Source organism: Sulfitobacter pontiacus (assembly GCF_040790665.1).
Lineage (GTDB): Bacteria > Pseudomonadota > Alphaproteobacteria > Rhodobacterales > Rhodobacteraceae > Sulfitobacter > Sulfitobacter pontiacus.
Window position 1 is genome coordinate 2,397,892 of sequence record NZ_CP160849.1, and the last position, 111,083, is coordinate 2,508,974.

At 61.2% G+C, this 111,083-nt stretch carries 118 protein-coding genes and 3 tRNA genes (2 of these 121 only partly in view); 67 read left to right on the forward strand and 54 right to left on the reverse strand.

All coding sequences use genetic code 11. The features are described from left to right. Both AB1495_RS11790 and AB1495_RS11795 read left to right on the forward strand, forming a co-directional pair. A protein-coding gene (locus AB1495_RS11790; RefSeq protein ID WP_074635153.1) for an NAD(P)H-hydrate dehydratase crosses the window boundary here: on the forward strand, positions 1–837 show its 3' portion. It extends 6 nt beyond the left edge of the window; 837 of the gene's 843 nt are visible here — the last part of the coding sequence; the start codon falls outside the window, past its left edge; the stop codon is at positions 835–837. Positions 838–940: 103 nt separating this feature from the next. Continuing rightward, positions 941–1,024, forward strand: a tRNA-Leu gene (locus AB1495_RS11795). Positions 1,025–1,146: 122 nt separating this feature from the next. Here the strand turns inward: AB1495_RS11795 and AB1495_RS11800 are convergent. The 11 genes from AB1495_RS11800 to AB1495_RS11850 all read right to left on the reverse strand — a co-directional run bounded on the left by AB1495_RS11800 (position 1,147) and on the right by AB1495_RS11850 (position 12,338). Continuing rightward, positions 1,147–1,659 carry a hypothetical protein gene (locus AB1495_RS11800; protein ID WP_074635152.1) on the reverse strand — a complete coding sequence of 171 codons (513 nt, stop codon included), beginning with the start codon at positions 1,657–1,659 and terminating at the stop codon, positions 1,147–1,149. A gap of 139 nt (positions 1,660–1,798) precedes the next feature. Next, entirely contained in the window at positions 1,799–3,601 is a 1,803-nt protein-coding gene (locus tag AB1495_RS11805; protein WP_037962839.1) for a sodium:proton antiporter, read from the reverse strand. 185 nt (positions 3,602–3,786) lie between these two features. Continuing rightward, on the reverse strand, positions 3,787–5,070 hold the full coding sequence (locus AB1495_RS11810; RefSeq protein ID WP_074635151.1) for a serine hydrolase: 1,284 nt from the start codon (positions 5,068–5,070) through the stop codon (positions 3,787–3,789). A 174-nt stretch (positions 5,071–5,244) separates the two neighbouring features. Next, positions 5,245–5,868: a glutathione S-transferase gene (locus AB1495_RS11815; protein WP_074635150.1), complete on the reverse strand. Its 624-nt coding sequence runs from the start codon at positions 5,866–5,868 to the stop codon at positions 5,245–5,247. Beyond that, the gene (locus AB1495_RS11820; RefSeq protein WP_074635149.1) at positions 5,865–6,794 is read right to left on the reverse strand and encodes an AEC family transporter; all 930 of its coding nucleotides are present in this window, start codon (positions 6,792–6,794) and stop codon (positions 5,865–5,867) included. Before AB1495_RS11820 ends, AB1495_RS11815 begins: the two co-directional genes overlap by 4 nt. 110 nt (positions 6,795–6,904) lie before the next feature. Next, positions 6,905–7,702, reverse strand: a complete 798-nt coding sequence (locus AB1495_RS11825; RefSeq protein WP_074635148.1) for an MBL fold metallo-hydrolase — start codon at positions 7,700–7,702, stop codon at positions 6,905–6,907. Continuing rightward, entirely contained in the window at positions 7,702–8,520 is an 819-nt protein-coding gene (locus AB1495_RS11830; protein WP_005852685.1) for a TatD family hydrolase, read from the reverse strand. Before AB1495_RS11830 ends, AB1495_RS11825 begins: the two co-directional genes overlap by 1 nt. Before the next feature lie 32 nt (positions 8,521–8,552). Next, positions 8,553–9,668, reverse strand: a complete 1,116-nt coding sequence (locus AB1495_RS11835; protein ID WP_074635147.1) for a DNA polymerase III subunit delta' — start codon at positions 9,666–9,668, stop codon at positions 8,553–8,555. A gap of 39 nt (positions 9,669–9,707) precedes the next feature. Beyond that, the gene (gene tmk, locus AB1495_RS11840) at positions 9,708–10,346 is read right to left on the reverse strand and encodes a dTMP kinase (protein ID WP_005852690.1); all 639 of its coding nucleotides are present in this window, start codon (positions 10,344–10,346) and stop codon (positions 9,708–9,710) included. Further along, positions 10,343–11,512: a D-alanyl-D-alanine carboxypeptidase family protein gene (locus AB1495_RS11845; RefSeq protein WP_074635146.1), complete on the reverse strand. Its 1,170-nt coding sequence runs from the start codon at positions 11,510–11,512 to the stop codon at positions 10,343–10,345. Before AB1495_RS11845 ends, tmk begins: the two co-directional genes overlap by 4 nt. A 22-nt stretch (positions 11,513–11,534) precedes the next feature. Beyond that, positions 11,535–12,338 (reverse strand): SPOR domain-containing protein, encoded by an 804-nt coding sequence (locus tag AB1495_RS11850; protein WP_009826690.1) that lies wholly within the window; start codon positions 12,336–12,338, stop codon positions 11,535–11,537. A gap of 344 nt (positions 12,339–12,682) precedes the next feature. Here AB1495_RS11850 and AB1495_RS11855 point away from each other — a divergent pair. The 3 genes from AB1495_RS11855 to AB1495_RS11865 all read left to right on the forward strand — a co-directional run bounded on the left by AB1495_RS11855 (position 12,683) and on the right by AB1495_RS11865 (position 14,084). Continuing rightward, positions 12,683–12,772 (forward strand) — tRNA-Ser (locus tag AB1495_RS11855). 167 nt (positions 12,773–12,939) lie between these two features. Then, positions 12,940–13,113 carry a DUF6471 domain-containing protein gene (locus AB1495_RS11860; protein ID WP_244268857.1) on the forward strand — a complete coding sequence of 58 codons (174 nt, stop codon included), beginning with the start codon at positions 12,940–12,942 and terminating at the stop codon, positions 13,111–13,113. After that, positions 13,053–14,084, forward strand: coding sequence for a hypothetical protein (locus AB1495_RS11865; protein ID WP_139283782.1), 1,032 nt, complete (start codon positions 13,053–13,055; stop codon positions 14,082–14,084). The genes AB1495_RS11860 and AB1495_RS11865 overlap by 61 nt, the downstream gene beginning before the upstream one ends. Before the next feature lie 177 nt (positions 14,085–14,261). Here the strand turns inward: AB1495_RS11865 and AB1495_RS11870 are convergent, their stop codons facing one another. From AB1495_RS11870 to AB1495_RS11895, 6 genes are all read right to left on the reverse strand, one after another. Continuing rightward, positions 14,262–14,900: a hypothetical protein gene (locus AB1495_RS11870; protein WP_074635143.1), complete on the reverse strand. Its 639-nt coding sequence runs from the start codon at positions 14,898–14,900 to the stop codon at positions 14,262–14,264. 261 nt (positions 14,901–15,161) lie between these two features. Next, the gene (locus AB1495_RS11875; protein ID WP_074635142.1) at positions 15,162–15,587 is read right to left on the reverse strand and encodes a hypothetical protein; all 426 of its coding nucleotides are present in this window, start codon (positions 15,585–15,587) and stop codon (positions 15,162–15,164) included. A gap of 124 nt (positions 15,588–15,711) precedes the next feature. Beyond that, the gene (locus AB1495_RS11880; protein WP_074635141.1) at positions 15,712–16,002 is read right to left on the reverse strand and encodes a hypothetical protein; all 291 of its coding nucleotides are present in this window, start codon (positions 16,000–16,002) and stop codon (positions 15,712–15,714) included. Positions 16,003–16,100: 98 nt separating this feature from the next. Next, positions 16,101–16,292: an AlpA family transcriptional regulator gene (locus AB1495_RS11885; RefSeq protein ID WP_074635140.1), complete on the reverse strand. Its 192-nt coding sequence runs from the start codon at positions 16,290–16,292 to the stop codon at positions 16,101–16,103. A gap of 109 nt (positions 16,293–16,401) precedes the next feature. Next, a complete protein-coding gene (locus tag AB1495_RS11890) occupies positions 16,402–17,127 on the reverse strand; it encodes a hypothetical protein (RefSeq protein ID WP_139283780.1) in 726 nt (241 codons plus the stop codon). Further along, positions 17,124–18,347, reverse strand: a complete 1,224-nt coding sequence (locus AB1495_RS11895) for a site-specific integrase (protein ID WP_074635139.1) — start codon at positions 18,345–18,347, stop codon at positions 17,124–17,126. Before AB1495_RS11895 ends, AB1495_RS11890 begins: the two co-directional genes overlap by 4 nt. A gap of 255 nt (positions 18,348–18,602) precedes the next feature. Between AB1495_RS11895 and AB1495_RS11900 the strand changes: the two genes are divergently transcribed. Together AB1495_RS11900 and AB1495_RS11905 are read left to right on the forward strand one after the other, a co-directional pair. Then, a complete protein-coding gene (locus AB1495_RS11900; protein WP_074635138.1) occupies positions 18,603–19,946 on the forward strand; it encodes an esterase-like activity of phytase family protein in 1,344 nt (447 codons plus the stop codon). 238 nt (positions 19,947–20,184) lie between these two features. Continuing rightward, positions 20,185–21,300, forward strand: coding sequence for a glycine cleavage system protein T (locus tag AB1495_RS11905; protein WP_074635137.1), 1,116 nt, complete (start codon positions 20,185–20,187; stop codon positions 21,298–21,300). A 21-nt stretch (positions 21,301–21,321) separates the two neighbouring features. On the opposite strand, the gene AB1495_RS11910 is transcribed toward AB1495_RS11905, so the two are convergent. Next, positions 21,322–22,197, reverse strand: coding sequence for a hypothetical protein (locus tag AB1495_RS11910; RefSeq protein WP_005852722.1), 876 nt, complete (start codon positions 22,195–22,197; stop codon positions 21,322–21,324). Positions 22,198–22,324: 127 nt separating this feature from the next. On the opposite strand from AB1495_RS11910, the gene AB1495_RS11915 reads away from it, so the two are divergent. Further along, positions 22,325–22,400: transfer RNA gene (locus tag AB1495_RS11915), tRNA-Thr, on the forward strand. 78 nt (positions 22,401–22,478) lie between these two features. Here the strand turns inward: AB1495_RS11915 and AB1495_RS11920 are convergent. The 3 genes from AB1495_RS11920 to AB1495_RS11930 all read right to left on the reverse strand — a co-directional run bounded on the left by AB1495_RS11920 (position 22,479) and on the right by AB1495_RS11930 (position 26,197). Next, the gene (locus AB1495_RS11920) at positions 22,479–23,045 is read right to left on the reverse strand and encodes a hypothetical protein (protein WP_074635136.1); all 567 of its coding nucleotides are present in this window, start codon (positions 23,043–23,045) and stop codon (positions 22,479–22,481) included. A gap of 129 nt (positions 23,046–23,174) precedes the next feature. Further along, the gene (locus AB1495_RS11925) at positions 23,175–25,268 is read right to left on the reverse strand and encodes an ATP-binding protein (protein WP_244268856.1); all 2,094 of its coding nucleotides are present in this window, start codon (positions 25,266–25,268) and stop codon (positions 23,175–23,177) included. Positions 25,269–25,402: 134 nt separating this feature from the next. Further along, on the reverse strand, positions 25,403–26,197 hold the full coding sequence (locus tag AB1495_RS11930) for a DeoR/GlpR family DNA-binding transcription regulator (protein WP_074635134.1): 795 nt from the start codon (positions 26,195–26,197) through the stop codon (positions 25,403–25,405). A gap of 166 nt (positions 26,198–26,363) precedes the next feature. Between AB1495_RS11930 and phnD the strand changes: the two genes are divergently transcribed. The 11 genes from phnD (at position 26,364) to AB1495_RS11985 (ending at position 34,206) form a co-directional block, all read left to right on the forward strand. Continuing rightward, entirely contained in the window at positions 26,364–27,344 is a 981-nt protein-coding gene (gene phnD, locus AB1495_RS11935; RefSeq protein WP_005852758.1) for a phosphate/phosphite/phosphonate ABC transporter substrate-binding protein, read from the forward strand. Between the two features lie 54 nt (positions 27,345–27,398). After that, complete coding sequence (gene phnC, locus AB1495_RS11940) at positions 27,399–28,184, forward strand: phosphonate ABC transporter ATP-binding protein (RefSeq protein WP_009826698.1); 786 nt, start codon at positions 27,399–27,401, stop codon at positions 28,182–28,184. After that, the gene (gene phnE, locus AB1495_RS11945; protein WP_074635133.1) at positions 28,181–28,975 is read left to right on the forward strand and encodes a phosphonate ABC transporter, permease protein PhnE; all 795 of its coding nucleotides are present in this window, start codon (positions 28,181–28,183) and stop codon (positions 28,973–28,975) included. Before phnC ends, phnE (AB1495_RS11945) begins: the two co-directional genes overlap by 4 nt. Next, entirely contained in the window at positions 28,972–29,781 is an 810-nt protein-coding gene (phnE, locus tag AB1495_RS11950; RefSeq protein WP_074635132.1) for a phosphonate ABC transporter, permease protein PhnE, read from the forward strand. Before phnE (AB1495_RS11945) ends, phnE (AB1495_RS11950) begins: the two co-directional genes overlap by 4 nt. Further along, positions 29,778–30,689, forward strand: a complete 912-nt coding sequence (locus AB1495_RS11955; protein WP_074635131.1) for an HAD-IIA family hydrolase — start codon at positions 29,778–29,780, stop codon at positions 30,687–30,689. Before phnE (AB1495_RS11950) ends, AB1495_RS11955 begins: the two co-directional genes overlap by 4 nt. 115 nt (positions 30,690–30,804) lie before the next feature. Further along, the gene (locus AB1495_RS11960) at positions 30,805–31,110 is read left to right on the forward strand and encodes a peptide-binding protein (protein WP_009826702.1); all 306 of its coding nucleotides are present in this window, start codon (positions 30,805–30,807) and stop codon (positions 31,108–31,110) included. A gap of 223 nt (positions 31,111–31,333) precedes the next feature. Continuing rightward, positions 31,334–31,765, forward strand: coding sequence for a hypothetical protein (locus AB1495_RS11965; protein ID WP_074635130.1), 432 nt, complete (start codon positions 31,334–31,336; stop codon positions 31,763–31,765). After that, the gene (locus AB1495_RS11970) at positions 31,765–32,457 is read left to right on the forward strand and encodes a MotA/TolQ/ExbB proton channel family protein (RefSeq protein WP_074635129.1); all 693 of its coding nucleotides are present in this window, start codon (positions 31,765–31,767) and stop codon (positions 32,455–32,457) included. Before AB1495_RS11965 ends, AB1495_RS11970 begins: the two co-directional genes overlap by 1 nt. After that, entirely contained in the window at positions 32,450–32,830 is a 381-nt protein-coding gene (locus tag AB1495_RS11975; RefSeq protein ID WP_340246423.1) for a biopolymer transporter ExbD, read from the forward strand. The genes AB1495_RS11970 and AB1495_RS11975 overlap by 8 nt, the downstream gene beginning before the upstream one ends. 3 nt (positions 32,831–32,833) lie before the next feature. After that, positions 32,834–33,223: a biopolymer transporter ExbD gene (locus AB1495_RS11980; RefSeq protein WP_037943971.1), complete on the forward strand. Its 390-nt coding sequence runs from the start codon at positions 32,834–32,836 to the stop codon at positions 33,221–33,223. Then, entirely contained in the window at positions 33,220–34,206 is a 987-nt protein-coding gene (locus AB1495_RS11985) for an energy transducer TonB (protein WP_074635127.1), read from the forward strand. Before AB1495_RS11980 ends, AB1495_RS11985 begins: the two co-directional genes overlap by 4 nt. A 60-nt stretch (positions 34,207–34,266) precedes the next feature. Here the strand turns inward: AB1495_RS11985 and AB1495_RS11990 are convergent, their stop codons facing one another. Further along, on the reverse strand, positions 34,267–34,467 hold the full coding sequence (locus tag AB1495_RS11990) for a hypothetical protein (RefSeq protein WP_139283778.1): 201 nt from the start codon (positions 34,465–34,467) through the stop codon (positions 34,267–34,269). Between AB1495_RS11990 and AB1495_RS11995 the strand changes: the two genes are divergently transcribed. After that, on the forward strand, positions 34,438–35,985 hold the full coding sequence (locus tag AB1495_RS11995; RefSeq protein WP_074635125.1) for an MHYT domain-containing protein: 1,548 nt from the start codon (positions 34,438–34,440) through the stop codon (positions 35,983–35,985). The two genes, AB1495_RS11990 and AB1495_RS11995, sit on opposite strands and share 30 nt — an antisense overlap. 76 nt (positions 35,986–36,061) lie before the next feature. Here the strand turns inward: AB1495_RS11995 and AB1495_RS12000 are convergent, their stop codons facing one another. The 3 genes from AB1495_RS12000 to AB1495_RS12010 are packed head-to-tail and all read right to left on the reverse strand — an operon-like array spanning position 36,062 to position 38,143. Further along, positions 36,062–36,853 carry an iron chelate uptake ABC transporter family permease subunit gene (locus AB1495_RS12000; RefSeq protein WP_208856536.1) on the reverse strand — a complete coding sequence of 264 codons (792 nt, stop codon included), beginning with the start codon at positions 36,851–36,853 and terminating at the stop codon, positions 36,062–36,064. Further along, positions 36,846–37,664, reverse strand: coding sequence for a metal ABC transporter ATP-binding protein (locus AB1495_RS12005; protein ID WP_074635123.1), 819 nt, complete (start codon positions 37,662–37,664; stop codon positions 36,846–36,848). Before AB1495_RS12005 ends, AB1495_RS12000 begins: the two co-directional genes overlap by 8 nt. Further along, positions 37,661–38,143, reverse strand: a complete 483-nt coding sequence (locus tag AB1495_RS12010; RefSeq protein ID WP_074635122.1) for a Fur family transcriptional regulator — start codon at positions 38,141–38,143, stop codon at positions 37,661–37,663. Before AB1495_RS12010 ends, AB1495_RS12005 begins: the two co-directional genes overlap by 4 nt. An 88-nt stretch (positions 38,144–38,231) precedes the next feature. Here AB1495_RS12010 and AB1495_RS12015 point away from each other — a divergent pair, with 88 nt between their 5' ends. After that, positions 38,232–39,275 (forward strand): zinc ABC transporter substrate-binding protein, encoded by a 1,044-nt coding sequence (locus AB1495_RS12015; RefSeq protein WP_074635121.1) that lies wholly within the window; start codon positions 38,232–38,234, stop codon positions 39,273–39,275. A gap of 15 nt (positions 39,276–39,290) precedes the next feature. Here AB1495_RS12015 and AB1495_RS12020 read toward each other — a convergent pair whose 3' ends face one another. The 3 genes from AB1495_RS12020 to AB1495_RS12030 form a co-directional block, all read right to left on the reverse strand. Next, entirely contained in the window at positions 39,291–40,343 is a 1,053-nt protein-coding gene (locus AB1495_RS12020) for a permease (RefSeq protein WP_074635120.1), read from the reverse strand. Then, positions 40,340–40,654 (reverse strand): helix-turn-helix transcriptional regulator, encoded by a 315-nt coding sequence (locus tag AB1495_RS12025; RefSeq protein ID WP_074635119.1) that lies wholly within the window; start codon positions 40,652–40,654, stop codon positions 40,340–40,342. The genes AB1495_RS12020 and AB1495_RS12025 overlap by 4 nt, the downstream gene beginning before the upstream one ends. Before the next feature lie 138 nt (positions 40,655–40,792). Then, on the reverse strand, positions 40,793–42,823 hold the full coding sequence (locus tag AB1495_RS12030; protein WP_074635118.1) for a PhoX family phosphatase: 2,031 nt from the start codon (positions 42,821–42,823) through the stop codon (positions 40,793–40,795). A gap of 367 nt (positions 42,824–43,190) precedes the next feature. On the opposite strand from AB1495_RS12030, the gene AB1495_RS12035 reads away from it, so the two are divergent. From AB1495_RS12035 to AB1495_RS12055, 5 genes are all read left to right on the forward strand, one after another. Beyond that, positions 43,191–43,850, forward strand: a complete 660-nt coding sequence (locus AB1495_RS12035; RefSeq protein WP_009826714.1) for an ATP-dependent Clp protease proteolytic subunit — start codon at positions 43,191–43,193, stop codon at positions 43,848–43,850. A gap of 134 nt (positions 43,851–43,984) precedes the next feature. Beyond that, positions 43,985–45,250, forward strand: a complete 1,266-nt coding sequence (gene clpX / locus AB1495_RS12040; protein WP_005852783.1) for an ATP-dependent Clp protease ATP-binding subunit ClpX — start codon at positions 43,985–43,987, stop codon at positions 45,248–45,250. Between the two features lie 144 nt (positions 45,251–45,394). Next, positions 45,395–45,754, forward strand: a complete 360-nt coding sequence (locus tag AB1495_RS12045; protein ID WP_005852785.1) for a RidA family protein — start codon at positions 45,395–45,397, stop codon at positions 45,752–45,754. Positions 45,755–45,837: 83 nt separating this feature from the next. Continuing rightward, the gene (locus AB1495_RS12050; protein ID WP_005852787.1) at positions 45,838–46,221 is read left to right on the forward strand and encodes an NADH:ubiquinone oxidoreductase subunit NDUFA12; all 384 of its coding nucleotides are present in this window, start codon (positions 45,838–45,840) and stop codon (positions 46,219–46,221) included. 91 nt (positions 46,222–46,312) lie between these two features. Then, the gene (locus AB1495_RS12055; protein ID WP_005852788.1) at positions 46,313–46,666 is read left to right on the forward strand and encodes a DUF2155 domain-containing protein; all 354 of its coding nucleotides are present in this window, start codon (positions 46,313–46,315) and stop codon (positions 46,664–46,666) included. Here the strand turns inward: AB1495_RS12055 and aat are convergent. From aat to AB1495_RS12095, 8 genes are all read right to left on the reverse strand, one after another. Beyond that, entirely contained in the window at positions 46,630–47,265 is a 636-nt protein-coding gene (gene aat / locus AB1495_RS12060) for a leucyl/phenylalanyl-tRNA--protein transferase (protein WP_074635117.1), read from the reverse strand. The two genes, AB1495_RS12055 and aat, sit on opposite strands and share 37 nt — an antisense overlap. Beyond that, positions 47,258–48,610, reverse strand: coding sequence for an acetyl-CoA carboxylase biotin carboxylase subunit (accC, locus tag AB1495_RS12065; protein ID WP_037943983.1), 1,353 nt, complete (start codon positions 48,608–48,610; stop codon positions 47,258–47,260). The genes aat and accC overlap by 8 nt, the downstream gene beginning before the upstream one ends. 10 nt (positions 48,611–48,620) lie before the next feature. Beyond that, the gene (accB, locus tag AB1495_RS12070) at positions 48,621–49,127 is read right to left on the reverse strand and encodes an acetyl-CoA carboxylase biotin carboxyl carrier protein (RefSeq protein ID WP_074635116.1); all 507 of its coding nucleotides are present in this window, start codon (positions 49,125–49,127) and stop codon (positions 48,621–48,623) included. A 249-nt stretch (positions 49,128–49,376) separates the two neighbouring features. Further along, complete coding sequence (locus tag AB1495_RS12075) at positions 49,377–50,132, reverse strand: ABC transporter ATP-binding protein (RefSeq protein ID WP_005852792.1); 756 nt, start codon at positions 50,130–50,132, stop codon at positions 49,377–49,379. A gap of 60 nt (positions 50,133–50,192) precedes the next feature. Continuing rightward, entirely contained in the window at positions 50,193–50,957 is a 765-nt protein-coding gene (locus AB1495_RS12080) for an ABC transporter ATP-binding protein (RefSeq protein WP_074635115.1), read from the reverse strand. A 15-nt stretch (positions 50,958–50,972) separates the two neighbouring features. Beyond that, positions 50,973–52,181: a branched-chain amino acid ABC transporter permease gene (locus AB1495_RS12085; RefSeq protein ID WP_009826720.1), complete on the reverse strand. Its 1,209-nt coding sequence runs from the start codon at positions 52,179–52,181 to the stop codon at positions 50,973–50,975. A gap of 3 nt (positions 52,182–52,184) precedes the next feature. Further along, positions 52,185–53,216 (reverse strand): branched-chain amino acid ABC transporter permease, encoded by a 1,032-nt coding sequence (locus AB1495_RS12090; RefSeq protein WP_009826721.1) that lies wholly within the window; start codon positions 53,214–53,216, stop codon positions 52,185–52,187. Between the two features lie 88 nt (positions 53,217–53,304). Then, a complete protein-coding gene (locus tag AB1495_RS12095; protein WP_037943985.1) occupies positions 53,305–54,669 on the reverse strand; it encodes a substrate-binding protein in 1,365 nt (454 codons plus the stop codon). Between the two features lie 231 nt (positions 54,670–54,900). Here AB1495_RS12095 and AB1495_RS12100 point away from each other — a divergent pair, with 231 nt between their 5' ends. The 4 genes from AB1495_RS12100 to AB1495_RS12115 all read left to right on the forward strand — a co-directional run bounded on the left by AB1495_RS12100 (position 54,901) and on the right by AB1495_RS12115 (position 59,649). Next, positions 54,901–56,196, forward strand: a complete 1,296-nt coding sequence (locus AB1495_RS12100; protein WP_074635114.1) for a helix-turn-helix transcriptional regulator — start codon at positions 54,901–54,903, stop codon at positions 56,194–56,196. Between the two features lie 107 nt (positions 56,197–56,303). Further along, entirely contained in the window at positions 56,304–56,687 is a 384-nt protein-coding gene (locus tag AB1495_RS12105) for a response regulator transcription factor (RefSeq protein WP_074635113.1), read from the forward strand. Beyond that, the gene (locus tag AB1495_RS12110) at positions 56,684–56,956 is read left to right on the forward strand and encodes a hypothetical protein (protein ID WP_009826724.1); all 273 of its coding nucleotides are present in this window, start codon (positions 56,684–56,686) and stop codon (positions 56,954–56,956) included. The genes AB1495_RS12105 and AB1495_RS12110 overlap by 4 nt, the downstream gene beginning before the upstream one ends. Further along, positions 56,956–59,649 carry a sensor histidine kinase gene (locus AB1495_RS12115; protein WP_197145654.1) on the forward strand — a complete coding sequence of 898 codons (2,694 nt, stop codon included), beginning with the start codon at positions 56,956–56,958 and terminating at the stop codon, positions 59,647–59,649. Before AB1495_RS12110 ends, AB1495_RS12115 begins: the two co-directional genes overlap by 1 nt. Positions 59,650–59,893: 244 nt before the next feature. Here AB1495_RS12115 and AB1495_RS12120 read toward each other — a convergent pair whose 3' ends face one another. The 4 genes from AB1495_RS12120 to AB1495_RS12135 all read right to left on the reverse strand — a co-directional run bounded on the left by AB1495_RS12120 (position 59,894) and on the right by AB1495_RS12135 (position 61,612). Next, entirely contained in the window at positions 59,894–60,316 is a 423-nt protein-coding gene (locus tag AB1495_RS12120) for a TIGR01244 family sulfur transferase (RefSeq protein WP_074635112.1), read from the reverse strand. 8 nt (positions 60,317–60,324) lie between these two features. Beyond that, complete coding sequence (locus tag AB1495_RS12125) at positions 60,325–60,756, reverse strand: DUF6691 family protein (RefSeq protein WP_074635111.1); 432 nt, start codon at positions 60,754–60,756, stop codon at positions 60,325–60,327. 1 nt (position 60,757) lies between these two features. After that, positions 60,758–61,189 carry a YeeE/YedE family protein gene (locus tag AB1495_RS12130; RefSeq protein ID WP_074635110.1) on the reverse strand — a complete coding sequence of 144 codons (432 nt, stop codon included), beginning with the start codon at positions 61,187–61,189 and terminating at the stop codon, positions 60,758–60,760. Between the two features lie 183 nt (positions 61,190–61,372). Next, the gene (locus AB1495_RS12135) at positions 61,373–61,612 is read right to left on the reverse strand and encodes a hypothetical protein (protein WP_005852805.1); all 240 of its coding nucleotides are present in this window, start codon (positions 61,610–61,612) and stop codon (positions 61,373–61,375) included. Between the two features lie 107 nt (positions 61,613–61,719). Here AB1495_RS12135 and AB1495_RS12140 point away from each other — a divergent pair, with 107 nt between their 5' ends. The 3 genes from AB1495_RS12140 (at position 61,720) to AB1495_RS12150 (ending at position 64,400) form a co-directional block, all read left to right on the forward strand. Beyond that, entirely contained in the window at positions 61,720–62,007 is a 288-nt protein-coding gene (locus tag AB1495_RS12140; RefSeq protein WP_009826729.1) for a DUF2312 domain-containing protein, read from the forward strand. Between the two features lie 213 nt (positions 62,008–62,220). Then, on the forward strand, positions 62,221–63,552 hold the full coding sequence (tig, locus tag AB1495_RS12145) for a trigger factor (protein WP_074635109.1): 1,332 nt from the start codon (positions 62,221–62,223) through the stop codon (positions 63,550–63,552). Positions 63,553–63,689: 137 nt separating this feature from the next. Then, positions 63,690–64,400: an FkbM family methyltransferase gene (locus AB1495_RS12150; protein WP_074635108.1), complete on the forward strand. Its 711-nt coding sequence runs from the start codon at positions 63,690–63,692 to the stop codon at positions 64,398–64,400. 48 nt (positions 64,401–64,448) lie between these two features. Here the strand turns inward: AB1495_RS12150 and AB1495_RS12155 are convergent, their stop codons facing one another. The 4 genes from AB1495_RS12155 to rpsF form a co-directional block, all read right to left on the reverse strand. Next, a complete protein-coding gene (locus AB1495_RS12155) occupies positions 64,449–64,931 on the reverse strand; it encodes a lytic transglycosylase domain-containing protein (RefSeq protein ID WP_235183774.1) in 483 nt (160 codons plus the stop codon). 185 nt (positions 64,932–65,116) lie between these two features. Beyond that, positions 65,117–65,737 carry a 50S ribosomal protein L9 gene (gene rplI, locus AB1495_RS12160; RefSeq protein WP_037943995.1) on the reverse strand — a complete coding sequence of 207 codons (621 nt, stop codon included), beginning with the start codon at positions 65,735–65,737 and terminating at the stop codon, positions 65,117–65,119. Between the two features lie 11 nt (positions 65,738–65,748). Next, a complete protein-coding gene (gene rpsR, locus AB1495_RS12165; RefSeq protein ID WP_005852865.1) occupies positions 65,749–65,976 on the reverse strand; it encodes a 30S ribosomal protein S18 in 228 nt (75 codons plus the stop codon). Between the two features lie 29 nt (positions 65,977–66,005). After that, a complete protein-coding gene (gene rpsF, locus AB1495_RS12170) occupies positions 66,006–66,368 on the reverse strand; it encodes a 30S ribosomal protein S6 (protein ID WP_005852867.1) in 363 nt (120 codons plus the stop codon). 348 nt (positions 66,369–66,716) lie between these two features. Here rpsF and AB1495_RS12175 point away from each other — a divergent pair, with 348 nt between their 5' ends. Continuing rightward, the gene (locus AB1495_RS12175; protein ID WP_074635107.1) at positions 66,717–67,154 is read left to right on the forward strand and encodes a hypothetical protein; all 438 of its coding nucleotides are present in this window, start codon (positions 66,717–66,719) and stop codon (positions 67,152–67,154) included. A gap of 153 nt (positions 67,155–67,307) precedes the next feature. Next, a complete protein-coding gene (locus AB1495_RS12180; RefSeq protein ID WP_174226624.1) occupies positions 67,308–67,877 on the forward strand; it encodes a YceI family protein in 570 nt (189 codons plus the stop codon). Between the two features lie 103 nt (positions 67,878–67,980). Here the strand turns inward: AB1495_RS12180 and AB1495_RS12185 are convergent, their stop codons facing one another. Then, positions 67,981–69,192: a cytochrome b/b6 domain-containing protein gene (locus AB1495_RS12185; RefSeq protein WP_074635106.1), complete on the reverse strand. Its 1,212-nt coding sequence runs from the start codon at positions 69,190–69,192 to the stop codon at positions 67,981–67,983. Between the two features lie 146 nt (positions 69,193–69,338). Here AB1495_RS12185 and fabD point away from each other — a divergent pair, with 146 nt between their 5' ends. The 24 genes from fabD (at position 69,339) to cysE (ending at position 89,907) form a co-directional block, all read left to right on the forward strand. Next, entirely contained in the window at positions 69,339–70,271 is a 933-nt protein-coding gene (gene fabD / locus AB1495_RS12190; protein ID WP_037962738.1) for an ACP S-malonyltransferase, read from the forward strand. 24 nt (positions 70,272–70,295) lie between these two features. Continuing rightward, positions 70,296–71,033, forward strand: a complete 738-nt coding sequence (gene fabG / locus AB1495_RS12195; protein WP_009826737.1) for a 3-oxoacyl-[acyl-carrier-protein] reductase — start codon at positions 70,296–70,298, stop codon at positions 71,031–71,033. Between the two features lie 201 nt (positions 71,034–71,234). Beyond that, positions 71,235–71,468 carry an acyl carrier protein gene (locus tag AB1495_RS12200; RefSeq protein ID WP_005852881.1) on the forward strand — a complete coding sequence of 78 codons (234 nt, stop codon included), beginning with the start codon at positions 71,235–71,237 and terminating at the stop codon, positions 71,466–71,468. A 179-nt stretch (positions 71,469–71,647) separates the two neighbouring features. Further along, positions 71,648–72,181 carry a GNAT family N-acetyltransferase gene (locus tag AB1495_RS12205; RefSeq protein ID WP_074635105.1) on the forward strand — a complete coding sequence of 178 codons (534 nt, stop codon included), beginning with the start codon at positions 71,648–71,650 and terminating at the stop codon, positions 72,179–72,181. 87 nt (positions 72,182–72,268) lie between these two features. After that, complete coding sequence (gene fabF, locus AB1495_RS12210) at positions 72,269–73,528, forward strand: beta-ketoacyl-ACP synthase II (RefSeq protein WP_074635104.1); 1,260 nt, start codon at positions 72,269–72,271, stop codon at positions 73,526–73,528. After that, a complete protein-coding gene (mltG, locus tag AB1495_RS12215) occupies positions 73,528–74,712 on the forward strand; it encodes an endolytic transglycosylase MltG (RefSeq protein WP_009826738.1) in 1,185 nt (394 codons plus the stop codon). The genes fabF and mltG overlap by 1 nt, the downstream gene beginning before the upstream one ends. A gap of 221 nt (positions 74,713–74,933) precedes the next feature. Then, on the forward strand, positions 74,934–75,278 hold the full coding sequence (locus AB1495_RS12220; protein WP_240790778.1) for a hypothetical protein: 345 nt from the start codon (positions 74,934–74,936) through the stop codon (positions 75,276–75,278). 52 nt (positions 75,279–75,330) lie between these two features. Next, a complete protein-coding gene (locus tag AB1495_RS12225; protein ID WP_074635206.1) occupies positions 75,331–76,557 on the forward strand; it encodes a DNA-packaging protein in 1,227 nt (408 codons plus the stop codon). A 148-nt stretch (positions 76,558–76,705) separates the two neighbouring features. Further along, the gene (locus AB1495_RS12230; protein WP_074635102.1) at positions 76,706–77,881 is read left to right on the forward strand and encodes a phage portal protein; all 1,176 of its coding nucleotides are present in this window, start codon (positions 76,706–76,708) and stop codon (positions 77,879–77,881) included. Further along, a complete protein-coding gene (locus tag AB1495_RS12235; RefSeq protein ID WP_005852894.1) occupies positions 77,874–78,098 on the forward strand; it encodes a hypothetical protein in 225 nt (74 codons plus the stop codon). The genes AB1495_RS12230 and AB1495_RS12235 overlap by 8 nt, the downstream gene beginning before the upstream one ends. Positions 78,099–78,123: 25 nt before the next feature. Further along, complete coding sequence (locus tag AB1495_RS12240) at positions 78,124–78,738, forward strand: HK97 family phage prohead protease (RefSeq protein WP_082896090.1); 615 nt, start codon at positions 78,124–78,126, stop codon at positions 78,736–78,738. A 4-nt stretch (positions 78,739–78,742) separates the two neighbouring features. Then, positions 78,743–79,918 (forward strand): phage major capsid protein, encoded by a 1,176-nt coding sequence (locus tag AB1495_RS12245; protein ID WP_074635101.1) that lies wholly within the window; start codon positions 78,743–78,745, stop codon positions 79,916–79,918. Between the two features lie 156 nt (positions 79,919–80,074). Next, positions 80,075–80,671: a head-tail connector protein gene (locus AB1495_RS12250; RefSeq protein ID WP_074635100.1), complete on the forward strand. Its 597-nt coding sequence runs from the start codon at positions 80,075–80,077 to the stop codon at positions 80,669–80,671. Next, positions 80,668–81,006 (forward strand): head-tail adaptor protein, encoded by a 339-nt coding sequence (locus tag AB1495_RS12255; protein ID WP_074635099.1) that lies wholly within the window; start codon positions 80,668–80,670, stop codon positions 81,004–81,006. The genes AB1495_RS12250 and AB1495_RS12255 overlap by 4 nt, the downstream gene beginning before the upstream one ends. After that, positions 81,003–81,413 carry a DUF3168 domain-containing protein gene (locus AB1495_RS12260; protein ID WP_037944007.1) on the forward strand — a complete coding sequence of 137 codons (411 nt, stop codon included), beginning with the start codon at positions 81,003–81,005 and terminating at the stop codon, positions 81,411–81,413. Before AB1495_RS12255 ends, AB1495_RS12260 begins: the two co-directional genes overlap by 4 nt. A gap of 34 nt (positions 81,414–81,447) precedes the next feature. Next, a complete protein-coding gene (locus tag AB1495_RS12265; protein ID WP_074635098.1) occupies positions 81,448–81,888 on the forward strand; it encodes a phage major tail protein, TP901-1 family in 441 nt (146 codons plus the stop codon). A gap of 2 nt (positions 81,889–81,890) precedes the next feature. Further along, positions 81,891–82,205 carry a GTA-gp10 family protein gene (locus tag AB1495_RS12270; RefSeq protein ID WP_074635097.1) on the forward strand — a complete coding sequence of 105 codons (315 nt, stop codon included), beginning with the start codon at positions 81,891–81,893 and terminating at the stop codon, positions 82,203–82,205. A gap of 41 nt (positions 82,206–82,246) precedes the next feature. Next, positions 82,247–82,435, forward strand: coding sequence for a rcc01693 family protein (locus tag AB1495_RS12275; protein ID WP_367581975.1), 189 nt, complete (start codon positions 82,247–82,249; stop codon positions 82,433–82,435). Then, positions 82,435–83,094, forward strand: a complete 660-nt coding sequence (locus tag AB1495_RS12280; protein WP_074635095.1) for a phage tail tape measure protein — start codon at positions 82,435–82,437, stop codon at positions 83,092–83,094. Before AB1495_RS12275 ends, AB1495_RS12280 begins: the two co-directional genes overlap by 1 nt. A gap of 12 nt (positions 83,095–83,106) precedes the next feature. Continuing rightward, the gene (locus AB1495_RS12285) at positions 83,107–83,739 is read left to right on the forward strand and encodes a DUF2460 domain-containing protein (RefSeq protein WP_074635094.1); all 633 of its coding nucleotides are present in this window, start codon (positions 83,107–83,109) and stop codon (positions 83,737–83,739) included. Then, a complete protein-coding gene (locus AB1495_RS12290) occupies positions 83,736–84,626 on the forward strand; it encodes a DUF2163 domain-containing protein (RefSeq protein ID WP_074635093.1) in 891 nt (296 codons plus the stop codon). Before AB1495_RS12285 ends, AB1495_RS12290 begins: the two co-directional genes overlap by 4 nt. Next, entirely contained in the window at positions 84,623–85,069 is a 447-nt protein-coding gene (locus tag AB1495_RS12295) for a peptidase (RefSeq protein ID WP_074635092.1), read from the forward strand. The genes AB1495_RS12290 and AB1495_RS12295 overlap by 4 nt, the downstream gene beginning before the upstream one ends. After that, positions 85,069–89,001 carry a glycoside hydrolase/phage tail family protein gene (locus AB1495_RS12300; protein ID WP_074635091.1) on the forward strand — a complete coding sequence of 1,311 codons (3,933 nt, stop codon included), beginning with the start codon at positions 85,069–85,071 and terminating at the stop codon, positions 88,999–89,001. Before AB1495_RS12295 ends, AB1495_RS12300 begins: the two co-directional genes overlap by 1 nt. Positions 89,002–89,085: 84 nt before the next feature. Beyond that, entirely contained in the window at positions 89,086–89,907 is an 822-nt protein-coding gene (gene cysE, locus AB1495_RS12305) for a serine O-acetyltransferase (protein ID WP_074635090.1), read from the forward strand. Between the two features lie 137 nt (positions 89,908–90,044). On the opposite strand, the gene AB1495_RS12310 is transcribed toward cysE, so the two are convergent. The 5 genes from AB1495_RS12310 to pgk form a co-directional block, all read right to left on the reverse strand. Beyond that, entirely contained in the window at positions 90,045–91,388 is a 1,344-nt protein-coding gene (locus AB1495_RS12310; protein WP_074635089.1) for a pyruvate dehydrogenase complex dihydrolipoamide acetyltransferase, read from the reverse strand. A gap of 12 nt (positions 91,389–91,400) precedes the next feature. Continuing rightward, positions 91,401–92,798, reverse strand: coding sequence for a pyruvate dehydrogenase complex E1 component subunit beta (locus AB1495_RS12315; RefSeq protein WP_074635088.1), 1,398 nt, complete (start codon positions 92,796–92,798; stop codon positions 91,401–91,403). 3 nt (positions 92,799–92,801) lie between these two features. Next, a complete protein-coding gene (gene pdhA, locus AB1495_RS12320) occupies positions 92,802–93,812 on the reverse strand; it encodes a pyruvate dehydrogenase (acetyl-transferring) E1 component subunit alpha (RefSeq protein WP_005852939.1) in 1,011 nt (336 codons plus the stop codon). A 177-nt stretch (positions 93,813–93,989) separates the two neighbouring features. Then, complete coding sequence (locus AB1495_RS12325; protein ID WP_005852941.1) at positions 93,990–94,289, reverse strand: septum formation initiator family protein; 300 nt, start codon at positions 94,287–94,289, stop codon at positions 93,990–93,992. A gap of 180 nt (positions 94,290–94,469) precedes the next feature. Beyond that, positions 94,470–95,663: a phosphoglycerate kinase gene (gene pgk, locus AB1495_RS12330; protein WP_074635087.1), complete on the reverse strand. Its 1,194-nt coding sequence runs from the start codon at positions 95,661–95,663 to the stop codon at positions 94,470–94,472. Between the two features lie 131 nt (positions 95,664–95,794). Here pgk and AB1495_RS12335 point away from each other — a divergent pair, with 131 nt between their 5' ends. Then, a complete protein-coding gene (locus AB1495_RS12335) occupies positions 95,795–96,301 on the forward strand; it encodes a peptidylprolyl isomerase (protein WP_009826761.1) in 507 nt (168 codons plus the stop codon). Next, positions 96,294–96,848, forward strand: a complete 555-nt coding sequence (locus AB1495_RS12340) for a peptidylprolyl isomerase (protein ID WP_064216830.1) — start codon at positions 96,294–96,296, stop codon at positions 96,846–96,848. The genes AB1495_RS12335 and AB1495_RS12340 overlap by 8 nt, the downstream gene beginning before the upstream one ends. Before the next feature lie 139 nt (positions 96,849–96,987). On the opposite strand, the gene AB1495_RS12345 is transcribed toward AB1495_RS12340, so the two are convergent. The 4 genes from AB1495_RS12345 to AB1495_RS12360 all read right to left on the reverse strand — a co-directional run bounded on the left by AB1495_RS12345 (position 96,988) and on the right by AB1495_RS12360 (position 100,263). After that, positions 96,988–97,488: a polymer-forming cytoskeletal protein gene (locus AB1495_RS12345; protein WP_074635086.1), complete on the reverse strand. Its 501-nt coding sequence runs from the start codon at positions 97,486–97,488 to the stop codon at positions 96,988–96,990. Next, complete coding sequence (locus AB1495_RS12350; protein ID WP_074635085.1) at positions 97,478–98,806, reverse strand: M23 family metallopeptidase; 1,329 nt, start codon at positions 98,804–98,806, stop codon at positions 97,478–97,480. Before AB1495_RS12350 ends, AB1495_RS12345 begins: the two co-directional genes overlap by 11 nt. Before the next feature lie 189 nt (positions 98,807–98,995). Continuing rightward, on the reverse strand, positions 98,996–99,805 hold the full coding sequence (locus AB1495_RS12355; protein ID WP_037962678.1) for a ferritin-like domain-containing protein: 810 nt from the start codon (positions 99,803–99,805) through the stop codon (positions 98,996–98,998). Beyond that, entirely contained in the window at positions 99,802–100,263 is a 462-nt protein-coding gene (locus tag AB1495_RS12360) for a peroxiredoxin (protein WP_005852954.1), read from the reverse strand. Before AB1495_RS12360 ends, AB1495_RS12355 begins: the two co-directional genes overlap by 4 nt. A 99-nt stretch (positions 100,264–100,362) precedes the next feature. Between AB1495_RS12360 and AB1495_RS12365 the strand changes: the two genes are divergently transcribed. The 6 genes from AB1495_RS12365 to uvrA form a co-directional block, all read left to right on the forward strand. Next, the gene (locus AB1495_RS12365) at positions 100,363–103,707 is read left to right on the forward strand and encodes a DUF3971 domain-containing protein (RefSeq protein WP_074635084.1); all 3,345 of its coding nucleotides are present in this window, start codon (positions 100,363–100,365) and stop codon (positions 103,705–103,707) included. A 9-nt stretch (positions 103,708–103,716) separates the two neighbouring features. Continuing rightward, entirely contained in the window at positions 103,717–104,781 is a 1,065-nt protein-coding gene (gene queA, locus AB1495_RS12370; RefSeq protein ID WP_074635083.1) for a tRNA preQ1(34) S-adenosylmethionine ribosyltransferase-isomerase QueA, read from the forward strand. Positions 104,782–104,855: 74 nt separating this feature from the next. Continuing rightward, the gene (locus AB1495_RS12375) at positions 104,856–106,118 is read left to right on the forward strand and encodes an MFS transporter (RefSeq protein ID WP_005852959.1); all 1,263 of its coding nucleotides are present in this window, start codon (positions 104,856–104,858) and stop codon (positions 106,116–106,118) included. An 81-nt stretch (positions 106,119–106,199) separates the two neighbouring features. Then, positions 106,200–106,766, forward strand: a complete 567-nt coding sequence (locus AB1495_RS12380) for a DUF924 family protein (protein ID WP_074635082.1) — start codon at positions 106,200–106,202, stop codon at positions 106,764–106,766. Between the two features lie 107 nt (positions 106,767–106,873). Beyond that, the gene (gene lpdA / locus AB1495_RS12385; protein WP_074635081.1) at positions 106,874–108,268 is read left to right on the forward strand and encodes a dihydrolipoyl dehydrogenase; all 1,395 of its coding nucleotides are present in this window, start codon (positions 106,874–106,876) and stop codon (positions 108,266–108,268) included. Positions 108,269–108,457: 189 nt separating this feature from the next. Then, positions 108,458–111,083 carry the 5' portion of an excinuclease ABC subunit UvrA gene (gene uvrA / locus AB1495_RS12390; RefSeq protein WP_074635080.1) on the forward strand. 257 nt of this gene lie beyond the right edge of the window, so the window shows 2,626 of its 2,883 coding nt (coding positions 1–2,626); the start codon lies at positions 108,458–108,460; the stop codon falls past the right edge of the window.

Genomic DNA, 111,083 nt, shown 5'->3' on the forward strand with positions numbered 1-111,083 from the left:
CCGACTGCCATCACCGCAGACACGCTGGACTTTGATCAACTGGCCAAGGGGCAGGGGCATAAGTTCGACCACGGGCACGCGATTGTCGTGACCGGTGGGGCCGGGCGCACAGGTGCGGCGCGGCTGTCCGGGCGTGCGGCGTTGCGGATGGGGGCGGGGCTGGTCACGCTGGCCGTACCACCCGCCGCGCAGATGGAGGTGGCGATGCAGATCACCGCCTTGATGCTGTCGCGCGTCACAGGCCCCGAGGATTTGGCAGAGCTGGCCGGTGACAAACGCGTGCGGGCAATGTGCATCGGGCCGGGCTTGGGGCTGAAACCGGCCCATGTGGCGCTGGTGCAGGCAGTGCTTGAATGCGGTAAGCCCTGCGTGCTGGACGCCGATGCGCTGACCCTGATCGCGCAGGAGCCCACCCTGTGGGAGCACCTTGGCCCGCACTGCGTGCTGACCCCTCATGGCGGAGAGTTCGCGCGCCTTTTCAAGCAGATATCCGAGGGTGACGCCGATAAGGCGCAGGCCTGTCTGATGGCAGCGCAAAAGGCGGGGGCGGTTGTTCTGTATAAGGGGGCGACCACGCTGATCGCGCATCCCGACGGCCGCGTCGTGGCGCATCACGGCACGGGCGATCGCGCGGCCCCGTGGCTTGCCACCGCAGGCGCGGGGGATGTGCTGTCGGGTATGATCACCGGTCTGCTGGCCCGCGGCATCGCGCCTTTCGAGGCGGCGCAATACGCGACCTGGCTGCATGTAGAGGCCGCGCGTCAGTTCGGACCGGGGCTGATCGCCGAAGATCTGGTCGAAGAAATCCCCCGCGTCTTCAAGGCGCTGGACCTCTAGCGGCGGTCGGGTGCAGGCCCGCGTGGCAGGGGAGAAAAACTATACGTCATGCGCGTTTTTCCCCCTCGCCACTGGGAAATTTCTTTGATAGTGAACGCGCAATGCGGGTGTGGCGGAATTGGTAGACGCACCAGATTTAGGTTCTGGCGCCTATGGCGTGGGGGTTCGAGTCCCTTCACCCGCACCACTTCAACTTATTGATAATCATACATAATTCGCGCGCTTCAGTGCTTGCGTTTTGATGTCTGTCTTGGCAGTGAACTATGCGCCGCGCCCGAAGGGTGTTCGGGCGCGGCGGGGCTGCGTGGGTTACGCGGCGGCTTTCAGCGCTTTGTCGGCCTTGTCGGCGACGGGCTCAGCGGCGGATTTGGCCGTTGATGCGGCCTCTGTTGGCGCGTTCGATTTCAGCAGGGCCGACAGGTAGGATTTGCTGGCCTGCTGGGGCGAGCTGCTGACCGGCGCGATCGAGTCGATCAGGCTGCGGGCCTGTGCGGCTTCGATCCGGGCTTCGGCTGCGGCGCGGGCTTGCGCCTCGCTCATGCCGCTGTCTTCGGCGTCCGAGGTGGCAACCGGGGTTGGGGCGACGGGGGCCGGAGCCTCCGCAGCAGGGGCTTGCGCTTTCTGCGCAGGGGCGGCGGCCTGAGACGACTGCGCAGGGGCAGTTTCAGCGGTGGGCTGCGTCTCTTGCGCGGCCGGCTGTTCGTCTTTGGCTTTGGCGTTGTTCTTTTCGGTGTTACCGGTCTCGGACTTATCTTTCTGTTTCTCGGCCCCTTTGGGCTGAGACTGCTGGCTGCCGCCAGAGAAAAGTGAACTTACTAACATAGATGTGCCTTTTCAGTTGGTTACCTACATGACTGAAGCACCTGCCTGACCGGTGTGGCGAAAAAATGGTCCAATTAAGGTTAATGCAAAGCTGAAATACCCGCGCAGATAGTATGCTGCGCGGGTGGGTGTGGTCTGATCACTCCTCCGGCGGGCGAAGAGCGATAACATGGATGCCATCGCCGCCCTTGAACTCTTCGTTCTTGCGCATGAACTTGATCTCGCCGCTGGTGGTGATCTGGGCGAGCAGCCGCGCCTCGGGGCTTTCGGCGCGCCAGTCTTCCAGCGTGAACTCCTCGGACAGACGCGTGCTGCGGAAGCGCCAGCCTTGGGCGATCAGATCACGCAGTTCCGCATGGGTCGCCTCTAGCCCCAAGGGCCGACCGCCAAGGGTGCGGGGCAGTTGGTGGCGGCTGCTTTCGGATTTCTCGCGCATCACCTGAAACACATTCTCGCGGCCGAATTCCGGTGCCAGGTCGGTGGTGACCAGCGTGTTGTAAGCGTCGTTATCCGTGGCAGCGATCAGCGTGGCATAGCTGACGAGTTCGACGCGCTGCTCTGCCGCCTCTGACAGAATATCGCCCGAAAATGTATCGATCCCCGCCGCACGCGCCTTGCGCAGGCGGATGAAGTTGGGGTCGGTCATCAGCACCGGAATCTTCGCTTTCTTGAGCACTTCGGCCAGCTGCGTGGTCCAGTCCGAGCCGCCGATGATCACCACGCCGGGCGTGTCCGCACCGGTCAGCCCCAAAAGCCGTGCAAAGGGGGCGAGGGTGAAGCCGTTGACCACCACGGTCACCGCCACAAGCGCAAAGGCAAGCGGCGCGATCAGGGCGGCGTCCTCGAACCCGAGGCTGAGCAGGCGTTCGCCAAACAGACCTGCGACCGCGACCAGCACGACGCCGCGCGGTCCGGTCAGGGCCACCAGTAGTTTTTCTCGGAACGGGATGCCCGACCCGACGAGCGAGATAAACACCGTCACAGGCCGTGCGACAAGCACCACCACAGCAACAAAGGCTGCCGCGCGCCAGTCAAGATTGCCAAGCGCCTCTACATCCAGCCCTGCGGCCAGGAGGATGAACACGCCCGACACCAGCAGCACGGTGGCATGTTCCTTAAAGCGGCGCATTTCCTCGTAGCTGGGCAGTTTGGAGTTCGCGATCACGATCCCCATGATGGTCACCGCCAGCAGCCCGCTTTCATGCAGCACGGCATCGGACGCGGCAAAGACCCCCAGCAGCAGGGCAAAGAGCACGGGCACCTTCATATACTCGGGCACCCAGCCGCGTTTGAAGGCGCGCGACAGGCCGATCCCCGCAGCGACACCAGCGGCCGTGGCAACGGCGGCACCGATAAACAGCTCCAGCATCGCCTCGGACGCGGTGGTGGCGGTGTTCAGCGCGATGACGACCTCGAAGGCCAGTACGGCGGCCAGCGCGCCAATGGGGTCGTTCAGGATCGCCTCCCATTGCAGCAGGGTGGCAGGGCGGCGCGACAGCCGCGCGGTGCGCAACAGCGGCGCGATCACCGTGGGGCCGGTCACGATCATGATCCCGCCAAAGACGGCAGAGCTGGACCAGCTGAGCCCCGCCACATAATGCAGCGACAGCGCCGACATCAGCCAGCCAAGGGGCGCGCCGATATAGACCAGCCGGCGTACACCGCCGACCGCGTCCTGCAGCGTGTGAAAGTTCAGCGACAGACCGCCCTCGAACAGGATAATCGCCACGGCGATAGAGATCATCGGCCCCATCAACGGCCCGATATCCCGTGCGGGGTCGAAGATGCCCAGAACCGGCCCGATCAGGATGCCGGCCACCAGCATCAGCACGATGGCGGGCATCCGCAGCCGCCATGCGATCCATTGAGACCCCACCCCGATCGCGCCGACCAATGCGATCGCAGTTACAGGATTTAGCGCGCCGAGTGTTTCTGTTGCCACAATGTGAACCCTTTATAATCAAAGCGATGACGTAACGCGGACCATCCCGCTGACAATGGCCGGTGTGAAATTTTAGGGGGTTTCCGTGTCGCAAGCCAGCGATCTGTCGTGTTCAACGACAAAAGGCCCCGACGTCAGGGGCCTTTTGCGCGAGGGTATGGGGCAGGGCGCGTGGCCCCGCGAGGTCAGTCGTCGACGCGGCTGTCGGCCAGCGTGCTAAAGGCGAGGTTCTTGAAGATCAGCCGCAGCGGCCCACGATTGGCGGGCGACTGGATCATCAGCAGCGCGATCATATCTTCGGCAGGGTCCGCGTGATAGCCGGTGCCCGCTGCACCGCCCCAGTTGTATTCACCGGCGGAGCCCATTGACGGGGCGTTGCCGGTTTCAAGTCGCACAGCGTACCCCAGACCAAAGCCGTAGCCGGGGCCAGGCAGGTAGTATTTGCCGGGTTTGATGCCCTCAAGGTGGTTCGAGGTCATCAGCTGCACCGACTTAGGCGACAGCAGCCGTGTGCCGTTCAGCTCTCCGCCATTCAGCATCATCTGCGCGAATTTGGCATAGTCATGCACGGTGGACATCAGCCCGCCGCCGCCCGACTGGTTCGGCTTGCGCACGCGCGGGTCAAAAACATCGCGGCTGCCCAGTTTGGCCTGATCGGCGAAGGGTTCGGCGATCCGCGGGAAATCCGCAGCGTCATCGATGTAGAAGGCCGTATCCTCCATCCCCAGCGGGTCGAAGATACGCGCCTTCATGAATTCTTCAAGCGTCTGGCCCGAGGCGACCTCTACCACCGCGCCCAGAACATCCGTCGCGCGGGAGTATTCCCATGTGGTGCCGGGGTCATGCTCCAGCGGCAGAGACGCCAGCAGATTGGCCTGTTCGATCGCCGTGTTCTCGGGCGAGGCGACCTCGGCCGCGTTATAGGCCTCGCGCGCGGGACCGGCCCCGAAGAAGCCATAGGTCAGCCCCGAGGTATGGCGCATCAGGTCGCGGACGGTCATCACGCCTTTGGCGGGGCGGGTCACGGGCTTGCCCTCGGCGTCTTTCTCGCCGGTGACCACACTCAGGGTCTTATAGGCGGGCAGATAGGTCGAGACAGGCGCGTTGAGCAGCAGTTTGCCTTCTTCGACCAGCATCATCGCGGCGACGGATGTGATGGGTTTGGTCATGGAGTAGATGCGGAACAGTGTGTCTTCGGTCATCGGCTCCCCGTCGGGGGTGCGTTTGCCCATGGTGGACAGATGCGCGATCTGACCGTCGCGGATCAGCATCAGCACGGCCCCCGGCGTCATCCCCTTGTCCACCAGCGCGCCAAAGGTGGCATCCATCCGCGCCAGTCGGTCAGGGTCGAACCCCAAAGCGGTCGCATCGCCGCGCGGCAGCTCTTGGGCCCATGCGGGGGTTAGGGTGGCAAAGGCGGTGCCAAGGGCCAGCGCCCCGGCGACCAGACCTGATCTGAAATGTTTCATTATATCTCCTCCCGGTTGTTGTGATCCGGTGGGATCACGACCCAAGGTTAGGAGTGTGCACGCCGCTGTGGCAACCTGCCTGACGGCTGTCAGGGTGGCGGCGCGGCTTTGTGACGTAGGGTAACTTGTGCCGCGATGCAGCGTACGCGGGGGCGGGGCGAAGGGTTTGCCGGCCTAGGCAGGAAAGACCGTGGGCGCGTCGCCCTCTGCCCATTGCGGGTATTTATCCATCACGGCGGCAAAGGCCTGCGAGGTCAGGAACCGCTCCAACCACGCCTGCAACTGCGGCCAGGGCTGCGCGTCGAACCATGGTTTGTCGATGAAGGCGAACTGCCGCACGAAGGGGGCAATGGCCATGTCGGCAAGGCTGGGGGTGTCGAAAATATAGGTGCCAATTTGCGCGTCCAGCGCCGCCAGATGGGCGGCGGCTTTGGCCCGCTCTGCCTCCGGATCGGCGTCGGGGTAGCGGGTGGCGTATTTCGTGCGGTCCAGTGCCTGTTTGAACGGCCCGTCGCAGCGGCTGATCCAGTCCCATCCGGCGTCAGGCATCTTCAGCAGCCCTTCGGGATCGTGTCGGCGCAGGGCCCAGATCATGATGTCGAGGCTTTCGTCAATGACCTCGCCCGTATCCAGCGCCAGACAGGGCACTGTCCCACTGGGCGAGGTCGCCAGAAAGGCGGCGGGCTTGTCGCGCAGCACGACCTCGCGCAGCTGCACCTGCTGGCGGGCCGACCGCAGCGCCAGCCGCGCGCGCATGGCATAGGGGCAGCGCCGGAAAGAATAGAGCACGGGCCTCATGGCAGCACGCTGAGCCAGAGCCACGCGGTCAGCACCGACCCCACCGTCGCCACCAGCACCGAGCTTGCCGCGACCCGCCGCGCGCGGCCATACATATTGGCGAAGATATAGGCGTTGAACCCCGGTGCCATCGCTGCCGTCAGCACGCCCGAGCGGAACAGATCCTGCGGCAGGCCAAAGCCGCTGCCCATGAACCAGACAATCGCGGGATGCACGATCAGTGCCAAAAGGCAGACCATGGCGATGGTCTTGCTGTCACCCTCGGGGCGGTACTGGATCAACACGCCCCCCAAGGCGAACAAGGCCGCGGGCAACGCGGCGCGTACGATCAGCGACAGCGCGTCGTCGATCACACCGGGGATCGCCAGCCCGCTAAAGTTCACGGCAAAGCCCGCGAGGATGCCCAGAACCAGCGGATTGTGGAACATCGCCCGCGCCACATTGCGCGCAAAGGCCGGACCGGATTGGCCCCGGTTGCGTACGAACTCCATCACCGTGATCCCCAGCCCGTAGCAAAAGGGCGAGTGGATGGCGATGATCGCAAAGTTCCCGATCAGCGCGTCCGGCCCATAGGCGCGTTCCGTGATGGGCAGCCCCAACAGGACCGAGTTGGAAAAGAGGCTGCAGAACCCGATGGCCACACAGTCTTCCCAGTCGCGTTTGAACAGGATGCGCGCGCCGAACAGCCCCAGCGTGAAGCAGACCGCCGCGCCGGTGTAGAAGCTGAACAGCAGTCGCGGGTCGAAAGAGGCGGAGAGATCCAGATGCGCGATTGATTGGAACAGCAGGCAGGGGATCGCGAAGCTTTGCGCGAACCGCATGACCCCGTCGATGCCCGAGACCGGAAAATACCCTCGCCAGACAGAGACATAGCCAAAGCCGATGACAAGGAAGACGGGCAGGATGACTTCGAGAAGCGTTTGCACGAGAGATATGGCCTTGGGTGCGGGTGGCGCTGTCGGAGTGGGGGTTTCACACCCCCACGCCCCCGTGGAGTTTATAGGGCAAAATGAAGTCCGGACCCCGCGGGCGGGGGCTAGACCGGAAAGCTCAGGGTCATGCCATCAAAGGCGGGTTCGATATGGTCGGGGGTTTCCGCGGCCAGCGTGTCATAGTCGAGGTCGTTGTGCATATTGGTCAGCACAGCGGTTTGCGGTGCCATCTGGTCGATCCAGCCCAGGGTCTGGGCTAGGTGGCTGTGGGTCGGATGCGGGTCACGGCGCAGCGCGTCGACGATCCAGCAGCGCAGGCCCTTGAGGTGGGGCCAGATGTCATCGGGGATCTGCGCCACATCGGGCAGATAGGCCACATCATTGACGCGGAAGCCAAGCGCATCCATCCCGCCGTGGTTCACCAGAAAGGGCGTGAAGCAGAGCGTGCCACCGGGCCCGTCGATCGCCACGTCGCCGTCAATATGGTTCATCTCGAGGATCGGCGGGTAGGACGATCCGGGGGGCTGGATGAACACATAGCCGAAACGGTCCAGCAGCGCCTCGCGCGTGGGCGTGTCGGCCCAGACCGGCAGACGTTGGCGCATGTTGATCACGATCATCCGCAGGTCATCCAGCCCGTGCACATGATCGGCGTGGGAGTGGGTATAAAGCACCGCGTCCAGCCGTCCGACGCCCGCATCCAGCAGTTGGCTGCGCATATCGGGGGAGGTGTCGATCAGCACCGATGTCGTGCCCGCATCCGTGATCCGCTCGACCAGGATGGAGCATCTGCGTCTGGCGTTCTTGGGGTTGGCCGGATCGCAGGCCCCCCAGTGACCGCCAAGGCGCGGCACCCCGCCAGACGAGCCGCAGCCCAGGATGGTGATCTTCATCTCGGCCATCAGGCGGCGTCCTGATATTGGGCGGCCTTGGTAAACAGCCGGTCGAAATTCGCCTGCGTCTGCGCGGCAAAGCTGGCATAATCGATGCCGAAGGTTTCGGCCCCACGCCGCGCCGTATGGGCTGTAAAGGCGGGTTCGTTGCGTTTGCCGCGATGGGGCGGCGGGGCCAGATAGGGGCTGTCGGTTTCGACCAATATCCGGTCCAGGGGCGCGTCGGCAAAGATGTCGCGCAGGTCCTGGGATTTGGGGAAGGCGGTGATGCCCGACATCGACAGGTAGAACCCCAGATCCAGCGCCGCACGGCCAAGCGCCTGCGTCGAGGAGAAGCAGTGCATCACGCAAGGGTAGGCCCCGTTGGCATGTTCCTCTCTGAGGATGCGGGCCATATCGTCATCGGCGTCACGGGCGTGGATGATCAGGGGCAGGCCGCTGTCACGGGAGGCGGCGATATGGGTGCGCAGGCTGGCTTGCTGCGCCTCGGCGCTGTCAGCGGTGTAGTGGTAATCCAACCCCGTTTCGCCGATGCCCACCATCTTGGGGTGTTTGGTCAGCGCCATCAGGTCGTCAAAGCTGGCCATCGGCTCTGTCGCGACGCTCATCGGGTGGGTGCCGGCGGCATAGAAAACCGGGGCATGCGCCTCGGCAATGGCGCGCACGGCGGGTTCGTTCTTGAGCTTGGTGCAGATGGTGACCATGCGTGTCACCCCTGCGGCTTGGGCGCGGGCGATCACATCGGGCAGTTCACCGTCGAAATCGGGAAAGTCCAGGTGGCAGTGACTGTCGGTGATCGGGTGAATGTCGCGGGTGCTGTCTGTCATGCCTGGGGTCCTGCCTGTTCGTCTTGCGTGGGCTAGCGCGGTGCGGCGTCGCCCATCTTGAACAGGGTATCTAGGACCAGTGCGGCAGGGTCAAGGTTGACCGCCATCCCGTGGCGCGCGCGGGTGCCGATGTCTTGCGCGGTCTCGGCCCAGACCCGTCCTTGGGCGGGGGTGGGCGACAGGCGGGTCAGCACCGCGGCTTCGTTCGGGGCGGCGGCGGTTTCGGGTGGGCGGCCAAGGGCACCGGTGCGGGCCAATCGCAGCATCAGCAGATCCACCAGCGTGAACAGCAGCGACAGTTTTTCTTCGGCCCCGCGGGCGGCGGCGGCCTCTGCCAGTTTGAGCGCGCGGGCGCGGTCCAGCCGCGGCATCGTATCCAGCAGGGCGACCAGTTCGCCATACATCGCGAGCCCGCCCATCAGCGACAGGGACAGCGCGCCGCCGACAGACCCGCCGGAAAGCGCCGCGAGCGCTGCGGGATCGCCCTGAATATCCACCTCGGACTGGCCGAGCGCCTGCGCCATATCGTCCGGCGTCAGGGTGCCAAGCCGCAGGGTCCGGCAGCGCGAGCGGATGGTGGGCAGCAGGCCGGAGGGGCGGTGGCTGATCAGCAGCATGATCGCGCGGGCGGGCGGCTCTTCCAGCATCTTGAGCAGCGCGTTCGCGGCATTGGGGTTCATCAGGTCGGCGTCATCGACGATCACGACACGGCGCCCGCCATCGGCAGCGGACATCTGGAAGAACCCGTTCAGCTTGCGGATGTCATCCACGACGATCTGCTTGCGCAGCCGTTTGGTTTTCTCATCAACAGAGCGCGTGATCGCCTTCAGCGCGCCTTCGCCCCCGGCCGCAATACGGCGGGCGACGGGGTGGTCGGGATCGATATCAAGGCTGGTGGGGGCGGGGGTGTCGAACATGCCACCGTCATCCGCATCGGGGGTGGCCAGCAAGAACCGCGCAATACGCCACGCCAGCGTTGCCTTGCCCACGCCCCGCGGGCCGGTCAGCAGCCAGCCGTGGTGCAGCTTGCCCGAGTTGAAAGCATCGAGGAACGCGGCCTCTGCCGCCGACTGGCCGAAAAGCTGCGGCGTGTCGCGCGGGTGGCGCGCGCCGTCGATACGGTCGGGCTGGGGGGCGTCATCACTCATGTCACGTGGTCTAGCAGATTGCGGCGGCAGGAAAAGGGGTCAGCGCGCATCAAGACGCGGGCGCACCTGCGCGAAGACATCCGCCGCCACCGCATCGATGGATTGTGCGCCGTTGATGGTGACGAAACGGTCGGGGAATTCAGCGGCAAGCGACAGGAAGCCGGCGCGCATGGCGACCTGCAGGCTTTCGCCGAAATCCTCGAACCGTTCCTCGACCGTGTTGCGCGACAGGGCGCGGCTGAGCCCTTCGCCGGGGTCCATATCGATCAGGACGGTGACATCGGGCTCGACGCCGATCATCAGGCTGTGCAGCTGGTCCACGGCACCGCGCAGGTCACCCCGGCTGAGCCCCTGATACATCCGGGTGGAATCGGCAAAGCGGTCGCAGATCACGATCTTGCCCGCCTCAAGCGCAGGCAGGATCGTGCGTTCAAGGTGATCCCGACGGGCGGCGGTGAACAGCAAGATCTCGGTTCGGGCGGACCAGCGGTCGGGGTCGCCCTGCAAGACCAATGCGCGAATTTCCTCGGCCCCGGCGGAGCCGCCGGGTTCGCGGGTCAGCACGACCTGATGCCCGTCGGCCTCAAGCCGGTCTTTCAGTAATTTGGTCTGGGTCGATTTGCCCGAGCCGTCGATGCCTTCGAAGCTGATGAACAGGCCCTTGGCTGCGGTGCTCACGAAGCGGCCTCTGGCCCTTCGTTCAACCGGGTCAGCAGATGGCGGGCGGCGGCTTCAAGTTTGACCATGAACCCCCCTGCGGCAACGCTGTCGCGGGCAACCAGCGGGGCACGTACCTCTGGCAGGTCACCGCGGGTCAGCACCAGTTCGCCGATGTTCTGGCCCTTGGTGATGGGCGCGCGCAGCGGGCCGGTATAAACCACCTCGGCCGAGACATCGCTGCCGCCGGACACAGGCACCAGCACCGACAGATCGCTTTCCAGTTCAAGGCCAACGGCACCCTGCGCCCCAAGCGCCACGGGGGCTTGCGCAATCATGGTGCCGGCTTTGCCCATGGACCGTTGCGAGAATTGGCGAAAGGCCCAGTTCACAATCGATTCCGATTCCTGCGCGCGGGCCGCGGCACTTTCGAGACCGGACAAAACAAACACAACGCGGCGGTCGCCCTGTTTGGCAGAGCCGACAAGCCCGTAGCCCGCTTCTTCGGTGTGGCCGGTTTTCAGCCCGTCCGCGCCAATGCCAAGCCCCAGCAGCGGGTTGCGGTTGGTCTTGTTTTGCGGTGCGCGCCCGTCAAACAGGAATTCGCGCTGCGAGAACATCGGGTAGTACTGTGGGTAATCCTCGATCAGGCGGGTGGCCAGCAGCCCCAGATCGCGCAGCGACATGCGGTGACCGGCCGCAGGCCAGCCGTTGGAGTTCGCGAAGGTCGAGTTGGTCATGCCCATCTGCTGCGCCCGCTGGGTCATCAGGCGGGCAAAACCGGCCTCTGACCCATCGGGGCTCAGCGCTTCGGCGATCACGGCGCAGGCGTCATTGCCAGACAGCACGATGATGCCGCGCAGCAGGTCTTCGACCTTTACGCGGTCGGTGGTGTCGAGAAACATGGTCGACCCGCCGTAGGACATGGCGTGCTGCGACACGGGCAGTTCCTCTGTCAGGTCGAGCCCGCCATTGCTTTTGCCCCGCTCGATCGCTTCGAACGCCATATACAGCGTCATCAGTTTCGACATGGAGGCCGGCGGCAGGGGTTCATCCGCGTTCTTGGTCAGCAGCACGGTGCCGGTGGTCTGGTCGACCACATAGGCCGCGCGGGCCTGTGTCTCGAACGCCTGCGCGGGCAGGGCCAACAGAAGGGTCGCAATCGTGGCTGCAAAAATACGGATCATGGCAGTTTCCTTTGGCGGTGGGTCAGTTCGACACGGCGTAGGCGTCAGAGAACCCTTCGGTCTTGATGGATTTCAGCAAATTGGTCAGTTCGGATTTCGTCGCCGCAGGGCCGACGACCACGCGCCAGAACGGCTTGTCGTTGATCTCGCTCCGTTTGACGGTGGGCAACATGCCCGCGCTGCGCATCTGGTTGGCCGCGCGTTCGGCATTTGCCTCTACGCTGAAAATGCCGATCTGGACAAAGGGTTTGGCCAGCGAAGACGCAGGTTTGGGGGCCGCGGGTTTCGGGGCCGTAGGGGCAGCGGGTTTGGCCGCAGCGGGGGCAGCATCAATCGCGGCACCAGCCGTGACAGCGACCGGATCAAGCGTGGTTTCTGTCACTTCCGACGGGGTTTCGATCGTGCCTTCGGGGGCTGCATCGGGGGCAGGGGTGTCATCGACTTCCTGACGGCGTAGGGCAGTGACGTTCAATGGCGCAGGGGCACCGGCCAGAATACCAAGGGCCGCCGCCGCATCAGAGGACATTTGCAGCTTGGGCCCGGGCAGATCGCGTTCACGGCGGAACAACGCGCCGATGACGAATTTGCCATTGGCCTCGTTGCGGATGATCACCCGTTCGGGATCTGTGACATCGGGATGCGCGACCCAGACACCGCCAAGGCTGGGGCGTCCGTCCCAAAGCCCCTGATCACTGACCGAGAAGACCTCGGGCGCTTCGACGTCACGCTCCACCAGCTTGGTGGAGCTGGACGGTGCCGCAGCAGAGCCTTTCTGACCGCCGGTCAGATTGCCGACCGCATCGCAGCCCGCCAAAGTCGTCATCATCAGCAAAACCCCTACCGTGCACCGCAGCGGCCGGTTGCCAGAAAAAGGGTGTAGCCTGAGGCTGTTCATGTCCGTCGTCCTTGCCTGCTGGCGCGGCGTTGTCCGCCGCCGCCTGATCGCGCCGTCAATACGGCATGTTTGATGCCCCATTGCCGGGGTCTTTGCGCTACACTAACGCGGGTACAGGGGTTTTGGAAAGGCTGACAGGACGGCATCGGCAAATTTCCCCACCCGGCCGGAACCCGCCCAACACGGGCTGCCGGTGCATTGCGTAACGGCGCCACGGTGCGCGTCATTTCCAGGTTTGCAGAATCGCTGACACCCCTCTATGCGGTGCTTGCTGCGGAGGAGTGGCAGAGTGGTCGAATGCACTGGTCTTGAAAACCAGCGTGCGTGAGAGCGTACCGTGGGTTCGAATCCCACCTCCTCCGCCATCAAATCCTGAATTATTGATATAAATTAATGAGTTAGTGGGCGTATCGACTGTGGTGTCCCCCAATTTATCCGCCATATCTGGTTCGCGTGTCACTTCCTGTACTCAAAACTATCGGAGCGAAAGTCCGATGCAGGAAGCAATTTCGAAAGGTGGGTGAGGAAAGACGTGACTCAAGCGCAACTTGTTGAAAGGTTTGCCGGTATTGGAATCAATCGGAAAAAGGTGGGTGCCGTCGAAAAGCTATCCCTCGGTAGCTTTGCGGCAACGTTTATTTTGAAATGTCTAAGCGCTTTGAAAATGGCTATGTCGCACTCTTTGTCACTTGCATATTCTTACTGACGTGCATTGGCTTTACTTCGGTATTCTTTGCTTTTTCAAAGGGCTACCAAAGCGCCGACCAAGAGCATTCCACTTACTACGCCGAGCGCGACGATGCAGAGATACGATACAGCAAATGTTTGAATGCCGCGACCGACCTCAACGGTGCGCGAGATTGCATAAACGATTCCAGCACAACTAGCCGCCAAGCCCAACGCGCCGAGCAGAATTTGAACACCCAACGGGAGATGGCGCAGTGGGCCGAGAGTATGGGTTGGGCCGCGTGGCTTATAGGTGCGTCTACCCTCATCGCTACTATTGTAGGTGTTAGATATGTATTTTTGACACTGATAGCGACCCAAGTCATGGCAGATGACACGAGAGAAATTGGTGAGAAACAAGTTGCCGCCGCTTTCGCGGCTATAGACGTTGCTCAAGAAGCTAATAAAGCTGCCGCTCTTCAATTTCGTGCGGCATTCAAGCCTTGGATTAGTGTCGAATTGAAAGGCCCGTTCCTCTCCGAGACTGCTCAAATCAAAATGTTTGAAGTTGGGGAAGCGCAACGCATGGTTTCTCTCCATGCAAAAACCTTTATACACTGCATTGGCGAAATCCCTGTGACGATTGAAGATTTTGATTTGCGTTTGGGCGAAGGTGCTGATTGGCCCTATGTCCAAAACCCTCCGCCCGGGTTCGGTGCTGGTACCACCGACTTTTTTGCAATTTTGCCCAGCAAGAGCACAATCCAACTTGACCCAAGGCTGGGCATCACAGAGCATTCTATTTCCTTCAATTTCATCATGCTGACCCCAGAAAATAGGTCTACCTTCATGTTGCAACCGCCACCCGTGTTGGGCAAGATTGTCTACTCCGACCCCATGGGGGTTAGGTATGAACACAGGTTCGCGTTTATTGCCTCCCCCGTTTGGGGCGATAGCTTCAAGCGCTACGGTGGGAGGCAACATAACTATGAGCGCGAGATGGATGATTAACTGAATCATTATTCAACCTCTCCTTTTTTAGTTATATACGTATTTTTGAATGTGTTGTCCCAAAAATAGCTCAGCTTTATGATTGAGTTCAGATGTGGATTACGACGAAGCTAGCGGTTCACATGTTCAACCAAGAGCACTTGTTACGCTTTGATTGCGTGAAACCCGAAATTGCGCTCACCCAAAATACATATCGCGTTCCTCTGGGCTGAGAAGGTGCGCAAATTTGCTGAGAAACAGTTGGTCTGCTTTGCCTTCGCACCACTCAATCTCAAACCGCTTTCTTTGATACGTCCGTTGCCACATGCCCTTTGGCTTAGGCGCTATCCAGTGGGCAGTTCCGGGTTCGCCGCCCAGCGCGGTACGCAGTTTGTTCGCTCGCCGCAACATGCGGTCATAGCGCGGCTCTGACTGGCTGGAATAGGCGATGTTGTAGCAATGGCGGCAAAGGAAGTATCGGCCTCCAGCGAACACCTTGCCGACGCGACGAGTGCAGTGACGACCGCGCACAATACCGTTGCAGCGGAAATAGGGGCGGGTGCCGCCATAGTTGCAGTCTGCATAGGTCAGGGGGATTGATTGCGTGATGGTTTCCCAATCGCCGCCATAGACGCGCACCTTGTAGTCCAAGACGAAATGGCGCTCGGTCGCGTGATAGCTGATGCGTCCGGTTTCCGTGCCATCCCTTGACCAGACCCAATGCCCGCGCCTGCCGGGGCTTAGACAGCCTTCACGGTGCAGACGGTTCACGTCCAGCGACTTGAGATGCTCTGCCTTCTGTTTGTAGCCGCTGCGTCCAGATCCATAACCGCCCATGCGATGCCTCCAATATTTTTACGAAATCATAAGCCAAGTTCATGCTCTATCGGTGCGCTGAAACAGGATTGCCCAAACTGTGGATGTGCATTTTGTGCAGCTTGACCCGGTCCTGAAAGCATATAGTGCGGACAGTTTCTTACCCCCCGCCTTTCTGTTCTGCCTATGGCTAAATGTATATATGTCCTGTTCTTTGTGACGCTTTCCAAAGCCGCCATAAGGCAATCCGTCACAGATTTTGTGCATGGGTTTCGCGGGGTGTTACCCATGCACTGTTTCCGTGAGTGCGATGCACTGATTTTGTGCGGGGCTTTTCCATTTCCTGAATGCCATAGTCGCTCTAGATCCATCCTTGGTTGGATATTCGGTCAAAGCCCATGTTGCGGCAATGCCGACGCCAGACGGGCCAAGATGCGGCCCCTTGGTCATCACGATGAAACCGCGTTCTTCGAGAACCTGAAACCACCCGCCCACGGTATTGCGGTGAACACTGCACGCTTTCGCTGCATCGCGGTGGCTTAGGAATATCGTTCCGTTGTTGTGTCCGTTGTATCGTTTCTTGAGTTCGAGATAGAGCGTGCGAGGGCCAGGAGGCATGGTTTCCCATGCCTCCGTTGCCATCAACCAGTGGAAAAGTTGTACGAAGGGTGGCACGCCTTTCTTGTGATGCTTGTAGGTTTTCGCCATCAGCGATGCCCCCCGCGCAACTCGGTGTAGGTGCGCACCCAATGGTCTGGCAAATTGTGCCTGTGGATCAGGTGACGCTCAAAGGGCGTGGCGGGTGCTAGGCGGGGCGCTGGGCGCTCGGTTCTCATGTCAACGCCTCTGTCCCTAGTGGCTGAACCTCTGCATCACAGGACAGCACATACCGGGCGTGTAGGCCGGGATAGTTGCCTTCGTGCGGTTCCATGATGGTTTCGATAGGGATGCCAAGTTCTCTCAGGTCGAACACGTAGCCAGACCATCTTGGCGCGGGGCGTGAGATTGGGGTGACGCCTTTTGCGCCAGCTTCGACAAGTTGCACCATTGCCCAGCCTAAGCGGCCCTTGAAAACAAACGTGCGGGATTGTTCGCTCAGAAAGAGCGTTGCTCGGATTTTCATTCTACTGAATCCTTGTTTTGTGGATTGCAGCGCGGTATCTGGAGGTTGTTCAGACTACCCAGCGCCCGCGCCAGTTTTGTTACTGCGTGGGCGTTGCTTTACCCGACACGGTCAGCGGTAGGGCGGGATGCCAGCCAAGCGGTCACGGCGCTTTCAGGCCACGCCACGGCACGCTTGCCGATGCGGACGGGGCGGGGGAAGTCGCCTGTGTCCATCATCGCATATAGGCTGGATCGGCTAAGGCCAGTTGCCGCTTCAACAGCGGGTCGTCTGAGGTGGTGTTCGGTCATGTTGGCACTCCGTGATTTTCTTTGGAAGTACCGTCAGGCTTTCACCGTTGGTTTGTGTCACAAAATCAAAAGTGTTCCAAAACCATTTACAAATGGGTTCACAAATACGCTACGGCCTTTTCTTCGGGCCTCTCTTGGAGAGGCTGGGGACGGCGGTTGTCGCTTGTTTCCATACTGCACGCCAAGACTCGGTGTTTAGATCAGCTGCCAGTTCTCGTTTAACTTCATCGCGAACCACGGGCTCACCACTTTTCGCGCGCTTGATTATCTCTAAGACAATCTCGTTTGTATCAATTTCCATTTGCGGCGTCTCACGTCGCGATGCTGGAAAACTAATGATTGCGTCTAGTTCATCTTGGTTCTTTGGTCCGTCTTGCTCTTCGAAGGTGAGATAGCCTCCTTCTAAACATTGAAACTTGTCGGCAAGATTTCTTAGAAATCTATTGGGATAAACTGGACCATCTCCCGTTGGCCTTTCTCCTAGAACTCGCCCCAAAAGACCGTTCATTCGTCTGCGGTGGCGCTTGTATATTGATGGAACGATTTGACCCGTAGAAGGATTTACGAATGCAAATTTGCTGACCAGTCTTCTCTTAGTGGAATGGCCTTGGATGTAGATACAAACATCAGGCGTAATTTTGAATAGCCTTCCATCAGGGAAAAACACTGAAAGCGACGGACAATCACGCAAAAACGCAGAGGTCTTCATCAGTGCGAAATTATGGGCCAAGTCACTACGCCTCTTTCGTAGATCATCGGACATTTGATCTGAGACGCGCGAAAAAATTTCAAATTGGAAATTGCTAACGACAACGTAACCTTTGGGTGCAATCATCGATTCAGCCTAATTAGATTCGAATTTTCAACGCCTAAAGTGATACTCCATCGTTCCATCAGCTTCCTGCGTTTGTCAAAGAAATCCGACCGCGCATAAGCCGCCTCCGCCTTGTCCTTAACCGTATGGGCCAGCGCCGCCTCTGCTACGTCGCGGGGCGTGTTGGTGCGTTCTTGGGTCCATGTCTTGAACGAGGTGCGAAACCCATGCACGTCCACGTCGTAGCCCAGCGCCTTGGTCAGCTTCGATAGCGTCATGTCAGACAGCGGCTTGCCGTGTTTGGTGCCGGGGAACACCAGACCATCGCCTGACCCAAATTTGCGGGCCTGTGACAGCACCTCAACAGCGCGGGGCGACAAGGGGACGCGATGCTCTTTCTTGGCTTTCATGCGGTGCGCTGGGCGCGTCCAGATGGCTTGGTCCAGATCAAACTCAGACCATTCCGCCAAACGCACCTCACCAGACCGTGACGCTGTTAAAATAACTAGTTCTAACGCCAGCTTGGTGACGTCCCCCGCGTCCGATGCTTTCAGAGCGTCGAGAAATTCTGGCACCTTGCCATAGGGCAGGGCTTTGCGATGCGCTTGCGTCTTGTCCTGTTTGGGCAGAGCTTGGGCGATAGCGTCCGCAGGGTTGTCTTGCCGCCATCCGTTTGCCACGGCCCATTTCATCACGGTGCCGATGCGTTGGCGCACCCGCCGCGCCGTTTCGGGTTTTTCCAGCCATATGGGTTGTAACACGGCCAGCACGTCCGCCGTTGTGACTTCGGACACCTTCAACTTGCCGATGCGGGGGAAAGTGTAGGTTTCGAGCGTCGATATGAATTGCGCCGCGTGTTTCTTGTTGCGCCATGTCGGTTCGTGGATCTTGTGCACCTTGCGCGATGCCTCCTCAAACGTCAGCAAAGCCTCTGAGGTGCGTTTTGATTGCAGGGGGTCGCCACCCGCCCGCGCCAGCTTGCGGTTCTGCAAGGCGGCTTCCCGCGCCTCTGCCAAGGTGACAAGCGATGCGCTACCCATGCCTATCTCGGTGCGCTTGCCGCGTATCATGATGCGCTGCACCCAACGCTTCGCGCCTGAGGTATCGACCTTAAGAAACAGGCCGTGGCCGTCGGTGTACTTACCGGGGGCGGTGACGGTGCGCACAAATGCAGCGGACAGCGCCTTCTCCGCCCGCTTGCTTGGTTCGGTTCGTTCGATTGCTCTTTTCACGTCCGCCATTCCGTCCCCCATTATTATCTGGAATATGGGGGACGACAATGGAACAATCAAGACTTAGATGGGGTCTAAGTTACTGAATGTAGTAATTTACTGGAATGGGTTGGAATGCACGTCGGCGGACACCTCCTCCGCCATTATCCCACCTATCCATCGCGCCTCTCCCCAATTCCGCGCCTGTCGTGGAACCGTCACCTTTGCGTTACGCGGCTGTTACCAGAATCGCGGATCAGGGGCCGTCTTTAACGGAGAGCCCTTATGAAACACCCTATTTTTCCCCTTGCCGTGTCCCTTCTTGCCGTCCCCGCTGCCGCGCAAGAGACGTTTGATGCCACGCTTGCGGGCCATGCCTACCTGCCTGCGCTGAGCCTTGTCGCGCCGCCTGCGGATGCGCCGAAGGATGCGTGGATCAGCGGTAAATTCACGGGTGGCGCGCGCAATGGCGTGCCGATGTCGGTGCCGGGCGATACGGGCGGGCTGCATGGTAAACGGCTGACGGGGCTGAACCTGCCCTTCATTGGCCAGCCGTTGCAGGGGTTTTCCGGTTTCGCGATGAACCGTGCCGAGGATGGGTCGGTCTATGTACTGACGGACAACGGCTTTGGCTCAAAGGCGAACAGCCCCGATACGCTGTTGTTCTTCAGCCGGATGGACGCTGATTTCGACACAGGCGAGGTCGAGATCAAGGAAACCGTTTTTCTGCATGATCCCGATTTCAAAGTGCCCTTCCGCATTTCCTATGGCGGGACCGACAGCCGCTATCTGACCGGCGCGGATTTCGATCTGGAGAGCATCCAGCGCGTTGGCGACAGCATCTGGATCGGCGAGGAGTTCGGCCCCTATCTGATCGAGGCCACATTGGACGGGCGGATCAAGGGCGTCTATCCGACGATGGTGGATGGTGTTCAACTGAAAGGGCCGGACACGCCCGGTATCTCGGCCACATCGGTGAAGGGGACGGATTGGACGGTGCCACGCTCGGGCGGGTACGAGGGCATGGCGCTGCAGCCTGAAACGGGTTTGCTGTGGGCCATGCTCGAGAAACCTCTGCTGGCTGCGAGCGGCGAGAACGAAGGTGATTTCCTGCGCGTCATGGCCTTTGACCCCGAGGCACGCGACTGGACGGGCGAGGGCTTCAAGTTCAAGCTGGCCGAAGGGGCCACGGCGATCGGTGACTTCAACTTCATCGACGAGACCCGCGCGCTGGTGATCGAGCGTGACAATGGCGAGGGCGAGCCTTCGTTGAAATGCGCCGGTGACCCGCAGGCAGATTGTTTCCCGAACCCCGCGATGGTCAAGCATGTGGTTCTGATCGATACCGCCGATGTGGATGCCGAGGGCTATGTGCGCCGCATTGGTCAGATCGACCTGATGAACATCGCCGACCCCGAGGGGAAGGCCCGCATCGAAACCGATGGCGGCGAGGCAGGGCGGTTCAGCCTGCCGTTCTTCACCATCGAGGACGTGATGCGGGTGGACGAGACGCACATCATGGTCGCCGTGGACAACAACCTGCCGTTCTCATCCGGGCGCAAGCTGGATGCCGCTGCGGATAACGAAGTGGTGCTGCTGAGCGTGCCCGAACTGCTGGCCGCGCAGTAACCTGACGCGCCCCTGTCGGCAGAGCATGCCGAGGGGGCGTTTCACACCCTAGACAGACCCTAGGCCCCGCCATTGCCCGCGCACCCCCAACCTTTGAGAGGATGCCGGTTGATGTGCGGGGCTTTGCCGTGTCAGAAAAAGCGAACGCCTGCCTGATGGCACCGATGGGCCCTGACCCCCGCGCCATGGGACAGGGCATAGGGGTGCTACGGTGGGCCTTGGCAAAAGGATCTTCCCCATGACGTTTCAGATCGGCATTGGCCCGAATAATCGCAAATCCGCCTATTTCGATGCGACCGTCGCAGAGGGTGTGGCTTGTTTCTCGGTCTATAATCACATGTTCATACCAGCGCATTTCGGCGACCCCGAGGGGGAATATGACGCGCTGATGAACGGGGTGGCCATGTGGGATGTCGCGGCGCAGCGGCAGGTCGAACTGTCCGGGCCGGATGCGGCGCGGCTGATCCAGTATCTGACCACGCGCGATATGTCGAAAACCCGGATCGGGCAGGGGCGCTATGTGCCCATGTGTGACCATCAGGGGCGGCTTATCAACGACCCCGTGCTGCTCATGCTGGCGCAGGATCGCTATTGGCTGTCGATTGCGGACAGTGACATCGTTCTATGGGCCAGCGCCATCGGGGCAGAGCGCGGGTGGGACGTGACCGTGGCTGAGCCAGACGTCTCCCCGCTGGCGGTTCAGGGCCCCAAGGCCGAGGCGGTGATCACCGCGCTGTTCGGCGACTGGGTGCGTGATCTGAGGTATTTCGGCTTCAAGCAAACGCAGCTGGGGGATATCCCGCTGGTGCTGGCGCGGTCGGGCTGGTCGAAACAGGGCGGCTTCGAACTGTATCTCCAGGACAGCAGCCGCGGGGGGGAGCTATGGGCAAAGGTAAAGGCCGCAGGCGCGCCCTTTGGCATCCGCCCCGGTGCGCCCAATGACGTTGAACGGATCGAAAGCGGACTGGTGTCCTATGGGGCGGATGGGCGTCTTCAGACCAACCCCTGCACCCCGTATGGCATCGGCCTGGGCAAGCTGGTCGATCTTGAGACCCCGGAGGATTTTATCGGCAAAGAGGCGCTGCGCCGCATCGCCGATGAAGGCGCGCAACGGGAAAGGTCAGGCTTTGTCATCGCGGGCGCGCCACTGACGGGGGCGGGCCATTCGATCCCCGTGCTGGACGATAAAGGCCAGCCGCGCGGTGTGCTTAGCGACTACGTCTATTCCAAACGTTTCAAGGCCAATATCGGCGTCGGGATGATCGCATCGGATGCAAAGCAAGCGTCGCTCCACGTCGTCATCGGGGACGAGGCCCGCAACGTAACCCTGGGCAGCCTGCCATTTGACAGCTGACCTTAGGCGGTGATCCCGCCGCTATGGCAGGATGACCCGCACGCCGGGAATTTCCTGAATGCGCGCAACGTCTTCGTCGTAAACCTCGGTCATCTCTTCGACCAGTTCTTCGGTCCAGCTGGGCATGTCCAGCTCTTCCTCGAGCGCGTCGTCGATCACGTATTTGTCCAGAAACGCCGCGATCACACGCGGGTGCTCTGCCGTTGTCATCTCGGGGTGGGAGGCGAGATAGGATTTGAACCGTTTCATGCCTTCGGGGCGCATGATCGTTTCCAGCAGGTCGAATTCCCCGTCCAACGGCGCCATCGTGGGCAGGCCCGCCATCTCGCGCATGATCTGCCCCCAGATCAGGGGGGCGTCTTCGTTGCACCATACGGTCACGGGAATCTCGGGCGCAGAATCACGTAGCAGCGCCAGCGTGTCGGACCAACGCACATCCAGCGGATCCTTGTCGCCCCAGAACTGTGGCGGAGATTTGTCGGCCGACACATCATAGAGCACCGGCAGCAGGGTCGCGGGATTGCGGATGCCCATGAAAATCTGCAGTTCATCCTCGGGGAAAAGCTGCGCCATGCGCATCATCCGCACAGGGGCGGCGGGATAAAGCATCCCTTCAACAACCGCCGTCGCAGGGGTGCGAAAGAAGTTCGCGTCGGAAAAGATCACCCGATCCGCGTCAGAATCTCCCATGACCGCGTCCAGCAAGACATCCCGCGCCCCGTCCGAGGCGGATGTTTTATACATCGCATTCAACGTATCGCGAAACAAACCACGATAGGTTGCGGGGCTCGGCACATGGGTGCCCGCCTGCGTCAAAAGATCGTGGTTCGACTGGAGGCTTTTCAGCAGCCTGTCTTCTTCGGTGTAATGGGCACCTGTGTGCAAAATCAACTGCATGAACGTCTTCTCACCCTTACTGATACCGGCTTTCCAATAGCCTTTCCTGCGACTTGTGTAAAACTGCAAAAAATTGACATTTCCCCTCTTGCACGGCCCGCAGCAATCTCTTAAACGCTCCCTCAGTGCCCCTATAGCTCAGCTGGTAGAGCAACTGATTTGTAATCAGTAGGTCCGCGGTTCGAGTCCGTGTGGGGGCACCACTTCTTCCCTGATTTCAATACATTGACAACTTTAGGCGTCGCCGCATCCGCGATGCATTTCCCACTTTTGTGCGTACCTCACTGCTTGGCGCGCGGTAGGGGGATGATGTTTGATTTTCGTTTCATCCGCGCAAACTCCACCTGGGCGGCGTCTTTGCAGGTGGGGCAGATAGAATAGCTTTTGGCGAAGTTATCCGCATCTGGCGGGGTGCGCAGATCGATCCATTTGTCGCCGATCTGGAATGCGCAGCAGACCGAACATCGCGTGGTATCGTAGTATTCCTCAAAGGCGCTGACCGTAGGGTGAGGGGGGCTGGTGATCGCATGGACAAGCATACTGCCGATGGTCAGGCTATCGTCGGGGGAGGGCCAGATCGTCAGCCGGTACAACCGCCGCACATCCGGCCCGTCACAGCGGTAAAGGATACTGAACAGTTGCTGTTCGATCCGGCAGGCCTGAAACACGCCGAACAGATAGGTACGCGTGTTGGCCCCTTCGACGAAATCCCAAATCTCCCGCCCCAGCACATGGGTAGAGGTCGCCCCCGGCGCGTCATTCTCTATGGCGAAGGCGTCCCATTCGGACCCGACAGAGATGATCCGATCCTTGCTGTCCACGACATAGCTGTTTGTCTTGAGGTCCAATGAAAATGCCCTTGGAAAAATTTCAGGTCATAAACAGGATCATCGTTACGCTAGGTCATCATAAGCGCGAAACCGGTGCTTGCCCAAATATTTATCGTTAGAATTTAAAGTACCGCGCCCCTCTGCGCCTCAAGCCGTCTTCTGGATATCGGTCGCGCCGGTGCAGGGCAGCGTCAGACTAAAGGTGCTACCGACGCCCAGTTTGCTTTCCAGTGACAGCGATCCGCCGTGCAGCTCTGCCAGCTGCTCGGAGATGGCCAGCCCCAGCCCCAAACCGCCGTTTTGCCGTGTCATGGACCCGTCAACCTGTTGGAAACGCTGGAACACACGGCTCGCGTCCTCCTCTGCGATGCCGTTGCCGGTGTCAGTGACGCTGAACACGATCTCGTCGGTGGAATGTAGCATCGACAGGTGGATTTTGCCTTCGCTGGTGAATTTGATCGCATTTGTAATCAGATTGTACAGGATTTGTTTGACGCGCACCTTATCCGCTACGGTGGCAGCAGGGCCGTCGCCGGCATAGGTGAGGGTCAGCCCTTTTGCCTCTGCGGCGGGTCGCAGTTCTTGGGTGACGGTGCGGGCGATCTCGTCCAACTGGGTGGGGGCCATGTCCAGCTCTAGCTGGCCGCGGGATACTTTGGTCCAGTCCAGCAGATCTTCGACAAGGCGGATCATATGCTGCGATGATTCCGCGATTCCGGCACCCTGATCGGTGATGAACTTCTGATACTCTATCGCGGCGGCAGCCGATTTCGGACAGCCACTGCCATCGGCGGTCAGCGCCGACATCAACCGCTGCGCCTGAGGCATCTTATCACTGTGCCGCATGAACGACGCACGGCCAAAGATCACGGTCAGCGGGGTGCGCAGCTCGTGCGATACGTTGTTCAGGAACTCGGTCTTCTCGCGGTCGGCGGCTTCAGCGGCTTCTTGCGCGCGCTTCTCGGCGGTCACATCCGTCCAGATGCCGACGGTATAGCCGTGGGGGGTCTTTGCCTCTGTCACCTTGAGCCAGTTGTCGTTGCCGATGTCTTGCAAGAACGCCTGACCCGGATTGCGGAAACGTTGCAGCCGCTCGCGTACCCAGGCCTGTTTGCTTTTCGATCCGCTGAGGCTTTCGGTGCGGTTGGCCCAGTTGACCACAAGCTCTCCCATGGTGGCACCGGGGACGATCAGGTCGGCAATCTGGGGGTGATAGTCGCGGTACTTCTGGTTCACCACCATCACCCGTTCTTTGTCGTCAAACGCGATAAAGCCTTCGTCGATCGCGTCGATGGCCTCGGCCAGCAGGGCGTGGGCGTTGGTCTGGTTCAGCGCCAACCGGCGGAAAGCCAGCAGCACACCCAGCAGGAATATGGCGGAAATGAGGGCGAAACCCACCAGGTTCCGGCTTTGTGGTGAATAGGCCGGCCATCCCGCGGCGGGGCGCACGGCGGCTTCCCATGTGGTGCCCAGAACGTTGAACGTGGTCACGACGGGCTTGTCTTTGAGCGCGCTCAACCGGTGGTCGGGCAGGGCCTCTACCAGACCAGAGGCCTTAAGCGGGTGCAGCTCGAAACTATATTGCGCGGGGTCCGAGAAATCATGTTGCGGGGCTTGCAGCAGACCTTCCTGATCCATCACGACAGAGATGACGCCCCAGAATTGATCGGTGTTCAGCTCGGCGTTCGGCAGGAACACAGGGTAGTGCATGATATAGCCGGTCCCGCCCTGCACAAGGTTCACACGGTCATCCACCACAGGCGCGCGGGTGCGGTAAGCTTGGGCCACGCTCGCCATCTGGGCGGGCAGTTGCCAGTATTTGACGCCGATCGTCTCGCGGTTATCCGTTTGTGGGAAACTGTGTGTAATCGACAGGTTAGGGGCCAAAGCGACGGCAATCTCGTCAGGGTTGTGGCGCTGCAGGTCGCTCACGGTGCGCGCGATCTGACGCTCGTTGATCTCACCCGCCACGGCAAGCGTATTCTCGATGTTCTTGGCCACCAGCACGGCTTCGAAGAAACGCAGCTGGATCTGGTCGGCCACCGAATGCAGCGCCTGTTCCACCTCAAGGCGCAGCGCGGCGAGGTGATTGTCGCGGTCGAGCTTTACAATAGAATAGGCAATCCCGCCGATACTTGCGAGCAGGACAATCGTCAGAACGACGAATACCTTAGAGGCTAAATACCCCGTGAACTTGTTGAGCAAAGTGCCACCCTCTTCCGTCCAGGTAGGCCGCCGCACGACTTTCTGTCGTTGCTGGTTTGCCTGCCTTTGTCCCCTTTATTGACTGCATCATTGTTTATCGAACGGACAAAATACGGGCGCAATCGAGGCATTTTGTAGACTTTTGCGCAAAGCGGTCATGCCGGTTACTTTCAGGCGTTTTCGGGGGTGATCACGGGGGTGCGATGCTGTCGAAGCGCTAGGGCAAGCCCGTCGTTGGGGGCTGCATCGGTGATCAGATGGCCCAGATGCTCAAGCGGGGTTACCTGCGTCAGGTGACGTTTGCCGAACTTGCTGGCATCAATCAGGAAATGCGCGGCGCGGCTTTGGTCCAGCATGGCGCGTTTCACCTCGGCAAAGCCTGCGATGGCCTCGCTCACGCCTGTTTCATCCAGCGCGGAGGCCCCAAGAAAACACGCGTCGACATTGAAACCGCGCAGAAAGTCGCAGGTGGCAGTGCCGGTCAGCGCGGCCTCTGCATTCATATAGTCGCCGGGGGTCATGATCACCCGCACCCTGTCCGAGGCCCCCAAGATCATCGCCACCTGCAGGCTGTTGGTTAATACCGTCGCCGCCACGCCAGAAAGGGTCAGCGCCCGCGCGAATTCCATCATCGTGGCACCTGCGTCGATCATCAGCGTTTGCCCGTCTGTCACGCGTTTTGCGGCAAGCTGCGCCATCTGGCGACGTTCATCCACATGTTCGCGTTGACGTTCATCCAGCACGCTTTGCGCCCCCGGCGCGCGGGGGGAGGCCCCGCCGTAGGATTTTTGCAAAAGCCCCTGCGCGCTGAGCTCGGCAATATCGCGGCGGACGGTTTCGGTGGTCACATCAAAGCTGGCCGCAAGGTCCGATACACGCACATGCGGGGCAAGGCGCAGTTCCAGCAAAATCTGTGCGTGGCGCTCTGCTTTGCGCAGGTTTCGGCGTTCCGTTCCGGTATCCATTCTGCGGTTCCTTTCGGCGGTCGAGGCGATGCAACCGACCGTCAATATTTGGCACTTGCCAAATTACTAGGCGGAAAATGTTGCGAATCGAAAGCTTCAATGCTCGTATCGCGTAATTAATCGTGCAGCACACTCTGCGCGGGTATTCTCGGGGAGGAGAAACAAGATGATCAAACGCAGCTTTATCACGGCGGGCCTGATGGCCGCTTTTGCCATGACCGGCACCACCGCATTGGCCGAAGAATGCGCCGAGCGCGGCGCGCTGGACGCGATGTTCTGTGACGCCAACGGCGATCTGGTGGCCGATGCGCCCACGGACGAAAGCATGCTCAAAGACCCGTCGACGCTGGTCTTTGCCTATACACCGGTCGAAGATCCCGCGATCTACGAAGACATCTGGACGCCCTTCATTGACCACCTGTCCGAGGTGACCGGCAAGAAGGTGCAGTTCTTTGCTGTGCAATCCAACTCTGCCGAGGTAGAGGCGATGCGCTCGGGCCGTCTGCATATCGCGGGCTTCTCGACCGGACCCACACCCTTTGCTGTGAACCTTGCGGGCGTTGAACCCTTCGCGATCATGGGCTCCGAAGACGGGCAGTTCGGCTACAAGCTGCAGGTCTACACCCAAGCCGACAGCGATATCAAAGAGATGGCCGACCTTGCTGGCAAACGCGTCGCGCATACATCGCCCACGTCGAACTCCGGCAATCAGGCACCGCGCGCGCTGTTCCCTGATCTGGGCGTCGTGCCGGATCAGGACTACGAAGTGACGTACTCGGGCAGCCACGATCAATCCATGCTGGGTGTGGTCGCGGGTGACTATGATGCGGCACCGGTTGCGTCCGAAGTGGTGGACCGCATGGCGGAACGCGGGCTTTATGACCCTGCCGAGGTGCGTATTGTCTGGGAAAGCGATCCGTTCCCCACGACATCCTACGGCGTGGCCCACGACCTGACGCCCGAGCTGAAGGACAAGATCAAGGAAGCCTTCTTTAGCTACGATTTCACCGGCACCGCATTGGGCGAAGAGTTTTCGGGCGTGAGCAAATTCGTCCCGATCACCTATAAAGACCAATGGGCCGTCATTCGCCAGATCCAGTCCGCCAACGGTGTTGAGTACACGCCACAAGGCCTTGCTGCTGAATGATTTTCCCGTCGAGGCCGGTCCCAATGGGCCGGCCTCACGCATAAGGTATCCTACATGTTGAAAATTACTGACCTCGTCAAACGCTACGGCTCTGGCGATCCGGTCCTCAAGAATCTTGACCTGACCATCGAGGGCGAAAGCGTCGTGTCGATCATCGGGTCTTCCGGTGCGGGCAAAAGCACGTTGCTGCGGTGCATCAACCGTTTGGTTGAACCCACCTCCGGCACGATCGAGCTGAACGGCACCGACCTGACCCGCTTGCGGGGCAAGAACCTGCGGGCCGCACGGCGCAAGATCGGGATGGTGTTTCAGGGGTTCAACCTTGTGGATCGTCTCACCGTGATGGAGAACGTCCAGTCGGGCCGTCTGGGGTATATTTCAACATGGTCCGCCATCACGCGGCGCTATCCCAAGCAAGACATCCGCCGCGCTTACGAGCTGATGGAACGGGTCGGCATCGCCCATTACGCCGACACCCGCGCCGATCAGCTATCGGGCGGTGAACGTCAGCGTGTCGGCGTGGTCCGCGCCCTGATGCAAGAGCCCGATATCCTGCTGGCAGACGAGCCTACCGCATCGCTTGACCCCAAGACATCGGAACAGATCATGGGCCTGCTGCGCGACCTGTCGCGCGAGCTCAAGCTGCCGGTGTTGATCAACATCCACAATGTGAACGAGGCCAAGGAATACACCGACCGCATCGTCGGCATGCGCTATGGCCGGATCATCTTTGACGACAAGCCCGACATGCTGGACCCCTCCGCGATGGAGGCGATCTATGCGGGCAGCCCCCATGCCGACCGCAGCGGCGGTCCGGATGACAAGGCAGCCGCATCATGACCGCGCCGCGCGACACTTGGGTCAAGCCGCCCTTCATCGCCAATCCGGCGCTCCGCTGGGCCGTGTATCTGGGGGCCATCGCCTATTTCGGCTGGGTCGGGCTGACCATGCCCATCGACTGGGACCGCGTCGCCGAAGGTATCGGCCGCGCGGGCAAGATCTTTGGCGGGGCCTTCCCCCCGAGCTTTGAACGCAGCGGTCTGCTGATCGACGGGTTTCTCGAAAGCCTCAAGATCGCGGTGCTGGCCACGGCGCTTGGCGTGCTGCTGTCGATCCCCATCGCCTTTATGTCCGCACGCAATGTGGCCCCCAAGCCCGTGTTCTATCTGGGCCGCGCCCTTATCATCATCGCGCGCAGCTTCCATCCGGTCATTGTCGCGATCCTCTTCGTCAAGGCCGTCGGCTTCGGGCCGTTCGCCGGTGTGCTGACGCTGACCGTCTATTCCATCGGCTTTGTCGCCAAAATGCTGGCCGAGCGGATCGAGGAGATCGACTTTGGGCAGGTCGAGGCCATGCGCGCCGCCGGTGCGCCGTATTTCTCGACGCTGTCTTACGCGATCTTCCCGCAGATCATGCCGCGCCAGATCGGTCTGACCATCTACCAGCTTGATTCCAACCTGCGGGCCTCTGCCGTGGTGGGGATCGTGGGGGCAGGGGGCATCGGTGCGACGCTCGCCAATGCCTTCGGCCGCTATGACTATGACTTTGCCCTTGCCATCACCATGGTCATCGTCGGGGTGATCCTCTTTTCCGAGGCCGTCAGCGGCGTTATCCGAAAGCGTATCCAATGACCTCACTTTCTACGCAATTCGGGCGCGACGACTGGTCCCGCTTTACGTTCAAGCAACGTATGACGCGCTATGCCATCTTTCTGGGCTGTGCACTTGCCATCGCCTGGGCGCTCACCTCGATAGAGGTGATCTGGCCGTGGGTATGGGGTGCCCCTGAACAGATCGGCGATCTGTTTGGCCGGATGTACCCGCCGGACCCCAGTAATCTGGAAACCATCCTCAAGGTGTTGTGGGACACGGTGAACATCGCGACATTCGCCACCACCTTTGCGGTGCTGCTGTCGCTGCCGGTCGCCTATATCTCGGCGCAGAACACCACGCCGAACCGTGTGACCCTATGGCTGGGGCGGCTAATCCTCGTGACCTCTCGGTCGGTGAATACGATCATCTGGGCGCTGCTGTTTGTGGCGATCTTTGGGCCCGGTGTTGTGGCCGGCATCGTGGCGATCATGTTCCGCTCTATCGGGTTCATCGGTAAACTGCTGGGCGAGGCCATCGAGGAGATCGACACACGCCCCGTCGAAGCGCTTGAGGCGACGGGCGCGTCGCGCTTCAAGGTGATCGTCTATGCGATCGTGCCTCAGGTCATGCCGACCTTCTGGGCGGTGGCCATTCTGCGGTGGGATATCAACCTGCGCGAATCCACCGTGCTGGGTCTGGTGGGCGCTGGCGGCATCGGGATCATCCTGCAAGGTGCCATCGACACGTTCAACTGGCCCGAGGTCGCGACGATCCTGCTGGCGATCATCGCGCTGGTGGTGGTGGGGGAAGTCATCTCTGCCTATCTGCGCCGCCGTATCCTGTGACCCGGAACATCGGCGTCGACCCGCAAAGCGCCTTTGCGCGCTATCTGCAAATTGCCGACCGTCTGCCGCGCACCGCGGCGGGCGGTCTGGCGGAAACCGGCGTGTTCACCGACCTTGCGGCGCGCTTCGATCTGATCCTGTTTGACGCCTATGGCGTGCTGAACGTCGGCGAAACCGCGATCCCCGGTGCGACCGATACCATCGCGGCGCTGCGCGCGGCGGGCAAGGCGGTTGGCGTGGTGTCAAACTCCGCTGCTTACCCCAAGACGCATATGATGGCGCGCTACGCCCGTCTGGGGTTCGATTTCTCCGCCCCCGAGGTGACCACCAGCCGCGAGGCGCTGACCGCGCATATCGCGGGGCTGCCGCCGTGCCGATGGGGCCTGATGATCAACCCCGCCGTCGATCTGGGGGAACTGGCGACGCTGAACACGACTGTGCTGGGGGATGACGCCGAAAGCTACGATGCGCAGGACGGGTTCTTGCTGGTGGGCGCAGACGGCTGGACCGACCGTCGGCAGACATTGCTGGAGGCGTCACTGAAACGCGCGCCCCGTCCGGTGCTGGTGGGCAACCCCGATCTGGTGGCACCGCGTGAAACGGGCCTTTCGCGGGAACCGGGCTGGTTTGCGCACCGGCTGGCCGATCGCACCGGTGTGATGCCTGTGTTTCTGGGCAAGCCGTTCGGGCAGGTCTTTGACATCGCCCTCGGCCGGTTCAATCGCGCCCTTCCTCCCGAACGGGTGCTGATGGTCGGCGATACGCTGCATACCGATATTCTGGGCGGCGCGCAGGCGGGCTTTGCCACGGCGCTGGTCACGGGCTATGGCTCGCTCACGGGGCTGGATGTGACGGATGCCATTGCGCAGGCCGGTCTGTCGCCCGATTTCATCGTCCCCAACATCTGACGCCCGCGCCCCTGCGCATCGGCGGATCATGACCCTTTGCGCGATATCACGGTTTATTTTGTGGCCCCCACAGGCTACCACCGAACCCGAGGCTATCAGAACAAGGGCAAGAAAAATGCGCAAAGCAGTGACCGCCGCCGTATCGGCAATCGTGATTGCGACCACCTTGGGGGCCACCCCCGCCACCGCAGGATCGCTGGGCCGTTTCGAGGTAACGGGCGTGGGTGAGGATGACATGCTCAAGATGCGGGCAGGGCCGGGGACGGGGTTCATCGTGCTGCTTGGCCTCCCCAACGGCACCATTTTGCAGGTGCATGATTGTCAGCAAACCGGCGGCACGCGCTGGTGCGACGTCTCGCTTGATCAGGCCCGCCGCGTGCGCGGTCATGTGTCCTGGGCCTATCTGCGCAAGCTTCGGTAATACGGGCGGCGCAGGCTACCTTTGCGGTTTGTCGCCGGCGCGCGCCTTCCTGAATAGTTGATCGTTAAAGTCAGGATTGCGCCTTGTCGTGATCTTTGCTAGGCACGGCGCAATCGCGCTGTGCCAAAAGGGCTGTTTGCCCGCTGCGCCGCGCCAGAGCCAAAGGTGCCCACAGCGCCTTAGCCAAAAATCTCATCGTTTCATCCCACGGTCAGGAGGTCCCATGTCCCGTTTCCGTACCGCTATTCTGTCGCTGCCCCTTGTGATCGCAGCCCCGCTGGTCGCCGCGCAAGAGACTGATATCAAGGATCAAATCTCGGTCGAGCTGAACGCGGCAGAGACCACCGAAGATGCCTGCAAGCTGACCTTCATGATCACCAATGGCTTGGAGACGCCGGTCGACAAGATCATCTACGAGGCGGTGCTGTTTGACACCGAAGGGAAGGTGGACCGGCTGACGCTGTTCGATTTCGGCACCCTGCCACCGGCCCGCCCGCGCGTGCGCCAGTTCGTCGTGCCGCAAACCACCTGCGAAGATTTGGGCCGCATCCTGTTCAACGGGGCCAACGCTTGCGAGACGGGCGGTAGTGCCAGCGGCGTCTGTGACACCGGCCTGCTGCCCACATCGCGCACATCAATCGAGGTTCTGGGCTGATGGATATGTTCTCTGCACTGATCGCGTCGTTTCGCCAGATCGCCGAGACCGGCGGGCCGGTTGTTGTTGTCCTGATGGGCGTCGCCGTGCTGACGCTGACGGTGGCGATCTATAAGGTCTGGCAGTTCTGGCGCTCTGCCGTGGGGCGGCACAAGGCGCTGACCGAAGCGGTAGAGGCATGGGACCGTGGCGACAAACCCGCCGCCCGCGAGGCTTTGGGCCGGTCGAAAAGCTACCTCGCCCCCGTGATAAAGATGGCGATGGTGTCGAACGGCACGCGTAGCGGCGCAGGCGCAGAGCGTTTGCAAGCCGAGGCAGAGACGCGTTTTGCCAAGCTCGAAACCGGTTTCCGCCTGCTCGATTCCGTGGCGCAGCTGGCCCCCTTATTGGGCCTGTTCGGTACGGTTCTGGGCATGATCGAGGCTTTCCGGTCGCTGCAAGCCGCCGGATCGCAGGTCGATCCGTCGATCCTTGCGGGGGGTATCTGGGTGGCGCTGCTGACCACGGCTGTCGGTCTGGTGGTGGCGATGCCCACGGCCCTGATCCTCAGCTGGCTGGAACAGCGGATGGAGGCAGAGCGGGTGATCGCGGATAAGGCGATCCTCACGGTGCTGACCCCGTCCAACGATGTGCCAGCCCCTGCCGCCGCGGCGTCAGCGCCGACGCCTGAAATGGTCGCCGCACATGGCTAGGCCGCGCACGCGCAGACGGCGGCTGTCGATGACCTCCTTGATTGATGTCATCTTTCTGCTGCTGCTGTTCTTTATGCTGACCTCGACCTTCTCGAAGTTCTCCGAGGTGCCGCTGGCCGCTGCCGGTTCGGGCGCGGTCGCGCAGGCCAGCAATGCCAAGCCGGTGTTCTTGCAGCTTGGCCCCGATACCTTGCGTCTGAATGGCGACGAAATCGCATTGGACGCGCTGGCCGGATCATCCTTGGCCGAGGCCGAGACAGGCACCGTGCTGCTGGTCTCGCTCGGGGCGGATGTGGATGCGCAGCGGTTGACGGATGTGCTGGTCAAACTGCGCGAGATGCCTGCCTTGCAGGTGTCGGTATTAGGGGGCTGACAGATGCGCCGATTTGCCAAATCCAAACCGCAGCGTGAACCGACCATCGCGTTGATCAATATCGTCTTTCTGATGCTCGTCTTCTTCATGGTCGCGGGCACGCTGGCGCAGCCGCTGGACCCCGATCTGAAACTGGTCGAGACCCGCGCGCTTGAAGGGCAGGCCCCGCCTGACGCTTTGGTGATCTACCCCGACGGGCGGTTGACCTATCAAGGCGCGGCGCAGGTGGATGCCGCGTCCTATGTCGCCAGCCTGTCTGACGAAGACCGCGAGATCATACGCCTTGTGCCGGATCGCGCCTTGCCGGCCGAGACGCTGGTCGCGCTGACCCGCGACTTGCGCGCGGCGGGGGCGCAAAAGGTGATGCTCGTCACGCAAAGGGCACTGCAATGATTTCGCATTCTCCTACAGCCAAAGGGGTCTCTTTCGCCTTGGCGGTCGGGATCGTCGCGGGGGCGGTCACCATCGGGCTGCCGCAAGATGAGATCGCGATCGAAGGGGGCGGCGCGCCGGTCGAGGCGATGATGGGCAACAGTTTCGCGGATATGGCCGTGGGCACGCTCACGCCGGAACCGGCAGAACCGGCAGAGACGCCCGTGGCCGAGGCACCTACCGCCGCAGAACCCCTGCGCCCCACCACAGCAGAGCAAACCCCGCCCGAACAGGCCGAGCCGGTCACCCCGCCCGAACAAGCGCAGCCCGTGACCCCGCCCGATGTGGCAGCGGTGACGCCTGCGGCCCCCGCAGCACCCGCCGCCTTGGCACCCACACCGCTGGCCGTGCCCCCCTCCGAGAGCGCGCAAGTCGCACCGCCGCCTGAAACCCTGCAGGCGCAAGACCCCGATAGCGACGCCCCCGTCCTGTCGCGCCGCCCCATGCGCAAGAATCCTGAAACCGCTGCCAAGATCGCCCAGGCCCGCGCCAAGCAAGAGCAGGCGGAGCGTGAACGCCGTCAGGCAGAGCAGCAAGCCGCCAAGAAGAAAGCAACGCAGCAAGCCACCGCACGTGGCAATGCGCAGCGCAATGCGACCAAAGGGTCTTCGTCGGGCCAAAGCGCATCGGCCAAATCCACCAGCACCGGCAAACGCCAAGCCGCGGCATCGGCGCAAGGCAATGCCGCCGCCAGCAATTACCCCGGTCAGGTCATGCGCCGCATCTCGCGGGCGGGCAAGCCGCGCGTTCGCACCACGGGCACCGCGACGATCGCTTTTGCCATCGCCAGCAATGGCGGGTTGGCCTCTGTGTCAGTCGCACGGGGGTCCGGCTCTGCCGCGCTGGACCGGGCGGCGGTATCGGTGATCCGCAAGGCCGCCCCTTTCCCGCGTCCCCCCGCTGGCGCGCGGCGTCAGTATTCTATCAAGATCAAAGGGCAATAGGCGGGGCGTTCAGCCCCCTGCGCCTTGCTTGCAGTGCAGTCGTCGCGGCGGCATCAGCCCTTATATACTGGCCATTTCCGACGGATTGGCACCCTGGAAGCTGTTGTTTCCCATGGTAAAAAAGACCGGTAATTTTTCTTGGTTACCACCAGTATAACGTAAACACGCCTCAAATCTGCCGTTTTCTCCGCCGATTAACTGTCCGGTAATCAACAGGTAGAGTGCGCCGACATGCTCAAAGTAGCCCATACGATCCATCATGATCACGACCTTGGTCTCGTGCTTCTGGCGGGGCTGCTTTGCGCCTTTGGCTGCTGGGTGGTGTCGCGTTTGTATCAGCACGCCTTGGGGCGACCGCGCAGGCAGGCGCTGATCTGGTACTTCCTCACGGCGATCACGGCGGGCGTTGCGGTCTGGTGTACGCATTTTATCGCAATCCTCGCATATCAGCCTTCGGCACCGGTAACCTTTAACCTACAACTGACCTTTGTCTCGCTTTTGATCGCGATTGCAGGGTCGACCGTGGGCATCATGGTGGCGGGCATGTTCCGGTCGCTCGCGAGCACGATCATCGGCGGCACGATCTTTGGCGTTGCGGTATCGGCGATGCACTACACCGGCATGGTGGCCTACCGCGTCGAAGGCGTGGTGACCTGGGACCGTGGCTACCTCATCGGGTCGGTTATTCTGGCGGTGGTCCTGTCGACTGCCGCGCTGTATCTGGGCAGCCGCAGCGCACGGTGGAGCGGGCTGCAAATGACGGGCGTCCTGACGCTCGCCATCATCGGGCTGCATTTCACCGGCATGGCCGCGTTCAGCGTGGACTGCATCGGGCTGAAACCCGGCTATACCAACCCCGAAGAATACAAGCTGCTGGCACTGGTGATCGCGGGCACGGCGACGACAATCACCCTTGGCGGTCTGTTCACCTATTTCATCGAAAACCGGACCCGCATGGAAAGCATCGAGGAGTTGCGCAAGGCCCGCGACGCTGCCGAAGGGGCGAGCCGCGCGAAATCGGAATTCATGAGCGTTCTCAGCCACGAACTGCGCACGCCGCTGACGATTGTGATCGGCTATGCGGGCTTCCTGACCAAGCTCAAGACCACGACCACGGCCAAACTTTCGCCGGGTGAGCCGATCACCGAAAAACACTATAATATCATCGGGGATCAGGCAGAGCTTTACGGCCAGCGCGTCAAATTCGCGGGCAACCACCTGCTGACGATCATCAACGATATTCTCGACTATACCAGCATCGAGCTGAACGACATCAAACTGGCCAAGACCACATTCCCTACACGGGCGCTGCTGGCGCAGGTCGAGGACCAGTTTCAGGGCATGGCGCAGGGCAAGGATGTGACCCTTCATATCCCCGACGGCAGCCTTGACGTGATCGCCGACCGTGGCCGCTGCTTGCAGATCCTGATCAATCTGGTGGGCAATGCGCTCAAGTTTTCCAAGGGCAAGGATATCTTCCTGCGGGCCGAAGTGGACGGCGGCGGCTTCCGCTTCGAGGTCGAAGACAATGGTGTCGGGATGGAACAGAAAGATCTGGAATCGATCTTCCAGGCCTTCACCCAGATCGAAAGCGCCGACAACCGGTCAGAAGGCGGTACAGGGCTCGGGCTGGCGATCTGTAAGAAACTGGCGCTAGCGCATGGGGGCGATATCTCGGTCTCTAGCACGGTGGGCAAGGGCACCAAATTCTCGGTCTTCTTCCCGCATAGTCTGGTGAGCACCGGGCGTCCGTCGCAGTCTTTCGCGGCAGCCGCCTGACCGAATAGGGCCACCCCCGAAACAGCAAGGGCCGCAGCGTGATGCTGCGGCCCTTGCTGTATGTGCAGATCAGCGCCTAGCGTTTCAGCAACGGGGCCACGCCAGACGACAGCACGAACAGCACCGCCGCGACGCTGACGATGCTAGGCCCCGTCGGCGTGTCGAGCGTGAAGGACGCGGCCAGCCCGCCCAAGGCGGCGATGATCCCGATGATGCAGGCCGCCATCGCCATGACTTCGGGCGTGCGGGCAAAGGGGCGGGCGGCAGCGGCGGGGATGATCAGCATCGCCGCGATCAGCAGCGCGCCGACCACCTTAATCGCGACCGCAACCGTCACTGCCAGCGCCAGCGTCAAAATCAGCTGTTCACGGCGCGGATTGACCCCGCTGGCCGTCGCCAGATCAGGGTTCAGCGTGGACGACAGCAATGCCTGCCAGCGCCAGACCAGCAGCGCGATCGACAGGACGGCGCCGCTCCAGATGATCGCAAGATCGGTCTTGGTCACGGCCAGGATCTCTCCGAACAGATAGGCGCTGAGGTCGACACGCTGGTTCGGCAGCAGCGACACCGCCACAAGGCCGATGGCCAACGCACCGTGGGCCAGCACCCCCAGCAGCGTATCCGTGCCAAGGCTGCGCCCGTTCAGCGCCGTCACAATCAGCGCCATCGACAGGGCCACCAGCAGCACCCCCGCGAAAATCGGCAGCTCGAACGCCAAGGCCAGCGCGACCCCCAGCAAAGCCGCGTGCGAGGTCGCATCGCCGAAATAGGCCATGCGCCGCCAGACGACGAAACAGCCTAAAGGCGCGGCTGCAAAGGCCACACCGATACCGGCAAGCCCGGCACGTATCAAAAAGTCATCAAGCATCTTGGTCCCCATGTGCGTGGTTGCAGCCGGCACCATGGGTATGGCCCTGCGCATGGTCGTGGGTGTGGTCGTGGTCGTGGGTATGGCTAGGATCATGTGCATGATCATGCGAATGCGAATGTTCGTGCCGGTAAAGCGCCAGCGCCCCTTGGGTGCCAGTGCCGAACAACGCGCGGTATTCCGGTGCATCGGCGACAATCTCGGGGGTGCCTTCACAGCAGACATGACCGTTCAGGCACAGCACCCGATCCGAAGCCGCCATCACCACATGCAGATCATGGCTGACCATCAAGACGGCGCAGCCCATGTCGCGGCGGACCTCTTCGATCTGACGGTAAAACGCGGCAGAGCCGGGTTGATCCAGCCCCTGCGTCGCCTCGTCGAGGATCAGGATATGGGGTTTGTTCAGCAGGGCGCGTGCCAGCAACACGCGCTGGAACTGGCCGCCCGACAGGTCGGTCATCTGCTTTTTCGCCAGATCCGTGACCCCCGCCTGCAGCAGCGCCTGCGCGATGGTCTCGCGGGGCTGGCGGCGGGGCAGGTTCAAAAAGCCATGCACCGTCAGCGGCAGCGTCGCGTCGATTTGCAGCTTCTGCGGGACATAGCCGATGCGCAGGTCCGCAGCACGGGTGATCGTCCCCGACGCGGGTTTCAGCGCGCCGATCAACGCCCGCAGCAAGCTCGACTTGCCCGACCCGTTGGGGCCGACGATGGTCACGATCTCGCCGCGCTCAACGGCGATATCAACGTCGCGCAGCACCGTTTGCCCGCCAATGCGCAGGGTCAGATTCCGGGTGGCGATCAGGCTCATGCGGTGGCTCCGTCCTGACAGGAGGGGCAGAGGCCCTGCGCCTCGATCACCGTGCGTTCAATCTGGAACCCCGCCGCGCGGGCCGCATCGCCCAAACGCCCTTGGGTCAACGTCGTGTCGCTTTCGGCAACCGATTGGCAACTGCGGCAGATCAGGAAGGCAGGCGTGTGATCGGCACCAACGTGGCTGCAGGCGATATAGGCGTTCAACGCCTCGATCCGGTGGGCAAGCCCCGCTTTCACCAGAAAGTCCAGCGCGCGATAGGCGACGGGCGGCTGCGCCCCAAGCCCTTCGGCAGAGAGATGCCCCAGAATATCATAGGCCCCCAAGGCGCGGTGTTCGGCCAGCAGCAGTTCCAGCACGCGGCGACGTATCGGTGTCAACCGAAGGTCCGAGGCCGCGCAACGCGCCTCTGCGGCGGCCATCGCGTCGTCGACGCAGGCCCTATGATCATGCGTTTCAAATCCAATGGTCGACATATTTCGCCTCCGTAGCAGGGTTCGGTGTTGATATGTTATAACGTGTAATCTATCAAGGTTATAGTATAACATTAATAGGAGCCCGCCAATGCGCCGCCTGCTTTGCACAACCCTTCTTTTCTCTGCCGGTCTGGCCCATGCAGAGGTGCCCCGTGTCGCCACCGATATCGCGCCAATCCATTCGTTGGTGTCTATGGTCATGCAGGGTGCAGGCAGCCCCGATCTGATCATCCCGCCCGGCGCGTCACCCCACAGCTATGCCATGCGCCCCAGCGAGGCGCGCGCCGTGGCCAAGGCCGATCTGGTGGTCTGGGTCGGTCCGTCGCTGGCCCCGTGGCTCGAAGAGCCGATGAGCAGTCTGGCGCAGGGGGCCGAACGTCTGACCTTGCAAGACGTAGAGGGGATCCGCCTGCTGACCAACCGCAGCGGCGTTGCGTTCGAAGCCCATGATCACGGAGATCATGAAGGGCAGGACCATGCCGAGCATGACGATCACGGCGACCACGAAGGCCACGACGATCACAAAGGTCACGATGACCACGCAGATCATGACGACCACGACCATGACGTACATGAAGAGGCAGACGCTCACGAAGGGCACAATCATGCACCCGGCGCTCTGGACCCGCATATCTGGCTAGATCCGCAGAACGCAATCGTCTGGCTGGATGCCATCGCTGCAAGCTTGTCCGCGCAAGACCCTGAAAACGCAGCGCTTTACGCAGATAACGCTGCGCAGGCCCAAGCGCAGCTGGTAGATCTTCAAGCCGATATTCAGGCCGAGCTGACGCCGCTTCGGGGGCAGAAGTTTGTCGTCTTCCACGACGCCTATCACTATTTCGAAGCCCGCTTTGACGTTGAGGCAAGCGCTGCGATCTCTCTTAGCGATGGGGCCGCCCCCAGTGCCGCGCGTCTGGCCGAGGTACGCGATGTGGTAAAGGACACGCAGGCCGCCTGCGTCTTTACTGAGCCCCAGTTCAACGCCGGTCTGGTTGACGCACTCCAAGACGGCACGGCGCTGAAATCCGCCTCGCTTGATCCGATTGGTGCCGCGCTTGAGCCGGGGGTGGATATGTACCCTGCTTTGCTGCGCGATCTGGCCGCAGCCTTTAGCAGCTGTCTGGCAAAGTAAGCCCCGCTTTGGGCGTCAAAGCGACGCCCAAAGTTGAAACAGCAGCCCCGAGGCAAATGACCCTGTCAGTGCGATCCCGATATACAGCGCGAAGACAGGGCGTTTGACCAAGGCCCAGACGGCAATCGCCGCGGGCAGGGAGGTCACCCCGCCCGCGACCAGAAACGACAGACCCGCACCGGGGGCCATGCCCTGTCCGATCAGCCCGCCCACCAGCGGCAGCGCGGCATAGCCGTTCAGATAGGCCGGCACCCCCACCAAGGTCGCGATCCCGATCGGGGCCAGCCCGCTGCCGCCAAGGGCGCGGGTCACCGTCTCTGCGGGAATCCACGCCAGCATGAGGCTTTCCAGCAAGAACGCCAGCGTCAGCCATTTGGTCAGGAAGATCGTGGTCTTGGCGGCCTCGCGCAGGAATTTGGCGGATCGCGTCTTGTCGTGCCAGAAGGCCCAAACCACGGGTTGCGATGTGCGGACCTTCGACGCGCCACAGCCGCCATTGCCCACGCCGTCGCGCAGCGGGTCGGTCAAGCTACCCGCGCGGGACAGCAGATGCACAATGATCCCGCCAAACACCCCGAGCCCGACGGCCGCGATGGTCTTGGCCACCGCGAACTCCACCCCCAGAACGCCGGTGGTCAACACGAACATCGACGGATCCATGACGGGCGAGGCCAGCCAGAAGGCCATGACGGCGGACAGGGGCACCCCCATCGCCAGCAGCGCCGCGATCAAGGGGATCACCCCGCATGAACAGAAGGGCGACACCCCGCCGGCCAGTGCTGCAATGGCGATCATCACGGCGGGTGATCCGGTAAAGGCCCGCGCGATCAGCCCGTCGGCCCCCGTGGCACCGGCATAGGCCGCAACCGCGATGGACAGGATCAGAAACGGCGCGACATCCAGCAGGTTGGTCGCGGTAAATTGCACGCTGGTCACGGCAAGCGGCGCCTCAACGGCTGCGACAGCGGTTAACACCGCGATACAGACCAGCCACACGCGTTCTTGCGTCCAGATGTGATGGGCCAGCGACCTGAGCGGGTTACGCGCAGGGTGGGACAGGTCGGTCATGCGGCGGTCTCCTTCAAAAGTGAAACACCGGTGCAGCATTCCGAGGTGAGAAATGAAAGCGTCGCCCGCATCACGTCGAAATCCACGCGGTTGACGATGTTGCGCCCGTCGCGGCGCTGGATGATCAGCCCCGCATCGACCAATGCCCCAAGGTGATGGGCAAGGGTGGAGGGGGCCGCATTGAGATGGGCACCGATCTCTCCGACGGTCAGCGCGTCTTCACCGGCGCGGACAAGCAGGCGAAAGATCGCGAGGCGGGTATCATGGCCAAGGGCGGCGAGGGCGCGGGCAGTTGATTGATGTTCTGTCATAGCACGAAATAAAACTATAAAACTAGTTTTGTAAAGATGATTCGCATTTACCGGAGCGACAAAGAAATTGCGCCCAAGGGGGGGAACCCTTGGGCGCAGAGATTTTGAAATGAATTTGGTTGGAATAGGGTCGGGGCGTCAGGCGGCGATCTTGCCGCCGCCCTGTTTGGTGACCACAACCACCGCCGGGCGGGGGGGCATCTTGGGGTCAAAATCGGGCCAGCGCGTGGCGGGATCTTCAAAGGTGCTTTCACGCTCGAACCCGGGGATGTTCTTGGTCCCGTCCGTGCCGGGGTGTTGCACGGCGACAAACAGCGTCTCGCCGTCGTCGGTAAAGTAGGGGCCGCACATCTCTCCGCCGACGGGGCAGCGGAAGAACAGCTTGGACGTGCCGCGCGCCTCGCCTTCGGTTTCGACCGCATAGAGCCCGTCCGACTTGCCCGTCTTGGCCCAGTTGCTGCCCTGATCCGTGCTGACCCACAGGCGGCCATCGGCGTCGATGGCGCAGTTGTCGGGGCTGCCGAACCACCCGTTTTCAGAGGTTTCGGGGTTCCATTGTGCGCCCACGTCCGACACCGACGGATCGCCGCATCTCACAAGGATCGACCAGCGCCCCTGCGTTGCCGCGTGGTTGCCGCCGTCTTCCTTGATCTCGATGATGTGGCCAAAGCTGCTGTCGGCACGCGGGTTGGCGGCGTTCACCTCATCCTCTGTGCGTTTTGTGTTGTTTGTCAGCATGATATAGGCCGTGCCGTCGCCACGGGGCTGCGCGTCTTCGGGGCGGTCCATCGGGGTCGCGCCCAGCAGATCGGCCGCGATCCGCGTGTCGATCATCACGTCGCCTTGATCATTGAAGCCGTTTTCAGCCGTCAGCGGGCCTGTGCCGTGGGTCAGGGGCAGCCAGGTCACCGTGCCATCTTCGTCAAAGCGCGCGACATAAAGCGTGCCATCGCTCAGCAGTTTGGCGTTGGCCGCCCGGTCGTCCGAGACCTTGCCCCCCGAGACGTATTTATACTGGTAATCAAAGCGGTTGTCGTCGCCCATATAGATCACCAGACGCCCGTCACTGCTGACCGTGGTTTCCGCACCTTCGTGGCGGAAGCGGCCCAAAGCGGTGTGTTTGACGGGGGTAGAGGTCGGGTCCATCGGGTCCACCTCGACCACCCAGCCGAATTTATTGGGGGCGAGGGGTTCTTTATCGATGTTGAAACGGTCGTATTGCGCGCCCCAGGCGTACCACATGCCCGGCACGCCATAGCGTTTGTAGGACGCGGCTTCGGGATGGTCATCGGCGATCACGGGTTTGCCGTCGGCGTCGAGCTGGTCGCTCCAGAAATAGCCGTGGAAGTTCTCCTCGGCCATGAGCCACGTCCCCCAAGGGGTCAGCCCGCCCGCGCAGTTGTTCAGCGTGCCGATCACATTCACCCCGTCGGGGTCGTCGTTGGTCTTCATCCGCGCATGGCCCGCGGCGGGGCCGTCGATGGTCATCGCGGTGTCCAGCGGGGTGATGCGGCGGTTCATCTTGCCGTCGCGCACCACCTGCCATACCCCGGCGTCGTCCTTGGCGATTTCGACCACCGAACCACCGTGGGCGGCCATTTCAATGTCGATCAGCGCGGGCGTCATGCCGGAAAACTGGGCGCGGTCCTGACGGCCAAGTCCGGGGAACATCACCTCTTCGTTGGTGTATTCGTGGTTCACACAAAGTAAGCCACGGCTGCCATCGTCATTCAGCGGGACAAAGCCCACGTAGTCATTGTTATAGCCGAACTGCTTGAGCTGCGCCGCCGCGGTCTGGTTCATCACGTCGAATTCGGGCGCGTCGGCGGTGATCGGATCGCCCCACCGCAGCAGCACATTGGCGTCATAGCCATCGGCCACATGGTGGGTTTCGTCATTGCCCCATGCCAGTTCGTCAAAGACATAGCGGCTGTCAGCGGTGGCGGCACTTGCCTGACGCGGTGCGACCATCGCCGAGGTGCCGAACAATGCGGTTGTCGCCGTGACCCCCAGCATGCCGCGCAAGATGTCGCGGCGTCCGTAGCGCGCGTTGATCACATCGCCGATGGTGCGCTGCAGATTGGGGTTGGTGGGGATGTCGTCGAAGGCTTCAAAGGCTTCGGCCTTGTTGCCGATTTCGGGATCATCGAGGATTTGGCGACGTGTCATGGCTATTCCTTTATTGTGTCGGGCATTGCCTCTGGCATTGCGTTTGGCGAGGTGACTCGCGGTTGCGCCTTATGTCGTCGCGATGTGCTACAAATGTGTTCCGCTTTGATGACAGTTCTGTGACAGGACGCGCGGCGGTGGGCTGTGTTGCGCGCCACCCTAGCGCAGGAACGGGCAGGATGTGGGCGAAAAACGGCTGCCGGTATCCGCGGCACAGATCAGCGGGGCAGGGCGGTGGCGCAGGGCCAAATCCAAAGCCAAGGGGATGATCGGTCCTGCCCCCCTTGAACCCCCTAGGTGGCGCGATTAATCTTAAGCCAAGGTTTCGCGGGTATGGTCCGGCGAACGGCAATATCAGGCAGGCTTTATGAACGATCCACATGATACATATATGAACACGCTGGTCCCTATGGTGGTTGAACAAACCAGCCGGGGCGAACGTGCGTACGACATCTTCTCGCGTCTGCTGAAAGAGCGGATCATTTTCCTCAACGGGCCTGTGCATGACGGCATGTCGTCGCTGATCGTGGCGCAGCTTCTGCACCTCGAGGCAGAGAACCCCTCTAAGGAAATTTCCATGTATATCAACAGCCCCGGCGGCGTTGTGACCTCTGGCCTGTCGATCTACGACACGATGCAGTACATCAAACCAAAGGTGTCCACGCTGGTCATCGGGCAGGCGGCATCCATGGGGTCGCTGTTGCTGCAAGCGGGCGAAAAAGGCATGCGATTCTCGCTGCCCAACAGCCGCGTTATGGTCCACCAGCCCTCCGGCGGGTATCAGGGTCAGGCGACGGACATCATGATTCACGCGCAGGAAACGCAAAAGCTGAAAACGCGCCTGAACGAGATCTATGTCAAACACACCGGCCAGCCGCTGGAAAAAGTCGAAGCAGCGCTTGAGCGTGACAACTTCATGTCTCCCGAAGAAGCCAAAGACTGGGGCCTGATCGACGAGATCGTCGAGAACCGCGGCAAGATGGATGATCCTGATGCGCCAAAAGATGGCGACAAAAAAGGCAAGTAAATAAGGCGTGCGTGGCCCGTTATTTTGCGATTGTGGACCACGCACCGCTGGCCTAAGCTGGCACCGAGCAAAAAAATATATAGATGGCTGCCCTACGGCGGACACGATCAAACGACAGACCTGAAAGGGTTGAAATGGCTAATACTTCGAGCGGCGACAGCAAGAACACACTTTATTGCAGCTTTTGTGGCAAAAGTCAGCATGAGGTGCGCAAGCTGATTGCAGGTCCGACTGTCTTCATTTGTGACGAATGTGTCGAACTTTGCATGGATATCATCCGCGAGGAAACCAAAGCCTCGGGGCTGAAAGCCACCGATGGTGTGCCGACCCCGAAAGACATCTGTGATGTTCTGGACGATTATGTGATCGGGCAGGCGATGGCCAAACGGGTGCTGTCGGTTGCCGTGCACAACCACTACAAACGTCTCAACCACGCCCAGAAGGGTGGGGACATCGAGCTGGCGAAATCCAACATCCTGCTGATCGGGCCCACGGGCTGCGGTAAGACGCTGCTGGCGCAAACGCTGGCGCGTATTCTGGATGTGCCCTTTACCATGGCCGATGCGACGACACTGACCGAAGCGGGCTATGTAGGGGAAGATGTTGAAAACATTATCCTCAAGCTGTTGCAGGCGTCCGAATACAATGTCGAGCGTGCACAGCGCGGCATCGTTTACATCGACGAAGTTGATAAAATCACGCGCAAATCCGAAAACCCCAGCATCACCCGTGATGTGAGCGGCGAAGGCGTGCAGCAAGCCTTGCTGAAACTGATGGAAGGCACCGTGGCCTCTGTCCCGCCGCAGGGCGGGCGCAAGCATCCGCAGCAGGAATTCCTGCAGGTGGATACGACGAACATCTTGTTCATCTGCGGCGGCGCTTTCGCCGGTCTGGACCGGATCATTGCCGCGCGCGGTAAAGGGTCCGCTATGGGCTTTGGTGCCGATGTGCGCGATCAGGATGCCCGCGGCATTGGCGAGATTTTCACCGACCTCGAACCGGAAGATCTGCTGAAGTTCGGCCTCATCCCTGAATTCGTGGGCCGTCTGCCGGTTCTGGCGACGCTTGAGGATCTGGACGAGGACGCGCTGGTCACCATCCTGACCGAACCGAAAAACGCGTTGGTCAAACAGTACCAGCGCTTGTTCGAGATCGAGGATACGCAGCTGACCTTTACCGATGACGCGCTGTTGGCGATCGCGAAACGCGCCATCGAACGCAAAACCGGTGCCCGTGGTCTGCGCTCCATCCTCGAAGACATCTTGCTGAACACGATGTTCGATCTGCCCGGCATGGACAGCGTCACCGAGGTGGTCGTGAACGAAGAGGCGGTGACCTCTGACGCGGCACCGCTGATGATCCACGCCGACGCCGAGAAAGAGCCTGCAACCGCCGGCTAGGCATCGCCTGCATGTTATCTGATCAAGGTGCGCCAGCGATGGTGCGCCTTTTTCGTATCTGGCAGGGGGCCGCCGCTTTGTCGCTTGACCTTCGCAAGGGCAGGCGCTTTGACAGGGGCAGGCATGTCAGACAAGAGGCGCATCATGACAAGACGTATTTTTTCCGGCGGTGAATTCGAAGCCAAGATCGGCTACTGCCGCGCCGTTGTGGCGGGGGGCTTTGTCCATGTGGCGGGCACCGTGGGGCAGGGCGATACCGTGACCGACCAGTGCCGCGCCGCCCTTGCGACCATCGAAGGCGCCCTGCGCGAGGCTGGCTGCACCATGGCGGATGTGGTGCGCGTGAACTATTATCTACCCGACCGCGCAGAGTTCGAACCCTGCTGGCCGATCCTGTCCGAGGTCTTTGGCGACGCGCCGCCTGCTGCGACAATGATCGAATGCGGGCTGATCGACGACAAATACCGCATCGAAATCGAAGTCACCGCCTGCCTACCCGGCTGAAAACCGCGGCTATCTACCCCGAAGCCCGCTAGACCTTTGCGCGGCCTTGGTGCATATATCCATCAAAGCTTCAGGAGACCTCTATGGGCATTCTCAACTCTCTTTTGCGCGGCGTGACCTGGTGGAACGGCCAGACGCTGAACACGCAACTGTTCACGTGGCGCAAGGGCATCAAGGTCGGCGAAGACGCCGAGGGCAATGTGTACTACCGCAACGCGGACAGCAGCAAACGCTGGGTGATCTTCAACGGCGAGATCGAGGCGACGCGCGTCAACGCGGATTGGCACGGCTGGCTGCACCATTCTTGGGATGAAACCCCCGAGGCGCGTCCGCTGGCGCATAAAACCTGGGAAAAGCCCCACCAAGAGAACCTGACCGGCACCGCCCTGGCCTATGCGCCAGCAGGATCGATCCGCCGCGAAAAGCCTGCGGACCGCGGTGACTACGAGGCGTGGCAGCCCGAATAAACGCCACGCGCGCGCCCCGTGATCGGGCGCGCGCTGCTGCGGCGGCCCGGCTGTGCTGGCGACGCCCTTTGACGTTCAAGGAACCCATGTGATGCGCAAGATATTGATGATGCTCGCCATAATGGCCGCACCGGTGCAGGCACAGCAGGTGGCCAGCGCTGAAGGCGGAGTTTTGCGCGCGCTCGACAAGGTATCGGGTGTGTCGCGTGATGTTGAAATGCGCCGTGGCGAAACGGCGCGCGTGGGCAATCTGAATGTGACAATGAACGAATGTCGCTATCCGTCGGGCAACCCTGCGGGCGACGCCTATGCCGAGCTCGAGATCGTCGAGACGGGCGACGAGAACCGGCTTTTTGCAGGCTGGATGATCGCCTCTGCCCCCGCGTTGTCGGCGCTGGAGCATCCGCGCTATGACATCTGGGTCATCCGCTGCACTACGTCCTGAGCGCTGGCCGCAGCGGGCGCTGTGAAATCTGCGGTTTTCATCAACGCCATCTCTAGCCGTGCGTGATAGGCCGCGCGGGTGATCTCTTGCGCGCCAAGGGACGCCAGATGCGGGGTCAGGAACTGCGTGTCAAACAGGGTAAACCCGCCGCGGTTCAGCCGGTCTACCAGACAGGCCAGCGCGATCTTGGACGCATTGTCGCGCCTTGAAAACATGCTTTCTCCAAAGAACGCACGCCCCAGCGTGACGCCATAGACCCCGCCCACCAGCATGTCATCCTCCCAGACCTCAAGGGCGTGGGCATGACCAAGCCTATGTAGCTGGGCGTAAAGGCTGAAAATCTCGGCGTTGATCCAGGTGTCGGCGCGGTCGGCGCAGCCGGTGACAACGTCGTTGAACGCGGTGTTGGTGGTGATGGTAAAGCGCGTGCGCCGCATCGCGCGCGCCAGAGACCGCGAGATATGGAACCCGTCGAGGGGAAATACGCCCCGACGCCGCGGATCGACCCAGAAAATCTCTGGGTCGTCGCGGTGTTCGGCCATGGGGAAAATCCCGATGGAATAGCCGTGTAATAACAGCTCGGGCGTGAGGTCAGGCATTGCCCAGGTTGGTTTCAAGCCAATGCTCTAGCCAGTGGATGTTATAGTCCCCTGTCAGCACGTCCTGTTCGTCCAGCAGCGCATGGAACAGCGGCACCGTGGTGTCGACCCCATCCACGATCAGCTCGCCCAAGGCGCGACGCAGACGCGCCAGCGCTTCGGGGCGGTCGCGCCCGTGGACGATGAGCTTGCCGATCAGGCTGTCGTAATAGGGCGGGATTTTATAGCCGTCATACAGCGCGCTATCCATCCGCACACCAAGCCCGCCTGGGGCGTGATACTGCGTGATCTTGCCCGGGCAGGGCGAGAAGTTCGGCAGTTTCTCGGCGTTGATCCGGACCTCGATCGCGTGACCGTTGATCTGCAGGTCTTCTTGGGTAAAGGACATGTCCATACCGGCAGCAACACGGATCTGTTCACGCACCAGATCGACCCCGAAGATGCCTTCGGTCACAGGGTGTTCCACCTGCAAACGTGTGTTCATCTCGATGAAGTAGAATTCGCCGTTTTCATAGAGAAATTCGATCGTGCCAGCGCCGATGTAGTTGATGTTGGCCATCGCATCGGCACAGACTTTACCGATCCGCGCGCGTTCTTCGGCGGTGATCGACGGGCCGGGGGCCTCTTCGAAAACCTTCTGGTGACGGCGTTGCAGCGAACAGTCCCGCTCGCCCAGGTGGACAGCACGGCCCTTGCCGTCGCCAAAGACTTGAATCTCGATGTGGCGGGGCGTGGTCAGGTATTTCTCGATATAGACTTCGTCATTGCCAAAGTTCGATTTACCCTCGGCGCGGGCGGTCATGAAGGCACGTTCCATGTCAGCGGCGGATTGCGCCACTTTCATGCCCTTGCCCCCCCCACCGGCGGTCGCCTTGATGATCACCGGATAGCCGATTTCCTCACCGATACGCTTGGCGTCGGCCAATGTGGGCACGCCGCCGTCAGAACCGGGAACGCAAGGCACGCCAAGCTCTTTCATGGTGTCCTTGGCGGTGATCTTGTCGCCCATGATGCGGATGTGTTCCGCTGTGGGGCCGATGAAGGTCAGGTCGTGGTCTTCGACGATCTGCACAAAGCCCGCGTTTTCCGACAAGAAACCGTATCCGGGGTGGATCGCTTCGGCGCCGGTGATCTCGCAGGCGGCGATGATCGACGGGATCGACAGATAGGATTGCTGCGAAGAGGGCGGGCCGATGCAGACAGATTCGTCTGCCATGCGCACATGCATCGCATCGCTGTCAGCCGTCGAGTGAACGGCGACAGACCCGATGCCCATCTCGCGGGCCGCACGGATCACGCGCAACGCGATCTCGCCGCGGTTTGCGACTAGGATTTTTTTGAACATGGGTTTCGCCTTATTCCAGGATCACCAAAGGCGCGCCGAATTCAACGGCGGCGCCGTCTTCTACCAGGATCCGCTTGACCGTGCCGGAGCGTGGCGCTGGAATGTGGTTCATGGTTTTCATCGCTTCGACGATCAACAGCGTGTCGCCTTCGGAAACGCTTGTTCCGACAGAGATAAACGCGGGCGCGCCGGGTTCGGCTTGCATATAGACGGTGCCCACCATCGGAGAGACGACTGCGCCGGGGTGATCCGCCGGGTCGCTGTTGTCTGCGGCAGGGGCTGCTGCGGCTGCTGGCGCGGAGGCCGCGGGGGCAGGCGCTGCATATTGTGCAGGGGCCGACTGCGCCTGTTGCGGCGCGACGATTTGTTGTGGGGGTTTACGGCTGACGCGCACATTCAGGCTGTCATCCTCGGCGTAATCCCGCTTGACCTGCAATTCGGTCAGATCGTTTTCATTCAGCAACTCGGCGAGCGCCTGGATAAAAGCCACATCGGCGTCATGGGTGTTTTTTGTCATATTTTCCTCAGCCAGTCTAAGTCGATCGGGCGCTGCCTGTGCCCTTGAATTGCTGCCTTATAGGGCATGGGCGCAGCCATGAAAAGCAAGCAGTTGCCTAACGTAAGCTTGGCCGCGCAAAGCGCGGGATCGGGCAGCGGATCGGGGCGAGGGATATGGGGGATGTGACAGGGGGACGCGGGCGCGGGAAAATGCCGGTGTGAAACATATGTTTCGTCTAGTTTTCCCGCGCGCGTCGAGGCTTGGCCGTCAGATTGCCAGATATTCGGCACGCAGTTCGGCGTTGTTCAGCACCTCTTCGGCGGTGCCGTCAAACACCACGCCGCCGGTATCAAGGATCACCGCACGATCCGCGAGTTTAAGCGCACGCACCGCGTTTTGTTCGACCAGAATGGTGGTGATGCCTTGGGATTTGATCAGCGACAGGGTCTTTTCGATCTCGTCCACGATGACGGGGGCAAGCCCCTCATAGGGTTCGTCCAGCAGCAGCACCTTGATGTCACGGGCCAGCGCACGGGCAATCGCCAGCATCTGTTGCTCGCCGCCCGACAGGGTCACGCCCTCTTGCTTGCGGCGTTCCTTGAGGCGGGGGAACAACTCGTAGATGCGGTCAAGCGACCAGCCGATGGGCGGGGCGATCTGCGCCAGTTGCAGGTTTTCCTCGACCGTGAGACCCGCGATGATGCGGCGGTCTTCGGGGACCAGCGCCAGACCGTTTGCGGCGGCCTCGTGGCTGGCCATCTTGTGCAGCGGCTGGTGGTCCAGCCAGACCTCGCCTTTGCGCAACTCGGGGTCGCCGATCTGGGCGATGGCCCGCAGGGTAGAGGTTTTCCCCGCCCCGTTGCGGCCCAGAAGTGCCAGAATTTCGCCTTCGTGCACGTTAAAGCTGACGCCCTGCACGATGTAGCTTTCGCCGTAATAGGCGTGGATGTCCCAGACCGAAAGATAGGCGGGGGCGGTAGCGGCGTGGTTGGCGCTGTTCGAGAAATCGGGTTTCGTGTTCATGTTCTTGTCCTTGCAAAGCCGTGGAAGCGGGGCGACGCGGGAGGGGGGAGCCCCCGCGCGTCAGGCGGCGTCCTGGGATTCGCCCAAATACGCCTCGCGCACCTTGGGGTGGCCTTTGATGTTGTCGGGGGTGTCTTCGACCAGCGGGGTGCCTTGCGCCAACACGGTGATCCGTTCCGCCAGCGAGAACACCACATGCATGTCGTGTTCGATGATGGCGATGGTGATGTCGCGTTCGTCCTTGATCTGCTTCAGCAGGTCGATGGTATTGTTGGTATCGGCCCGCGCCATGCCCGCTGTGGGTTCATCCAGCAGCAGCAGGCGCGGATCTTGCGACAGGCACATCGCGATTTCCAACCGACGTTTGTCGCCGCGCGACATAGAGGCCGCGTGCATATGTCGCTTGTCGGCGAGCTTCATCTCGACAAGCATCTCCTCGGCTTTTTCGATCACGTCACGTTGGCGCGACATGGCCGTGAGCGCGTTCATCTGGAACGCCCCGTCACGTTTGGCAAAGCAGGGGATCATCATGTTCTCCTGTACGCTGAGATCACCAAAGATCTCGGGCGTCTGGAAAACGCGGGAAATCCCCATCTGGTTGATCTCGTAGGGTTTGCGCCCCAGCACCGACTGCCCGTCGAACATGACCGATCCGGTATCGGGGATCAGCTTGCCCACCAGACAGTTCAGCAGCGTGGATTTGCCCGCCCCGTTCGGCCCGATGATCGCATGGACCGAGTTTTCCGCGACGCTGAGGTTCACGTCGCTCAGCGCTTGCAACCCGCCGAAACGTTTGCCGACATTTTTGACTTCGAGAATGGCCATCTGTTCAGCTCCTTCTTATTCGGCTGGGGGTGTGTTGCGTTGTGCGGCGGCGTCTGCCTCGACCGATCCGGCGTTCCGGTCCTTGCGGCGGAACACGCGACCGATACGTTGACCGCCTTCGACCAGACCACCGGGCAGGAAGATCACGACCAGCATGAACAGCAGGCCCAGCGTCAGGTGCCAGCCCTTGCCCACAAAGGGGTGGATCAACATGATCAGCGTGTCTTCCAGCCCGTCCGGCATAAAGGCGAACCAACCGTGCAGCACGTTATCGTTGATCTTGGAAAAGATGTTTTCAAAGTACTTGATAAAGCCCGCGCCCAGAACCGGCCCCAGTAGGGTGCCCGCACCCCCAAGGATGGTCATCAGCACCACCTCGCCCGAGGCGGTCCACTGCATCCGTTCGGCACCGGCAAGCGGGTCCATTGCGGCCAGCAGGCCACCGGCCAGACCGGCATACATGCCAGAGATGACAAAGGCCGCCAGCGTGTAGGGTTTGGTATTCAGGCCCGTGTAGTTCATCCGTTGCTGGTTCGATTTCACCGCCCGCAGCATCATGCCGAAAGGCGACCGGAAGACGCGGATCGAGATATAGAACGCCAGCAGCATGATCACGGCACACAGGTAATACCCGACCGAGAAGGTGAAGGACCACGCCCCGAAATCCAGCGTCGTCGCCGCATTCATCTGCGCCCCGAACAGATTGGGGTAGCTGGGTGCATTCGCCCCATCAAGGATACGCGGATCGCTCAGCGCGATTTGCAGGCCGGTTTCCCCGTTGGTGATCGGCGTCAGCACCGAATAGGCAAGGTTGAACGACATCTGCGCAAAGGCCAGCGTCAGGATCGAAAAGTAGATCCCCGACCGGCGTAGCGAGACAAAGCCGATCACGACAGAGAACAGCCCCGCCACGATCACGGACAAAAGGATCGCGGGGATCACGTTCATCGACAAGAGCTTCATCATCCACACGGCAGAGTAGGAACCGACCCCCAGAAAGGCCGCGTGACCAAAGGAGAGGTATCCGGTCAACCCGAACAGAATGTTGAACCCGATGGCAAAGATGCCAAAGATCACAAAGCGCTGCATCAAGTCGGGGTAGCCCGCGTTGAACTGCGCCAGCCCTGATCCGGCGGGGAAGGGGTTGAGGATGATAGGGGCTGCCATGGTCAGGAATGCCACCACCAACAGCAGGAGAAAGTCTTTTTTCGTGAGTGAGTGCATGGGTTATTCCTCCATCACGCCTTTGCGGCCCATCAGGCCACGGGGGCGTGTCAGCAAGATGAGTATCGCGACAACGTAAATGATGATCTGGTCAATGCCGGGCAGGATGTTCTTGACCTCGTTCATGGAGGCAAAGCTTTCCAGAATGCCCAGCAAGAACCCCGCCAGCACGGCACCGGGCAGCGACCCCATGCCGCCGACCACGACGACCACAAAGCTCAGGACCAGAAAATCCATACCCATGTGGTAGTTGGGCGAATTGATCGGCGCGTACATGACACCGGCCAGACCGGCGACCGCGGCGGCGATGCCGAACATGATGGTGAAACGTTTGTCGATGTTGATGCCCAGCAGACCGACGGTCTCGCGGTCGGCCATACCGGCGCGCACAACCATCCCGAAGGTGGTGAACTGCAAGAAGGCAAAAACGCCGCCGATGATCACGGCCGAGAAGGCGAAATAGATCAGACGCCAGTAGGGGTAGATGATCGCATTGGGATCAAAGCCCAGCATCACGCCAAAGTCGAACGACCCGCGAAACGCCTCCGGGGCGGAGGTGGGGATCGGGTTCGCGCCGTAGAAATACTTGATCACCTCTTGCAGCACGATCGCCAGACCGAAGGTCACGAGGATCTGGTCGGCATGGGGGCGCTTGTAGAAATGTTTGATCAACCCGCGCTCCATGACAAAGCCGATGGCCAGCATGATCGGCACGGCAAAGAGGATCGACAGGGGAACGGACCAATCCAGCATCCAAGCACCGGCGGTCTCTCCGAACCAGTCCTTGATATAGAGAATGTCCTCGTATTTCGGCTTGCCCAGAAAATCGACGCCGGAGGGTTCCGATGCCTTATGGCTGAGCGTGAAAATCTTGCTTAGCGTGACGGCGCAGAAGGCACCGATCATGAACAGCGCCCCATGGGCAAAGTTCACGACACCCAGCGTGCCGAAAATCAACGTCAGACCAAGCGCGATGAGCGCATAGGCTGAACCTTTGTCCAACCCGTTAAGAAGTTGCAAAAGAATGGCGTCCATCGCGGTGCCCTCGAATTTTTAAGAAGTGAAAGGCGGAAAAGCCCGCCGGCAAGGTAAGGCAGGGGTCGCCCCCTGCCTTAGACTTGATTTACGCGCCGGGGTTGCAGTCGCCCAACTCGCCGCCCGCAAACATCGGGTGGTCAGGTGCATAGGTGACCTGATCGGCTGGGGTGACTTCGACGATTTCCACGAGATCGAATTCATTCTCGGGGTTCTCTTTGCCGCGCACGACCACAACGTCCTTAAAGCACTGGTGGTCATCGGCGCGGTACAGCGTCGGGCCGTTGCCCAGACCGTCGAACTCGAACCCGGCAAGGGCTTCGCCGACGGCGCAGGGGTTGAACGAACCGGCACGGGCCACCGCATCCGCGTACAGCAGCGTCTGCGCATAGCAGGTCTGAGCCGCCTGGCTGGGGGGGAAGCCGTATTTTTCGCCAAAGGACTGAACGAAAGCGTTGGTGCCTTTGTAGCGGTCGCCCATCTGGTTCTCGAGCTTCCAGTCCCAGTTCTGCGAGCCGACGATACCGGTGATATTCTCACCTGCACCACGGGCCATCAGCTCTGAATAGAGCGGCACGACGATCTCGAAGTTCTTACCGTTCACCTGCTTTTCGCGCAGGCCGAACTGCACGGCGTTGGTCAGCGAGTTGACCATGTTTCCGCCGTAGTGGTTGAGCACCAGAACATCCGCACCGGAGTTCAGGACAGGGGCGATATAGGACGAGAAATCGGTCGCGGCGAGCGGCGTGCGCACGTCGTTGATGGTTTCCCAACCCATGGCTTCGGTCGCGGCCTGAATGGATTCCTGCTGCGTCCAGCCCCATGTGTAGTCGGCTGTCAGGCTATAGACCTTGCGGTCGTCGCCATAGAGATTCTTCAGCACCGGAGCGAGCGCCGCAGCGGACATGTAAGCGTTAAAGAAGTGGCGGAAGCCGTTGGCTTTCTTGTCTTTACCCGTGGTGTCGTTCGAATGGGTCAGACCCGCCATAAAGATCACGCCGGCCTCTTGGCACAGGCCCTGCACCGCAACCGCCACGCCCGAGCTTGAGCCGCCCGAGATCATGATCGCGCCGTCTTTCTGGATCATCGACTGCGCCGATGCGCGGGCCGCGTCCGATTTGGTCTGCGTGTCGCCGGTCACGAACTGGACTTTCTTGCCCATGATCCCGTTACCTTCCAGCGCCTTCGAGCTGAAGGTGTTCAGCATACCGCCGTCGCCCTGACCGTTCAGGTGCTCGACCGCCAGCTCGAACGCGCGCAGCTCGTCTGCGCCTTCGTCCGCGTAGGGGCCCGATTGGGGTACGTTAAAGCCAAGCGTCACCGTGTCGCCCGTTGGCGCGTTGGTAAAGCCGGAATGCGCGGCCGCGCTAAGATACGTCGGCAGCGCCAGACCGGCCCCGGCAGCAGCGCCGGTTTTGATCACGCCACGACGCGTCAAGTTAGAAAATGACATGTATTTCCTCCCAAATGTTGAAATCACGGCCCGATTATTTTTCCGGGTCCATGATGCACAGAGGTGCAAATATGATATGAGGGGAAAACTGAAAACCGATCAACAAGCCCCTTGATAAAAACAACTATTCTGTAAATATATTCGCACAGATTGAGGGGGAGTTGTAAATTTAATGATATTGCAGCGCAGAAAGCCGTTGATAACGCGATATAATTCGCGCGGGGGTGCCGCGTGACCCGCGATGCGCTGACCGGCAGCCGTATCCGTGAACGTCGGGTGATGGCGGGGCAGAAACAGGCGGACCTTGCCAAGCGGATCGGCATCTCGGCCAGCTATCTGAATCTTATTGAACACAACCGTCGCAGAATCGGCGGGAAACTGCTTCTTAACATCGCCGCCGCCCTTGGGGTGGAGCCGACGGCGTTGACCGAAGGGGCCGAGGCGGCGCTGATCGCTACCCTGCGCGAGGCGGCGGATGATGCGCGGCTCAGCGGGCCGGAGGCGACCCGCGCCGATGAATTTGCCGGGCGGTTCCCGGGCTGGGCCGATGTGCTGGCCAACGCGCAGCGCCGGATCGCCACGTTAGAGCGTACGGTCGAAACCCTGACCGACCGGCTGGCCCATGACCCGCATCTGGCGGCCTCTATGCACGAACTGCTGACGACCGCTGCCGCGATCCGGTCCACCGCGTCGATTTTGGCCGATACCAAAACGCTTGAACCCGAATGGCGCGACCGGTTTCACATCAACATCGATCAGGACAGCCGTCGCCTTGCCGATAGCGCGCAGGCGCTTGTGGGCTATCTTGAGGCCGACCCCGAAATCACCCCCGCCGCCGATTCCCCGCAAGAGGAGGTAGAGGCGTTTCTGGCCGCGCATCGCTATCGTTTTGCCACGCTCGAGGTCACCGAAGGGGATGCGGATGCTATCGACAAGCTGATCCAGACCGCCCCCGAGTTGCAAAGCGTGGCCGCGCGTCACATCGCGCGCGATGTGTTGCAGCAGATCGCCATCGATGCCGAAGCCCTGCCGATCACGCGGCTGACACAGGCTCTTGACCGGCTTGGACCCGACCCCGTGGCGCTTGGTGCAGAGCTGCGCCAGCCCGTGGCCCGCGTCTTGCGGCGCATGGCAACGGTGCCGGAACTGGGGGCAGGGCTGGTGATCTGCGACCGGTCGGGCACGTTGATCTTTCGCAAATCCATCGACGGTTTCGTCGTGCCGCGCTTTGGGGCCTGTTGCCCGCTTTGGCCGCTGTTTGCCGTTCTGGGCAGCCCGGGCATGGTGCAGAAACAACGGGTCGCGCAATTGGGGCGGGGCCATTCTGCCTTTGACTGTTTTGCCACCTGCGAAACCCAAAATGTGCGCGATTACAACGCGGTACCCTTGCTTCATTCGGTGATGTTGATCCTGCCTGCGGGGCCGGACAGCGCGCCCGCGCTTGATGTGGGGGCCACCTGTCGCGTCTGCCCGCGTGCGCAATGTCCGGCGCGGCGCGAACCGTCGATCCTGAATGACGGGGTATAGCGCGGGGCAACAGGCTTTTGACAGGGCAGGGTTTTCCGTGCATCTTGCCGCTCGGCCTACCGAGATCGCGGCACAAGCGACCAGGGCCACAGGGAGGGATTTTGCCAATGGGCAAGCATGTGGTGCTCGTGGAAGACGAGACGAACATCGCCGAGGCGATACGATTTTTACTCGGCCGTGAGGGCTGGCGCGTCGAAACGCTGGCCAATGGCGCGACAGCCGTGGAGGTGATCCGCAAGGCCAGCCCCGATCTGGTGATGCTGGATGTGATGCTGCCGGGCAAAAGTGGTTTCGAAATCCTGAAAGAACTGCGAGCGGATGCGGCGCTGGCCGATCTGCCGATCCTGATGCTGACCGCCCGCGGCCAGACCCGCGACCGCGAAATCGCGCTAGAGGCCGGGGTCAGCCGGTTTATGACCAAACCGTTTTCCAACGCCGATATGCTGGCAGCCGTGCGCGATCTGACCGCCGCAGGCACCGCAAAAGCATGAGCAAGCCCCCCGGCTCGCCGCTGTTTCTGGAACGGCGCAGCTACCGGTTTCGCCGCATGATGGATGCCGTCCGGCTGCTGCCCTTGCTGGTGCTGGCCTTCTGGATGGTGCCGCTGCTCTGGCCTGTGCAGGATGCCCCCGTCGGCGCGGCCGTGCCCATGTCGCACGCGCTGCGCTATGTCTTTGGCGTCTGGCTGGCGGGCATCGTCTTGTGCTTTCTGCTCTGGCGGCGCACGGCGCGGCAGATTGCTCAGGAAGCTCAAGACTGATGGTGTCGCTGAACCAGTTGGTTGCGGTCTGTCTGCTTTATGTGGTCGGGCTCTTTGCCGTGGCCTTCGCGGCAGAGCGTGCGGCGGCACGGGGGCGGGGCGACTGGCTGTTGCGCTCTCCGCTGGTCTATACGCTGTCGCTGTCGATCTATTGCACCGCGTGGACGTTTTACGGTGCCGTAGGCTATGCCGCGCGGTCGGGGTTGGAGTTCGTGACGATCTACCTTGGCCCGTCGCTGGTGATGATCGGCTGGTGGTGGGTGCTGCGGCGGTTGGTGCGCATCGGGCGGTCGCATCGGGTGACCTCTGTCGCGGATCTGATTTCTTCGCGCTACGGCAAATCGAACCTGCTGGCGATCTTGGTCACCATCATGGCGGTGATCGGGGTGACGCCCTATATCGCGCTGCAACTTCAATCGGTTACCCTGTCTCTGTCGATCTTTGCCAGCGCCGAGCCGGGGGTGACGCCGGGCAGCGACCCGCTGAATTCCGCACAGGCGGCCTTTTGGGTCGCGGTGGGGCTGGCGCTATTCACCGTGCTCTTCGGCACCCGCAATCTCAACGTGAATGAACGCCACCACGGCGTGGTCATCGCCATCGCTGTCGAGGCGGTGGTCAAGCTGCTGGCCCTCCTGGCCGTCGGCGTTTTCGTGGTCTGGGGGCTGGCGGGCGGCGTCGATCAGGCGCTGGCGCAGATCGACCGGTCGGCCCTTGGTCAATGGCAGGTCGAGGGCGGCCGTTGGGCCGCGCTGACGCTGCTGGCCGCTGCCGCCTTCATCTGCCTGCCGCGGATGTTTCAGGTGCTGGTGGTGGAGAATGACGACGAACGTCACCTGCAAACCGCCAGCTGGGCCTTCCCGCTGTATCTCATGCTGATGAGCCTGTTTGTCGTGCCGATTGCCGTGGTCGGGCTGGACCTGCTGCCCGAAGGGTCGAATCCCGATCTGTTCGTGCTGAGCCTGCCGCTCAGCCAAGGGCAAAACAGCCTTGCGATGTTTGCCTTTCTGGGGGGCTTTTCCTCGGCCACGTCGATGGTGATCGTGGCGACGCTGGCGCTGTCGACGATGGTGAGCAACCATATCGTCATGCCGATCTGGCTCACCTACGGGCAGAACTCGGTGCAGCAATCGGGTGATGTGCGTCATGTGGTGATCCTGTCGCGGCGGCTGTCGATCCTGCTGATCATCTCGCTGGGGTATTTCTATTACCGTCTGTCGGGCGGCGGCGGTGCGTTGGCGGCGATCGGGACGATCTCTTTCGGGGGGGTCGCGCAGTTCCTGCCGGTGTTGCTGGGCGGTATCTTCTGGCGCGGGGCCACGCGCACGGGGGCCGTCTGCGGGCTAAGCGTGGGCTTTGCGATCTGGGTCTATACGATGCTCTTGCCCAGCTTTGGCGCAGGCGCGGCGCTATCGGTTGCGACCTTTCAGGACGGGCTGTTCGGCATGACCTGGCTGCGCCCCGAAGCCTTGTTTGGAATCAACGGTTTGGACCCCACTGTTCACGCAGTGATCTGGAGCCTTTCGCTCAACGCGCTGGTCTTTGTCGCCGTGTCCCTGTTCAGCTTTCCCGCCCCTGTCGAGCGGCTGCAAGGCGCGCAATTTGTCAATATCTTCGACCATTCCACCGCCGCCCGCGGGTGGAGCGCGTCCGTCGCGGCCAGCGAGGATCTGATGATCATGGCGCAGCGGATTTTGGGCCCCGCCGAGGCGCAGGGATTTTTCCGCGCGCAAGCCCAGTTGCAGGAAAAATCGGATGGTTTGCCAGAGCCCACGCCGCGTTTTGTCCAGGCGCTGGAGCGTGAATTGGCGGCCTCGGTCGGGGCGGCGACGGCCCATGCGATGGTGTCGCAGCTGGTTGGCGGTGCCTCTGTCTCGGTGCAGGATCTGCTGGCGGTGGCGGACGAATCGGCGCAGATGCTGGAGTATTCAAGCCAGCTTGAAATCAAATCGCGCGAGCTGACCGATACCGCCGCGAAGCTGCGCCGCGCCAATGACAAGCTGACGCAACTGTCGCATCAGAAAGACAGTTTTCTGAGCCAGATCAGCCATGAACTGCGCACGCCCATGACCTCTATCCGGTCGTTCTCCGAGATTCTGCGCGACGCCCAGGGGCTGGGGCCCGAGGAAAAGACGCGCTATGCCTCGATCATCCACTCCGAAACCATCCGGCTGACGCGGTTGCTGGACGATCTGCTGGACCTGTCTGTGCTGGAAAACGGCGAGGTATCGTTGAACCGTCAGCGCGGGTCGCTGCGCGATGTGCTGGATCAGGCCGTGACCACAGCGCGCGCCGCCAATACCCGCGCGATTACCATCGACCGCGATCTGCCAGGGGAGGAGGTGATGTTGGAGACGGATCTGGACCGACTGGTGCAGGTTTTCATCAACCTTATCACAAATGCGCAGAAGTATTGCGTTGCCGACGACCCTCAGCTGTCGATCCGCGCCCACCAGCAGGGGCCTCGCATCATTGTGGACCTGATCGACAATGGCGCGGGGATCGATGCTGCGTCTCAGGAATTGATTTTCGAAAAGTTTAGTCGTTTGCCCGGGCAGGGCGGCGAGGGGGCCGGTCTGGGACTGGCGATATGCCGCGAGATTATCAAACGTTTGCAGGGGGATATCTCGTATCTTACCGAAGTGTCGGGCACCGGTTTTCGGGTTGAACTGCCGTTGGCGCAGAACGGGGCCTAGCAATTTTTTCGGTTCTCTAAAGGGAATCGTAACCTCTCTGCATCATTTCATAGGGGTGAAATGGCAGTGAAGGAGGCGTGCGATGGTGTAAGGGATGTGAGTTTCGTCGGTTGATGCCGGTGACATCAGATGCGGGGTGACAGCGCCGTTTTGGCGCTATCCGTTGGTATGGCTTCTGCAACGGCGCGGCTGGCCTGATCCTTGGCGGATCAACCGGTGGCGCGTTGACTTCGGCGCGTTGCGGTTACGCGTAGGGGGCGCTGAGCACGCCGCGCATGTGGCTTAGGTCGTAGCCACCAGCCCGTGCGGCCTCAATCAGCGCGTCTGCCGGTTGTTCGCCTGCCTGACCCAAGGCCCAAGCGATGGTCGACCGTGTGCCCGAGGCGCAATAGGCCATAACAACCTCGTCCTGCGCCACGCCGATCTCGCGGTTACGGGCAATAACATCTGGGGTCATCGTTTGGTGCGTCAGCTCTTGCACCGCAAAGCGCAGTCCAGCCGCCTCTGCCGCGGCCTGGATGGCGGCATGCTGATGGCTGGGGGGCACTTCCGCGTCGGGACGGTTGCACAGGATCAAGGTAACGCCAGCCTCTTTGATCGCCTCCATATCGGAGGGGTCGATCTGAGGGGCAGCAAAGAAGCGGGGGGTGATTTGACGAATATCCATAGTTTGACTTATCCAGCCGCCCGCGTTGTGTCTAGTATCCGCCGCGCTTTGGGGGCGATCATCATACCCGCCAGCATGGTGATCAGAAAAATCAGGCCCCCCAAGCCGCCAAACCCAAGCGACGCCAGGGCAGGCCCCGGGCACAGCCCGACCAGCCCCCATCCCGCGCCAAAGAGCACGGCCCCCACGATCAGCTTGCGGTCCAGCCGCGGGTCGGGGCGTTCGGGGAAATCACCGCCCACCACGGGCCGCCGCCCACGGGTGAACGCCCAAGCGACCGCCATCGGCAAAATGGCCCCGCCCATGACAAAGGCGAGCGTCGGATCCCAATCCCCGAAGAAATCCAGAAACCCCTGGACCTTTTGGGTATCGGTCATGCCCGACAGATATAGCCCGGTGCCAAACAAAGCCCCGGCGAGGGCGGCAAGCATATTGCGCATCTCAGACCCCTCCGACAAGGGCGCGCAGGGCGACAACCATCAGCGCGCCTGCCGCGATATAAACGAGCGTCGCAACGATACCGCGTGGGCTCAGCCGCGAAATGCCGCAGACCCCGTGACCCGAGGTGCAGCCATTGCCGATGCGCGTGCCCAGCCCGACCAGCAGACCGGCCGCGCCGACCAGCCACAGGTTCTCTGTCAGGTTGGTGGTCGCAGGGACGGGGGCGAAGGATGCTATCACCGCAGGGAAGATGATCAGCGCCGCCAGAAAGCTGCCGCGTTCGGCCCAAGCGCCGCGCGCCGATCCGTCCACCAGCCCGCCGATAATGCCGCTGGCCCCCATGATGCGGCCGTTGCCCAACAGGTAGACCGCAGCGCCGCCGCCAATCATCAGGCCGCCAATCAGGCCCCAAATCCAATCTGCTTCAATCATATGCTATATCGCCCTTTCGTACCGCCGTAAGCGGCGGGTGTCGGGAAAACATATAATGAATGCTGAATGTGTGGCAAGCCGCAAGCGCGAGGTTGACGCTGTGTTGGTCTCCGAGCGCTTGCTATCTATAGAGACAGGGGCGTTATCTATAGAGACAGAGGCAGAAAGTGGCCGTCACTTGCCTTAGCCGAGGATGATACCGACTACGACCATCATCAGCCCGATCACCGACAGCAGCAATGCGCCAAGGTTCATCGGCAGCACTTTTTGCAGGACGATCCGCATCTCTTCTTCGGGCAGGGCGGCGCGTTTGGCACGGGCCACGCGCAGGATACACCAGACAAGCCCGACCAACCCTACAAAGGAGATCGCCGCGCCCGCCCAGATCAGGACGTCAAAGAGTGAAAGAGATGCATTTTCCATAGGCCGCGAGCTATCCGAATTCCGCCCAATGGGCAAGAGTGGCTTGCGGCAGCGCAGGCACGCGGGTAGTCAATGCGCTGACCCATTCAAGACATAGGACGCCCCAGATGAGCGACAGTGCCACCAATCCCGAATCCCAAGACGCCATCGGTGATGCCACATATCGCGTGACCGCGAATGAGCTGCGCCAGTTCGTAGAGCGGATCGAACGGCTGGATGCCGAGAAGAAAGACCTCGCCGAACAGCAAAAAGAGGTCATGGCCGAGGCGAAATCCCGCGGTTACGACACCAAGGTGCTGCGCAAGATAATCGCTCTGCGCAAGCGTGAAGCGGATGATATCGCCGAAGAAGAAGCCGTGCTTGAGATGTATAAAGAAGCGCTTGGCATGTCCTGAGCCGGATGCGGTGCCTCGGGGGCTGATTATGCGCCCACTGGACGCCGCGCGAGACGTTTAATGCCATCGGTACGCGGGGGCAGGGGGCAATTCGCCCCGTCCCACGGGACCCCGCCGCCAAATCCGCTTGCGCCCAAGCGCAGGCCCCAATAGAAGAGCGGAAATTTTTCCGCCCGCGCCCCGCAATGCGCGGCCTTACCCTATGGAGCAAACATGCAGGTCAACGAGACGCTGAACGAAGGTCTGAAACGCGGCTATGCCATCACTGTGACAGCAGCTGAGCTGGAGGCCAAGGTCAACGAAAAGCTGGCCGAAGCGCAGCCCGAAGTCGAGATGAAGGGTTTCCGCAAAGGTAAAGTGCCAATGGCGTTGCTGAAAAAGCAATTCGGCCAAAAGGTTATGGGCGAAGCAATGCAGGAAAGCATTGATGGCGCCATGCAAGAGCATTTTGAAAAATCCGGCGATCGCCCTGCGATGCAGCCCGACGTCAAAATGGCGAATGAAGACTGGAAAGAAGGCGACGACGTCGAGGTCACCATGACCTACGAAGCACTGCCCGAGATCCCAGAAGTCGACCTGTCGTCCATCACGCTGGAAAAAATGGTTGTCAAAGCCGATGACGCCGCCGTTGAAGAGGCGCTGGCCAACCTGGCAGAGACCGCACAGGACTTTGAAGCCCGCGAAGAGGGTGCCAAGGCAGAAGACGGCGACCAGATCACATTCGATTTCCTCGGCAAAGTAGACGGCGAAGCCTTTGAAGGCGGCGCGGCGGAAGATTACCCGCTGGTGCTGGGCTCCAACTCCTTCATCCCCGGTTTCGAAGAGCAGCTGGTCGGTGTTGTAGCAGGCGACGAGAAAGACGTAACGGTTTCCTTCCCGGAAGATTACCAAGCACCTCATCTCGCCGGCAAAGAAGCCGTGTTCGAGTGCAAGATTAAAGAAGTGAAAAAGCCTGTTGCCGCGAAAGTGGACGACGAGCTGGCCAAGAAATTCGGTGCCGAAGATCTGGCCGCGCTGAAATCCCAGATCGCAGAGCGTCTGGAAGCGGAATATGCCGGTGCGTCGCGCGCTGTCATGAAACGCGGTCTGCTGGACGAGCTGGACAAGCTGGTCAGCTTTGACCTGCCGCCGTCGCTGGTCGAAGCCGAAGCAGGCCAGATCGCGCACCAGCTGTGGCACGAAGACAACCCCGACGTTCAGGGCCATGACCACCCGGAAATCGAAACCACCGACGAGCACAAGAAGCTCGCCGAGCGCCGCGTGCGTCTTGGCCTGCTGCTGGCCGAGCTGGGTCAGAAAGCCGAAGTTCAGGTCACCGACGCGGAAATGACGCAAGCGATCATGAACCAGGCACGTCAGTACCCTGGTCAGGAACGTCAGTTCTTTGAATTCGTTCAGCAAAACCAGCAGATGCAACAGCAGATGCGCGCTCCTTTGTTCGAGGACAAAGTCGTTGATCACGTGTTTGAACAGGCGACATTGAACGAGAAAGAAGTGTCGAAAGAAGACCTGCAGAAAGCCGTAGAAGAGCTGGAAGACGAATAAGTCTTTCCCCTTTTTCGGTATGACAAAGATCAAAGCCGTCCCGATTGGGGCGGCTTTTTTCGTTAGACGGCTGGGGAGTTATTCGTTTTAGTGCAGCAAAATGCGGCAGTTCCGATCAAGGGGAGGGTGGTAGACACATGTCAGATCAAGCCAGCAACAGGGCGCGCCGCGCCGCGAGAGCAAAGACACCCCTGACCGAGGAGGAGCGCAAAGCCCGCCGGCGTGCGAAGCGGAACCTGCGTCAGGCCGAGGCGATGGGTTTTCTCAAGGGGGTGACGGCGATGCTGAAGCCTGGCGATCTGGCGATGGACTGCGGGGCCAATGTGGGTGTCGTGACCCGTTTGTTGGCCGACACAGGCGCCGAGGTGATCAGCTATGAACCCGACCCTTATGCGTTTGAACAGCTCACGACGGCTGTGAAAGACCGCGCGAACGTGCGTCTTGTCAACGCGGCGGTTGGGGCTAGCTCGGGCACTGTGCGGCTGATGCGGGCTGCGAACTTTGACGACAATATGAAGGGGGCATCGGTCAAAAGCACAATCGTCGACGGCGGGCGTACGATTGACGCAGGCAATTATGTCGATGTCGCATTGCTCAATTTTCTGGAAATCATCAGGGCTGAAATCGATAAACGCGGCGAGATCGCTTTTGTGAAGATGGACATCGAAGGCGCGGAGCTTGATCTGCTTGAGGCGATGGATGCAGCGGATTTGATCAAGGGGATCAGGTGCTTGGTCGTGGAGACCCATGAGCGCAAGTTCGCGGATCTCAGACCGAGGTTCCGCGCGCTGCGCGAAACCTTTGCTGCGAAATACCCTGCGCGACAGGTGAACCTCGACTGGATCTGAGAGAGGCACACCTGCGCCCATGGGGCAGCGCGGCGCGCCTTAGGGGGCTCAGCCTTTGCGCAGGCCGGTTTCAACCAGCATACCGCGCCGTTTGGCCTCGTAATAATAGCCGCGGGCGTACCACTTGATTGCGGTGGCGTGATCGCCATCAGACAGCAGCCAAGCGCCGCGCAGGTATTTGACGCCGTATTTCAAGTTTACATCAGGATCGAGAAGATCGCCGGCATCGCCGCGAAACCCCATGCCGCGTGCGGTGGCGGGCAGGATTTGCAGCAGGCCGAAGTAGGGCCCATTGCGGGCCTCTGGACGGTGGGTGCTTTCACGGATGGCAAGACGGTGGACCAACGGGCGGGGGACGTCGTAGTGGTCGGCCCATTTGTTGATCAGCCCGCGCAGCTCGGGCGTCTCGTTGGGATAGAGCGGCAGCTTGCGGGGCGCGGGGGCGGGCTCTGGCGCGGTACTGGCGCAGGCAGAGAGGGCAGGTGTGCAAAGCAACATCTGGCAAAGGGAACGACGTGTGAGGGCGATCATGCGTGTGACTCGCATCGTTGACGGGAGCCAAATGCTTACAACGCCGGGGGCACCGCGCAACAAGGGCAGCGCCGGATGGGCAGAGGGTCGCTTAGCACAGGGCGGCATATTGCCGATGTCGCAATGAAAAACGCCGCCGCTGAGAGGTCAGCGGCGGCGTTTCATTTGGAATCAGATCGGAAGGCTTAGGCTTGCGCTTCGTCTTCGTCTGTTTTCTCGACAGCTTCTGCCAGATCGTCGTCGTCGGATGCGGCGGAGCCGATATCGTCGAACAGTTCAGAGATCTCGAATTCGGCTGCAGCTTCTTCTTCTGCGGCCAGTTCCTGGATCGACTTGCCTGCGGCCTGAAGCTCGGCCTCTTCAGGGGAACGTGCAACGTTCAGCTGAATGGTGGCTTCGACTTCGGGGTGCAGGATGACGGTGACGTCATGCAGGCCCAGGTCTTTGATCGGGCTGCCCAGAACGACCTGTTTGCGGTCGATGGTGAAGCCTTCGGCTGTAGCAACGTCTGCCGCGTCACGGGTCGTAACCGAACCGTAAAGCGCACCCGAATCGGAGGCGGAGCGGATGACGATGAACTGCTGACCGTTAAGCTTGTCGGACAGTGCTTCGGCTTCTTTTTTGGTCTCGAGGTTTTGTGCCTCAAGCTGGGCTTTCTGACCTTCAAAGGCTTCGATGTTGGCTTTGGAAGCCGACAGCGCTTTGCCTTGGGGCAGCAGGAAGTTGCGTGCGTAGCCGGGCTTTACGTCCACGACTTCGCCCATTTGGCCCAGTTTGGCCACACGTTCCAGAAGGATAACTTGCATGTGCTTTCTCCTTACTTAACGGCGTAGGGCAGCAGGGCGAGGAAGCGGGCGCGTTTGATGGCACGGGCCAATTCACGCTGCTTTTTCGCGGAGACTGCGGTGATGCGGGAAGGAACGATTTTGCCGCGCTCAGAGATGTAGCGCTGCAGAAGACGTGTGTCTTTGTAATCGATTGCCGGTGCGTTGTCGCCCGAGAAGGGGCAGACCTTACGACGGCGGAAAAATGGTTTAGCGGCCATGGTTTATGTCCTTTATTGCAAGCTGATGATCAACGACGTTCGCGGCGTTCGCCACGCTCGGGGCGCTCGTCACGTTTCTGCATCTGAACCGATGGCAGCTCTTTGTGCTCATCAACTTTGATGGTCAGAACGCGCATCACGTCATCATGCAAACGCATCAGGCGTTCCATTTCCTGTACGGCGGTCGCTGGTGCGTCCGAACGCAGGAAGGCATAGTGGCCCTTGCGGTTTTTGTTGATCTTGTAGGCCATCGTTTTAACGCCCCAGTATTCGCTGTCGACGAGCTTGCCGTCGTTGTCAGCCAAAACTGTGCCAAAATGTTCGATAAGGCCTTCTGCTTGCGTGTTGGACAAGTCCTGACGCGCAATCATAACATGCTCATAAAGCGGCATGTGCACTCCTATTTATATCAAGGCGCATTTCATAGGCAGGGCATTTGCGTTTTGCGGCCCCACCACGAGAGTCTGCGCGGTTCAAAAGATGATGCAAAACGAAGGGCCGATATACACGGTTTTGCAGGCAGGGCAAGGGTGCGTTGGCGCTATGGCACGGGCGTCTATCGATTTGGGGCGGATGATCCTTTGAAAAGTACCACTTCGATCACGGTCGCGCCTCTTTTTCGTCATGAACCCATACGAGAACTGAAGCGGAGATCACACGGTTAAGCAAGGTTTATCAGAGCAATGGGCGCAGTTACGAATTTCTCCGCGGATAGTCTTCAGTTTTCGGCACAGGCCGGAATGGTAGATGGCTCTCGGGCGGTGGTGCGCAGCCTCCAGCGGTTGTTGGGGGCGGCCTTGGTGCTGGCGGCGTCGGGGTTGTGGCTGACGCCGGGGTCGAACTTTGGGTCAGATGTGATGCTGTTCAAGGTCGGGCTGTCGGCGGTGTCTGTGATGTTGGGGGCAAGCCTTTTGCTGTCGGGGCAAAAGCCGGCGCTGCCCGAGATCCAGATCGACACGCTGCGGCGCGAGCTGCGTCTGGTGCGTCCGCGCACGGTGGGGGCGCAACGGGTGCTGCAACGCTGCAGTTTTGGCGATCTGGGACGCGTGGAGCGTATTGGCCGCAACTTCCACTTCTGGGACACGCGCGGCAATTTCATCGTTGATGTCCATATTGCAGAGCGCCGCGTGGTCGATAACCTGACCTTTAGCCTGCGCGACTCCGGTCAGGCGATCTGAGCGCAGCGCGGCCGTTATGTGCGTGTTTATCGCATGTCTGACGCGCGACTGTTCGCCAATGCGCACTAACTGTTGAACACTGCTGGGTTGCTGAAACGCTGAAATGCTTCATGTATGGTGCAGACAAACGCCAACAGGAGTATTCCAATGACCATGAAGTCTGTCCTTCTCGCTACCGCCCTGACACTGGGTGCCACCTCTGCTTTCGCCGCCGAGAAATATGTGCTGGACGCAAGCCACAGCCAGATCGTTTTCACCTATAACCACCTTGGGTTCTCGACCACCACGTCGATGTTCAGCGGTTTTGACGGTGAAATCATGCTGGACGAGGCAGAGCCCGCGAACTCCTCTGTCTCCGTATCTTTCCCGGTCAAAGACATGATCACCGGCTGGGAACCCCGCACCGAACACTTCATGACCGCTGATTTCTTTGGTGCCGAAGATGGCGACATGGTGACGTTCGAATCCACCGGTATCGAGGTCACAGGCGAAAAGACCGCATTGATCACCGGTGATCTGACCATGAACGATGTGACCAAATCCGTTGTGCTGGATGCCAAGCTGAACCAGATGGGCGAGCATCCGATGGCCAAGAAGCCTTGGGCCGGTTTCGACGCGACGACCACGGTCACACGCACCGATTTCAACCTTGGTCAGTTCGCGCCGTTCGTCAGCGACGAAGTGCAAGTGAACATCTCTATCGAAGCGATGAAGGCTGAATAAGCTTTCCACCGTTTATTAAGAAACGAGAACGCCGGGGCGGGACCCCGGCGTTTTTGCGTTTATGGGGGGCGGGGCCCTAGGGCCCGCGCCGACGTTGGCGGGATTACTGCCCGCGTGTGGCGGTGAGGTCGATATTCACCGTGACGCTGAACGCCAGCGTGCTTTCGTCCGTCACCGTTTCCCCGATGCCGAAGTTGCGGCGGTCCAGCGTGGTGGAGCCTGTCATCCGGGCAGTGTCGTCCTGCAACGTCAGGGTGAAAGGCAGGTCGACCGGCATCGTCTGATCCTTGATCGTCAGGCTGCCCGCTGCGACATAGCCGTCGGCGGTGGCATTGATATCAGCCTGAAAAATCGCGGTGGGGAAGGCCTCGCTGTTGAAGAAATCCGCCCCCATCGCCTGATCCGTCACCGACCCGAGGCTCAGCGACGGGATCGCGACCGTGGTCGTTACGTCGCCCGCTTTGCCGGATTGTACGGTGTCGTCAAATGTGATCGCGGATGTCCAGTCGGCAAAGCTGCCAGCCACGACGGACCCGAACTGCGTGACCTCTAGCGCGATGGTACCGTCCTGCACTTGCCAGTCAGAGGCGACATCCTCTAGCGCGGCGGTTTCGGTCGGGGCGGGTTGATCGCTTTGCTGGCCCAAGCCAAGGCCCAGCCCCAGCCCGAGGGCAATCGCGGCGACCCAGACGACGGTGGCGGTGATCACCGGCGCGGCAGAGTGGTGTTGAGCAGGCAGCGGGCCGACGACGGCTTCGCCCGGCAACATCCGACGCAGGGTCGAATCGCGGTCCACAACGTGGTGCTTCACCGCGCCGGCGATATGCAGGATCAACGCGCCGATCAGCAGTTTGCCCGAGATGACGTGCAGCGCGCCAAAGGCGTGCTCTACTGTTGTGTTCTTGGGAATAAACGGCAGCGACTGCCCCAGCGGCCACCAGATCGGCGCAAAGCCAGAGGCGGCGGCGTGGTTGATCCAGCCGGCCAGCGGGACGATCACCAGCGACCCATAGAGCACCCAATGCACCGTTTCCGCCAGCCAGCTTTCAAGACGGTGATCCGCGTTCAGCAGCCCCGGTTTGGGTTGGGTAAAGGCCCAGACGATGCGGGCAAGGGCGACAAAGAAGACCGTCACGCCCAGTGTTTTGTGCAGCGAGAACAGCCACGCTTTGCGGGTCAGCGCCGCTTGCGTATCGTGGGGCAGATCGCTGGCATAAAGGCCAAGGGCGATCAGCGTGAGGATCAGCAGGGCGGTGAGCCAGTGAAAGAACTTGGTCACCCCGCCGTAGCGGATTGAGGTATTGGTTAAGGCCATCTGGGTGCTCCGTCGCGAAATGGGTCGTTTCTGCTTACTGCAACGGGGCTTGGGGACCAATGCGGATCAGCGCACAGTCGCCGTGCAGGCTTGTTTGACGGCCACCCACGCGCTAAAGCGCTGGAAACGCAAATTCGGGGGACTTTATGACCATTGCATTCGTATATCCGGGCCAAGGCGCGCAAACCATCGGTATGGGCCGCGATCTGGCCGACGCCTATCCGGCGGCAAAGGCCGTGTTTGACGAGGTGGACGAAGCCTTGGGCGAAAAGCTGTCGACGCTGATCTGGGAAGGCGACGCGGACGAGCTGACGCTGACACAGAACGCGCAGCCTGCGCTGATGGCGACCTCTATGGCGGCGATGGCGGCGTTGAAGGCCGAAGGCGTTACCGTCGACAAGGCGGCGTATGTCGCGGGCCATTCGCTGGGTGAATATGCCGCACTCTGCGCGGCGGGGACATTCTCGCTTGCCGATACGGCGCGGTTGCTGCGCATCCGGGGGCGCGCGATGCAGGCGGCTGTGCCCGTGGGGCAGGGCGCTATGGCCGCCCTTCTGGGGCTGAGCTTTGATCAGGCCGAGGCCGTCGCCGCAGAGGCCGCACAGGGCGAGGTCTGTCAGGTCGCCAACCAGAACGATCCGGCGCAGAATGTCGTTTCGGGCAGCAAGGCTGCCGTGGAACGCGCGATTGATCTGGCGAAAGCGGCCGGTGCCAAGCGTGCGCTGCTTTTGCCTGTGTCTGCTCCGTTCCACTGTGCCCTGATGGCCCCCGCCGCAGAAGAGATGGCCGGTGCGCTGGCGGATGTGACAATGAACGCCCCTGCCGTGCCCGTGGTGGCGAATGTGGTGGCCGAGGCGGTCACCGATCCCGAACAGATCCGCAAGCTGCTGATCGAGCAGGTCACCGGTCAGGTGCGCTGGATGTCGTCGGTTGAATGGATGGGCGCGCAGGGCGTGACCGAGGTCTGGGAAATCGGCGCGGGCAAGGCGCTGTCCGGCATGATCCGCCGCATCAACAAGGAAATCACCTGCGTGAACATCGGCACCGCTGCCGATGCCGCTGCCGTGAAAACGGCCTGAGAAAGGCCGCGAAAGGAATTACATATGTTTGATCTTACTGGAAAAAATGCGCTGGTCACCGGGGCTTCGGGTGGTATCGGCGCGGAAATCGCGCGCAGCCTGCATGCCCGTGGCGCCACCGTGGGCCTGTCCGGCACCCGCACCGAACCGCTTGAGGCGCTGGCCGCCGAGCTGGGCGAGCGCGCCCATGTGCTGCCCTGTAACCTGAGCGATATGGAAGCCGTTGACGCGCTGCCCAAACAGGCGGCCGAGGCGATGGGATCGGTTGATATTCTGGTCAATAACGCCGGCATCACCCGCGACAACCTGTTCATGCGCATGTCGGATGATGAATGGAATTCGGTCCTGAACGTCAACCTGACCGCGACGTTCAAGCTGTGCAAAGGCGTGATGCGCGGCATGATGAAGGCGCGTTGGGGCCGGATCGTGAATATCTCGAGCGTGGTCGGGGCCACCGGTAACCCCGGTCAGGCGAACTATGCCGCGTCCAAGGCCGGTATGGTGGGCATGTCCAAATCGCTTGCCTATGAGGTTGCCAGCCGCGGGATCACCGTGAACGCGGTCGCCCCCGGTTTCATTACCACGGCAATGACGGACAAGCTGACCGACGACCAAAAGGCGGGAATCATGGGGCAAATCCCTGCGGGCCGTATGGGCGAAGCATCCGAAATCGCGTCGGCTGTTGTCTATCTGGCAAGTGCGGAAGCCGCCTATGTTACCGGAACCACCTTGCATGTGAACGGCGGCATGGCCATGTTGTGACCCTGCGCTGCAAAGCGTTTGCCAAATCTGCGTCTTGTGCTAAATGGGGCGCAGAATCCATCATAGGGAGGCTTGATTGCCCCCCTTACCTTGTGACAACAAGGGCCATAGCCGCCCCTCGGGGCACGATCCATACGGACCGCATAAGGTTCTGACGGAAACAGAAGAGGGCAGGATTGCCCGAATGAATGAGGACTGAATATGAGCGACGTCGCAGACCGCGTAAAGAAGATCGTTGTAGAGCACCTGGGTGTTGAAGAAGACAAAGTTGTTGAGAACGCATCGTTCATCGACGATCTTGGCGCAGACAGCCTCGACACTGTTGAGCTGGTTATGGCGTTCGAAGAAGAGTTCGGCATCGAGATCCCCGATGACGCAGCCGAGAACATCCAGACCTTCGGCGATGCGGTCAAGTTCATCAAAGAAGCGTCCTAAGACGTTTTCGCCAGCCGCAGCCCCATAGGCGTCGCGGCGGCACGAGATTTAGAGAACGGCGTTCTTCCTAGCGGAAGGGCGCCGTTTTTGCTTGGGGGGACCGCGCGTCACTTGTCTTGCGCGGGCTGCGGCGTGACACTGGCTGCGACAGAAATTCAAGCGTGAAGGTAATTCACCACATGTCGCGATCAGTACCGACCATCAATACCGCCCGTCTCACCCTGCGCGCCATGCGGGCCGAAGACTTCCCCCGTTATGCTGACATCTGGGCCATGCCCGCCGTGGTGACCCATATTACCGGCAAGCCCAAACCCAAGGCCGAAAGCTGGGATGCGTTTCTGCGCAATGCGGGCCATTGGCAGATTGTCGGGTTTGGTCAATGGGCGATCCAGTCGCGCGGCACCCGCGAGATGGAAGGTCAGGTCGGGTTTTTCTTTGGTTCCCGCGGGTTTGGCGACGATTTCGATCCCTTTCCCGAGGCCGGTTGGGTACTGGCCCCCGAAGCGCAGGGCACGGGGCTGGGGCTGGAAGCCGCGCGCGCGGCGCATGACTGGTTCGACCGCGTGGTGACGGGGCGCACGGTGTGCATGATCGCCGTGGCGAATGTATCGTCGCTGCGGCTGGCCGAGACCCTGGGATATACCGCGCTGCGCGACATAGAGCTTGACGGCGACAAGATACGTCTGATGACGCGCAAAGGCCCGCCGGTCTGACCGTGGCTTGGGCGCTTCGCGTCTTGAAATTTACGGTCTCGGCAAGGTATAGCCGGTCAACGCAAAGAAACACCAAGGGGCTTGGATATGCGCAGAGTAGTAGTGACAGGTTTGGGATTGGTAACTCCGTTGGCCGATGGCGTGGAGGCCAGCTGGTCCAGAATTTTGGATGGTCAATCCGGAGCGGGCAAGATCACGGGCTTCGATCCCAGCAAGCTGGTCACTCAATACGCCTGCGAAGTGCCGCTTGGCGACGGTACGGATGGTACCTTTAACGGCGACAAGTATATGGAGCCGAAAGAACAGCGCAAAGTGGATACCTTTATCCTGTTCGGCATGGCCGCAGCACAGCAAGCGGTCGAGGATTCCGGCTGGATGCCCACGGACCGCGAAGATCTGGAACGCACCGGCGTCTTGATCGGGTCGGGCATCGGGGGCCTGAACTCTATCGCGAACACTGCCGTGATGATGCACGAGAAAGGCCCGCGCCGCGTGAGCCCGTTCTTTGTGCCCGGCGCGCTGATCAACCTGATCTCGGGTCAGGTATCGATTCGCTATGGATTCCGCGGCCCGAACCATTCGGTTGTGACCGCCTGTTCCACCGGTGCCCATGCGATTGGTGACGCAAGCCGTCTGATCCAGCATGGCGACGCGGATGTGATGATTGCCGGCGGGGCCGAGGCCGCGATTTGCGAGATCGGCATGGCCGGGTTCAACGCCTGTAAGGCGCTGTCCACCAAGCGGGGCGACGACCCCACCAAGGCAAGCCGCCCCTATGACGCGGATCGTGACGGTTTCGTCATGGGCGAGGGCGCGGGCATTGTCGTGCTGGAAGAATACGAACACGCCAAGGCACGTGGCGCGAAAATCTATGCCGAAGTGCTTGGCTATGGTCTGTCGGGCGATGCCTATCACATCACCGCCCCCGCCGAGGATGGCGACGGGGCCGAACGGTCCATGCGCAACGCCCTGCGTGGTGCCGGGCTGGAGCCAAAAGACATCGACTATATCAACGCGCATGGCACATCGACCATGGCTGATGTGATCGAACTGGGCGCGGTCGAGCGGATGCTGGGCGACGCGGTTGAGACGGTCACCATGTCGTCGACGAAATCCGCGACCGGTCACCTGTTGGGGGCTGCTGGCGCGATCGAGGCGATCTTCTCTATCCTCGCGATCCGCGATCAGGTGGCCCCACCGACCATCAACCTCGACAATCCTGCGGTTGAAACCAAGATCGATCTGGCCCCGAACAAGAAGGTCGAGCGCAAGATTGATGTCGCGCTGAGCAACTCTTTCGGCTTTGGTGGCACCAACGCGAGCGTGATCTTCGGGAAAGCATCCTAATGTGGCGTCATATCGCGTCTAACGCTGTTACGTTTCTGATTTTAGGCTTGTTTTTGTTAGGCGGGATTATCCTGTGGGGGCGGGGGCAGTATGATGCCCCCGGTCCGCTGTCGCAGGCGATCTGCCTGCAGGTGGAGCGCGGGTCGAACATGCGTGCCGTGGGCGATGATCTTGCTACGCAAGAGGCCGTAAGCTCGGCTGCGATCTTCCGTCTTGGGGCAGAGTATGAGGAAAAGACCCGCGACCTGAAGGCGGGGAGCTTTCTGATCCAGCCCGAAGCCTCGATGAAAGAGATCGTAGACACCGTGACACGCGGCGGGGCAAGCACCTGCGGTACCGAAGTTGTCTACCGCATCGGTGTGAACCGCATCAGCACGCAGGTGCGCGAGCTGGACCCCGTAACAAGCCGTTTCGTCGAGCGTGCCGAATTCACCCCCGGTGAGGATGAGGTGCCAGAGGTCTATACCCAGACCAAGGCGAAGGCCGACACGCGGTTCCGCATCGCGATGGCAGAGGGCGTGACAAGCTGGCAGGTGGCCGAGGCGTTGAAAGCCATCGACCTGCTGTCTGGCGAGATCGCGGCGGTGCCTGCGGAGGGATCTTTGGCCCCCGACAGCTATGAGGTGTCCGAAGGGGACGACCGTGCCGAAATCCTGACGCGTATGGCCGCGGCACAAGAACAGCGTTTGGCCGAAGCCTGGGAGGCTCGCGATCCGGGGCTGCCTGTCGAGACGCCTGAGGAACTGTTGATCCTTGCCTCTATCGTCGAGAAGGAAACCGGCGTACCGGAAGAGCGCGAACAGGTGGCGAGCGTTTTCGTCAACCGTTTGAACCAAGGCATGCGTCTGCAGACGGACCCGACCGTGATCTACGGGATCACCAACGGGCAGGGCGTCTTGGGGCGTGGTCTGCGCCGCAGCGAGCTGCGCAAGGAGACTCCGTTCAACACCTACGTCATCGATGCGCTGCCACCGACGCCGATTGCGAACCCCGGACGTGCGAGCCTGATGGCTGCGGCACAACCGGCCAGCGAGGACTATGTTTTCTTTGTTGCTGATGGCACCGGCGGTCACGCTTTTGCCGAGACATTGGAAGAGCATAACGCCAATGTCGCACGCTGGCGCAAGATCGAGGCGGAGCGTGGCGCGGAAGCGGCGGGCAATGCGTCGACGGGCGGGAACTAAGCGTCAGAGCGGGCGCGGATTTGGGTTAAATTAGGAATTTATTAACCATCGTAAGGGCTTGGAAGGTTTTGGTAACCTTGTTTTCCTTGACTTTGCGTCCGCTCTGACATAGAAATACGTCCATGCTAGAAGACATGGGCAAACGGCCCCGGATTAAGTTCCGGTGGCCGTTTTTTCGTGTCTGCTCGGGTTGGAGGTCCAAAACGAGAGGTAAGAGCAAGATGACGATGAATACCCCGGAACAGGAAATTGCTGCCAGTGAAGAGCAGCTTCAGGCGTTGCAGGTCGCGATCCGCGATTTGCGCCGCGAGATAGAGAGCCTGCGCGAACAGGCCCGATCCGGGGAGGAAGTAAACGAAACAGCAGCGTCGAAGGCATTGGGTAAGGCCAGTGGCATGGTGGCGACCTGCGTCAAGGTGGAGACCTATCTGAATGAGTGCAGAAACAGACAAGCGGGCATTGCCCGAGGGGGATACGCGCTGGACATGGAAAGGGCGCGGGCTGACATCGGGTGCAAGCTGGATCGGCTCCGCCGATGTTGCGGTGCAAGACCGGTTCCTGAATGATCTGGATGAGGGAGAGCTTTTAGCTCTCCCTTTTTTGTTCGAGTTCTGGGCCATGCCGCATCAGCTGCCCCCGACAGGCGATTGGCGGTCGTGGGTGATCATGGGCGGGCGCGGTGCGGGCAAGACGCGTGCGGGGGCGGAATGGGTGCGTGCGCAGGTCGAAGGGTCGCGGCCCTTGGATGCGGGGCGCTGTCGCCGCGTGGCGCTGGTGGGAGAGACCATCGAGCAGGTGCGCGAGGTGATGATCTTTGGCGACAGCGGGATATTGGCGTGCTCGCCCGCGGATCGGCGACCGGATTGGGAGGCGACGCGCAAGCGGTTGGTCTGGCCCAATGGGGCCGTGGCGACGGTGCATACGGCGCATGACCCAGAGGGGCTGCGCGGGCCGCAGTTTGACGCGGCTTGGGTGGACGAGCTGGCCAAGTGGAAAAAGGCCGAAGAGACGTGGGACCAGTTGCAGTTCGCTTTGCGGTTGGGGGAGGACCCGCGGGTCTGTGTGACCACGACTCCGCGCAATGTCGGCGTGCTGAAAAACCTGCTGGCGTCGCCGTCGACCGTGACCACCCATGCCCCGACAGAGGCGAATGCCGCGAACCTTGCGGGCTCTTTCCTGGAGGAGGTGCGGGCGCGCTATCGCGGGACGCGGTTGGGCCGACAGGAACTGGACGGTGTGTTGCTGGCTGATGCGGAAGGGGCGCTGTGGACCTCCGAGCGGATCGAGGCCGGGCGGGTGCGGGATGTGCCCTTGCTGGACCGGATCGTCGTGGGGTTGGACCCTGCGACCACCGCAGGCGCGGGGTCGGATGAATGCGGGATCGTGGTGGTGGGTGCCCAGACCCAAGGCCCGCCGCAGGATTGGCGCGCCGTGGTGCTGGCCGACTGCACGGTGCAGGGGGCGACCCCGTCGGGCTGGGCGCGCGCGGCGATCAGCGCGATGGAGCAGTACGGGGCGGATCGCCTTGTCGCCGAGGTCAATCAGGGCGGGCAGATGGTGGCGGAGGTCTTGCGTCAGGTCGACCCATTGGTGCCGGTCAAATCGGTTCATGCCAGCCGTGGCAAGGTGGCGCGGGCGGAGCCTGTGGCGGCACTTTATGAGCAGGGGCGCGTGGGGCATGTGGCGGGGTTGGACGCGCTGGAGGACCAGATGTGCCGGATGACAGCGCGGGGCTTTGAGGGCGGCGGATCGCCGGACCGCGTCGATGCGCTGGTCTGGGCGCTGCATGAGCTGATGATCGAGCCTGCGGCACAGTGGCGGATGCCCGGGGTGCGAGGATTATGAGCGCGTTGCGGAAGAGAGCGGCCCTTCGGGGAGAGTTTCACGGGCAAAATGAAGCGCTGTTGCGGGTGGGGCGTTCGCTCTGGTCGGGCGGCGTTAAGGGATTGGTGAGATCTTCATGGGGCGGTCAATGAGCAGGGAGAGCAGCGGCATGGTTTTTGATTTTCTCAAACGGGGGGCGGTTGAGGTGGTTGCGGAGAAGAAAGCCTCTGCCACGGGGCCTGTCGTTGCGGTTCAGACCAGCGGGCGCGTGGCCTGGAGCCCGCGCGATGTGGTCAGCCTGACGCGCAGCGGGTTTTGCGGCAACCCTGTGGGGTTTCGGTCGGTGAAGCTGATTGCGGAGGCCGCGGCGGCCCTGCCGCTGGTGTTGCAGGATGCCGCGCAAAGGTTCGAGGCGCATCCGCTGCTGGATCTGGTGGCACGGCCCAATGGGGCGCAGGGGCGTGCGGAGCTGCTGGAGGCGCTTTATGCGCAGCTGTTGTTGACGGGCAACGGCTATATCGAGGCGGTTGGCGCGGGGCCGGTGCCGGTGGAGCTGCATGTTTTGCGGTCGGATCGCATGTCGGTGGTGCCGGGGGCGGATGGTTGGCCGGTGGCCTATGAATATGCCGTCGGCGGGCGCAAGCATCGGTTTGACGTGGCCGGGGATACGGCCGCGATCTGTCACATCAAGAATTTCCACCCGCAGGATGACCATTATGGGTTCAGCCCGTTGCAGGCGGCGGCGATGGCCTTGGATGTGCATGGCGCGGCTTCGCGCTGGAGCAAGGCGTTGCTGGATAATGCGGCGCGGCCATCGGGGGCGATTGTGTATCGCGGTGCGGAGGGGCAGGGCAAGCTGAGCGATGATCAGTATGACCGTCTGGTCAGCGAGATGGAGAGCCATCATCAAGGCGCGCGCAATGCGGGGCGGCCGATGCTGTTGGAAGGCGGGTTGGATTGGAAGCCGATGGGATTTTCGCCCTCGGACATGGAGTTTCACCGCACCAAGGAGGCGGCGGCGCGGGAAGTCGCGCTGGCCTTTGGGGTGCCGCCGATGCTGCTGGGGATCGCGGGGGATGCGACCTATGCCAATTATCAGGAGGCGCATCGGGCGTTCTACCGGCTGACGGTCCTGCCTTTGGCCACGCGGGTTGCCGCGGCGCTTGGTGCGTGGCTGGCGGGGTTCACGCATGAGGCAGTGACGTTGAAGCCCGATTTGGATCAGGTGCCCGCCCTGGCGCAGGAGCGTGACGCGCAATGGGCGCGGGTGGCGGGGGCGGATTTCCTGTCGCAGGCGGAAAAGCGGTCCTTGTTGGGGCTGCCAGCGGTGGCGGCGGATGGTTGAGGAGATGGGATATGACCGGTTTGAATGTGCGCCGGGGTTGCGGTTGCAGGCGCATGAGAGGGTGAGCGCGATCCACCACGAGAATCTTTTGCAGCGGCTAGACCGGCTGGAAGAGATGATGGAGCGGCTGGAGCGGCGGTTGTGGTTGACCGTCTATGGTGTGGTCGCGGTGATTTTGGCGCAGGCGGTACAGTCGTTTCTGGTGGTCGCGCCGTAGCAATTTGAACGCAAGGGAGGGTGTCATGGAAGATGGCATGCGCTTCGGCCTCGGGTCGGAGAACGGGAGAGGTTTGCCCCATATGGGCGCTGGGTTGGAGCATAAGTTCGCGCGTTTCGACGAGGGGCTTGTGGTGGAGGGCGGCACCGAGATCAGCGGCTATGCCAGCCTGTTCGGGCGGGTCGATCAGGGTGGTGATCTGGTGGCACGGGGGGCCTATGGCGCGTCGCTGGCGGCGGCGGAGGCCGCGGGGCGCCGGATCAAGATGCTATGGCAGCATGATCCGGCACAGCCCATCGGTGTGTGGGACGAGCTGCGCGAGGATGCGCGGGGGCTTTGGGTCAAGGGGCGGCTGCTGGACAGTGTGGCGCGGGGCCGCGAGGCGGCGGCCTTGATCGAGGCAGGGGCGATTGATGGCCTGAGCATCGGCTATCGCACGCAGCGGGCGGCCAAGAATGACGCGGGCCAGCGGGTGCTGCAGACCCTGGACCTGTGGGAGGTGTCGCTGGTGACCTTTCCCATGCTCCCCACGGCGCGGATCGCGGCCAAAGGGGATTTTATCGCCATCGGAGACGTCTTGCGCGGCATGGCCGGTGTCTTTGACGAGGCGCGGCGGAATTTGAAACGGAACGGAGGGTAAGCGGATGGAACGACACGAGGATGACATGGGCACCGAGCCCCGAGGCGCGGTCGAGGAGATGCGCCGCGCTGTGGGTGGATTTGTGCAGAATTTCAAAGGGTTTCAGGACGAGATGACGACCAAGTTGCAACAAACAGAAGAGCGAATGACTATGTTGGATCGAAAGATGACTTTGCCGGCGCGCACACCATTGGCGGGGGCTGTAGAGACGGGCGCGCCGCATCAGAAGGCGCTGCATGCCTATATCCGCAACGGCGACGACGACGGGTTGCGCGGGCTTGAGCTGGAGAGCAAGGCGCTGTCGGCGGCGGTGAATTCGGATGGTGGCTATCTGGTGGACCCGCAGACCTCGGATCGGGTGAAATCGGTGTTGAATGCAACGGCCTCTATCCGGGCGATTGCGTCGGTGGTGCAGGTCGAGGCGACCTCTTACGACGTGCTGGTGGATCATGCGGATGTGGGTGCCGGTTGGGCGACAGAAACGGGGGCCGTGTCCGAGACCGATACGCCGCAGATCGACCGGATTACCATCCCGCTGCACGAGTTGAGCGCGCTGCCCAAAGCCTCGCAGCGGTTGCTGGATGACAGTGCCTTTGACATCGAAGCCTGGTTGGCCGGGCGGATCGCCGATAAATTCTCGCGGGCAGAGGCCGCGGCCTTTATCCACGGGGACGGGATCGACAAGCCCAAGGGGTTTCTGGCCCATGCCACGGTCGACAATGTGATCTGGGAGTGGGGCAATCTGGGCTATGTGCCCACCGGTGTCGCAGGCGAGATCACGGCGGATGCGGTGGTTGATCTGGTCTATGCGCTTGGGGCGCAGTACCGCGCGCAGGCGAGTTTTGTGATGAGCTCGAAGACCGCGGGCATTGTGCGCAAGCTCAAGGATCTGGACGGGCGGTTCCTGTGGTCTGACGGGATGACGCAGGGCCAGCCCGCGCGGCTGATGGGCTATCCGGTGCTGGTGGCCGAGGATATGCCCGATGTGGCGGCGGATTCATTCTCGGTCGCCTTCGGTGATTTTGCAGCCGGTTACACCGTAGCAGAGCGGCCCGACCTGCGGATCCTGCGCGATCCCTTCAGCGCCAAGCCGCATGTGCTGTTCTATGCCACCAAACGGGTGGGCGGCGACGTGAGCGACTTTGCCGCGATCAAGCTGCTGAAATTCGGCACCGCCTAAGGCGCGGGGTCGAATAGGGGGCTGGCGGTGGCTGGCCCCATCCCCCGGGCGCGCTGTGATGCGCCGGGTGCATTGCCTAGCTGCTGCCTCCGACCGAGCGATGCAGTCGGGGTGCGCGTTCGGGGGGCTTTGGCGGGCTAGATTTGGAGCGATGAGATGTTGATCGAAGAGACAGGGGTGGCGGAGGCCGATCTGCCGCTGGAGCCGTTCAAGGCGCATTTGCGGATGGGCAGCGGTTTTGGCACCGAAACCGTACAAGAGTCCGTTTTGGCGAGCTTTTTGCGTGCCGCCATTGCCGCGATTGAGGCGCGTACAGGTAAGGCGCTGATCTCGCGGTTGTTTACCATGACCGTGCAAGAGTGGGCGGACCCGCAGGCGCAGGCTTTGCCCGTGGGGCCGGTCCGGCAGATCGTGAGCGTCACCGTGGTGGCGCGGGATGCGATGGAGACGGTGATCGAGCCGCAGCGCTATTGGCTGGTGCGCGATATGCAGGCGCCGCTGCTGAAGCCATCAGGGGCGATGCTGCCGTTCATTCCGCCGCAAGGGTCGGTGCAGGTCGTGTTCGAGGCGGGGCTTGGGGAAAGCTGGGGCGCTGTGCCCGCGGATTTGCAGCAGGCCGTGCTGATGCTGGCAGCGCATTACTATGAATACCGCCACGAGACCCGCCTTGGGGACGGCTGCATGCCCTTTGGGGTGAGCAGCCTGATCGAGCGCTACCGCCCGCTGCGGATCGGTTTGGGGGCACGCGCATGAGCCGGCTGTCGTTGAGCCGCCGCTTGGTGTTGGAGGCGCAGGTGCCTCAGCCTGATGGTGCCGGCGGAGAGAGCCGGAGCTGGGTGCGTGTGGGGGATCTCTGGGCGGATGTTACGGCGCGGCGGGGCCGGCGTTTGGGGCGTGGCGGTGTTGCGGTGAGCCGCGGGGTCTATGTGGTGACGGTACGCGGTGCGCCAGTGGGCGATCCCGCGCGCCCCTTGCCGCAGCAGCGCTTTCGCGAGGGGACACGGGTTTATCAGATCCAGTCGGTGGCCGAGCAGGACGCACAGGGGCGGTATCTGGCCTGCCTGACCCATGAGGAGGTGGCGGTATGAGCTATGGCATGGGGTTTGCCCTGCAACAGGCGGTCTTTGGCGTGTTGAGCACGGATCAGGAGATCACGGCGCTGGTGGGGGATGCGGTTTTTGATGCGGCTCCTGCGGGGGAGGTGCCGGCGCTGTATGTGCAGTTGGGGTCCGAAGCGGTGCGCGATGCCTCTGACGGGACGGGCGGCGGGGCGGAGCATCGGTTCACGGTTCTTGTCGTCACGCATCATGCGGGGTTCGCCCCCGCGAAACAGGTGGCCGCTGCGGTGAGTGATGCGCTGGTCGGTGGGCAGTTTGGCCTGAGCCGCGGGCGGCTGGTGAGCTTGCGGTTCGAGCGGGCCGTCGCACGACAGGTCGGAGCGGATGCGCGCCGCCAGATAGAGATGCGGTTCAGGGCGCGGGTTCAGGACGGCTGAGCCGAAGTATCAGGAAATTAACAGGAGAGTGGATATGGCTGTTCAAGCGGGCAAAGATCTTTTGGTCAAGGTGGACATGACGAGCGATGGTCAGTTCGAAACGATCGCGGGGCTGCGTGCCACGCGGGTGAGCTTTAACGCGGAGCCGGTTGAGGTGACCTCGCTTGACAGTGAGGGGGGCTGGCGGGAGCTGCTGGCGGGCGCGGGCGTCCGATCTGCCGCAATCAGCGGGTCGGGGGTGTTTCGCGATGCGGGCACGGATGAACGAGCGCGGCAGTTGTTCTTTGACGGGCTGACGCCGGATTTTCAGATCGTGATCCCCAGCTTCGGCATTATCGAGGGGCCGTTCCAGGTGGCGGCCATTGAATATGGCGGGTCGCTGAATGGCGAGGCGACCTATGAGCTGAGCCTGCAATCCGCGGGGCAGCTGAGCTTTACCGCGGATATGGCAGACGCGCCCGAGGGCGGGGTCTGATTATGGTGAACCGGTGGCGAGGGGATGTGGCGCTGGTGGTGAATGGTCAGCGACGCGTGGCACGGCTGACCCTGGGGGCCTTGGCCGAGCTGGAGGAGACGCTGGAGGAGCCGTCTCTGGTGGCTTTGGTCGAGCGGTTCGAGGGGCATCGGTTCAGCAGTCGGGATGTGCTGTTGCTGTTGGCCGCGGGCCTGCGTGCAGGGGGGACTGAGGTAAGTGCCGAGACGCTTGCGCAAGCCGAGATCGAGGGCGGGCCGGTTGCCGCCTCTCAGGCCGCCGCAGAGCTTTTGGCGCGTGCCTTTGTTGTGCCGGTATGAGCGTGCCGCCCAAGAGGACCACGACAGAGACCGCGCCGGGGATGGACTGGGCTGCGCTACTGCGGGCGGGGCTGAGGGGATTGTCGCTGACGCCCGACGCATTCTGGGCGCTCACGCCGGCGGAGCTGCAACTGATGCTGGGGAGCGAGGCGGGGCGGGCTCCGCTGTTGGGGGATGGATTGGCAGCCTTGATGGCGGCTTATCCCGATAGGCAGAGAGAGGAAGACTGATGGCACAGGATGATACATTCGAGGGGCTAGACGATGGCGCAGAGCGGTTGAATGAGACGCTTGGCGCGACGGCCACGCTGGTGGCTGGTTTCGATGCCGAACTGCGCCGTATGCGCAGCGCATTGGCCGCGACAGGCAAGGATGTCGCGACGTTAGAGAAGGGGCTGAGCCGTGGATTGCGCAAGGCTTTTGATGGTGTCGCGTTTGACGGGATGAAACTGTCGGATGCGCTGTCCACCGTGGCGCGGTCGATGGTGAACACGACTTATAACGCGGCGATGAAGCCGGTGTCCGATCACGTCGGCGGGCTGATCAGTCAGGGCGTGGGATCACTGGTGCAGGGAATACTTCCCTTTGCCGACGGGGCACCGTTTTCCCAAGGACGTGTGATGCCTTTTGCCCAAGGGGGGATTGTCAGCACCGCCACAGGCTTTGGCATGCGTGGGGGGATGGGGCTGATGGGCGAGGCCGGACCGGAGGCGATCATGCCCTTGGCGCGGGGGCCGGACGGTAAGCTGGGTGTCAAAGGCGGCGCGAGCGGCGGGACGACCGTGGTCATGAACATCACCACCCCTGATGCGCAGGGATTCCAACGCAGTCAAAGCCAGATCGCCGCTCAGCTGAGCCGCGCGCTGAACGCTGGCAACCGTAACCGCTAGGGGAGCAAGCCGATGAATTTTCACGATGTCAGATTTCCACCTAGCCTGAGCTTTGGGTCCCTCGGGGGGCCGCAACGCCGTACCGATGTGGTGACGCTCGCCAACGGGTATGAGGAGCGCAACACCCCCTGGGCCCATTCACGCCGTGTGTATGATGCGGGGCTGGGGATGCGCTCTATCGACGATGTCCAAGCGCTCACGGGGTTCTTTGAGGCGCGTATGGGGCAGATGTACGGGTTTCGCTGGAAGGATTGGGCGGATTTCAAATCCTGCGCCTCTTCGGTCGGGGTCACGTTCGAGGATCAGAGCCTTGGTTTCGGGGATGGTGTTCGGACGGACTATCAACTGGTCAAGACCTATAGCTCGGGCGGGCATAGCTATGTCAGGCCTATTACCAAGCCGGTTGCCGGAACCGTGCGCGTCGGGATAGAGCAGGACGCCCTGCAAGAGGGGAGCGATTATGAGGTTGACGTGAGCACGGGCATCATCCGTTTCGCCCATGCGCCGGACCCCGAAATGCAAGTGTTGGCGGGGTTCGAATTCGACGTGCCTGTCCGCTTTGACACGGATCGCATTCTGGTCAGCGTTGCCAGCTTTCAGGCGGGGCAGGTGCCGGATGTGCCTGTGATCGAGGTGCGGGTATGAGCGGGGCGGGCAAGGACGCGGTGTTGGCGCATGCGCGCACGGGTCTGACGACGCTGTGCACGGCCTGGGCAATCCGGCGGCGGGACGGGGTGACGCTCGCGTTTACCGACCATGATCAGCCGCTCGGGTTCGACGGGTTGGCGTTTCGTGCGGATAGCGGGCTGAGTGCGCGGGCCTTGGCGCAGAGCACGGGGCTGTCGGTGGATAACACAGAGGCGCTGGGCGCGCTGAGCGATGACGCGATCCGCGAGGACGAGATCGAGCAGGGGCGCTTTGACGGGGCGGAGGTGTGCTGCTGGCGGGTGAACTGGGCCGATGTGACCGCCCGCTGCATGATCTTTCGCGGCACGATTGGCGAGATGCAGCGCGCGGGCGGTGCCTTTCGCGCAGAGCTGCGCGGGCTGACCGAGGCATTGAACCGGCCCTTGGGGCGGGTGTTTCAGAAGCCCTGCACCGCGGTGCTGGGGGATGCGGCCTGCGGGTTTGATCTGGCGACGGCGGGCTATGCTGTCACACTCGCCGCGCAGAAGCACGAAGACGGGCGGGTGTTCCGTTGGGAGGGGATCAACGGGTTTGACGACGCATGGTTCGCGCGGGGGCGGCTTGAGGTGCTGGACGGCCCTGCGGCGGGGCTTTGGGGTATGATCAAACACGACCGGGTGCTGGAGGGTCGGCGCGAGGTCGAGCTGTGGGAGCCGATCCGCGGTGCAATCACCGCCGGGCAACGGCTGAGACTGGTGGCAGGCTGCGATAAACGCCACACCACCTGTCGGCTGAAGTTCAACAACCTGCTGAACTTTCAGGGCTTTCCTGATGTGCCGAGCGCGGATTGGATGATGGCGGTGCCGAAATCCTCGGGTACCAATACCGGCGGATCGTTAAGATGAGCGCGCGCGGGACCGCCGTAGTGTCTGCGGCGCGGGGATGGATCGGTACGCCCTACGTGCATCAGGCGGCGCGCAAGGGGGCGGGCTGTGACTGCCTTGGCCTGTTGCGCGGTATCTGGCGCGAGGTGGTGGGGGAGGAGCCCGAGACGATCCCTTCCTATTCAATGGACTGGTCAGAACCACAGGGGGACGAGCGGCTTTGGCGTGCTGCGCTGCGTCACCTCTCGCCCAAGGTCCTGAGCGATGAGGCCCCCGGTGACGTGCTGTTGTTCCGCATGCGCAGCGGGTCGGTGGCGAAACATCTGGGCGTGGCGGCAGAGGTCGGCGCGCAGGCGAGCTTTATCCACGGCTACAGCGGGCATGGGGTGACGGAAAGCCCGCTGAGCCTGCCGTGGCGCAGGCGCATTGTGGCGCGTTTTGAATTCCCGGCGGAGGCGATCTGATGGCGACGATACTTCTTTCAACCGCAGGTGCGGCGATTGGCGGCTCTGTCGGGGGCACATTGGCGGGCTTGTCTTCGGTCGCCATTGGGCGTGCCGTGGGGGCGACCCTTGGCCGTGTGATCGACCAGCGGCTGCTGGGGCAAGGGGCGCAGGCGGTCGAGACCGGCAAGGTTGACCGCTTTCGTTTGACCCAGGCGGGCGAGGGCGCGGCGATTGCGCAGGTCTATGGCCGGATGCGTGTCGGGGGACAGGTGATCTGGGCCTCGGATTTCGCCGAGACGACGACGGTGACGGGCGGCGGCGGTGGCAAGGGCGCGCCCTCGACCCCGCAGACGACGGAATACAGCTATAGCGTCAGCCTCGCCATCGCCCTGTGCGAAGGGGAGATCACCAGCATTGGCCGGATCTGGGCGGATGGGGAGGAAATCTCGGCCCACGCGCTGAATATGGCGGTTTATCGCGGGACGCGCGATCAACTGCCCGACCCGACGATTGCCGCGATCGAGGGGGCGGACGCGGTGCCGGCCTATCGTGGCACGGCCTATGTGGTGATGGAGAACCTCGGGCTGGGGCAATTCGGCAACCGCGTGCCGCAGTTTTCCTTCGAGGTGCTGCGCGCAGAGGAACCGGATGCGCCTGCCGCCGACATCAGTGTCACCCATGGGGTCAAAGGTGTCGCGCTGATTCCCGGCACAGGGGAATACGCGTTAGCGACGACTCCGGTGCATTATACCGACGGGCAGGGTGGCCGGTGGAGCGCCAATGTCTCTACCCCCGATGGGCGCAGTGATTTCACCGCCGCGCTGGAGGATGCCACGCAGGACTTGCCGCAGCTGGCTGCCGCGTCGCTGGTCGTCTCGTGGTTCGGCGATGATCTGCGGTGCGGAGAATGCCGCCTGCGCCCCAAGGTGGAAAGCGCCGAGGACGAGGGCGAAAACATGCCGTGGCAGGTGGCTGGTCTGACCCGCGGCACCGCCGAGGTGATCGCCCGCGAGGACGACCGTCCGGTCTATGGTGGCACCCCCGCAGATGCCGCGGTGATCGAGGCGATCCATGCCATTCAGGCGGCGGGCAAGGCGGTGATGTTCTACCCGTTCATCCTGATGGACCAGCTAGAAGGGAATGCTTTGCCCGATCCCTATAGCGATGCGGGTACCCAGCCCAAGCTGCCTTGGCGGGGGCGGATCACACTGGCGAAAGCGCCGGGTCAGGCGGGCAGCTCTGACGGGACGCTGAGCGCGCATAACGAGGTGGCGGCGTTCTTTGGCACGGTCACGGCGGCGGATTTTACCGTTGCGGGCGGGCAGGTCATCTATTCCGGACCGCAGGAATGGTCGATGTCGCGGTTCATCCTGCATTATGCCGCCCTGTGCAAAGCCGCAGGCGGGGTAGAGGCCTTCTGCATCGGCACCGAGATGCGCGGGCTGACGCAGATCCGCGGGGCGGGGAACAGCTTTGTCGCGGTGCAGGCGTTTCGCGCGCTGGCCGCAGAGGCGCGGCTGCTTTTGGGCGCGGGCACCAAGATCAGCTATGCCGCGGATTGGTCCGAATATTTCGGCTATCACCCGCAGGATGGCAGCGGCGATGTGTTCTTTCACCTTGATCCGCTGTGGGCCGACGACACGATCGATTTCATCGGCATCGACAATTATATGCCGCTGTCCGATTGGCGCGACGGTACAGATCATCTGGACGCGCAGCAAAGCGACAGCATTTATGCGCTCGACTATCTGGCGGGTAATGTTGCGGGAGGCGAAGGGTTTGACTGGTATTACCATTCGCCCGAGGCGCGCGCGGCGCAACGCCGTACGCCGATCACCGATGGCACCCATGGGGAGCCTTGGGTTTATCGCTACAAGGATCTGCGCGGCTGGTGGGAGAACCTGCACCACAATCGTATCGGCGGTGCGCGCGCAGCAGAGCCGACGGGCTGGCTGCCCGGGTCCAAGCCCATCTGGTTTACGGAATACGGCTGCGCGGCGGTGGACAAGGGGACCAACCAGCCGAATAAGTTTCTTGACCTCAAAAGCTCTGAAAGCAGTTTGCCGCGCTATTCATCGGGCGCGCGGGATGAGTTGATGCAGATGCAATATCTGCGTGCCGTGGCGGATCATTGGCGGGATCCGGCGCATAATCCGATCTCGGCGGCCTATGGCGGGCCGATGGTGGATATGACCCGCGCCTTTGTTTGGGCCTGGGACACGCGGCCCTATCCTTTCTTTCCCAATAATCGCGCACTGTGGAGCGATGGTCGCAATTACGCCCGTGGGCATTGGCTGAACGGCCGCAGTGCGGCGCTGCCTTTGTCCGAGCTCGTGGCGGCGATCTGCCGTCGTGCTGGTGTTAACGATTTCGATACCTCTGGGCTGTATGGCTATGTCCGCGGCTATGTGGTGGACGAGGTGGCTGATGCGCGCGCGGCGTTGCAGCCGTTGATGCTGCGCTATGGCTTTGATGCGGTGGAACGCGACGGGGTGTTGCGTTTCATCATGCGGGACGGATTGGATGCCGTGCCGCTGAACAGAGAAACGTTGGCTGTTTCGGGTGATCTGGAGGCACCGGTGGAACAGTCCCGTGAGGCAGAGGCGGAACTTTCGGGGCGTCTGCGCTTGCGGTTTGTGCAGGCGGATGGCGATTACGAGGTGATCGCGGAAGAGGCGATCTTGCCTGACGACGCGACCCATGCGGTGGCGATGTCAGAGTTCAATATGGCGCTCACCCGGGCGGAGGGGCACCAGACAGCTGAACGCTGGCTGATAGAGGCGCGTGTGGCACGCGAAGGGGTGCGTCTGGCGTTGCCGCCGTCGATGATGGATGTGGGCGCGGGCGATGTGATTGCCTTGCCGCCAGACGATGGCGAGGGGGAGGCGCTGTACCGTGTGGATCGGGTCGAGATGGGGGAGATGTCTTTGATCGAGGCCGTGCGGATCGAGCCCGAGGTCTATGACCCCGCGCCCTTCGATGACGAATTGGTCGCGTTGAAACCCTTTGTCGCGCCCGTACCGGTGAACGCGCTGTTTCTGGACCTGCCGCTGCTGCGCGGTGACGAGGTGCCCCATGCGCCGCATATTGCGGCCAGCGCACGGCAATGGCCGGGCAACGTCGCGGTCTATGCCTCTGGCGGGGAAACGAATTTCAGGTTGAACACCCTGATGCCCTTACGCGCGACAATGGGGGGCACGCAAAACGACATGGCACATGCGCGCCCCGGTGTGGTGGATCGCGGGCAGGCGCTGCAGGTCACGCTGACCAGCGGTGTGTTAGAAAGTGTTGATGAGGCCGATCTGCTGGGCGGGGCCAATCTGGCAGCGATCGGCGACGGCTCTGCCGACCGGTGGGAGGTGTTCCAGTTCGCGCGGGCCGATCTGATCGCCCCGCAAACTTATCTTCTGCGCGACCGGCTGCGCGGGCAAGCGGGGTCGGATGGGGTGATGCCGGATGTCTGGCCAGCGGGATCGCAGTTTGTGCTGCTCGACTCTGTCCCTCGCCAGATCGAGCTGAGCCCGAACCTGTTGCGGATCGCGCAGACCTATCGCATCGGGCCTGCGGGCCGTCCGCTGAACGACCCAAGCTACGTTCAAAAAACCGAGAGCTTTGACGGCACCGGGCTGCGCCCCTATCGGCCCTGCCACCTGCGAATAACAGAAGAGGCGGGGGCGTTGCGGTTTGGCTGGATACGCCGGACGCGGATCAATGGCGACGGGTGGACGGAGTTCGATGTGCCACTGGCCGAGGAAAGCGAGCAATATCAGCTGCGTATCCTGCAAAACGGTGTTGTCCTGCGCGAAGAGCTCGTGGACCGCGCAAGCTGGACCTATACCGCCCAAATGCGCGCAGCTGACGGGGCGGCGGGGCCTGCGTTGATCAGTGTTGCGCAGGTTTCTGCGCTATACGGGGCGGGGACCGCGCTGTTTGGCGAGATCAATTTGTGATAAACTGCGCGTGTAAACCCTTGGCTTTGCGTTTGGCACTTGGGCGGAACCTGCTATATCGTGGGGACAAAGAAGGATGGTCTTATGGCAAATGCACGCACGAATATCGCCACGGTGGATCCGGTTTGGGATCAGATCCAGACGGAAGCACAGAATGCTGTCCGCGATGAGCCGCTGATTGGCGGTTTTGTCCACGCCACGATTCTGCACCATAAATCCATCGAGAAAGCGCTATCCTACCGTATCGCGGCGAAGCTGGCCTCGAATGAAATGTCGATGATGGTGGTCCATGAGATGGTGGAGGAGGCCTTTGCCAGTGATCCCGACCTGATCAAGGCGGCACGTGCCGATCTGGTGGCGATTTACGAGCGTGACCCCGCCTGCCACCGGCTGTTGCAACCGATCCTGTATTTCAAAGGCTATCAGGCCGTGCAGGCCTACCGTGTGGGCCATCACCTGTGGAAACAAGGTAAACGGGATCTGGCCTATTTCGTGCAGATGCGCGTGAGCGAGATTTTTGGCGTCGATATCCACCCTGCCGCGACGATCGGCAAGGGAATCATGATCGACCACGCCCATTCCGTCGTGATTGGCGAAACCGCGGTCGTGGGCGACAACGTGTCGATGCTGCACTCGGTCACTTTGGGCGGGACGGGCAAGGAGGAGCAGGATCGTCACCCGAAGATTGGCAACGGCGTATTGATCGGCGCGGGGGCGAAGGTGTTGGGTAATATCTCTATCGGGCATTGCTCGCGCATTGCGGCGGGGTCTGTCGTGCTGGAATCGGTGCCGCCCTGCAAGACCGTCGCGGGCATCCCTGCGCGCGTTGTCGGTGAAGCGGGCTGCGATCAGCCGTCGGTCTTGATGGACCACATGCTGGGGCCGCAGGGCGAAATTAATATGTAATTTTGGGGCTTGGGGCCGGGCGCCTTAGTCGCGAGGCAAAAAGGCCGGACCCGTCATTGGGGCCGGCCTTTTTTTTGTGAGGCCGGGGGCTGTCTGCCCCCGGACCCCCGAGGATTTGGATCCATTTGGAAGAGGGGTTACGCCAGCATCATCATGGGGTTTTCGAGATTGTCCTTGATGGCGCTGAGCAGCTGCGCGCCCAAGGCTCCGTCGATGACGCGGTGATCGACAGAGAGGGTGACTGACATCACCGTGGCGACGGCGAGTTCCCCGTCCTTGCCGACGACGGGTTTCTTGACCCCTGCGCCGACGGCCAAAATCGCGCCATGGGGTGGGTTGATGACCGCGTCGAAGTTGTCGATCCCGAACATGCCGAGGTTCGAGATGGCGAAGCTGCCGCCCTGATATTCATGCGGCGCAAGCTTGCGGTCGCGTGCACGGGTGGCGAGGTCTTTCATCTCTGCCGAGAGGGTCGAGAGCGATTTCATCTCGGCGTCTTTCAGCACAGGCGTGAACAGGCCGCCTTCGATGGCCACGGCGACGGCCACATCCGAGGGCTTGAGCTTGAGGATGCGGTCACCGGCCCAGACTGCATTGGCGTCAGACACGGTTTGCAGCGCCAGAGCGCAGGCCTTGATGATGAAGTCATTGACCGACAGCTTCACGTCGCGGGCTTCGAGTTGCTTGTTCAGCTCACCGCGGAACTTCAGAAGCGCGTCGAGCTCGATGTCGCGGCGCAGGTAGAAATGCGGGATCGACTGTTTGGCTTCGGTCAGGCGCGCGGCGATGGTCTTGCGCATGCCGTTGAGGGAGATTTCCTCGAACGCGCGGCCTTCGTAGATTTTCATCACAGCGTCGGCGGAAGGGCCCGCAGCAGGGGCCGCTGTGGCTGCCGGTGCGCTGGCGGTTTGCGTGCTTTCGGCCGGTTTGGCTTTGGTGCTACCGGCGGAGGCTGCCTCCACATCTGCTTTGATAATGCGACCATGCGGGCCAGAGCCGGAGAGTTCGGTCAGGTCCACGCCTTTGTCTGCCGCGATGCGACGGGCCAGCGGTGTCACAAATAGCCGTTTGCCGTCACTGCCCTTGGGCGCGGCGGGGGCGGATGTGCCTGTGTCGTTGGCGTCGCTTTCGCCGCGGCCGTAGCCTTTTTCAGGGGCCGCGTCCTGGTCGGGGGCATCTTCCTTGGCGCTGTCCTTGGCAGCCGGGGCAGGGGCGCTGTCAATGTCTGACGCTTCTTCGCCCTCTTCCAGCAGCACGGCGATGGGGGTGTTCACCTTGACGCCTTCGCTGCCGTCACCGATCAGGATCTTCCCGATGGTGCCTTCGTCGACGGCTTCGAATTCCATCGTCGCCTTGTCGGTTTCAATCTCGCACAGGATATCACCGGAGGAGACGCTATCCCCTTCAGAGACAAGCCATTTCGCCAGCGTGCCTTCTTCCATCGTGGGGCTGAGGGCGGGCATGAGGATTTCTATGGGCATGTGGACCGCTCCTTACTTGTAGGTGACTTTTTTGACCGCCGCGATGACCTCGTCCGTGGTGACAAGCGCCAGTTTTTCGAGGTTTGCGGCATAGGGCATGGGCACATCTTTGCCGGTGCAGTTGATCACCGGTGCGTCCAGATAGTCAAAGGCTTCCTGCATGATCACGCTGGAGATGTAGTTCCCAACGGAGCCTTGTGGCCAGCCCTCTTCGACGGTGACAAGGCGGTTGGTCTTCATCACCGACTTGATGATGCTGGCGGTGTCCATCGGACGCAGGGTGCGCAGGTCGATGACTTCGGCGTCGATGCCTTCTTCGGCCAGCTTTTCAGCGGCTTCCAGCGCATAGGTCATGCCGATGCCAAAGCTGACGATCGTGACATCCGTGCCCTCGCGCCAGATGCGGGCCTTGCCGAAGGGGACGGTATAATCCTCGACATCGGGCACATCGAAGGATTTGCCGTACATGATTTCATTTTCAAGGAAAACGACGGGGTTGGGGTCGCGGATCGCGGTTTTCATCAAGCCTTTGGCATCGGAGGCAGAGTAGGGCATCGCCACCTTGAGGCCGGGGATCTGCATGTACCACGCGGCGTAGTCTTGGCTGTGCTGCGCGCCGACGCGGGCAGCGGCCCCGTTTGGTCCGCGGAAGACCATTGGTGCGCCCATCTGACCGCCGGACATATACAGCGTTTTCGCGGCGGAGTTCAGGATGTGGTCGATCGCCTGCATGGCAAAGTTCCAGGTCATGAATTCGACGATGGGGCGCAGCCCGCCAAAGGCAGCACCCACACCGATACCGGCAAACCCGTGTTCGGTGATCGGCGTGTCGATGATCCGCTTGGCCCCGAATTCATCCAGCAAACCCTGGGAGATTTTATAGGCACCTTCGTATTCGGCGACTTCCTCGCCCATCAGGAACACATCTTCGTCGCGGCGCATTTCTTCGGCCATGGCATCGCGCAGGGCCTCGCGGACGGTCTGCTGTTTCAGCTTGGTGCCTTCGGGCCAGTCGGGCGTGGTGTCGGTTTCCGGGGCTTTCGGGGCCTCGGCGTCGGGCTTGGCGGCGGCGGGCGCTTTGTCGGATTTAGCGTCGTCGCTGTCGTCGGCTTTGGTCTGTTCCGCCGGTGCGGCGCTGGACGCGCTGTCGATGTCAGAGGCGTCTTCGCCTTCTTCCAGCAGCACGGCAATGGGGGTGTTGACCTTGACGCCTTCGGTGCCGGCGTCGATCAGGATCTTGCCGATGGTGCCTTCGTCGACGGCTTCGAATTCCATCGTGGCCTTGTCGGTTTCGATCTCGGCCATGATGTCACCCGAGGACACGGTGTCGCCCTCTTTGACCAGCCATTTGGCAAGCGTGCCTTCTTCCATTGTGGGGCTCAGTGCGGGCATGAGAATTTCGATTGCCATGGTTCAAGCCTCCTGTGGGACTTCGGTTGCGTAGATATCTGTCCAAAGCTCTTCTGCCGCGGGTTCGGGGCTTTCTTTGGCAAACTCCGCGCTTGCGTTAACGATTTCCTTGATCTCTTTGTCGATCGCTTTCAGATCGTCCTCGCTGGCGTGTTTATGTTCCAGCAGGATGTTGCGCACCTGTTCGATGGGGTCGCGTTCGTCGCGCATTTTTTGCACTTCTTCGCGGGTCCGGTATTTGGCCGGGTCCGACATGGAATGCCCGCGATAGCGGTATGTCTTGATTTCCAGAATATAGGGGCCGTCGCCCGAGCGGCAGTGTTTCACCGCGCGTTCGCCCGCGTCCTTGACCGCCAGCACATCCATGCCATCCACCGCTTCGCCGGGGATGCCGAAAGCCTTGCCGCGTTCCCAGATTTCAGCGCTGGAGGTAGAGCGCTGCTGCGAGGTGCCCATGGCATATTGGTTGTTTTCGATGATGAAAATCACCGGCAGTTTCCACAGGGCGGCCATGTTGAACGTCTCGTAGACCTGACCCTGGTTCGCGGCACCATCCCCGAAATAGGTAAAGGTAACGTTGTCGTTGCCCTTATACTTGTCCGCAAAGGCGATGCCCGCGCCAAGGGGCACGTTTGCACCCACGATACCGTGGCCGCCGTAGAATTTCTTCTCTTTCGAGAACATATGCATAGACCCGCCCTTACCGCGGGAATAGCCGCCTTCGCGGCCGGTGAGTTCGGCCATTACCCCGTCGGGGTTCATGCCGCAGGCCAGCATATGCCCGTGGTCGCGGTAGGTGGTGATGCGGCTGTCGCCGTCCTTGGCCGTGGCTTCAAGCCCGACAACCACCGCTTCTTGTCCGATATACAGGTGGCAAAAACCACCGATCAGCCCCATGCCGTAAAGCTGGCCCGCTTTTTCCTCGAACCGCCGGATCAGCAGCATATCGCGGTAATAGGCCTTGAGCTCTTCGGCGCTGGCGTTTGTCTTTTTCGTCGGTTTCTGGGCAGCCATGGGGCAATTCCTCCGTAGTTTGTCCCGCGCACGCGCAAAATAGTTTAGCGTTAAACTATCTCTTATCGGATTCGAGCAATGATGGCGAGAGGCATTTACAAGTCACGCAATACCCTGCTGGCGGGGCGTGAATTTTTTATGACGCTGCGGGGGATTATGCCGGATGACGCGCGGGTATCAGCGGATCACGATTTCGTCGGCGCGGATCATCCCCAGCACCTTGCGGGTCTGTTCGTCCAGCAGGTCGAGATCAAGATATTCGTCAGACAGACGATGGGTCAGGTTCTCCATCCGCGCCACATCGATCTGCACCTGTGCAAGCTGTACCCGCAGATCCTGAGCTTCGGCCACGATCTCGGCGCGGCGGAACAGGCCGTAGTTGCCCTGAATCGCCGCGAAGGCGAAATAGAGGCTCAGCGCGAAGGCGATCGCGAAAAACAAGAGAGTGCCAAAAGCGGGTTTGCTGCTGCGGTTCATGTATCTGCCTTTAATCGTCTCTTAGTGGACGTTCCCCCAGTATGACACAGGTGATTCGCGAAGGGAATCCCCCGTCTTGCGATTGGCAAGAAAATGTTCATCTTTTTAGGGGGTTGGGCAAGGATGTCGCATATCTTTCCCGCCAGTCGCATCGCTGTGCCACGACTGGCGGGGATAAGGTCAGGCGTCCAGCGCGGCAACGCCGGGGAGGGTCTTGCCTTCCATCCATTCGAGAAAGGCACCGCCCGCGGTGGAGATATAGGTGAAATCATCCGCCGCACCTGCCTGGTTCAATGCGGCCACGGTGTCGCCACCGCCCGCCACAGAGATCAGCGCGCCGTCGAGTGTCAGCGCAGCCGCTGCCTTGGCCGCGGCGACTGTCGCGGTGTCGAAGGGGGCGATCTCGAACGCGCCCATGGGGCCGTTCCAGATCAGAGTTTTCAGGCCGTCAAACGCGTCTTTGACCAGTTCAACCGTCTTTGGGCCTGCGTCCAGTACCATCTGATCCGGTGCCAGCACGGTATCGGCCCCAAGGGCTGCGACCTCATGCGCCGCATGGGCGGCGAACTCACGCGCGACAAGCCCATCTACGGGCAGCAGGACGCGGCAGCCGGCCTTTTCGGCCTGTGCCAGAATATCCTTGGCGGTGTCGTAAAAATCGGGTTCAGACAGGGACTTGCCCAGATCAGCGCCCTGCGCGCCCAGAAACGTATTGGCCATGCCGCCCCCGATCACCAACAGATCCAGCCGGTTCACGAGGTTTTCCAACAGCTCGATCTTGGTCGATACTTTGGCACCGCCCACCACCGCGCCGACGGGGCGTTTCGGAGTGGCCAGCGCGGCCTCAAGCGCCGAAAGCTCGGCCTGCATCAAACGGCCCGCACAAGAGGGCAAGAGCCGCGCGACCCCTTCGGTCGACGCATGGGCACGGTGCGCGGCAGAGAAGGCATCATTGCAATAGATATCGCCCAAACCGGCCAGACGTTTGGCAAAAACGGGGTCGTTCTCGGTCTCGCCCGGATAGAAACGGATGTTTTCGAGCAGCAATACATCGGCGGCGTTGATCTCTTCGGTGCCCGCCTCGGCGGCCTCGAGCGTTTCGGCCAGCACGACTTTGCGGCCCAGGGCAGACTCTAGCGCGGGCAGGACGACACGCAGGCTCAGATCCTGCACGCGTTTGCCCTTGGGGCGGCCAAAATGCGCCAGCAACACAGGGGTGCCACCTTGTTCCAGAATGTCGCGCAGGGTGGGGATGATCCGCTGGATGCGGGTGTCGTCCGTCACCTTGCCGTTTTCAACCGGCACGTTGATATCCACGCGCACCAGAACCCGCTTGCCGCGCAGATCCATGTCATCCAATGCTTTCCAGCCCATCTTGTCCCTCGTGTAAAACCACAATTCCCGTCGTGTTTTGCCGTTATTGCCGTCAGGGTCAATGGACCCGCTTGGCAATTGCGCTTGCACGTCCTAGGTAATTGCCAACGAAATTCTTAAAGGAGACCGGCATGGCCGAGATCAAAGACCCCGAAAACACGATCCTGATGGAACTGAAGGGCGGCACTGTCACCATCCAGCTGTTGCCAGATGTGGCCCCCAAACACGTAGAGCGTATGAAAGAACTGGCCCGCGCCGGTAAATACGACAACGTGGCCTTTCACCGCGTGATCGAAGGGTTCATGGCGCAGACGGGCGACGTGGCCAACGGCAACATGGAAGACAATTTCAACCTGCGCGCCGCGGGGACCGGTGGGTCGGACATGCCGAACCTGCCAGCCGAATTCTCCAAAGTGCCACACGCCCGTGGCAGCATCGGTGCGGCGCGTTCCGCCAACCCCGATAGCGCGAACAGCCAGTTCTTCATCAACTTCAAAGACAACGACTTCTTGAACGGTCAGTACACCGTGTACGGTCAGGTCATCTCGGGGATGGAGCATGTGGACGCGATCACCCGTGGCGAGCCGCCAGCGAACCCTGATCGCATGATCAGCGTCAAGGTTGCCGCTGATGCGTAATCTGATTGCAGCAGGCGTTGCCTCTGCCGTGATGGCAGGGGCGGCTTTTGCGGATGGTCTGGCGATCACCGTGGATGGCGAAGCGCAAGGCACCATCAAGATCGATCTGGCCGAAGATGTGGCCCCCGCGCATGTGGCACGGCTGAAGGAGCTGGCCGAAGCAGGGGCATACGATGGCGTGGTGTTTCACCGCGTGATCGACGGGTTCATGGCGCAGACCGGTGACGTCGAATTTGGCAAGGCCGGTGGGGACACAGGCCGCGCGGGCATGGGCGGTTCCGACTTGCCCGATCTGCCTGCCGAATTCTCGGACATCCCCTTTGACCGCGGTGTTGTCGGCATGGCCCGCAGCCAAAGCCCGGATTCCGCGAACTCGCAGTTCTTTATCATGTTTGACCAGGGGCACTTCCTGAACGGGCAATACACCGTTGTGGGCAAAGTGACCGAAGGGCTGGACGTGCTGGACGCGATCAAGCGCGGGACCGGCGGTAACGGTGCTGTCACCGGCACGCCCGACCGTATGGTCGAGGTCAAGGTGACCGAATAATCATCGCGTAGGGCAGGGGTGCTTGCGCCCTTGCCTCGCTTTGGTCGCGCAGCACTTCGCAGTCGAAGATTTTGATATCACAACGTAAAAGGGCGTCGCAGCAGTGCGACGCCCTTTTACATTCATCACCCTTGTCCGATCAGGACGCCGGGTTCGGCTTTTGTGCAGGGGCGGATTTCGCGCCGGGGTTCAGCGGGTCGTCCTGACGCTGAACGGAGCCTTCGAAATGCGCACCGGATTCGATGGCGATGGTCTTGTGGATGATGTCGCCTTCGACGCGGGCGGTCGATGTCAGGCGGACTTTCAGACCGCGCACGCGGCCCACGATACGGCCGTTGATCACAACGTCATCGGCGATCACTTCGCCTTTGATGGTCGCGGTTTCGCCGATGGTCAGCAGGTGGGCGCGAATGTCGCCTTCCACGGTGCCTTCAACCTGGATGTCGCCGGTTGTTTTCAGGTTGCCGGTGATGTGCAGATCGGAGGACAGCACGGAGGCAGGTGGTTTTGTCTTGGGCGCGCTGGCCTTGAATTCGCTTTGCTTGGGCGCAGTCGGTGCAGAGGATGACGGTGCAGCGGTGCTGGACGTGTCTGCGTCGGATTTAGGAGCGGGATCATTGATTTTGCTTTTAGAAAACATCGTTTGCAGCCTTGATAAAGATCATTGGATTTACAGCCTTGCCACCGACACGGACTTCGTAATGCAGGTGGACACCAGTAGACCGTCCTGATGTTCCCATATCACCTATCCGCTGTCCGCGCGATACCCTTTGGCCGACTTTTACGCGCAATTTGGATTGGTGCGCGTAACGTGTCTCGACCCCGAATTCATGTTGAATTTTTACCAACCGCCCATATCCCGAGCTCCAGCCGGCGTGGGTGACGACGCCCTCGGCTGTCGCGTAAATGGGCGTGCCCATACCCGCAGCAAAGTCGGTTCCGCTATGCATTCTGCGCCCGCCCGTCTTTGGATCCCGGCGGTAGCCATACGGGCTGCTGAACCGGAAAGACGACTTGAGCGGGCTCGCAAAGGGCGCTTTTTGCGCGGCAATGCGGTACATATTCAGCTTGTCCATCTGGCTTAGCAGCCGGTTGGCACGCAGCGTATCCGGAGAAGGAACCTCCCCCCGTGTAGAGAAGCTGAGAGGCATGAGCGGGCCGCCTTGACCGGAATAACCGCGCCGCACCGTCGCCAGCATCCGGTCGGTCGGCATGCCCGCGCTGCGGAACATCTTATCAAGCGGCGCAACAGAGACGGTCATAGCCTCTTCAAGCTGGCGGAAAATCGCGTCGTTCTGTTCGCGCATCAAGGCCAGCTTCTGGTTCAGTTCATCCGCCTGGATCAGCGCGTCTTGGGCATCAATCACCACCTGATCGCGTTCGGCGGCGGTACGCTCAAGCGCCTCTGCCAGCAGGGAAATCGGGGCGGAGGATCCATTGGCGGCTGTCTTGGACTTGCCGTCGCCTTCCGCGGCCCCTTCCAGTTCCGCGACCTGGGTGCGCGCAGCTTCGCGGTCTTTCATCGTGTCGCGCAGGGTGCTTTGAATAACTTCGATGCCGGTCTCAAGCTCGCGGCGGCGCGTCTCGGATTGCAGCAGCTCGGACTGCATGACCGAAATCTGCTTCAGCGCGGCGTTAAACCGTTCCTGCGCGGCAACGGCCTCTTCCGCGCGCCCATTGCGCTGCGCTGAAAGATCGCTCAACCGGGCCTGATAGGTGCGTTGGTCGCGTTTGGCTTGTTCGCGAAAATTGCCCGACCCGATGCTGTCCATCAGGATCACGGCGGTGGCGACGATCGACCAGGCCACAAACAAAGACGCCCCGGTGAAGACGAAAAGCTGGGTAACGGGGCGCAGGCGGATAAAGCGTGTGTCGGTATCGGATTTCAGAAAAACGCGGCGTTCGGGAAAAAACCGTTCAAGCGCCGAATGAATTTTGATCGCAAACCTTGTCCGCACGCGTGGTATCCTTGTTCCGTCCCTGTCACAGCACGCAAGGCCCCCACCGCGCGCTGATTGTCACCCGCCGTGCTTAGCCAGTGGGGGTCCGTCGGGCAACCCTTCAGACTTTCCCACCGGCGGTTAATGAAAGTTTAACGACAAATTTGGCAATAAATTGCCGATTCAACGGTTTGGAGGGCGAATATTTTAAACACTCTCGGTCAACGGCCAGTAAAAATCCGGTGGAATCCCGGCCTCTGCCCGCTTCTCTTCGTTGAACGGGGGCTTGAGAACACCGTGGAAATAGGTGCGCACCAGATCGTGGAACGCCTCTTTCGGGTCAAGCTCGTGACGCCCGCACAAGAAGTGGAACCACTTTGACCCATAGGCCACATGCGCGACCTCTTCGGCGTAAATCACCTCAAGCGCGTCGACGGCCTGCGTGGCCTTGGCGCTTTTGAACACCTGAATCATATTGGGCGTCACATCGAGCCCGCGCGCCTCAAGCACCATAGGCACAACGGCGAGACGCCCCATGAAATCATCCACCGTATCCTCGGCAGCGCGCCACATACCAGCATGGGCGGGCAAGGCCCCGTAGTGGCTGCCCAAAGCTTCAAGACAATCGCACATCAGATTGAAATGTTTGGATTCATCGTCGGCGGCGCTGACCCAATCATCGTAAAATCCCATGGGCATTTTGACATCGGTAAAGCGCGCGATAATGTCCCAGTGTAGATCAACCGCGTTCAATTCGATATGGGCCACGGCGTGCAGCAAGGCGATGCGCCCTTCGGGCGATCCGGGCTTGCGGTGGGGCACATCGCGGGGCGACAAAAGTTCTGGCTGGTCGGGGCGGGCGGGGCGCAACGGCGGGTTGGACGTGCCGATTTCCGGTGCCTCGCCTGCGGCGCGGGCAGCCCGCCACTCGGCTGCGTACTTGTGAGAAAGCGCAGTTTTCTCACGGCCATCCGCAGTGCGCAGCACGTTTTCCGCCATTTGGGCCAGCGCGATCATAGGGCGCGCACCGCGTCCAGTACCTCTTCCACGTGACCGGCGACTTTCACCTTGCGCCAGATGCGGGCGATATTGCCGCTCGCATCGATCAGATAGGTGGCGCGTTCGATCCCCATGGATTTTTTGCCGTACATATTCTTTTCGACCCAGACGCCATAGGCTTCGGTCACGGCCCCATCGATATCGGCCAGCAGGGGAACCGTCAGGGCATGTTTGGCCGCAAAACGGTCGTGTTTTGCCATCGTGTCACGGGATACGCCAAAAACCACGGCACCGGCGTCGGCAAATGCTTCAAGATGTTCGGAGAAGCCCACGGCCTCCTTGGTGCAGCCCGGCGTGTCGTCACGGGGGTAGAAATACAAAACCACAGCCTTGCCTCGCAGATCGGAGAGCGAAATTTCGCCACCCCCCGTCACAGGAAGCGTAAAGTCTGGTGCAGGTTGGGAAATCTCTGGCATGGGTCACTTTCTTATGTATTGGAAGCCGTTGTCTGCACTGTCATACTAGTCGGGCTTGGCAAAACTTAAACCCCAAGCCGCCCTAAAAACCGGACGCCCATGCCCAACACCAGCGCAGCCCCCCGCAGCCCCAAGCGGAGACGACTTTGGCAAGCCACCAAATGGTCGCTGCTGGTTATTTCGCTGATTGTTGCCACCATCGCGGGGGCTGCCATCTATATGATCCGCAGCCCCATTGTCGTGCCGGAATGGCTCGAGACGCGCATCGAAGAGCGGTTTGCCAAAGATATGCCGCTTGCGCGGATCGGCTTTGGAGAGATGGTGTTGATCGTGGACGAAGGGTGGCGGCCGCGCGTTCGGCTGCGGGACGTGAATATCACCAACCCCCAAGGGGTTAGCTTTGCCGCCTTCCGCGAAGTGCGGGCCAGTTTTTCCATTCAGGGCCTGCTGGCAGGCGATGTGCAGCCGCGCGATATTGCGATGTCCGGGGTGGTGGCCAATTTGCGTCGCGATAAGGATGGCCGCGTCGCGCTGAGCGCGGCGAGCGGGACTGCCCCGGCAGAGCGGCGGGCGGCCACGATGCCGCAGTTGATCGGCCAGCTTGATACGGTGTTCGAGACGAAGGCGCTGTCGCGGCTGCGGTCGATAGAGCTGCGCGCCCTGACCTTGCGCTACACCGATCTGCAGTCCGACAGGATGTGGACGGTGGATGGCGGGCGGCTGTTGCTGGACCGCGAAGGCGATAACCTGCGGATGACGGCCGAGCTCGCCGTTTTGGGCGGGGGGGCGGATGTTGCCACGCTTTCTGCCAACTACAGCAGCAAAATCGGCGATACCGCGTCGCAGTTCGGTGTGAATTTCGATGGCGTGAGCGCGGGCGACATCGCGGTGCAGAACCCAGCGTTTGCTTGGTTGAAAGTGCTGCGCGCGTCTATCTCCGGTTCGGTGCGCAGCAGCCTTGACGAGGACGGCACCTTCGAGCCGCTGAACGCGACTCTGCAAATCGGGGCCGGGGTGGTTCAGCCTAATGAGCGTGCTACGCCGATCCCCTTTGACGGGGCCCGCAGCTATTTCAGCTATGACCCAGATCAGCGTCTGCTGCGTTTTGACGAGCTTTCGGTCGAAAGCAAATGGGTGTCGGGCCGGATCGAGGGGGCCGCAAGTCTGGGTATTGATGACAGCGGTAAACTGGGCGAGCTGGTCGCACAGGTTCGTCTGCGCGATCTGGTGGCTGACCCTGCCGATATTTATGACACCCCTGTGTCGATTGAGGGTGCCGATCTGGATGCCAAAATCACTTTCAACCCGTTTCACATGTCCGTCGGCCGTATGGATATCGTCGACGGGGGGACGACGTTGAACCTGTCGGGGGATTTGCGGGCGGGGCCGCAGGGGTGGCAAGTTGCGCTGGATGCGGGGTTGAACGCGTTGAAACCAGCGCGCCTGCTTGAGCTTTGGCCAGAAAACGTCAAACCAAAGACCCGCAAGTGGGTGGACGAAAATATCTACGCCGGCGCGTTGAGCGACGTTGACCTTGCCTTTCGTTTGAAGCCGGGCGCGGCACCGCAAGCATACCTCGACTTTGACTTTCAGGGTGCCGAGGTTCGATTTTTGCGCACCATGCCGAATATCACCGACGGCAGCGGTCATGCGAGCCTTTCGCGCAACCGCTTTGTTGTCAGCGTGGATACCGGGGTGATCACACCGCCCGACGAGACGCCGGTGTCGGTGAACGGGTCTTCGTTCATCATGCCGGATGTCACGGTCAAGGACGGCCCTCCCGGCATCGTTCGGTTGCGCGCCGATGCGGACATCACATCGGTCCTGGCGCTGTTGAACCGGCCCCCGTTGCAGGCAATGGACAAGGCCAACCTGCCGGTTGACGTCGTCGATGCACGGGCCCAGTTGGCGGGCACTTTGTCCTTTCCGATGAAAAAAGGCTCTGACCCGAAGCTGACGATCTTCGACATAAACGGAACGCTGGCGGAATTCCAAAGCGACCGTCTGGTCAAAGATCGCGCGCTGCGTGCCGACCAGCTGACATTGAACGCGTCCAACAGCGGCCTGACGATCAAGGGCGAGGGCGAGCTGGACGGCGTTCCCTTTGACGGCGAATGGTCCCAACCCTTCGGGAAGGCGGGCGCTGCGAGCAGTGTCAGGGCAGATATTGCGCTGAACGCCAAAACGCTCGAGACTTTCAAGATCGCGCTGCCCCCTGATACGATCGCAGGTGAAGGGCGGGCGTGGTTCGCGATGGATCTGGTTAAAGGCCAACCCCCTGATTTTTCTGTCATATCGGATCTGCGGGGTTTGCGCATCACCGTTCCACAGATCGGCTGGACCAAAGCGCGATCCCAGACGGGCACGTTGGAGATATCGGGGCGGCTTGGGCCGGTTCCAGACGTCGATACCTTGAAGATCAGCGCCGCGGGGCTGTCGGCGCAGGGAGATGTCACATTGCACCCAAGTGGTGCGTTGGACAGATTGCAATTTCACCGATTGCAGGTCGGGAACTGGCTGGATGTGCCTGTTGATCTGATCGGGCAGGGGGCAGGTCGCCCGGTGCAGGTGGTGGTGAAAGGCGGCCGTCTTGATTTGCGCAGGGCGGAGCTCGGAAAAAGCAAGCCCAGCGGGGTCGCGAGCCCGCCGATGTTGTTGTCGCTGGATCGACTGCAAGTCACGGATAAAATTGCCCTGACAGGAATGCAGGGCGAATTTAACGTCGCGCGTGGCCTTGATGGACGGTTCACGGCAGCCTTGAACGGGGGCGCGCCGGTTTCGGGTCGCGTCGTACCCAAGGATGGCCGTAGCGCGGTGCAATTGACGGCAACCGATGCTGGTGGCGTTTTGAGGTCTGCCAACATTGCACAACAAGTCCACGGCGGCGCGCTTTCGTTGACCCTGGTACCCACCGGATCGGGCGGGGCTTTCGACGGTCATGCAGAGATTAAAGACGTTCGTATCAAGGACGCCCCAACGATTGCAGCGCTGGTGAACGCAGTTTCCGTGGTCGGGCTGATCAACGAGTTGAACGGGGACGGGATATATTTTGACACGGTCGAAGCTGATTTTCGCCTGTCTTCCAATCGCGTCAACCTGACCCAAGCCAGCGCGACGGGGGCGTCGCTTGGGATTTCTATGGATGGGGTTTTTGCCACTGACACCGGCCAGATGGCGCTGCAGGGTGTGATCTCTCCTGTATATATGTTGAACGGAATAGCCAGTTTTCTGACCCGCAAGGGCGAGGGGCTTTTGGGTTTCAACTACTCTATCGGCGGGACGGTGCAGAACCCGTCTGTCTCGGTGAACCCGCTGTCGGGGTTTGTGCCCGGTGCGATGCGGGATATTTTTCGCAGCACTCCACGCACGACGCCCGCTCAGGATGGGGGGGCTGCCACCCCCGCGCCACAAAAACCTGTTGCTCAACGCTTTGAGGGGCGCTAACGGGCGCGTATGAAACTCAGTGACTTCGATTTTGAACTGCCCGAGCGTTTGATCGCGACACGCCCTGCGGTCCCCCGTACGTCGGCCAAGATGCTGGTTGCGCAGGGTGATCATATCACTGACACGACTGTCGCCAATATCAGCGATTGGTTGCGTCCAGGGGATCGGCTGGTGCTGAATGACACAAGGGTTATTCCGGCGCGGTTGTCGGGGGTTCGCCGCCGGGACAGCGCACAGGGTCCGGTGCAGGCGCGTATCGAAGTAACCTTGCTGGAGCCACGGGGCGATGCGGACTGGACAGCGCTGATCAAGCCGTTGAAAAAGCTCAAGATTGACGAGACTGTCGTCTTTAGCGCCGATCTTTCTGCGCGTTTGATTGGCGTCGAGGATGGGCAGGGTCGACTGCGCTTCAACTGCAGCGGCGACGATTTTGACGCCGCGCTGAATGATGCCGGTGCGATGCCATTGCCGCCCTATATTGCGGGCAAGCGTCCGGCAGACGCGCAGGACATGACGGATTATCAAACCGTTTTCGCCAAGAATGCGGGCGCAGTGGCCGCGCCTACGGCGTCGCTCCACTTTGATCAGTTGCTGCTGGATCAGCTCGCCGAGATGGGGGTGCGCTTTAGCCACGTCACCTTGCATGTGGGCGCGGGGACGTTTCTGCCCGTGAAGGTCGATGACATTGCTGACCATAAAATGCACAGCGAGTGGGGGCAGGTGAGCGCGCAGGCAGCTGCCGAAATCTCCGCCACCAAAGCTGCTGGCGGGCGGGTCATACCCGTTGGGACCACTGCCTTGCGGCTGGTCGAGACCGCTGCGCGGTCCGGGAATATCCAACCCTGGGAAGGGGATACCGATATTTTCATTACCCCCGGTTTTGAATTCAATGTCGCAGACGCGTTGATGACGAATTTCCATCTTCCGAAGTCGACCCTCATGATGCTCGTTTCGGCATTGATGGGGCAGAAAACTATACAAAAGATTTACAATCACGCGATTGAATCGAATTATCGGTTTTTCTCCTATGGCGATGCGTCGCTGCTCTTTCCAAAGACGCAAATAAACGCCTGAATGTCGTTCGGGGGGGTGACACCTCTTGGGATCGCCGTCAGGGAGGGGGCTGATCGCGTTAAAGGATTCGTAAGATGTTTCAGGTACTGAGCAGCGCATGGGCGCTTTTGTTGGGCATGTGTTTGCTGATGGTGGGCAACGGCATGCAAGGTACGCTCTTGGGGATTCGCGGCGGGATCGAGGCATTTTCGACCTTCGAAATGTCGATCGTGATGTCGGCATATTTCGTGGGCTTTTTGGGCGGCTCGCGTATGGCACCGGGTATGATCCGGCGCGTCGGTCACGTGCGTGTCTTCGCGGCGCTGGCGTCGATGATCTCGGCTGTCATGATCCTGTATCCGACCTTTCCGAACGTCGCTGTCTGGTCGGTGGGCCGCGTGTTGATCGGCTTTTGTTTTTCTGCGGTTTACGTGACAGCAGAAAGCTGGCTCAACAACGCCGCTACTAACGAAAACCGGGGGCAGGCGCTGTCATTGTATATGATCGTGCAAACCTTTGGCATCGTTATTGCGCAAGCGCTTTTGCTCACCGCGGACCCTTCAGGCTTTGTCCTGTTCGTTATTCCGTCGGTTTTGGTCAGCGTGGCGGTGACGCCAATTTTGCTGTCGATCAGCCCGACGCCCGCGTTTGACACCACCAAACCGATGAGCTTGCGCGAACTGGCCGGCTTCTCGCCCTTGGGGTGTGTCGGCATGTTCCTGTTGGGCGGGGTCTTTTCGGCGCAGTTCGGCATGGCCTCGGTTTACGGTGCCGAAGCCGGGCTGACCGTGGCGCAGATTTCGATCTTCGTTGCGACGTTTTTTGTGGGTTCGGTGGTTTTGCAATATCCGATCGGTTGGGTTTCGGACCGGATGGACCGTCGTCTTTTGATCGTTATCACCTCCATCATTGGGGGTATCGGGTCTGTCATCGGCATGCTGTTGGGGCATAACTTTAGCGTGCTGCTGCTGACCGCCTTTGTCGTAGGTGGCATGTCTAACCCATTGTATTCGCTTCTTATTGCGCACACGAACGACTTCCTTGAACCCGAGGATATGGCCGCGGCATCCGGTGGCATGATCTTTATTAACGGGTTGGGCGCTATTCTGGGTCCGGTGATCACCGGCTGGATGATGGGCACCGCGCTCGGGCCGGGCGGGTTCTACCTGTTCACGGCGGTTCTGTTCTTTGCTTTGGCGGTCTACGCGTCCTACCGCGCGACGGTGCGTCCGGCCATTCCTGCGGATGAAACGGGTAACTACATCCCGATTTACCCCGCTGCGACGACCGTTGCGGTCGAATTGGCGCAAGAATACGCGATCGAGAGCGAACAAACCGCCGAAGCGGAGCCGACCTAGACGTTTTGCTAATTCGTTACATCTTGTGTCTAATGAAATTAGAAAAATTTGATCTTTTCTGTGGTCAAAGGAGGCAAGGCTATGAAAACGCGTGAGGACGTACGTCGGTTCTGGCTGGATGAAACTGGGCCTGCGGGATGGTATGCGGTGGATGATGACCTTGATGCCGCGATCCGGTCACAGTTTCTGGACACCTGGTCGCTTATCGGGACCCATCGGTTGGACCATTGGCTGACCGATGCGAAAGGCACTTTGGCCTATCTCATTCTAGCGGATCAGTTTCCGCGCAATATGTTTCGTGGGCAGGGGAAGGCGTTTTCGACCGATCTGCGGGCCCTGCGGGCAGCTCAAACCGCTGTGCGCAACGAATGGGATAGACTTATTGCGCCGCCTGAACGGCAATTTTTTTACCTTCCGTTCATGCATTCAGAAAGTCTGACCGATCAGGATCACTGCGTTCGGCTGGTCGTTGACCGTATGCCCGACGCCGAGGATACGCTGCGGCATGCGCGCGCGCATCGAAAGGTGATCCGGCAATTCGGCAGATTTCCCTATCGCAACAACGCCTTGGGTCGGCGAAGCACCGCCGCTGAAACCGAATATCTTGACGACGGGGGGTATGCCTATACCCTGCGGACACTCACGTAAGTGCGGGTTAGGCGGTTTGATCCTGGGTCGGAATTCTCCGAGTTGCTGACGCTCGCGAGATAGTTTACCACTAAACTAAATTTCAATACGTGCTGCGAGGTTGCATAATGGCTGCGAAATCCTTTGATCTGATCGTGATTGGTGCGGGGCCGGGGGGCTATGTTGCGGCCATCCGGGGCGCGCAACTGGGGCTTTCGGTCGCCATTGTAGAGCGTGAGCACCTAGGCGGCATTTGTCTTAACTGGGGCTGTATCCCGACCAAAGCGCTTTTGCGGTCGTCGGAAGTATTCCACCTGATGCAGCGGGCAAGCGAGTTTGGCCTGAAGGCAGACAATATCGGCTATGATCTGGAGGCAGTTGTCAAGCGGTCGCGCAAGGTTGCGGGGCAGCTGTCCGGCGGTATCGGGCATTTGATGAAAAAGAACAAAGTCTCGGTCTTCATGGGCGCGGCAACGTTAGCGGGCAAAGGTAAAGTGTCGGTTAAGTCGAAAGACGGGGAAGAGACGCTGATCGCCAAGAATATCGTACTGGCGACCGGTGCGCGGGCCCGCAACCTGCCTGGGCTGGAAGCAGACGGAAAACGCGTGTGGATGTACAAGGATGCCTTGCAGCCGCCCCATATGCCGAAAAAGCTGCTGGTGATCGGATCTGGCGCGATCGGTATCGAATTCGCAAGCTTTTACAATACCTTGGGCGCAGACACGACTGTTGTCGAGGTGATGGATCGTATCCTTCCCGTCGAGGATGAAGAGATCAGCAAATTTGCGAAAAAGCAGTTCGAAAAACAGGGCATGAAGATCATGCAGAAGGCCGTTGTCAAACAACTGGACCGCGCTGATGACAAGGTGACTGCCCATATCGAAACGGGCGGCAAGGTGACCAAGCATGAGTTTGACACCGTGATCTCCGCCGTAGGTATCGTTGGCAATGTCGAGGATCTTGGGCTGGAGGATCTGGGCGTGAAAATTGATCGGACCCATGTCGTGACCGATGAATATTGCCGGACCGGCGTCGAGGGGCTGTATGCCATCGGTGACATCGCCGGTGCCCCTTGGTTGGCGCATAAAGCCTCGCACGAGGGGGTGATGGTCGCCGAATTGATCGCGGGTCAACACACGCACCCGGTCAAACCGGAATCCATCGCCGGCTGCACCTATTGTCACCCGCAGGTCGCGTCCGTCGGGTATACGGAAGCCAAGGCGAAAGAGCTTGGCTTTGACGTTAAGGTGGGTCGCTTCCCCTTTATCGGGAATGGCAAGGCGATTGCCCTTGGCGAGCCCGAGGGGATGATCAAAACCGTCTTTGACGCAAAAACAGGCGAATTGCTTGGCGCGCATATGGTGGGCGCCGAGGTGACCGAGCTGATCCAGGGCTATGTCGTGGGGCGTCAGCTTGAGACCACCGAAGAAGACCTGATGAACACCGTCTTCCCGCACCCGACCTTGTCAGAAATGATGCATGAATCCGTGCTGGATGCTTACGGACGCGTTATTCATATGTAGCCTTTGCCCGCGCATAGCGGGGTCCTGATCTTTGCAACGCCCGGTGACAAATTCAATGTTGCCGGGCGTTTGCCGTCGTAATGGCAGCCCAAAATGCGCCGCGATAATGTCGTTCCCCTTGTGTTCTTATTTTTTCGTTGGAGAATCCGTAGCACGCACCTATGTACTAAGCGTTAACGGGGGTCCGATATGGCTGAGCTAAAGAACATCGAAGTGCGCGGCGCGCGCGAACACAATCTAAAGAACATCGACGTGGACATTCCGCGCGATAAGCTGGTTGTGATTACCGGGCTTTCCGGGTCGGGTAAATCGAGCCTCGCGTTCGATACGATCTATGCCGAAGGGCAGCGACGCTATGTGGAATCGCTCAGCGCCTATGCGCGGCAATTCCTTGATATGATGCAGAAACCCGATGTGGATCACATCAGCGGCCTGTCGCCAGCGATTTCGATTGAACAGAAGACCACGTCGAAAAACCCCCGCTCTACCGTGGGGACGGTCACCGAGATTTATGACTATATGCGCCTGCTTTTTGCGCGCGTCGGCACGCCCTATTCCCCCGCGACCGGCAAGCCAATCGAGGCGCAGCAGGTGCAGGATATGGTCGACCGCGTGATGACCATGCCCGAAGGCACGCGCGCCTACCTGTTGGCCCCGATCATTCGTGACCGGAAGGGCGAGTACCGCAAAGAGTTCCTTGAGCTGCGCAAGCAGGGCTTTCAGCGAGTAAAAGTGAACGGCGAATTTTACGAACTGGACGAGCCGCCCACGCTGGACAAGAAGTTCCGCCATGACATCGACGTGGTTGTCGACCGTATCGTGGTGCGTGAGGGGCTAGAGACACGCTTGGCGGATTCCCTGCGCACAGCGCTTGATCTGGCTGATGGGATCGCCGTGCTGGAAACCGCCCCGACCGAGGGCGAGCCCGAGCGTCATACCTTCAGCGAAAAATTTGCCTGTCCTGTCAGCGGCTTCACGATCCCCGAGATCGAGCCGCGTCTGTTTTCATTCAACGCTCCTTTCGGTGCCTGTCCGTCCTGTGATGGTCTGGGCAAGGAGTTGTTTTTTGATGAACGCCTTGTGGTGCCCGACCAGAACCTCAAGGTCTATGACGGTGCGCTGGCCCCGTGGCGCAAGGGTAAGTCCCCGTATTTCAAGCAAACGATCGAAGCCATCGCAAAACACTATCAATTTAGTGAAAATACGCGGTGGAAAGATCTGCCCGAGAAGGTGCAGCAGGTGTTCCTGCATGGCTCCGGCAAGGAAGAGATCAAGTTCCGCTATGACGAAGGCGGCCGTGTGTACGAGGTCAGCCGCGTTTTCGAAGGGGTGATCCCCAATATGGAGCGCCGCTACCGCGAGACGGATAGCAACTGGATCCGCGAAGAATTCGAACGCTACCAGAACAACCGCCCCTGTGGCACCTGCAACGGCTACCGGCTGCGGCCCGAAGCGCTTGCTGTCAAGATCGGCCCGTCGGATGGCGACAGCGACACGCTGCTGCATGCCGGACAAGTCGTTGAAATGTCGATCCGCGAAGCTTTTGACTGGTGCACCAAAGTGCCCGATTACCTGACCGTTCAGAAGAACGAGATCGCGCGTGCGATCCTCAAGGAAATCCGCGAACGTCTGGGATTCCTGAACAATGTCGGGTTGGAGTATCTGACGCTGGCACGCTCTAGCGGGACGCTCAGCGGGGGGGAAAGCCAACGTATTCGGCTTGCGTCGCAGATCGGGTCGGGGCTGACAGGGGTGCTTTACGTGCTTGACGAACCCTCGATCGGGTTGCACCAGCGCGACAATGACCGCTTGCTCCAGACGCTGAAAAACCTGCGGGATCAGGGCAATACGGTCATCGTCGTTGAACACGACGAAGAGGCGATCCGTGAGGCGGATTATGTGTTTGATATCGGGCCGGGGGCCGGTGTGCACGGCGGGCAGGTGGTCAGCCACGGGACATCGCAAGAGGTCGCCAATGATCCGAATTCGCTGACAGGGCAATACCTTACCGGCAAACGCGAGATCGCGGTGCCCGCTAAACGGCGTAAGGGCAACAAAAAGAAAATCCGTGTGGTCAAGGCGACGGGGAACAACCTCCAGAATGTCACGGTCGATTATCCACTGGGCAAATTCGTCTGCGTGACGGGTGTGTCAGGCGGTGGCAAATCGACCCTGACGATCGAGACCTTGTTCAAGACCGCGTCGATGAACCTGAACGGGGCGCGCCAGACGCCCGCGCCGTGCGAGACCATCAAGGGGCTGGAGCATCTGGACAAGGTGATCGACATTGACCAGCGCGCCATCGGGCGGACGCCGCGGTCGAACCCGGCGACCTATACCGGTGCCTTCACCCCGATCCGCGACTGGTTCGCCGGTCTGCCCGAAGCCAAGGCGCGCGGGTACAAGCCCGGGCGTTTCAGCTTTAACGTCAAGGGCGGACGCTGCGAGGCCTGTCAAGGCGACGGTGTGATCAAGATCGAGATGCACTTCCTGCCGGATGTCTATGTCGAATGTGAAACCTGCAAAGGCCAGCGCTATAACCGCGAAACGCTTGAGGTGAAGTTCAAGGGCAAGTCCATCGCTGACGTGCTGGATATGACTGTCGAGGACGCGCAGAGCTTCTTCCAGGCGGTCCCCAGCATCCGCGAAAAAATGGATGCGCTGATGCGTGTGGGCTTGGGCTACATCAAGGTGGGTCAGCAGGCGACGACGCTGTCGGGCGGGGAGGCGCAGCGCGTCAAACTGTCGAAAGAGCTCAGCAAACGCTCTACGGGCCGGACGCTGTATATCCTGGATGAACCGACCACGGGGCTGC

Coding starts and splice junctions, on each gene's coding strand:
- AB1495_RS12235 (WP_005852894.1), top strand. CDS start 77,874: ATGGTTGAGGAGATGGGATATGACCGGTTTGAATGTGCGCCGGGGTTG.
- AB1495_RS12130 (WP_074635110.1), bottom strand. CDS start 61,189: ATGATTGAAGCAGATTGGATTTGGGGCCTGATTGGCGGCCTGATGATT.
- AB1495_RS12245 (WP_074635101.1), top strand. CDS start 78,743: ATGGAACGACACGAGGATGACATGGGCACCGAGCCCCGAGGCGCGGTC.
- AB1495_RS11930 (WP_074635134.1), bottom strand. CDS start 26,197: ATGGATACCGGAACGGAACGCCGAAACCTGCGCAAAGCAGAGCGCCAC.
- accB (WP_074635116.1), bottom strand. CDS start 49,127: ATGACAAAAAACACCCATGACGCCGATGTGGCTTTTATCCAGGCGCTC.
- AB1495_RS11845 (WP_074635146.1), bottom strand. CDS start 11,512: ATGATCCGTATTTTTGCAGCCACGATTGCGACCCTTCTGTTGGCCCTG.
- AB1495_RS12295 (WP_074635092.1), top strand. CDS start 84,623: ATGAGCGCGCGCGGGACCGCCGTAGTGTCTGCGGCGCGGGGATGGATC.
- AB1495_RS11965 (WP_074635130.1), top strand. CDS start 31,334: ATGTCCCGTTTCCGTACCGCTATTCTGTCGCTGCCCCTTGTGATCGCA.
- AB1495_RS12285 (WP_074635094.1), top strand. CDS start 83,107: ATGAATTTTCACGATGTCAGATTTCCACCTAGCCTGAGCTTTGGGTCC.
- AB1495_RS12340 (WP_064216830.1), top strand. CDS start 96,294: ATGCGTAATCTGATTGCAGCAGGCGTTGCCTCTGCCGTGATGGCAGGG.
- AB1495_RS12185 (WP_074635106.1), bottom strand. CDS start 69,192: ATGGCCTTAACCAATACCTCAATCCGCTACGGCGGGGTGACCAAGTTC.
- AB1495_RS12345 (WP_074635086.1), bottom strand. CDS start 97,488: ATGTTTTCTAAAAGCAAAATCAATGATCCCGCTCCTAAATCCGACGCA.
- AB1495_RS12290 (WP_074635093.1), top strand. CDS start 83,736: ATGAGCGGGGCGGGCAAGGACGCGGTGTTGGCGCATGCGCGCACGGGT.
- AB1495_RS12045 (WP_005852785.1), top strand. CDS start 45,395: ATGACAAGACGTATTTTTTCCGGCGGTGAATTCGAAGCCAAGATCGGC.
- AB1495_RS12375 (WP_005852959.1), top strand. CDS start 104,856: ATGTTTCAGGTACTGAGCAGCGCATGGGCGCTTTTGTTGGGCATGTGT.
- AB1495_RS11895 (WP_074635139.1), bottom strand. CDS start 18,347: ATGGCGGACGTGAAAAGAGCAATCGAACGAACCGAACCAAGCAAGCGG.
- AB1495_RS11825 (WP_074635148.1), bottom strand. CDS start 7,702: ATGGCCGAGATGAAGATCACCATCCTGGGCTGCGGCTCGTCTGGCGGG.
- fabF (WP_074635104.1), top strand. CDS start 72,269: ATGCGCAGAGTAGTAGTGACAGGTTTGGGATTGGTAACTCCGTTGGCC.
- AB1495_RS12275 (WP_367581975.1), top strand. CDS start 82,247: ATGGACTGGGCTGCGCTACTGCGGGCGGGGCTGAGGGGATTGTCGCTG.
- AB1495_RS11890 (WP_139283780.1), bottom strand. CDS start 17,127: ATGATTGCACCCAAAGGTTACGTTGTCGTTAGCAATTTCCAATTTGAA.
- AB1495_RS12250 (WP_074635100.1), top strand. CDS start 80,075: ATGTTGATCGAAGAGACAGGGGTGGCGGAGGCCGATCTGCCGCTGGAG.
- AB1495_RS12025 (WP_074635119.1), bottom strand. CDS start 40,654: ATGACAGAACATCAATCAACTGCCCGCGCCCTCGCCGCCCTTGGCCAT.
- AB1495_RS12005 (WP_074635123.1), bottom strand. CDS start 37,664: ATGAGCCTGATCGCCACCCGGAATCTGACCCTGCGCATTGGCGGGCAA.
- AB1495_RS12270 (WP_074635097.1), top strand. CDS start 81,891: ATGGTGAACCGGTGGCGAGGGGATGTGGCGCTGGTGGTGAATGGTCAG.
- pgk (WP_074635087.1), bottom strand. CDS start 95,663: ATGGGCTGGAAAGCATTGGATGACATGGATCTGCGCGGCAAGCGGGTT.
- pdhA (WP_005852939.1), bottom strand. CDS start 93,812: ATGGCTGCCCAGAAACCGACGAAAAAGACAAACGCCAGCGCCGAAGAG.
- AB1495_RS11800 (WP_074635152.1), bottom strand. CDS start 1,659: ATGTTAGTAAGTTCACTTTTCTCTGGCGGCAGCCAGCAGTCTCAGCCC.
- AB1495_RS11850 (WP_009826690.1), bottom strand. CDS start 12,338: ATGATGACGACTTTGGCGGGCTGCGATGCGGTCGGCAATCTGACCGGC.
- AB1495_RS11985 (WP_074635127.1), top strand. CDS start 33,220: ATGATTTCGCATTCTCCTACAGCCAAAGGGGTCTCTTTCGCCTTGGCG.
- AB1495_RS11885 (WP_074635140.1), bottom strand. CDS start 16,292: ATGACCGAACACCACCTCAGACGACCCGCTGTTGAAGCGGCAACTGGC.
- AB1495_RS12200 (WP_005852881.1), top strand. CDS start 71,235: ATGAGCGACGTCGCAGACCGCGTAAAGAAGATCGTTGTAGAGCACCTG.
- AB1495_RS12000 (WP_208856536.1), bottom strand. CDS start 36,853: ATGCTTGATGACTTTTTGATACGTGCCGGGCTTGCCGGTATCGGTGTG.
- AB1495_RS12055 (WP_005852788.1), top strand. CDS start 46,313: ATGCGCAAGATATTGATGATGCTCGCCATAATGGCCGCACCGGTGCAG.
- AB1495_RS12335 (WP_009826761.1), top strand. CDS start 95,795: ATGGCCGAGATCAAAGACCCCGAAAACACGATCCTGATGGAACTGAAG.
- queA (WP_074635083.1), top strand. CDS start 103,717: ATGAAACTCAGTGACTTCGATTTTGAACTGCCCGAGCGTTTGATCGCG.
- AB1495_RS12265 (WP_074635098.1), top strand. CDS start 81,448: ATGGCTGTTCAAGCGGGCAAAGATCTTTTGGTCAAGGTGGACATGACG.
- AB1495_RS12015 (WP_074635121.1), top strand. CDS start 38,232: ATGCGCCGCCTGCTTTGCACAACCCTTCTTTTCTCTGCCGGTCTGGCC.
- AB1495_RS12135 (WP_005852805.1), bottom strand. CDS start 61,612: ATGGAAAATGCATCTCTTTCACTCTTTGACGTCCTGATCTGGGCGGGC.
- AB1495_RS12155 (WP_235183774.1), bottom strand. CDS start 64,931: ATGATCGCCCTCACACGTCGTTCCCTTTGCCAGATGTTGCTTTGCACA.
- AB1495_RS11830 (WP_005852685.1), bottom strand. CDS start 8,520: ATGACAGACAGCACCCGCGACATTCACCCGATCACCGACAGTCACTGC.
- AB1495_RS12125 (WP_074635111.1), bottom strand. CDS start 60,756: ATGCGCAATATGCTTGCCGCCCTCGCCGGGGCTTTGTTTGGCACCGGG.
- AB1495_RS12075 (WP_005852792.1), bottom strand. CDS start 50,132: ATGAACACGAAACCCGATTTCTCGAACAGCGCCAACCACGCCGCTACC.
- AB1495_RS12095 (WP_037943985.1), bottom strand. CDS start 54,669: ATGTCATTTTCTAACTTGACGCGTCGTGGCGTGATCAAAACCGGCGCT.
- AB1495_RS12280 (WP_074635095.1), top strand. CDS start 82,435: ATGGCACAGGATGATACATTCGAGGGGCTAGACGATGGCGCAGAGCGG.
- AB1495_RS12180 (WP_174226624.1), top strand. CDS start 67,308: ATGAAGTCTGTCCTTCTCGCTACCGCCCTGACACTGGGTGCCACCTCT.
- AB1495_RS11835 (WP_074635147.1), bottom strand. CDS start 9,668: ATGAGTGATGACGCCCCCCAGCCCGACCGTATCGACGGCGCGCGCCAC.
- AB1495_RS12020 (WP_074635120.1), bottom strand. CDS start 40,343: ATGACCGACCTGTCCCACCCTGCGCGTAACCCGCTCAGGTCGCTGGCC.
- AB1495_RS11980 (WP_037943971.1), top strand. CDS start 32,834: ATGCGCCGATTTGCCAAATCCAAACCGCAGCGTGAACCGACCATCGCG.
- AB1495_RS11880 (WP_074635141.1), bottom strand. CDS start 16,002: ATGAAAATCCGAGCAACGCTCTTTCTGAGCGAACAATCCCGCACGTTT.
- aat (WP_074635117.1), bottom strand. CDS start 47,265: ATGCCTGACCTCACGCCCGAGCTGTTATTACACGGCTATTCCATCGGG.
- AB1495_RS12230 (WP_074635102.1), top strand. CDS start 76,706: ATGGTTTTTGATTTTCTCAAACGGGGGGCGGTTGAGGTGGTTGCGGAG.
- AB1495_RS12240 (WP_082896090.1), top strand. CDS start 78,124: ATGGAAGATGGCATGCGCTTCGGCCTCGGGTCGGAGAACGGGAGAGGT.
- AB1495_RS12035 (WP_009826714.1), top strand. CDS start 43,191: ATGAACGATCCACATGATACATATATGAACACGCTGGTCCCTATGGTG.
- AB1495_RS12110 (WP_009826724.1), top strand. CDS start 56,684: ATGAGCAAGCCCCCCGGCTCGCCGCTGTTTCTGGAACGGCGCAGCTAC.
- AB1495_RS12360 (WP_005852954.1), bottom strand. CDS start 100,263: ATGCCAGAGATTTCCCAACCTGCACCAGACTTTACGCTTCCTGTGACG.
- rpsF (WP_005852867.1), bottom strand. CDS start 66,368: ATGCCGCTTTATGAGCATGTTATGATTGCGCGTCAGGACTTGTCCAAC.
- AB1495_RS12105 (WP_074635113.1), top strand. CDS start 56,304: ATGGGCAAGCATGTGGTGCTCGTGGAAGACGAGACGAACATCGCCGAG.
- AB1495_RS12120 (WP_074635112.1), bottom strand. CDS start 60,316: ATGGATATTCGTCAAATCACCCCCCGCTTCTTTGCTGCCCCTCAGATC.
- AB1495_RS12010 (WP_074635122.1), bottom strand. CDS start 38,143: ATGTCGACCATTGGATTTGAAACGCATGATCATAGGGCCTGCGTCGAC.
- phnE (WP_074635132.1), top strand. CDS start 28,972: ATGACCTCACTTTCTACGCAATTCGGGCGCGACGACTGGTCCCGCTTT.
- AB1495_RS11815 (WP_074635150.1), bottom strand. CDS start 5,868: ATGAGGCCCGTGCTCTATTCTTTCCGGCGCTGCCCCTATGCCATGCGC.
- AB1495_RS11975 (WP_340246423.1), top strand. CDS start 32,450: ATGGCTAGGCCGCGCACGCGCAGACGGCGGCTGTCGATGACCTCCTTG.
- AB1495_RS12315 (WP_074635088.1), bottom strand. CDS start 92,798: ATGGCAATCGAAATTCTCATGCCCGCACTGAGCCCCACAATGGAAGAA.
- AB1495_RS12085 (WP_009826720.1), bottom strand. CDS start 52,181: ATGCACTCACTCACGAAAAAAGACTTTCTCCTGCTGTTGGTGGTGGCA.
- AB1495_RS11990 (WP_139283778.1), bottom strand. CDS start 34,467: ATGATGGATCGTATGGGCTACTTTGAGCATGTCGGCGCACTCTACCTG.
- AB1495_RS11970 (WP_074635129.1), top strand. CDS start 31,765: ATGGATATGTTCTCTGCACTGATCGCGTCGTTTCGCCAGATCGCCGAG.
- cysE (WP_074635090.1), top strand. CDS start 89,086: ATGGCAAATGCACGCACGAATATCGCCACGGTGGATCCGGTTTGGGAT.
- phnC (WP_009826698.1), top strand. CDS start 27,399: ATGTTGAAAATTACTGACCTCGTCAAACGCTACGGCTCTGGCGATCCG.
- rplI (WP_037943995.1), bottom strand. CDS start 65,737: ATGCAAGTTATCCTTCTGGAACGTGTGGCCAAACTGGGCCAAATGGGC.
- AB1495_RS11810 (WP_074635151.1), bottom strand. CDS start 5,070: ATGAAACATTTCAGATCAGGTCTGGTCGCCGGGGCGCTGGCCCTTGGC.
- phnE (WP_074635133.1), top strand. CDS start 28,181: ATGACCGCGCCGCGCGACACTTGGGTCAAGCCGCCCTTCATCGCCAAT.
- AB1495_RS11910 (WP_005852722.1), bottom strand. CDS start 22,197: ATGCAGTTGATTTTGCACACAGGTGCCCATTACACCGAAGAAGACAGG.
- AB1495_RS12050 (WP_005852787.1), top strand. CDS start 45,838: ATGGGCATTCTCAACTCTCTTTTGCGCGGCGTGACCTGGTGGAACGGC.
- AB1495_RS12300 (WP_074635091.1), top strand. CDS start 85,069: ATGGCGACGATACTTCTTTCAACCGCAGGTGCGGCGATTGGCGGCTCT.
- AB1495_RS12355 (WP_037962678.1), bottom strand. CDS start 99,805: ATGATCGCGCTGGCCCAAATGGCGGAAAACGTGCTGCGCACTGCGGAT.
- AB1495_RS12220 (WP_240790778.1), top strand. CDS start 74,934: ATGACGATGAATACCCCGGAACAGGAAATTGCTGCCAGTGAAGAGCAG.
- AB1495_RS11900 (WP_074635138.1), top strand. CDS start 18,603: ATGAAACACCCTATTTTTCCCCTTGCCGTGTCCCTTCTTGCCGTCCCC.
- AB1495_RS12380 (WP_074635082.1), top strand. CDS start 106,200: ATGAAAACGCGTGAGGACGTACGTCGGTTCTGGCTGGATGAAACTGGG.
- AB1495_RS12255 (WP_074635099.1), top strand. CDS start 80,668: ATGAGCCGGCTGTCGTTGAGCCGCCGCTTGGTGTTGGAGGCGCAGGTG.
- tig (WP_074635109.1), top strand. CDS start 62,221: ATGCAGGTCAACGAGACGCTGAACGAAGGTCTGAAACGCGGCTATGCC.
- AB1495_RS12325 (WP_005852941.1), bottom strand. CDS start 94,289: ATGAACCGCAGCAGCAAACCCGCTTTTGGCACTCTCTTGTTTTTCGCG.
- AB1495_RS11995 (WP_074635125.1), top strand. CDS start 34,438: ATGCTCAAAGTAGCCCATACGATCCATCATGATCACGACCTTGGTCTC.
- clpX (WP_005852783.1), top strand. CDS start 43,985: ATGGCTAATACTTCGAGCGGCGACAGCAAGAACACACTTTATTGCAGC.
- AB1495_RS12205 (WP_074635105.1), top strand. CDS start 71,648: ATGTCGCGATCAGTACCGACCATCAATACCGCCCGTCTCACCCTGCGC.
- mltG (WP_009826738.1), top strand. CDS start 73,528: ATGTGGCGTCATATCGCGTCTAACGCTGTTACGTTTCTGATTTTAGGC.
- phnD (WP_005852758.1), top strand. CDS start 26,364: ATGATCAAACGCAGCTTTATCACGGCGGGCCTGATGGCCGCTTTTGCC.
- AB1495_RS12175 (WP_074635107.1), top strand. CDS start 66,717: ATGGTAGATGGCTCTCGGGCGGTGGTGCGCAGCCTCCAGCGGTTGTTG.
- AB1495_RS11865 (WP_139283782.1), top strand. CDS start 13,053: ATGTCTAAGCGCTTTGAAAATGGCTATGTCGCACTCTTTGTCACTTGC.
- AB1495_RS12310 (WP_074635089.1), bottom strand. CDS start 91,388: ATGCCCATAGAAATCCTCATGCCCGCCCTCAGCCCCACGATGGAAGAA.
- AB1495_RS11960 (WP_009826702.1), top strand. CDS start 30,805: ATGCGCAAAGCAGTGACCGCCGCCGTATCGGCAATCGTGATTGCGACC.
- AB1495_RS12225 (WP_074635206.1), top strand. CDS start 75,331: ATGCCGCATCAGCTGCCCCCGACAGGCGATTGGCGGTCGTGGGTGATC.
- AB1495_RS12150 (WP_074635108.1), top strand. CDS start 63,690: ATGTCAGATCAAGCCAGCAACAGGGCGCGCCGCGCCGCGAGAGCAAAG.
- rpsR (WP_005852865.1), bottom strand. CDS start 65,976: ATGGCCGCTAAACCATTTTTCCGCCGTCGTAAGGTCTGCCCCTTCTCG.
- lpdA (WP_074635081.1), top strand. CDS start 106,874: ATGGCTGCGAAATCCTTTGATCTGATCGTGATTGGTGCGGGGCCGGGG.
- AB1495_RS11905 (WP_074635137.1), top strand. CDS start 20,185: ATGACGTTTCAGATCGGCATTGGCCCGAATAATCGCAAATCCGCCTAT.
- AB1495_RS12260 (WP_037944007.1), top strand. CDS start 81,003: ATGAGCTATGGCATGGGGTTTGCCCTGCAACAGGCGGTCTTTGGCGTG.
- AB1495_RS12365 (WP_074635084.1), top strand. CDS start 100,363: ATGCCCAACACCAGCGCAGCCCCCCGCAGCCCCAAGCGGAGACGACTT.
- AB1495_RS12030 (WP_074635118.1), bottom strand. CDS start 42,823: ATGACACGTCGCCAAATCCTCGATGATCCCGAAATCGGCAACAAGGCC.
- AB1495_RS12140 (WP_009826729.1), top strand. CDS start 61,720: ATGAGCGACAGTGCCACCAATCCCGAATCCCAAGACGCCATCGGTGAT.
- fabG (WP_009826737.1), top strand. CDS start 70,296: ATGTTTGATCTTACTGGAAAAAATGCGCTGGTCACCGGGGCTTCGGGT.
- AB1495_RS11870 (WP_074635143.1), bottom strand. CDS start 14,900: ATGGGCGGTTATGGATCTGGACGCAGCGGCTACAAACAGAAGGCAGAG.
- AB1495_RS12115 (WP_197145654.1), top strand. CDS start 56,956: ATGGTGTCGCTGAACCAGTTGGTTGCGGTCTGTCTGCTTTATGTGGTC.
- AB1495_RS12090 (WP_009826721.1), bottom strand. CDS start 53,216: ATGGACGCCATTCTTTTGCAACTTCTTAACGGGTTGGACAAAGGTTCA.
- AB1495_RS11875 (WP_074635142.1), bottom strand. CDS start 15,587: ATGGCGAAAACCTACAAGCATCACAAGAAAGGCGTGCCACCCTTCGTA.
- AB1495_RS12080 (WP_074635115.1), bottom strand. CDS start 50,957: ATGGCCATTCTCGAAGTCAAAAATGTCGGCAAACGTTTCGGCGGGTTG.
- accC (WP_037943983.1), bottom strand. CDS start 48,610: ATGTTCAAAAAAATCCTAGTCGCAAACCGCGGCGAGATCGCGTTGCGC.
- fabD (WP_037962738.1), top strand. CDS start 69,339: ATGACCATTGCATTCGTATATCCGGGCCAAGGCGCGCAAACCATCGGT.